We start from the raw sequence: 115,343 nt of genomic DNA, 5'->3' as shown, positions 1-115,343 counted from the left end.
GAACAAATCGCTCATTTTTGTCATCCTCCTCTTCGTTGATCTCTATATTATACCCCTTATACTCTGCATGCAAAGATGTCTGTCCGATCAGACGTAACGTGCAGCCCATTTGCCTGCTTGCAGAAGTAACTTACGGTACGTTTCGTGCGCAAAAGACGGTACATGGTGACCCGGCATAAGATAAACAATACGTCCCACACCATATCGATGAGCCCAAACCGCAGGTTTTGGTCCTTCTTCGGATTGATATTCAAGCAATATTTTCGTTTCGGCAAAAGAACCAAATTCGAACTGATACGGCTCTTCTTCCATTGTGAAATTCGAAATGCCCTCCGTCACGGGATGGCTTTCCCCCGTTACAGTGAATTCAAGCGGTGCATACGCCGGATGATGCAGGAACTTGGCTCCGATCATCTGTTTGAGCTCATAACGATTTTGAAGCGAAATGCCGTTATGTATAATGACCAGTCCACCTCCATTACTTACATAGGACAACAAACCTGCTGTCTGCTGTGGAGAGACTTTCCCCTTCCAATCGTCCATGTATGAGATACATACATCAAACCCGGTTATATTTTCTTGCAGCAGCATATTCCGATTCTCACTGCACTGCACAGTCATAGTATCATGGAAAATTCGGCTAATCTCCGCATCCACACCTTGAAGCGGGTGCCAATCCGGATGTGTATAATCGCCAAGTAGTAATGCTTTTTTACGATGATCCATTCAATCAATCTCCTTTCTTGTTCACCTCACTGTATCAATCAACTACCAGGGGAGCTTCTCGCCCTTGTAGTCCACATATGCGGGTTGATCTCCTTTAAACTGTTCATGGCGGTCGATAAGTACTGCGATATGCTGTGCAGATTGCTCGGGCGTGAGATCCGCAGCAACATCCAATTCGCCCCTCATATAACTCTGTACCCAACCGGGATGCACAAGCATCACTTGTCCGCCTTCATCCTTCAGACCATTGTGCACAAGACGGGCCTGCATGTTCAAAGCAGCTTTGGACATACAATAGGCATACCACCCATCCCGACTGCATTGCTCTATACTTCCAGCCTCGGAAGAGATATCAACAATCAGCTTGACCTGTCCTTGAAGAAGGAGAGGCAACAGGGAATGAGTCACACGCAGTGTACCTAAGGTGTTCACATTAAATACTTCAGCCATCTCCGCCATATTCAACGGCCCGCGGATATGATCCGTAATACTCCCTAGTATAGCCGCATTATTGATCAGCATATCCAAATGATTCGTATCCAGCTTCAATGTCTCCGTGAACAGAGCTACCGACAGGTCGTCCGCGATATCCAGTTCGATGGCGCGCAGATGGTCAGGATATCCTTCTGCAAGCATACGAATCCCCTCGGAATCTTCTACGTCCAGACCGGCCGCATACACGAGATACCCTCTCTTCAGCATCTGTGCCGTCAAAGCCAATCCCAATCCCCGAGCAGCTCCCGTTACACATACGGTTCTCATCATGATGTCCCTCCCTCGCATAATGATTCTGTCTTTTATTCATTCCACATATTCATCTGAAAACCTTTAATTCAGAATGGGATCGCCAACTTCACGACCAAAGACTCATGAGGTAAAAGCGAGATTAGAGCCATTTTGCTTATTGAATTCAGCTATCTATTTGAGCTATAAAAAGCTGCTATTATCTCTGCATATATCGCTCCTGCCGATAGGCTAAACAATGTTCCACCCATCTTCGAGCGGCTGCTGGGTAAGAGCCCAGATGAACGTGCGTATACCCCGCCACGATGTTACCTGCGGCATATCCCTCTTGCTTCAAGCCATGCATCCCCTTAGTCTCATACGCATAAGGGATCATTTCTTCATCACGATAGGTCATTGTCGAATAATGAAATTCATGACCCCGAAGTACTTCACCCTTTTTCAGCAAAAAGGAATCCTGAACGCTACTCGCTTCACGATAGCCAAGCGCAGCGCGCTTCTTCTGCATCTGCACTTGTGCAGGGATAATACCCGCCATATCGAAACTAATCCCCTCACGGTTGGTCAACGTTTCCCCAAGCACCATGTAGCCGCCACACTCGGCAAATAAAGGCATGTTGGATTGTGCTGCTTGTCGAAGTCCTTCCAGAAACCTTTGGTTACCGGAAATATCTGCTGCAAATTCCTCAGGAAATCCGCCGCCCAAATAGATGCCATCCACATCCGTTGGAATACCTTCACCAGCGAGCGGACTGAAATATTGTAATCGGGCCCCGGCTGCTTCGAGCAATTCCAGATTATCGGGATAATAGAAATTAAATGCGGCATCGCGCGCAACGGCAATGACAGGCTGTGCCGCATATGATACATGTCGATTATTAACGTGGATCACTGAATTGGAATGTGGATCGTAATTCGAGCTTGGTTCAGTATTAGCTGAATCCATGTGGGTAGTAGTCGCAGGACTCACTTCTTCTGCATTCAAAGGCGGGGCGCTTGCTGCCAGCTCCAGCAGAAGATCCAGATCGGTGCCTTCCATTAACACATCGGCTGCACGTTGGAATAATGGTTCCAGTTCACCGCGCTCGATGGCAGGCACCAGTCCCAGATGTCTCTCAGGAATGGACATGCCCTCGTCCCGCTTCAGCCAGCCAACCACCCGAATGCCGCACATCTGCTCAATGGCTTTTTTCACAATGGTATAATGACCCGCACTTCCACACCGGTTGACGATCACTCCGGCAATATTTAATTCAGGCTCCAACTGTTGAAAACCCAGGACAATCGCGGCCGCACTGCGAGCCATGCTGCGTACGTCCACAACCAGGATTACAGGGGTTTGTGTGACCAGAGCAATCTCTGCAGTTGAGCCTGTATTGCTGAGCGGATCTTTGCCATCGTAGAGGCCCATAACGCCTTCTATAATGGAAATATCGTGTCCCACCGATGCCTTCTCGAACGTATCTCTCACATACTCAGGCGATGTCATCCATGCATCCAGATTACGTGACGGTCTGCCCGTGACGGCGGTATGGTATGTCGGATCAATATAGTCCGGGCCGCATTTGAACCCTTGTACACTCAACCCACGCTGAGCGAGTGCCCTCATTAGCCCCAAGGTTACTGTCGTTTTTCCTGCACCACTTCCGGTGCCTGCAATGATCAGTCGGGGTCTGGCGTTACGATCTGCAATGGGCATCGTCATTTCCACCTTTTCTTCTTTTCTTACGATTATCGAATCCTTCAGCACCGCTGAAAACGTATAAATTCTATAATCTAAACAAAACCGCATCATATAGCGATGCGGTTAAGCTTAATGCATACTCTTTATTCATGAAATGAATGTTTACACAATAACGGAGAGGACAGAAAAACCTGAAGAAGCGACGCCAAAAGCTTTTTGTCGAACTGATCTAAAAGCAGGCCACTAATCTCTAATCTTGGCCGCACGCCCTGCTGCAAAGTAACGTCCAAGCTCAACGATGAGTGCTCCCATCTTCTCTTCCTCCGGAATGACCAGTGCCTCAATGCCTTCTTCACGCATGGAGTTTGCTGTAACTTTACCTACAGACGCAGGGATTACGCCTTGTCTAAAGGCTGCAAGCATCGGCTCAAGCTTGTCCTGGGAGGCCGCATATTGCGTCAGAAATCTGACCTGCGGTCCACTTGTGAACGCAACAGCATCTACCTCGAAATTTAGAATTTCATTCAATAACTGTTCCAGCTCTGCCTCTTCTGGCGGTACATGGCGGTAAGGAAGCACTTGTCTGACGAGTGCGCCTTGTTCTTCCAACCATGCGACAAGTTTGGGAGCTGTCTCCCCATGAAGCTGCAACATAACCTTTTTCCCTGCGAGATCATGTGGGGCGAATTCTCGAATGAGCCCGTCCGTACTACCATCATCATCTCGTACCAGCGGTGTTAACTTGCGCTTTTTGAGCGCATTCACCGTCTTGTATCCCCTTGCCGCAATGGAGGATTGCGATAATACATCCAACAATTGGCCTGCCACTTCCATATCCTCAGCCATTTCAAACAATGCATCCAATCCCATACCCGTAGTTAACACCGCCCAGTCTGGCGGGTCTGAGATCCAAGATACCAGCCCATCCCTGATACTCCGATCATCCAGGAATACGGTCCCCTGTGCCGGTCGCACAAGCGGGATTCCACCCATTTTTTCAACCAGTACGGACATTTCTTTCGATTTTCGTGGTCCTGTTAATGCTACACGCACACCTGCCAAATGTTGAGCCATTCATGTTCCCCCCGTTAGTTCAGCCGAATGTTCATCAGTCTGACTACAGTATACAGGGTACTTCTGTGAAGGGAAACTGTGCTTCCCCTCTTTTTGCCCGTTCATCTATAAGGATTTTTGATGGAATGTATCAGGAAGGCTGGAGTTCTCCGCCATGAGAATCTTTCCGTCTTTTCTCTCCGTCCTTCTCCGAATCAGCCGATTTTTGTTCCGGCTCATGCTTCTCTTTCTTTGAAAGGTCTCCCGATCTCTGTTGGGTAGATTCTTTTTTATCCTTTTTGCGAGGACGAAGGAAAAGAAACAGCACAATGGGGAACAACGCTTCAAAAATAATGGCAATCCATGTCCATTCCCGAGTAAAACGATTGAGCTGAATGGCATTTCGGAAGAACCAGAATGCACAGACAAATCCGACGAGGGCAATCGGGCCTGTCAATACCTTTCCCGATACGTTCGGAATCATTCGCTTCAATCCCCAGCAGACAAAGTACAGGTCAAATGCAATCTTCGTGATCATGGTAGGCAAGGTTGCCGCTGCGAGCGCAAGGTCAAACCGGTCCAGAAAATCACTAATTTGCAGCTGTCTTGCCAGCTCATAGGAAGGGTATACCAGTCTTGAAGCAATCGGAACGCCAATAGAAGTGATGGTTTCCACAACAATCAGCATCATGAGCAGTGCCGAGAGGATAATTCCCCCCAGGGCAGACTTAAAACGAAAATCACTACCCTTGATGACAAAGGGCAATGCAATCATCTCGCCATAAAATGAAAATATGTACCAACTCCCTTTACCTACGCCTGCAACATCGACATGAAAATACGGCATCAGGTTGTCCATGTCGACTTGTTGAATGAGCATGAAAGGTACAATTACCGAGTTCAACAGGAACAAAGTGACGTACAATTCCGTCATTCCAATCAAGGAGCCCAGTCCGCCCCGAACGATAAAAACGCCCATAATCATCAGTGACATCACAATGATAGAGATTGGTGTTGTCTCCAGCAATGTGATACTGATATAGTCACCTGTTAACCGAATATCTCTTGCAAACACAAAGAAAAAAAACAGAATATACAGAAACGCCATTAATCTTCCCAGTAAGGGGAATCTTCCGATGAGCGACTCGAACAGATCCTTCTCAGGAAATCTCCGCTGAACACGACTTAACATCCACATCGATACGATCATCACTACGACTACGGGTATATACGAGAGATAAGCGTGTTGTTCCGCATAGTAGATAGCTTGCGCATGTGGCTGAATTAACGTACCTGAAACACTGAGCAGCAGCACGAGCAGGATCATCTGACGGTGTGTCACTCTCTGATTCATGAAATACCTCCTCTCCCTCTCGTGATCCCGCAAACTTAATGCATCCTGTCCACAACCTAGGGCAGTGGCAGTAAGCGCTGGATAACGTGGCTTATCCATACCGACACAAATAAGGTTTTGCTTAGATTAGTCACATAGAACCAAATGCCTGTACCCAATGCAATCAAACTATAGGATAGCCAGCGATTAATGGCAGCTGCCTGTTTCAAATGTCTGAAATCCATCAAAATGACCGCGATTACCATGGCCAGGTAGGTAAATAAGAGTGGTTTAATCATGTACAACTTCATCCTCTCCGACGCCAATTGGTTTATTGCTCACCCCAACGTTTTCAATAATGACATGGGGAGTAACCGTCACCTCGACTTCAGGGTATATGTCATCCCAGCGATCTTTCATCGTGTCCCACTTTGCCGGCAGATGTTGATGAATGGATCGACCGATTCCAAGGATGTCCGCATGATATTTTCCCTGAACCAACCGGACACCTTCCTCAATATCCAATTTTATTTTCTCGTGAATGGCTTCATGTAACTTCAGAATTTCATTCTCACGCCGGTCACCATAATTGGATTCGTTATCTACGAGAACTCCCTTGGCATACAATTCAATATTCACGGTGACCTTGTCAGCCTTGATACTGGGATGTAGTGAAGCGTTGTTCTCGTTCAACTTGATGAACATATCTCCATCTCCGCCAGGAGCTTTAACCATAATCTCCGGCGCATTGGCCTCGCCCATAGCAAGAATGAGGGCATCAGCTGGAGCTTTGTCGATCATGCCAACCAGCTTATCTTTCTTGAAAATGGCCAACCCATCCAGCTTGATGTTTGTTTTGGCGTCCTTCCACCCTTTTGGAACATTGCTCACTTTCGAAGCGACAGGCAGGAATGGATCGACACCCTCACTAAGAATGGCATCTATAAACGTTTTAAGTGAACGTGGATTACGCATATTGAGGAAGCACAGTTCCCGCACCATCTCGGATGGAAACTTCTCTATAGGTGCATCCGTATCCATGACCTCATATGCTGAACCTTTTGTGACCACTGGCAATGCAGAGAATCGGTTCAGCGGATACCGCGTAAACAGATCAAGCATGGAGGCGACTCCATCCCTGGCAAGCTCCTCACCAATAAGCATCGTACGGCGATGCGCATAATAGATTGTTCGTGAGAGTTCCTTTTGACCTTCAATAGACGTACCATGCAATGATTTGGCTGTATTGGATAACATAAACCAGGATTTATCCCCACTCGTGCCGCCTCCGCCTCCTTCACTACCGGAAGAACCGGATTGTCCCGGCAGAGCAATCTGAAGACTGGATCTGTAATTGTCCCCCTCCTTATCGACAGCAATACCAATCACAAAGGCAACATCGTTAATCTCCTTACGATCCCAGCAACCTGAAATAAAAGTGGTACATAACAACAGCGCTATCACTGCCCGGTACTTATATATGAACTGCATGGGTTCACCACCCTTCCTCAGCTTCAGGGGAACCGTTGATCTTTTCGGTCATCCGTTTCTGATCCCGATGTACCGTAGAAGGACGATTGATCATTTTCCACCATGGCACACGAATGAGAATGTCTTTGGTATCTGTTTTACTGTACGGGCTAAGACCGGAGAGATATGGGACACCAAACGAAGTCATCTGTGTCAGATGCACCGAGATCAGGACCAAGCCGATGACGATGCCATATAATCCAAGCATACCTGCCAGTAACATGATCGGAAATCGGAGCAGACGCACCGTAATCGCGAAGTTAAATCGCGGGATCGTGAAGGAAGCTATTCCTGTCATGGATACGATAATAACCATCGGTGCCGATACAATACCCGCCTGAACTGCGGCCTGTCCGATCACAAGTGCACCGAGGATACTGACTGCCTGACCCACTGTCTTGGGTAACCTGACCCCCGCTTCCCGGAGAGCTTCGAACGACAGTTCCATGATGAGGGCTTCCACCAAAGCCGGAAAAGGAATAGCTTCCCGTGCACCCGCAATACTCAGAATCAGCGTGGTGGGCAACATGTCCTGATGAAATGTAGTGATGGAGATATAAAGCGCCGGCAGAAATAGAGCGATGGCTACGAACAGGAAGCGAATCCACCGCACCAGATTACTGATGAAGAATCGCTCGTAATAATCCTCGCTGGCTTGCAGCATCTGCCACATCGTGACTGGAGCAATCAGCGAGAATGGGGTTCCATCTACCATAATGGCAAAGCGTCCTTCCAACAGATTGCCTGCAACGGTATCCGGCCGCTCCGAATAGTGCATCTGAGGGAAAGGGGAATACGGATGATCTTCAATCAATTCCTCGATATAACCCGTCTCCAGGATGCCATCAATATTGATTTTTTCCAGACGTTTCTTAACATCTTGAATCGTTTTTGGATCGGCAATACCTTCCAGGTAGGTCAGCACAATATCTGTCTTGGTGTCTGTTCCAAGGGTCATACTCACCATCTTGAGAGCAGGTGTTTTCAGCTTGAACCGCAATAAGGCCGTATTCACACGGAGCGTTTCGGTAAATCCCTCCCGAGGTCCCCGAATCACGGATTCTGTCTGCGGTTCCTCCACACCACGTCTGACGCCACCTTTGACATTGAACATCCAAGCTTTGTTACTTCCATCGACTACCAGAAGGGCCGAGGATGCCAGCACCCCTTCTGTCGCAGCAGCCCAAGTATCCACTCGCTTCACCTGTGTCAGCTCAACGGTTGTATCATCCAGTGGAACATCAGGTTCATCTGTACGTTGCTGCACCAGCCCTCGAATAATCGGACGCAGCATGTGTTCCTGGATATCAGCCGAATTGACAATGCCTTCGATATAGACCAGAAGTCCTTTCACTTCAGGCGTAATCATGACGTTGCGAAAAACCACATCCGAGCAATCGGAGAATATCTCCTTTACCGCCTTAATCTGAGTTTCATGTACTGCACTAATCGGCTGCCGAAGAAAAGGCGGGGACGGCAGTCCCAAAGGAATATGTTTTTTTTCTTCTGAAGCTCGTCCCGGTTGCCGGGACTTGTCTTTCCCAGATGTTTTGTCCGCCATATGCCGCCCCTCCGTTCTTGTTTTTATACAAGGTAGCTTGTGCCAGACAGCTGGGAATTATGTGGTCTTTTTTGCAGAATTACGATTAAATTCTCTGAGTTTTCATACAGCAAAAAGGCCTCTGTATTGAACAGAGACCTTCCTGACACCCAGCACATGCATTGTTTAATTCACTTTAGTTGATGCTTGCGTCCACTTCCTTAATCATTTCTTGAATGGATTCCAACCCACCACCAGACAAATACCAGTAATTCGGATCCAGATAAACAATATGTCCTTCTTTATATGCTGTTGTATTCTTCACCAAATCGTTCTCGATCACTTGTTTTGCCGGGGATGCCTCACCGTTACCTGCAACCACGGCACTGCGATCAACGACAAAGAGGTAATCTGGATTCTGCTCCATGACATATTCAAATGAAACGCTCTGCCCATGTGTGGATACTTCGATGTTTGCATCTGATGGAGTAAAACCAAATACGTCATGAATAATACCAAAACGGGAACCGGCACCATAGGCGCTCAGTTTGCCTTCGTTTGTCAGGACGATTAGCGCATTTTTACCTGTAGCCGTTACTTTATCATGTAGTGCCTTAACGGATGTTTCGATCGATGCAATGGCTTCTTCTGCTTCTTTTTCTTTACCGAAGATGTCCCCGAGGGTCTTCACGTTATTGGTCAGAGAATTCATATAATCTGCCGTATCTACCGCCATATATATGGTTGGTGCAATCTCACTCAGTTCTTCATACGAATCCTGGAGTCGTCCCGAGATTATGATCAAATCTGGTTTCATCGCGTTAACCTTCTCAAAATCAGCTTCTTTCAAGCCACCAACATTGGTGTACTTCGCATCATTATACTTGTCCAGATAAGGAGGTACGCCTTCCTGCGGAACACCTGCAACTTCTACGCCCAGCTGATCCAGTGAATCCAGTACTCCGTAGTCAAAAACAACGACCTTCTCTGGATTTTTCTTCACGGTTGTTTCGCCCAGTTTATGTTTGATGACCACTTCTTCACTTGCTTGATCTGCTGGTGCAGTAGCTTCTGATCCTGTGCCACTGCTTGCACCTGTATTATCCGCTGCCTTATTCCCACCACAAGCTGCCAGGATAACCGACAACACCACGAATAACGTAAACAGCCAACCCTTTTTCATGAATAAACACCTCTCGATCTCTATATTGGACTACCTTTTCACTCACGCAAAATACACACAAATCTTACGTCCATCAATCCATTGCACAGGGATGTGCATGTCATACACGCTCTGCAATACATCCGTATCGATGATGTCTTCCGTCTTGCCCTCTTTCACTACGCGTCCATCCTTGAGCGCAACAATATAGTCGGAGTAACAGGAGGCAAAATTGATGTCATGAATGACAATGACAATTGTTTTGCCTAGTTCATCCACCATTCTGCGCAGCACCTTCATAATCTGAACAGAATGTTTCATATCCAGGTTATTCAAAGGTTCATCGAGCAAAATATACTCGGTGTTCTGGGCAATCACCATGGCGATATATGCCCGCTGCCGCTGTCCGCCACTCAGTTCATCCAGATACTTCTTGCGAAATGGGGCCAGTTCCATATAGTCGATGGCCTCCTGAATCCACTGTTGATCCTCAGGTGTGAGCCTTCCTTGTGAATACGGGAACCGGCCAAAAGCCACAAGATCCTCCACAGTTAACCGAATGTTGATGTGATTGGACTGTTTAAGGACTGATATTTTGCGCGACAAGTCCTTGTTCTTCCAGCTTTCAATCTCGCGCCCTTCAATCAGGACTTGTCCTGTATCCTTGCTGATTAACCTGGTAATCATGGATAACAAGGTGCTTTTCCCAGCTCCATTTGGACCAATAAATGATGTAATCTTTCCCTTGGCAATGTTCAGTGATACGTCATCCACTACCCGGACGCCGCCGTATTGTTTTGTAACATTTCTGACTTCTACCACGACTTATTCTCCTTTAGCAGTAAATAGATGAAGTACACGCCGCCTATAAAATTTATAATGACGCTAACGGTCGTAGCAAAGGTAAACACCCGCTCTACAATGAGTTGTCCACCAACCAATGCAACGACTGCGATCATGACCGAACCCCAGATCAGCACTTTATGCCGATGTGTCCGGAATACCTGATGCGCCAGATTCACGACCAGCAGCCCCAAAAACATAATTGGACCCACCAGCGCTGTGGAGATCGATACCAGAACCATCACCACCAGCAGCAGCCTCTTCACAATGTAATCGTAATCCACCCCGAGATTCACTGCGTGATCTTTGCCGAGAGACAGTACGTCGAGATATTTGGTAAACTTCTGCGCGTACAGCAGGATCAGAATAATCGCAGCGATTGAAATGATCAGCAGATCCGTATTCACATTGTTAAAGCTCGCAAACATCTTGCCCTGCAGCACAAGGAACTCATTAGGGTCAATCAGTACCTCCATGAAGGAAGACATGCTCTGGAACAGCGTACCCAGTATAAGACCCACCAGCAGCAACAGATAAATATTACGCCCCTGTTCCCTGCGGAACATGAACTGATGCAGTAGTAGAGCAAACAACGTCATGAGCAGGACAGATATTGCAAAATTAAGGTTTTTGTTCACAAAGCTGATATGTGTGCTTCCAAACACAAACACGGCAAACGTCTGAAATAGCATATACAAGGAATCGAGGCCCATGATGCCAGGTGTCAGAATTCGATTGTTGGTTATCGTTTGGAAAATAGCTGTAGAGTACGCGATGCAGGCACCTGTCAATACAATGGCGAGAATCTTTTTCCCTCTTCGAGGCAATATGTAATCCCAGTTCCCTCCGGATTGAATGACCAGAAATACGCCAATCAGCAGCACTGCCGCTGCAATTAACAAGACCAACTTCCATGTATTCGCCGTATATTTCATTCTCATGATCCATAAGCCTTTCTTCGAAGCAGTAAATACAGGAATAATACACTTCCCACAACTCCCACCGTCAGACTGATCGAAAGTTGATAAGGATAAATAATTAATTGACCCAGAATATCGCAGACCAGAACAAAGATCGCACCAAGCACTGCCGTATGAGGCAATGTATCACGTAAGTTATCCCCTTTGTACAGTGTTACGATATTTGGCACGACAAGGCCCAGAAACGGAATTGTACCTACAGTAATAATCACTACTGCTGAAACCATCGCCACCAGGATCAGGCCGATATTCACAACTCGTCGATACGCCAGTCCAAGGTTGGTTGAGAAATCTTCGCCCATTCCTGCAAGTGTAAAACGATTAGCGAACAGGTACACAATAATGAGCAACGGAATACTGATATAGATCAGTTCATAACGTCCCTTCATGATGGTGGAGAAGTCACCCTGTAACCAAGACGAGATGTTCTGGATCAGATCGTTTTTGTAAGCAAAAAATGTCGTGACGGAGCTTACAATGTTGCCAAACATAAGACCTAGCAGAGCGATATATATCGTATCCTTGAACTTAACTTTCTCCAGAATTCGCATAAAAATCAGTGTTCCCGCCAGAGCAAAGGCAAAAGCGACCAACATTTTTTGCAGAGGGGATGCTCCCGGGAACCACATTAACGTCACAAGAATACCCAATCTGGCTGAATCCATCGTTCCTGCTGTAGTTGGGGAAACAAATCGGTTGCGTGTCAGCTGCTGCATAATCAGTCCGATTACACTCATGCTGATTCCGGCGACAAGGATGCTGATCAGGCGGGGAAACCGGCTAACTTGTAATACCTGTAGCTGGACTGAGGACAAATGAAATATATCCAATGGTGAAATGTCTGAATTTCCAATAAATATGTATACGATAGACAGTACAGCCAGTACGATCAACATATAACGTAACTTCATCTCTCTACTAATCCCCTTACCGATCGCCGTAAAACATTCGTAGTTGCTCTACCTCGCATCATTTGATATTGATACTCATTATCAATTAAGTGAATTATATCGATATTAAATTCATCATGTCAACCTTCCGTTGCTCTTTTTTCTTAAATTTCATGAAACAACCTGAAATACATATACTATAAAATTGATGATATATAAGGAAAAAAGCCTTCCATGTGGAAGGCTTAATATTTATTATAACGTGTAGTTAATCCGCAAAATAATCTTCAGGCACATAACGAATCTCCGACTTCGCATAGATGCTTAGCGTGTGACTCTCCCTGTCGTACACAACCCGCTCACCTTCTACGTAGTACCAGTGTTTCAAAAGGGGCTGATTCTTGCGTTGGACGAATCGAAATACGTTCAGTTCCTGTCTAAGCTCCATAATCTGTTCCACAATCTGCTCGTCCAGACCCGTAACGGTAAATATGAAACCTGTACCCTCCTGTTGGAACCGATAGGATAGGGAATCTGTTTTGCTATTAGCTAATCCTCGCCCGGTCACCGCATGTTTGACCATAAACCATTCCTGTTGCGCCATACGTGTATATCCTCCTTCATCTTGGAGTTCATTTCATCAGCCATCTACGGCAAATCAATAATCATATAGAACGTATCTTCGTTTGCTTGCAGTTCGATTGAATCCCGCTGTTCCACACGAGCCGTGTCGCCTTCGTTCAACAGGTACTCTCCATCCAATCCCAGCTTACCTTCGATGGAGAAAATGTACATCCGGCGGCCCGAATCCTGATTAAAAGTTAACGTTTCGTCTTTGGCTAATCGGCCAAGGTAGATCGTCATATCCTGATGAATGGTCGCAACTCTTGGGCCCCCTTCTGGGGATACAATCGGCACGAGTGCTCCTGCCAATGCCGCTGGATCAAATGATGTGGTCTCATAGGAGGGCTCCAACCCTCTTGTCTTTGGCATGAACCAGAGCTGAAGCAAACGTACTTCTTCGGTATCGGATGCATTATGTTCGGTATGAATCATGCCACTGCCTGCTGACATCCGCTGGATACCACCAAAGCTTGTAACGGCTACATTCCCCAGGTTATCTTCATGTCGCAACTTGCCGCTGAGTACGATGGATACAATCTCCATGTCACTATGCGGGTGAGCCCCAAAACCGCGACCAGGCGCGATCACATCGTCGTTCGCTACCCTCATGGGTCCAAACGCCGTATTCTCCGGGTCTTGGTATTCTCCGAAAGAAAAGCTGTGACTCCCCCGGAGCCAGCCTCGATCGAAGCTGGAGCGGGCATCGGATGGAATGACGTTAATCATAAAATGCATCCTCCTTATTTTTTCTTAGTAGCATACTTATTCTCATTGTAACAAACCTCAGGCATGTCGTCCAAACGAAAAAAGTTCTCTACTGATCAGCCCGGTTCGCAAATCAATTCCCGAACCGGCCTGGCCAATAAAGAACCTCGTTACAGGACTCATCCTGCACTTCATTATTTTTTAGCAATCGTTAGTCAATTCAAGCACTCACATTCTGGCGAGCGCTCCCCTGTCTGGAGAACAGATAATCCACGGCCAGGAAGCGGCTTCCTGTGAAGAGCAGTGTCAGGGAACCCGCCAGCAGCAGGTAATCTAACTCGGTACCACTCAGGAACGGCTCACCCATTTTGGCTGTAAACAGAACGCCAACCATCACGATGGCAAACAGGGCAGCAAACACACGTGTTCCCAGACCCAGAATCATCGCTGCACCACCCACCAACTCAATAATGGCTACAACGGATGCAAGAAATCCGGGAATACCGATACTTTCGAAAAAACCTACTGTACCGCTGATTCCACCTTCGAATTTACTCCAGCCGTGCAATACAAAGATCAAACCGATCATAATCCTTGAGAAAAATAATCCAATCTCTACACTTTTATTATTCATGTTCATCTTCCTTCCTCGTTATATTCGAGACTTCACATTTAGCCAAATTAATCTATCCGATGGACCAAACAAACAAGATAGACAGCAATAGAAAAACAGTAGCCGACATCAGAACAGCATAACGTGGCAACCTCAGCGTCACGTCCTGTTCTGGGTCCAGCAGACGTGAAATTCGGACATTCACCGACGTATCCGCAAATGAGGACTGAACGGTCAGTTCTTTTGCCCCCCAAGGTTCAGGACAAGCACGGAGCAGCTTGAGCAAAGCACTGCCAATACCTGCCACATTGCCTGTACGCTCGATAGCCTCATTGTCTGCTAAAATTTCTCTCACGATATTGTAATGTTTCGAAGTATGCTTCAATACGGGAATATACGGCATCATGATTGCAAATACCGATAGCAGTGTCGTCTTCAGTGGGTCACGGTGCCACAGGTGATGGACTTCGTGGTACACAACTGCAGTCTCCTCTTCTGCATCCAACATCGTCAGAAGCCCTGTGGAGAGTACAATACATGGTCTCCATAAACCAATTGTGAATGCAACCGGAGAATGCTTGTCCACCACAATGAATCCTGGCTGTCCGAGATGGTGATACTTGGACTCCAGTTCGCGAGACAATGCACGCACCTCCATGGAGCGAAGTTTACGTACGGCGGCTCTGGTTTTCATCATACGCACCATTAGCAACCAACCTGTTCCCGCAAAAGTCAGCAATACCAGTGCCAGCAGGAAATGTCCCACGGATAACCAACCCAGTCGACTCATCCAATGATTGCAGAGCCAGAGCAGGTTAAACGGGATATCCCAGCCAAAAATTTTGTACATCGCGTACATGAACATCTGCATGAACACGAGTAACGGAATGCCAAACCCGACGGTAAACAAAAGTTTCGAGCGGGTCTTCCACATCTTAATCGCTATCCTTTTTCCATTGTTTGATCTTCTGTTCCAGGCGTTCAATTAGACCCGCATCTGCTTCGTCCAGCGCATCCAGCATATGATTCAATGCCAGAGCTCCGAATTCATCCACCAACTCATGTGACAGTTCCTTGGATTGGTCGTTCATAAACTCCTCCTTACTCTGTACCGGTTGGTACAAAGATGTTCTGCCCTTTTGTGACTTTCCGAGAAGTCCCTTGTCTACGAGCCGGTTCATCACGGTCATGACTGTATTAAAATTGACGTCTTTGTCTTGTTCAAGTGCGGTCTGCACTTCACGGATGCTGCTGCCAGGACGAGACCATAAAATGTCCATGATCTTGGCCTCCAGCGGACCAAAAAATCGGTTGAGCCCACGCTCACCCACTTTGAAATTGTGTATTCTCATGTTCTGACACCCCTCACACTACCCATTGTAGTGCCAACAAATGAGAAGTCAACCTCTATGTCAGCTATTTTATGTAAATGATTTGTAAATTTGTTTTCCATTTCAGTAAAAAAGGCCAAAGACCGGGAAATTCCGCACGTTCACGGTTTTCCCGGTCTTCACCAAATATCAGTCAGTATGATGTTATGAGTACAGGGTCAAACTGCACTTTATTTGCCATCCTGTGACGGCATATGTGCAGATATATCCACGCCGAGTCCATGAGCCAAACGTCCGCCAAGCTGTCCATCCGCCCGGAAGAAGTGGCACAGGGCACGCATTTGAATATCAACAGATACGCCCTTAAGGTCATTGATCAGATTATCAAGTAAATGTTGCTGCTCTACAGGAGTAAATGAACGGAAAAGCTCCCCTGCCTGCGTGTAATCATCCGTTTTCTCGATTTTTTCTCGTGTAACATGCCCTTGCAATGGAACCTGACTGTCCCGATATGCCGAATCTTCCTGCGGGCTGTTTCCTGAACTGTTGGGTTCATAGTTCACCGGAGATGGGTCCTGATTCACATTCATGAGTCCATCACGCTGATGATTACGAACGGGTGCGTACGGGCAATTCACCGGAATTTGCAAATAGTTCGTTCCAAGCCGGTGACGCTGTGTATCTGGATAAGAGAATAGACGTCCTTGCAGCAATTTGTCTTCGGAAGGTTCAATTCCAGGTACAAGTGCACTAGGTGAAAAGGCAGCCTGCTCCACTTCAGCAAAGAAGTTTTTTGGATTCCGATTCAGGGTCATGGTCCCTACCGTATGGAACGGCAATACATCTTCAGGCCAAGTTTTGGTCGGGTCGAGCGGATCAAAAGAAAAATCATCCATTTGCTCCGGCTTCAAGAGCTGTACCTGTAACTTCCACTGCGGGTATTGCCCGTTCTTGATATGTTCATGCAGGTCCCGGGTAGCATGGTTAAAGTCTTGCCCCTGTACCTCGGCAGCTTCCTGACGTGAAAAGCCGCGAACCCCCTGTGCAGACTCCCACTTGTACTTCACATAGTGGACCTGTCCCTGTGCATTGATCCATTTGAAAGCATGTACGCCGAATCCATCCATTTCCCGATAACTTGCCGGTGTACCCAGGTCAGAGAACAACCAGGTCATCATATGGGTTGATTCCGGCGAGAGGGTCATGAAATCCCAATAGCGAGCTGGGTCCTGAATGTTGGTATCCGGAGCTGGCTTCAAGGAATGCACCATGTCAGGGAACTTCATGGCATCACGAATGAAGAACACAGGCAGATGGTTGCCGACAATATCATAGTTGCCTTCACGTGTGTAGAATTTGACGGCAAATCCACGTGGATCTCGTGCAGTCTCTGGTGACCCCGTACCGTGAATAACGGTTGAGAAACGAACCAGCACATCCGTCTCCGTACCCGGATCTTGCAGGAAGTCCGCTGTTGTATAATCCTTCATACTCTGCTCTAGCGTGAATACACCATGAGCACCTGCTCCTCTTGCATGTACAACTCTTTCGGGAATACGTTCACGGTCAAAGTGGGCTATTTTCTCAATGAGATGGTAGTCTTCAAGCAGTGTTGGCCCTCTTCTGCCTGCTGTGCGGGAATTCTGGTTGTCACCTACAGGTGCTCCCTGATTCGTAGTCATACGTTCTGTCATCATGTCGTCCTCCTCTAATGGGTCTCACGGCTGCTATATATCTACTATTAAAATCATATTCGGCTTCGGTTTAAATATACATTTAGACTTGATCTAACTGTTAAATTGATTCTAACATGTCCCACTCTGCTCTTGCATGAGGTTCACATGAGATTAAGATGAGGTTCTTCAACACTTCATGAATGAACTATGAACATGTATCTAAGTGAACGATAAATTTGGGCAAAAAAAAGCGGACTAATCCGCCAGGCGGTAGCCCACTCCTCTTACTGTTACGATATATTGCGGCGAAGATGCGTTATCGCCCAATTTTTTGCGCAAGCTTTTGATATGAACATCAACCACATTACTTCCACCCGTAAAGTCTGTCTCCCAAATATCGCTGAGCATCTCCTCACGGGAAATGACTGCACCTTTGGCATCAATCAGCTTGAGTAACAGATCATACTCGGTCTTGGTCAGATGAATCCGATTATTATCGCGCTGCACACTCATCCGTTCCCGATCAAGCCACAGATCCTTAAATCCGATACGCTGCCCTTCCTCAGGCAAAAACCCACGTTTGGGCAGAGCAGGGCTGTTGCCAATCATACGCTGCACCCGATATAGAGCTTCCTGCGGGCGTGCAGGCCACACCAGCAATTCCTCCTGAAGCATCGGTCCACTCGCGCTGCCAATCATCTTCTCACCGACCAGATACAGACAAGGGGTTGTATGCTCAGCCTCACGATTCAATCGGCTGCTAATGCCGGCAAATGCATCGATCGTTCCGGCAACAGATAGGTCATAGATCAACAGATCAAAGACAAGACGCTCATGCAGATCCGGTTCCCAGCGATGGAACACCAGTACATCAAAGCAGCTATCCGTTAAGGCCTTTACCAGTTCATGAACCTGCCCCGGCATCGGGCTGATCAGAATAACACGCCGTGTAACAGGACAATTGTCCATAAGGGGCGCTGCATCGGACAAGGCGGGTTTAACCCTAAGGGGTAAACGACGGCCAGGCAGTTTTATTTTTACTTGATCCGTTTGTTTCTGCATTCCCCGCAGACACCTCCAAAGACCACATGAGCATGATCGATTGCATATCCAGTTTCTTCAGCTACCTGTTTCATCCATTGTGGAGGAACCTCCGTCATCACCTCGTCCACTTTGCCGCACACCTCGCACATAATGTGCTGATGATCATCCATACGGGCATCGTACCTACTTGCTGTCTCTCCGAGTTTAAGTTCCCGTATCAATTCTTTGTCCGTCAGATAACGAAGAGAATTATACACCGTACCATAGGCCAGATTATATCCTTGTTCCACGAGTCGATTCATGACATCAGCAGCTGTCGGGTGATCCTCCGAATGACGCACCACATCATATACCGCTTGCCGTTGTATCGTCAGATTTAAAGTTCTCACAACCATTTCTCCTTTATTATTGATCCATTTTATATGAAATCAGAAACTGATCTTCTACTTATGATGGTCTTCCCAAAAAGAAGGAATAAATTTTGATTTAGATTAAGTATAAATCTCATTGTATATTGAAGTCAATATCACTCTAACATCCTGTATATGCAAATAAAACATCTTTCCCAGCAATCCCCTCATAAATTTGGGATAATATGGTTCGCTACAGCACCAATTTTCAGATAAAATATAGGGATGTGCGTAAAAAGGGGGAATGTCGGTTGTTTAGCACTTTTTTCATTAATATCTGTGTCATGATTACGTTTATGTATGTGTCCGGGATCATCGCAAAGTTCTATAGTATCCGATTGCCTTTTCCCTCGTTACGTGTTCAGTTGATCGGCGGCTTATTATTCGGTATATATGGCACAGTACTCATGAACTATTCCTTCCCTCTGAACGAGACTACGATTGTAGATCTACGGCATCTGGCCATCGTCACCGCAGCGGTATATCTGGGAGGAGTGGCTTCGGTCGTTACTGGACTCATGATCTCGGTCCTTCGTATTCTGATGTTCGGCTTGTCATCCTCTGCTATAGATGCAGGATTTGTCATGACTCTGATCGGACTGTCCGGTGTATACTTCGCCTATGCTCCCTGGTCCAGACTGACCAAAATAATTACAATGAATCTGCTTGGCATAACATTAATCTTTATCATCCTTATGTTGAATACAGACAGCATGAATTCATTAATGAAGATATATCCGTTACAAATGACCATTTCCTTTGCTGGTGGAATATTTATCTATTTCATCGCAGAATTCATTAATAAATCCAATGAAATGTTATTTCTATTGGAAAAAAGAGCATCTACCGATCATCTTACCAACCTGAGCAATCGACGACAGTTCGAAAAATCACTTCAACTGGAACTCCAGCGTGCGCGGGATTACCAACAGAAGCTTTCCTTGCTTGCCATTGATATTGACCGATTCAAAAAGGTAAATGACACCTATGGTCATTCCGCCGGCGATGCGGTCCTGAAGCAACTTGGACAACTGCTCGTTGAGCATGCACGTTCTGCTGATATCGTGTCACGAAACGGTGGGGAAGAATTCGCCATTCTCTTGCTCGACTGTGGACACCGTCAGGCCGTGGCTACCGCCGAATCTATCCGGCAGGCAGTAGAGAAATACCATTTTGCTCTGCCCGACGGACACACAACACGTCTAACCATCTCCATTGGTGTGGCCGTGTATCCGGATCATTGTGATGCTCATGACGATGACGACTTCTTCGAACAGGCCGACCGTGCTTTATATGAAGCCAAGAATACAGGGCGTAACCGTGTGTGTGCCTTAAATTTTCGTTCCTTGCCTCTTACACAGTAAGATCTTGCCTTTCAATAAGCTAACCTTTCAACGTTCTCCAAAAAAGGGATGTCTCGTTCGCCTATTCAGGCACACAGGACATCCCTTGCTTTATGGATCAGTGCATATCATCTCAGCTTGTGTGCTGACAGGAGATTAAGCAAGGATGCTCTCAATCTCCTCAACAATGGCAGCATCCAGCTTCACGCCAGATGCAGCCGCGTTCTCTTTTACCTGCTCGGGACGACTCGCCCCGACAAGTGCACTGGATACATTGTTCTGGCGCAGAATCCAGGCAAGGGCCAGTTGGCCAACCTTCAGATCCAGCTTGTCCGCCACTTCAATCAGTTGACGAACTTTCCCGATGCGATCCGCATTGATCTTTCCTTCGTCCCATCCTAGCTTGGCCGCACGGCTATTCTCTGGGATATCGGAAACGGACGTATATTTCCCGGTCAATAGACCTTGAGCAAGCGGGGAGTATACGACTTGTCCTATGCCTTTACGCTCGCCCAGCGGGATAATCTCATTTTCGATATAACGGTCAAACATGTTGTACACCGGCTGATTGACCACGATACGATCCAGGAGCAGACGATCAGCTGTACCTAATGCATCTTCCATCTGAGCCGCAGTCCACTGGCTGACGCCGACATATAACACTTTGCCTTGGCGTACCAGATCATCCAGCGCGCGGAGTGTTTCTTCAATTGGTGTTTCGGTATGATAACGATGGCAGTAATAGATATCCACATATTCAACGCCCAAACGCTTCAAGCTGGCTTCACATTGCTCCTTGATATGTTTGCGAGACAACCCCTGGTCATTCGGACCATCACCCATTTTGCCAAATACTTTAGTTGCAAGTACATAAGAGTCACGGGAATAAGCTTTGAGCGTCTGCCCAAGCAGCTCTTCTGCTGCACCCCGTTCATATACATTGGCTGTATCAAAAAAGTTGATGCCTTCATCAAATGCAGTTTCAATTGATTTCACCGCATTTTCACGTTCCACATACCCTCCGTACGTCAGCCAGCTTCCCAGGCTGATCTCGCTTACTTTCAGTCCGCTTCCACCTAATCTGCGATAATCCAATGTACATCCTCCTCTGTTGGTTATAAAGATGAAGTTCACTTTCTATTGTAACGTAACCAGCTCGGAATAAAAGGGCTTTGGCTCAGAAAATGGAAAATGAAAAAAAGCGCACCTATAACAGGTGCGCCGAATAAAGATTTATCCTCTGATCATGATTTAAGGCAAAGTAATGCTCAATGCATTCAACAGATCAGCTTGTCTGACTGGCTTTGTCAGAACAGCATCAAAGGCTTCTGCTTCATGCAATTCAATGTGCATACCATAAGGAACAAGAACAATGACGGGCAGATTTTCCAGTCGCTGTTTCAGTTCATGTACAAAATCAACCGCTCCGCCTTCCAGTAATCCCATATCCACCACGGCTACATCAGGCATGAATCCTTCCTTGATCCAATCATGCGCTAATGTTAAACCCGAGGTCATGTGTACATCCATCTCCCACCTACGCATCAGGGAAGAGACGCCTTGCAAAATGTCAGGGTCCTTGGCGAGTAATACCTTTTTCCCTTTTAACCGCTGCTGAATACTTGCGAGTTGAGGTAACTCCCAGTATCTGCGCAACGGAAGGGAGATATTGAATTCCGTCTCATTTTCCTTCACACTGCTCACCTGAATACGGCCATGCATGAGAATGGCAAGATTCTGGCTTACAGCTAAACCCAGATTGCTTCCAATCAGTTTTTGGATATTCAAATTTTCATCTTGGCTGTTAAAGGTTTGTGTCTTCTTCTCCGATAACATCTGACCCGTGTACTTCACCTTGAGCTGAAGTGTACCGGTCTCCTCCAATTCTTCTCCGTTCACCACTGCTGTGATCAGAACGGAACCTTCACGCGTTGAATCGAGAGCATACTGAATGACGTGTGCAAGCAACTGTCCGATCTTGACTTCATCACCAACGAACACTTGTGATACATTCAGTTCAAGATTTAATCCCAGCTCAATGTTCTTGCCCGTCGCAATGCCGGCATAGAGATACACGGTATTCTCAATGGTGCCTACCAGATCAAACGGATCATCATGTATAACCGTTTTACCTGCTTCATTAATGTTGAAATTCATCATATTATTCAGCAAGGAAAGCAGAATATTGCCGCTTGTCTCAATCATGTTCACATATTCGGACTGCTCCTCTGGCATATCCGGTGTGCGCATCAGATCTGTCAGTCCCAAAATACCATTCAAGGGATTGCGAATCTCGTGACTCATCAATTTCAACATCTGTGTTTTGGTCATGGCCTCAGATTCGGCACGTTCTTTCTCTGCCTGGAGCTGTTCTTGCATTTGTTCCGAATCACTCAATTTCCGCTCCTGAACATGCAACGTGCTTTCCAAATCGACAACATAGCCCAGGAATACAGCCATCGCCTTCAGTGTCTTCATATCGGTTTCGCTGATCACATAACCAGGATCATCCATTAGACATATGGTACCAAATGTTTCGCCCGATCTTCTCATAATAGGCACGCCCACGAAGAAGCGATTGCCAAGTCCGCTCGTAACGCCCATGGATCGTGTCATCGGATGTTCACATGTATCCGGGATCGTAAGAACACTACCGTTGTCTCTTAATACCAGGCTGCAATATGAATCCGTAAAAGGAAGTGCACTGCCTTTAACAACTAACTCTTCCGTACGATTAAAGGCCTCCAAAATGACATTGGTCACACCGTCATTCGTGGCAACAAAGATGGTATTGACCTTCAATATACCGCTTAATACGTCTACGATATGGGCCGCAGCTTCCTTTATATCTTCATAGAAGCCTCTCGTAATGCCTTCTGCCGTCCCCATGATCCACCCCTTTTGTCTTAGCTGCACTTTCTAATCTGTATATCAGAATGTTAATCACGTACAAGGGCTCATCAAGAATCCGAATAGCTGTCACAATCTATACTTATATGATTAACACCGTAGAAGTAAAAGAGAATCATACTGCCTGCCGACAGCCCGTTTTCGGACAAAAGCAGGTCTTGAACTGATAGTTAAAGACTGAAAATGTACTGCAAATCGCCTTTTCAGCTTGATTAAAGTCCATCTTGTCCAACTTCGAATATTATCCTTGCAAGATAACTAGAAATTATACGCTTCTACTCAGACTTTGGAAACCTTTATCCGCAGCAATTAAAGGAAAGTCCACTTTGCCCACTACGTTGTGTGACCATTATCACACCCAAAAAACCACATATAGTTTATAAATGGATAATACGAATCTACATATAGTATTTAACGTGAATTAAATGATAACCAAATCATTTTAGGAGGAACCTTACATGAACATGCTTGAGTATGCCACTCCACCGGCATCCGATCTATTATCCGACCTGGGAAGACGCATTATTGGCGCAGAAGACGCCGATACGCTGAGGGAAAATGCAAATCTGAACGGGGACTCCTTCAGCGGTAAGATGAGCAGGCTCGGTTCGGAGACCGCCAAGTGGCATGCTCTGCGTCATGTGTTGCCAGAAGAGCTTGCCCAAGCTGTGGAGAATGGGGATCTGTATGTACACGATCTGGATCAGTATGCACTTGGAACGACCAACTGCATCTTTATCCCGTTTGACCGTCTCCTTGCTGCGGGTTTTAATACAGGCAACGGATCGGTTCGCACACCTCAGACGATCATGTCTGCAATGGCCCTGGTTGCGATCATCTTCCAATCCCAGCAGAACAGTCAATATGGCGGTGTATCGGCCAATAAAATTGACTGGGATTTGGCCCCTTATGTACAGCGATCGTTCCGCAAACATTATCGCAAAGGGCAACGCCTCTTTGGTGAGCATGCCCTGCTTGAGGATGAACTGCTTTATCTGGACAGCATCGAAGCGAAAAATCAGTGCCCGCGCGCATATGCCTTCGCCTATGAAGAGACTGAGCTGGAGACAGGACAAGCTGCTGAATCACTGATTCATAACTTGAATACAATGAGCAGCCGGGCAGGTGGTCAGATTCCATTCACTTCACTGAACTATGGATTATGTACTTCAGCGGAAGGAAGGTTGGTATCGCGTTCATTGCTCGAAGCAACCATCCGTGGCCTGGGCAACGGGGAGACTCCCGTGTTCCCTCAACATATTTTCCAATGTAAACAGGGGATCAATCAGGCTCATGGAGAGCCGAACTATGATTTGTTCCGCCTCGCAGTCACCTGTTCATCCCGGCGGATGTATCCCAACTTTGTCAATGTTGATGCTTCGTTCAATCTGCCTTTCTATCATCCGGAAGATCCGGATACGATCATTGCAACTATGGGATGCCGCACACGTACACTGGCTGACCGGTTTGGTCGCAATCGTCAAAGTGGCAAAGGTAATCTGTCCTTCAACACCATTAACCTCGTGAAACTCGGCATCCGGTTTGGCATCTGCCAAGGTGCCAGAGCTGTCGCTGACCGGGCCGGATTCTATACTGCTTTGGAATCGATTATGCATAACGCCGCTTCCGGCCTGCTGCATCGCTACCGAATTCAGACAGCACAGCCTGCCAAGGCATCGGACTTCATGATGCGGGAGGGTGTATGGGAAGGTGGAGAACAGCTTGGCCCGAACGATCCGGTTGCCGATCTATTAAAGCATGGAACATTATCTCTTGGTTTTATCGGTCTTGCGGAATGTATGACAGCTCTCTATGGGCGCCATCATGGGCAGGACCCCCATGTACACCACGAAGCGCTCAACATTATTCGGACCATGAGAGAGTTCTGTGACCGGATGAGCGAGCAGCATAACCTGAATATCACACTGTTTGCCACACCTGCTGAAGGGTTGTCCGGCAAATTCACGAAGATCGACAGAGAACGATACGGCCTCATTGCCGGGGTTAATGATCGTGAGTATTATACGAACTCATTCCATATCCCGGTATACCACACTCTTCCAGCTTATCGGAAGATTGAACTGGAGGCCCCGTTCCACACTTTATGTAACGCGGGTGCAATCTCCTATGTGGAGCTTGACGGAAACGTTCGGGCCAACACCGCAGCTTTCCTGCGAATTGTGCAGTATGCACTGGCACAGGATATTGGTTATTTCTCTATTAATCATCCGATTGATCGCTGCCCTGCATGTGGTTATGAAGGCGTCATTGGGGATGTATGTCCAGGCTGTGAAGCCCACGAGAACCATGTGCACTTCCAGCGGTTACGCCGCGTAACTGGCTATCTAACCGGAGATTACAAAGTACGCTTCAATGCTGCGAAGCAAGCCGAAGTGCGGGATCGGGTGAAGCACCGGTGAATCTATATGGTTACATCCCGGAATCGGTGAATGAAGGGACAGGCCTGCGTGCTGTGTTGTTCATCAGCGGATGTCGTCACGCCTGTCCAGGCTGCTTCAGTCCGGATTCGTGGAGCTTTCGAGCGGGTGAGCCCTTTACAGAGGAGCGGCAGCAGCAGATTCTGCATGAAGTGACGAGCCATCCATTGTTGGATGGCGTTACGTTGTGTGGTGGTGATCCCTTTTTCTCGGCAGCAGAATGTACGTCTTGGGTCCAGCAGCTCCGAGCTGCACGTCCTGATCTGACGGTATGGGCCTACACGGGATTTGAATATGAGGAACTGATTACCGACCCTGCGAGAGCGGAGCTTGCCCAGTTGTGTGATGTGATTATTGACGGGCGATACGTTGAAGCGGAGCGTGATGTCTCCCTTCCCTTCCGCGGCAGTCGGAATCAACGTTTGATTGATGTCAGTGCAACACTAGCCACTCGAACCATCGTTACAATACAGCTCAGTATGCTGTAAACATTGGTTTTATTCCCCTCACCAACTAACAAGGCACGGGTCCCCAGCGGACTCGTGTCTTGTTGGCGTATAGTGGTCTGCTTTAAGAAATAGGTTTTATCCATTCTCTCTATTTTCTTCTCTATTGCATGACGATATATAATATAGGTAGTTACTAAGTTAGCATTTAAAATTTAACCGTTTACATAAGGTAACCAGGGAGGAATCATCTTTTATATGGATATTGTTCAAGCATTAATTACATGTATGCCTTTCTTTCGAGATACGATTCGTCAGGATGTAACCCTCTCCGTTATTGATCATGAAAAATTCTTATATTTCTCAGCAGGAGAATCTTTAAAGCAACTGAATTATCAACCCGGCGACCCTCTGTTGGATGGAAATCGAAATTTTGCTGATCTCAACGGCGGTACCGTCAAACGATTCGATCACTATCCTAAAGATTTATTCGGTGTTCCTTTTGACGTGGCTTTTATCCCCATTAAAAATGAAAAAGGTGAAGTCATCGCCCTGTTCAACCTGCTCTACAGTATGGATGACCAGGACCAGCTGCAACAGCTCATGGATGCTACCGAAAATCTGACCAACCAGTTAATTGACAGTGTACAGCATGTAGCTGCACACTCCGAGGAACTCAGTGCCACAACCGAAGAGATCCGGAATAATTCCAAACAAGCCGTACAGAAATCAGGCAATGTAACTCAAGTCGCCAGCTTCATTCGTGAAATCTCCGAACAAACCAATCTGCTCGGCTTGAATGCAGCCATTGAAGCTGCTCGTGTAGGTGAAGCAGGTGCAGGCTTTGGCGTTGTTGCCAAAGAAATTCGCAAACTGTCTGTGGATACCAAAGAAGCAACGGCCCGTATTGAAGATTCTCTTCTCTCGGTTCGGCAATCCATTCAAGGCATGGAGAATGAACTTGGTGAGATCACGGCCAGCTCCCAAGAACAGGCTGAACTCGTAAACAATTTCATGAGCACAATTGAGCAGCTGAATGAAACCAACAAACAATTGAAGCAATTTGTGCAAAAATGATTACGTTTGACGGAAAATAAAAATACGTTTAATGGACAATAAAAAATGCGTTTGATAGCAAACAATAAACAAAAGCCTCCGAATAAGTTCGGAGGCTTTTTCATGAGTTATTTGACTTAACGAATCTCGAAGTGACTGATGCGCACGCCTGCAGACAACACAATGTATACATCCTGCGCACCTGATGCACCTGTGAGTTCAGCCTTCACGGTAGACCACTGCTGGGCTTCACCTTGCGCCAGTTCCACACGTCCTGCGAGCGTACCGTCTGGTGAACCGAGTCGAACTTCTAACACAGCACCTGCTTGTTCTGCGGAGACACGCGCTTCAATTGCTGCTGCCCCACTACCCAGATCGGCATCCTTGAAAGCAATCCATCCTTGCTCTCCAACTACACGGACAGCACTTCCGCCCTCTTTGCTCTCATCCAGATCAACACACAGGTAAGCATCATAATTCTCGGCACGAGTAGCCACACCCAGATTACGGGCAGGGATCGTCTCTCCTTCTACCGTCAGGTCTGCAACCAGTTGGACATCAGAGGATGACTTGGCAACCATGATGGAGTAAGTTCCACTTTCCACGACATACCGATCACGAGTTACATCCCAGATTGCCAGTTCCTGAACAGGCAAGGTGAAGCTGACTTTCGCTGTAGCTCCCGCTTCGATATGAAGACGACGGAATCCTTTTAACGTTTTGAGTGGACGTTTCACCCGGGATTTGCCTGCACGAACGTACAACTGTACAACTTCGTCACTGGCGATTGAACCCGTATTGCTCACATCTACAGTTACCGTAACGTTGCCCTCTGTACCCACTTGAGCTGGGCTAAGTTCCAAATTGCTGTATTTAAACGTTGCATACGTCAGACCATGTCCAAACGGATACAATACATTACCTTCAAAATATTGATATGTCCGACCGGATTGAATGATATCGTAATCCTTGATGTCGGTCAGTTGATCTGCTGATTGTACCCATGTCATGTTCAAACGGCCTGCTGGCGCATAGTCGCCATAGAGTACGTCTGCTACTGCGTTACCCAGTTCCTGTCCTGCGTGTGAAGTGTACAATACCGCCGGGATGTTCTCCTGAACCCAATTCGATGTGAATGGATAACTACCCACGATGACCACAACCGTATTCGGGTTCGCGGCATAGACCGCCTCAACCAAACGTTGCTGAGATTCGGCCAGATCCAGACTTGGACGATCAATTTCTTCTTTACCATTTACAAGCGGATTGTTACCAACAAAGACAATCGCCGTTTCCGCAGCCTTGGCAGCTGCTACCGCTTCCTCAAGTCCATTCACAATCACATCCTGCTTGAATGTCTCTGTAGCACCGAAAGACTTCAGTTCTTCAGACACCGCAAATGCATCGTTTCCGCCATTAGGTGTAGTCACCGTTTTGCCATTCCATGTGGTCAGACCTACACTACCATCCTCTTGTGGCAACAGGTGGAATACTTCCTTCACGAACCAGCCGTACACTTCATCTGCGGAAGCCGTTACGGTCTCTTCATCTGTGGTCAGATATTTGCCGTTGCTTTCCGCCTGCAAGGTATAACTTCCGAAGCCCCAGTCGGACACCATGAACGTCTCCGCTTCTCCCGAAGCAATGACAGGTGATTTTTCACCATCTGCCAGTCCAATCTTCTTCCCATTGGCTACAGAAGTTAACGTAATACGGTCATTACCATCCTTGAACGATACTTTATCACTGCCTACTTTGCCACGGATCGCTTCAAGTGGGGCTACGTTATACGGCATGGTGCCTGCATACCAGTCACGATAGACGGTTCCGCCCAATTGACCAATCACAGCCACTTTACCAGCTTTTGTTTTGTCCAGCGGCAGTGTGCCTTTGTCGTTTTTGAGCAATACGACTTGTTCTCTTGCGGCTCTGAGCGACAGTTCTTTTGCTTTCTCTGTCATCATGGACTCTTCACCAATAGCAGCGTACGGGTTCCCTTCTTCCGGATCGAACTCGCCCAGACGGAAACGCACACGGAACGTATTGAACAACGCCTTATCGATGTCATCCATCGTGAGTGTACCTTGTTCCAATCCTTCACGCAGAGCCTGTTTGGATAGCTCAGCATCATCGGTGATGCTATCAATTCCAGCTTTAACAGACTCTACCGTACCTGGTGTGTGGGAATCATAGTATTTATGATCGTTCTTGATGCCCATTACATCGCCTGCGTCGCTGACAACGAAACCATCCATGCCCCATTCGCCTTTGACAACCTCGTTCACAAATGGATGCAACAACGCTGGCGTACCATTAATGGAGTTGTACGCCGTCATCATGGACTGTGCGCCGCCTTCCTTAAATGGCTTCTCAAACGCTTTCAGATAATATTCACGCATGTTGCGCGGATCAATGCTGGACGAACCACTTCCGCGATCCACTTCGTTATTATTCGCAAGAAAATGCTTCAAAGTAGCAACCGCTTTGTAATACTTCGGATGGTCACCCTGAATTCCTTTGACCAATGCTGTTGTCAGCTCGGCTGTCAGTTCTGGATCTTCACCATACGCCTCTTCATTCCGTCCCCAGCGCGGGTCACGTTCCATATCCACTGTAGGTGCCCACAGCGTAAGACCGTTCACTGCCGGATTTCGTTTATAAAATACACGCGCCTCGTCTCCGAGCACGGAGCCAATCTCCTTCATCAGATCTGCATCCCATGTGCATGCTAGCCCCACCGGTTGTGGGAAAGATGTTGCTTCTCCAAGCCAGGCCAGGCCGTGTGCCGCTTCTGTTCCGTGTTTGTATGCAGGCACACCCAAGCGTTCTACTGCTGGCTGATATTGCAGCATGGATTCAATTTTTTCATCTTCCGTCAAGCGGGATACAAGGTCCTTCACACGGGTGTCTAACTCTAGTGCTGTATCTTGAAACGGATATTTCGTTTGGTTGGTCGTCATATGGAATCTCCTTTGGTTATCGGTAGTAAATTAAAATGATAGCGAATACATATCTTATGAAAAAACGGGGATTAATTCAGATAAAATCTTACTTCAGATGGATAGATTAATCCTTTTATAATCAACGTTTACAGGTATAAAACTTGATCTCCTTTTCAAAACCTAAAACGGTTTCGATAATCCTATCATATAGCATGTTTAACAAAAAAAACAGAGGTTCTGCGCAGGAAATTGTGAACATCCCCCTCGGCAAAATCTGAACAACACCGTTTTTTCCTGGCATAGTCTGGCAATCATGAATAAGAGTACAACGATGTGCGCTGAACGACAACCGCATCAACCGAATGAAGATGATTAAGGAGGAAGACAAATGAGCGACAATCAGCAGCCCAAAACGGGTCTGCCCCCGGTCCCCGAATCACTGTGGCGTGCTACGCATGAATTCGATAGCTATCCAAAACTGACCGAAGATATCACCGCTGATGTAGCGATTATTGGAGCCGGTATTGCAGGCATTACTACAGCCTATCTGCTCGCGCAGACGGGTATGCGTGTAGTCGTGCTGGAGGCTGGAAAAGTGTTGGATGGCACGACCGGTCATACCACTGCCAAGGTATCTACACAACACGGCGTCATATTTGATGAAATTATGCATCACTTCGGACAAGAACAGGCTCGGATGTACTATGAAGGCAATGCCGATGCTGCCAAGTGGATGCGCAATCTGGTGAAGGAAAAACAGATTGATTGCCAGTGGGCAGAGGAAGATGCCTACGTCTATATTCAATCAGAGGAAAACATTAAAAAACTGGAGATCGAGCTGACCGCCTATGGCAAACTCAATATCCCTGGTGAGTGGGTAGATCCACTCCCTATTCCAGTTCCTGCCAGAGCGGGTATCCGCATGCCGGGTCAGGCACGCTTTGATCCGCTGGCCTACCTGCATTACTTGCTCGATTCCGCTGTGAAACAAGGGGTACAGATCTACGAGCATACGACAGTTACGGATGTAGAGGAAGACGCTTCACTACATGTCAGAACTTATGGAGATGGCCCATCCGTAACAGCGGAACATGTTGTCGTGGCTTCTCATTTTCCCGTCTATGATCCCGGGTTTTATTTCACACGATTACACGCCGAACGATCCTACGCTGTATTAGTCGAACCGGAGAAACCCTATGCGGGCGGCATGTACATCTCGGACGATACACCGTACCGCTCCTTGCGTACCGTCTTACATGACGGTAAGGAACTTATCCTCTTTGGCGGCGAAAATCACAAAACCGGACAAGGCATCTGCACCTTCGGTCATTATGAACGCCTGGAGCAGTTCGCAGCGGAGACATTTGGCATCCGCAACATTCCTTTCCGCTGGTCAGCCCAGGATCTGATCTCCATCGACAAGGTGCCTTACATTGGACCGATTACCGGAAGACATGAACGTGTCTATGTGGCGACCGGGTTTGCCAAATGGGGAATGACAACTGGCACGATGGCAGGACACCTTCTTGCGGATCGCATCACTGGACGTGACAATCCTCATGCTGCCATATTCGATCCGGCAAGATTCAAAGCTGATCCTGGCATGAAACATTTTATTGTGGAAAATGTGAATGTAGCCAAGGAATTAATCTCCGGTAAAGTAGGTATTGTGCACAAAAACGTTAGTGATATTGGCGAAGACGAAGGAGCCGTCGTTCGTCATAATGGCAAACGTGCTGGCGCCTACAAGGACACCAGTGGCAAGCTGTTTCTGGTGGATACCACCTGTACTCATCTGGGGTGCGAAGTCGAATGGAACGAGGGCGAGCGTTCGTGGGATTGCCCATGCCATGGTTCCCGCTTCGATTATGCAGGCCATGTCATTGAGGGCCCTGCTGTGGAAGACCTTAAAGTTCTGGATGCACAAGGATAACCGACATTTAGCGATTAACCTGTAAACCAAAGAAACAAAAGTTCATCTCACAGACCGGATCGGAATCCGCCTCCAGACGGAAGTAACCGATCCGGTTTTTGCGTATGCTGAATTATAGCTAAACAGACAGCTTCAGCTAAGCATCAGTATTAAACGAACTTATTATCGATCAATCGTGATACGGAACTATTTTAAAATCACTACCTTGCATTAAACAGTACTGGATGCTATGATGACTTCACCACTACTGAACAATATACAATAGCTATAAATGAAGCTACGAAGGAGGAACCTGTGTGAATGTGAACATCCAGTTCAAAAAAGGAGTATTGGAGCTGTGCGTCCTGGTATTAATTAACCGCCAGGATCGGTATGGCTACGAACTGGCTCAGGCTGTCTCCAAACATATCGAAGTTGCTGAAGGTGCACTGTATCCCTTGCTTCGCCGGCTTGTGAATGACGGTTACTGCACCACCTACCTGCAAGAATCAACTGAAGGCCCGCCGCGCAAGTATTACCGACTGTCCGATACAGGTCGCGACTACATGACGGCACTGACGACAGAATGGAATGAATTTGTGCGCAATGTCGCAAATCTGATTGAGGAAGGAACCCCCAATGAATAGACAACAATTTATGAAAGCCATGGAAGTTCATCTACGGCCGATGGACCCATTCGAACGGGCTGAGTTGCTCGCCGACTATGATCAACATTTCGAGCTTGGACTACGAGAAGGCAGGTTGGAAGAAGAGATCGCTCGGGAACTCGGACAGCCGGAAGAAATCGCCAAGGAAGCACTCGGTGATCGTTATGACATTCATACGCCGGGTTCAGATGCATTCTATGCACCGACGTATCGCGAAATGCGGTCACCCAGAAACAGCACCAGAGCCACTCGCAAATTTTTCACAGCCATCGGCCTGTTATTTCTGAATCTGATTCTTGGCATCCCCCTTGGTCTCATGATGTGGTCGGTATGGCTTGTTATTGCCAGCCTTTCCTTGCTGGTATTGGCTCCTGTAGCAGCGGTTGTGGATTTCTTATTCCTGAGCCAACTCGATAAAGCAGAGATCTTCGTTGCGATTGGCGCTTTCGGTGTCGGCATTTTGTTTGCCATCACATCGAATTATGTCTTTAGAGCCTTCAAAATCGTCACTCTTCAATATATTAGATGGAATAAAAACACGATGAAAGGAGATGTTTCCGCATGAGCACTAAAAAATGGCTTGCGCTTGCCGTGATATGTATCGGAATAGGTTTACTTGGGACATCCATCTATGGCGTTCAGTTCGGGGATGAACGGGAGCATTATTCTAAACGATGGGATTTCAAAGCAGATGAATTGCAGAACATTATCATGAGTGCTAATTTCAGTGCAGATATTGAATTTGTTGTAAGCCCGGATTCGAATGGTTATATCGAAGTGGATGGCAAATGGGACCCTGCTGTAGTCAAAAGCTTCGAACAGGCCACCTTATCCAACGGCACATTCCAACTGGCGCAGACAGAACGTGATCGATTGCAATTTTTCACCTTGTACTGGAATGATCAAGACTCCACAATAACCGTTGCCCTGCCTGAAGGACACCAATTAAATGAGGTTAAGCTGGACTCCTCTTCAAGTGAATGGGATCTGACAGGTCTGAGTGCCAATCAGCTTGAGCTGAATAATACCTCAGGTTCAATACGTCTGGAAAACATCAAGGCGCCCAATATTGAATTGGTTCTAACTTCGGGTGACATTAACGCTTCCATGATTGATGGAGACATGACCGTGAAACAGACATCCGGAAGCTTCACAGCAGATCAGATTGCCGGTCATGTAAACAGTAAGATTAAATCAGGAGATATTGAGATTACTGAATTAAACGGCGCAGCTGATGTTCAATTCACTTCGGGTAGCATTCATATTGAGCAGTCCCATTCCGCCCCGATTAATGCGTCTGGAACATCAGGAGATATTTTCATTCAAGCTGCACCTGATTTTGACGGAATCTACGACGCTAAGGCTACTTCCGGAAGTGTCGATGTACCTGAATCGCCAATGGTAAGCCGGGAAGTGATCAAGGCCCGTACCTCCTCTGGCAGCATCGAGATTACCAAATAGTGATGAAGCAAATTTCCGAACTGTGGGTAATATAGTATAATCAAATGCCAGTCCAATTCTAAGGAGGAATTATCCACATGGAACTTAAAAATAAAACAGCTGTCATCACAGGTGCCGGTAAAGGTATCGGGCGTGCGATCGCTGAAGCCCTTGCCAAAGAAGGTGTGCACCTCGGCCTTATTGCACGTACCGCTTCCGATCTTCAGGCTCTGCAACAGTCACTTAGTCAAGAATACGGTGTGAAAGTAACCAGTGCTGTAGCAGATATCTCGGATCGCACACAGGCGGAAGCCGCTGTAGCAGCCATTGAGATGGAACTTGGTGCGGTGGATATTCTGATCAATAATGCAGGTATCGCAAGCTTCGGCACACTGCTGGATATGGACCCGGAAGAGTGGGAACGCATTCTGCATGTTAACGTTATGGGTACATATTACGTCACACGTGCTATCCTTCCAAGCATGATCAAGGAAAGTAGCGGCAGTATCATCAATATTGCTTCCACTGCAGGTGAACGCGGATTCGCTACAGGTTCGGCATACTGTGCATCCAAATTTGCGCTACTCGGCATGACCGAATCTCTGATGCAGGAAGTGCGCAAGTCCAACATTCGTGTAACAGCACTGACACCAAGCACCGTTAATACGGAGCTTGCGACCAATGCCGGACTGAAAATTGGCGACGAAGATCGCATGATGCAAGCGGAAGATGTAGCTGAACTTGCACTCGCAACACTCAAGCTGTCCGACCGTGTCTTCGTCAAAGCAGCAGGTATCTGGACGACGAATCCACAATAGACAGGTGATTCTGACCTTTCTAACAAACCTCTCGCACCTTATTGTGCTCTTTTGCAGGAAATGAGAAACGTAACGAATCTCTGCGACGTTATTTCGCCAGAAGTCTGTGGAATGTAGCCAAATTACACACACAACAGTGAAATAAAGCGTCTGAGATTCGTTACATCTCAATATCTGCTTAAAATCATCTAATAGGGCTCGCTCAGTTCGTTAGAAAATAAAAGGACGATTCCCATTGTACATGTATGCAGGTTCGCATGTTCATGACTTGGGAGCCGTCCTTTTTTTATTCTATAAATGATCCAGACCCAATTCTTTGGACACTGCAATGAGCACCACCGCAGGCTCCTCACCGATATTGGTCACTTCATGGGGCACGATCGCATTCCAGGTAAACGAATCACCCACTTCAAGAACTTCCACATCTTCGCATTGCTCCGCACGAATCTTGCCCTGCAACACCAGATGGCTTTCCTCCCCGGCATGTTTGCTCACCCCGGTCGAAGCACCTGGCGGTAACTCCACAATGGACATACGCATTGCACCTTTGGCTGTAAGCTGCTGTACTTTGATCTGTCCGCTTCCGGCTGTCGTCTCCTTGCGCTCGTTCTTGCGTACCACATTCATCCGTTGCTCCGGTGTCAGCAGCAAATAGGGAAGTGGCACTTCCAGATAATCCGCAATACTTTCAAGTGTAGCAATGGAAGGTGATGTTTTGTTATTTTCTACGTTGCTGATAAAACCTTTGGACAACCCCGTGCCCTCACACATCTGCATGATCGTAATCTGTTTCTGTTTGCGGATCGTACGAATAGCCAAGCCAATATCCATATTGCGTCCCTCCCCTCCTATTGATCTATTTAAGACACCAGTCGTACGCGTCGCTTCTTCAGGTTATCTATTCGGCGCTTGTCTCAACAAATATAATTCGGTTTCCGAACGGATCTGTCACGGTCATTTCCCTTGATTGCCAAGGTGTTTCCTCTATACCTGGTCTTGCATTTTTGTACTTTTTCTGACGAAGTGCACCATGGAATGTATCCAAGTTATCTGTTTCCACGCGCAAGGCAGCTCCAGGTGTACAATCTCCATGATGTTCGGATAAATGAATCACGATGGAATCGAGTGAAATCTGCATATATAAGGGCATATCTTGCTCAAATCGATGTTCCCAATCCAATTGGAAACCCAGGTATTCAAGGTAGAACTCTCTAGCTTTATTTTCATCAAATATTCTCAAAATAGGCACGATACTTTTTAACATCCTGATCACGTCCTCGGGAATAATATATAAACCATTCGCAGCGGCATTTATTGTAGATACATTCAAGATTTTTAATAAACAACATATATTCATCATACAAAAAAAGTATTGACCCTACAATGAAACCATGATAAATTTTGTTCATAAATAAGAATATTTATTTCATATTGGTGAACTTTATCATTAAAGCGATATATTAACTCATTCCTCATCAGGTGGTGTTTTCAATGAATTCTCCTTATATACATGAAGTCCAATTACCATCTCATTACAATCCAGATCAACGTTATCCTGTGATTTTCGCCTTACATGGCATGGGATCAGATGAACAGGATATGCTTCGTTTAATGAAGCCTATGCAGTCTGATTTTATTATTGTCGCCATCCGTGGGCCTATCGTTCAGAGTAGTGGTTATGCTTATTTTCAGATTAAAAGCATTGGCAACCCCATCCGTGAATTGTATGATGCCTCTGTGCTGGGATTGCAACAGTTGATTGTTGATCTGTCCGCCAAATATGCGATTGATCCCACGCGGCGTTATATCGCCGGATTCAGCCAGGGCGCTATTATGGCAATGACCCTATCGCTGATCATGGGAGATGCCATTAAGGGCATAGTAGCGATGAGTGGGTACATCCCGCAATTTGTGAAAGACGAGTACAAGCTGCAACCCGATTCGGAGCTGTCTGTGTTCATCTCACATGGTGATCAGGATCATCTATTCCCGCTGCAACTGGGCGAAGATAACGCCAATTTCTTCAGTCAACACACCAATCACGTCACATATGTACCTTACAACGGTGGACACCAGGTGACCCCCGATCTATATCAACATTTTCAACACTGGCTTCGGACGGATGCAAATCTGACTACCGAAGACCCGAAAGGACTGAATTCAAAATGATGCCATCTCTGTTTATTGCTCACGGTGCCCCGTCAATTGCACTGGAGGAGAATGTGTACACTGAATTTTTGCAAAAACTAGGACAGGAACTGCCGAAACCCAAAGCAATTGTATTGTTCTCTGCTCACTGGGAATCCACTACTCAGCTTGTATCCTCGGTAGCCAATTACGAAACCATTTATGATTTCGGCGGTTTCCAGCCCGAGCTGTATCAGATCAAGTACCCGGCTCAAGGACAGGCAGAAACCACAGCCGAGGTGGAGCGTTTATTTGCAGAAGCAGGGATCCCGGTACAAACGGATGATGTTCGTGGCCTGGATCACGGCGCCTGGGTTGTTCTACGCCTGCTCTACCCAGATGCGGATATTCCCGTAATTGCCTTGTCCGTGAATCGCTATCTGACAGGTGAGCAGCAATATCAGGTTGGACAAGCGCTCGCTTCCTTACGTGAGCAAGACATTCTCGTGATCGGCAGCGGCGGAACCGTCCACAATCTACGTCGATTGAACTGGGAAAGTAACGGTGTTGACCCGTGGGCATCAGAGTTTGACAACTGGCTGCATGACAAGCTGGTGAGTTGGGATACGGAGTCTCTCTTTTCCTATGATACACTGGCACCTTCAGCTCAAGCCGCCGTGCCTACGCCGGAGCATTTTGTACCACTGTTGCTCGCTATGGGTGCGGGGCATCAGAACAAACAGGCATCGCTCCTGTTCAAAGCCTATCAGTATGGCAACCTGAGTTTGTCCTGCTGGAAGTTTGATTAAAGAGGACTATATAAAACGAACTAAAGTATTTACACTCGCTACTCCGATGACAGAACAACCTTCCGATCGCTGTTATCCCCAGATTTTTTTATTTACTTTATATAAAGGTGAAAATCTGGGGATAAAGGCGAACACTTCGCTTCTTCAGGTTCTTTCTGCCCTCTACGTTTTCGTGTAAAAGATTAGTTTTATTTATATAGTAGATAAATAATTAGCGTGAGTTACAGGGAATGCCCCTGTTGCTCACGCTTTATTTGTTGTTACCGTCCTTGAATAATGAGACCATTGTAGTATGTAAGCAAGGACTCCGGTTTCTTGTGTGCTTTTCCGGATTATATCTATAATATGAGGTGAAATCAGGCACAGTTTGCTCGCATATCACTCACTATATTATCTGAATAGCTCATACGGAGGGAATTGGATGCCAGAACAGCGTATATATGAATTGATGGATGAACTGGATATGTTGCTGGAGGAGAAGGTACAAGATGAGGAAAACCGGGAGCTGCTCACCGCATATCGCGAGTTTGAAGGCGTGACGGATGAGCAGCTCGACGCATTCGAGCAGGAACACGGTATTCGATTACCTGCTGATTTTCGTGCGTTTTATAAACGTAAAAATGGGAGCGGTTATGCCTTTCACGTCTTGTATCCAAGCCTCGAGGAAGGACGAGAGTCCGAGCCATTTTACCTGTTATCCCTGGAAAAGATTCAAAAGGAGCAGTCCACGCTGGTGGAGAACCGCATGGATGATTATTTTACCGAAGAAGAGATCCGTGAGCTTGATCCTCGAATCAAACCCTACCTTTTTCAAAAGAAATGGGTTACGTTTGGCAAGCTTGGAGGCGGGTCGCTGTATCTGATGTTCGACTTTGATCCGACAGAGCAAGGAACATATGGACAGATTATTATGTACGTACATGATCCGGATTTTGTATATTATGTCGCTGGGACGTTTACGGAACTTTTGGAACAGTCTAACCGGAATTTACGTGCCTTGGAAGCCATTGAGTACTGAAATGCGCATGATGATATGACCTTTTTTGCATAATGCTGGGATATGTCAAAGCGGTTATAATAACATTTAGTGGAAATGCACATGCTGTATAGATAAACTGCCTTTTCTACACCTAATACATTGATCTGGGAGGAACATACGAAGTGGCTGAACAACCAAAGTCTGAGAGCTTTATGTCTCTCGTCAAAAAAGGAAACACATCCTCCGCCGTAGCGATGGCAGGTAATGCCGTACTTGCTGTGTGCAAAGGAGGAGCCTTCCTATTCAGTGGCAGTGGTGCCATGTTCGCTTCGGCGATGCATTCACTCGCTGATGCCATTAACCAAGGGTTTGTCTTTGTCGGAAGTGTGTTGTCCGAGAAAAAACCTACACGCCGCTTCCCGACCGGATTCGGACGGGTCATCAACATTTTCTGTATGATCGCCGTTATTGTCGTGACGATTATGGCCTATGAGACCATTCATGAGGGGATTCACCTGCTCCAGCATCCTGTTGGTCATACCGGCGGTCTCTGGATTAACATCGGAGTGCTTGTTCTGAACATTGTCATTGACGGGGCCATCCTGATCAAAGCCATGAAGGAAATCCTCAAAGAAGCACGCGCACCCAAAGCCGCCGGATTTGCCTTGGTCCCTGCTGCCATCAAAAATGTAGGCCGTGCTGCGCCACCAACCCGTCTCGTATTCTATGAAGATGTTGTAGCAGTACTCGGTGCGACACTCGCCTTGATCTCCGTTGTAGTCATTGCATTAACCAATTTTGCATTGCTCGATGGCATTGTGACAACGATTATTGGATGTCTGATGATCGCTGTAGCCTTCCGTGTCGGTTACGATAATATGATCGGATTGATTGGTGTTGCGGCTCCACAGGATATTGAGGACAAAGTGTCCCAAACCATTCTCGCAGATACACATGTTGCTGACATTCAGATGATGCGTATTATTCAGGAAGGCCGTTATTATCATGTGGAAGGTCTCATTGAGTTGACCAAAGGACTCAGCCTAGCTGATGCGGATGACATCAAGTTCCGTATTCAGGAGAAACTGATGACGAACCCCGATATCGCCGACGCTGCCATCTCCATTATTGAGGATGACGGTGTGAACAGCTGGGGCAAGAAACATTCGGATGTGGTGAAATAACAAGCTTCGCTTTTGATAAAAAGAATGACAGAACCCACTCTTCAACAGAGTGGGTTTTTAGCATGTTCAACTATACACTCATCTACAGAGAGGTAGTTGCCCAAAATGCTTACCTAGACTTTGGTCTAGGTCCACTTTAACTCCAAAGACGGAGGATAGACTTTTCCATTTCATGCTATGCTGTGAATAACGAAAGTAATTGCTCTACATACAACCGTTCGGAAATTGATCTTGTATTAAGAAGGAGAGATATTATGGCTAAACGTACGATCCTTGCGCCTGTTCTCATTTTGCTGGGCGTGTACCTGATTCTGAACCAGGGAGGTTCACTCGGTCCGGGTACGATCTTTGCGACTTTCTGGCCCACGTTGTTCGTGATTCCACTCGGACTGTTCTTCCACTGGCTCTACTTCTCCATGATTGGCAGAGGGGTTGGACTACTGGTTCCCGGTGGGTTGTTACTCACTGTTGGTATCGTCTGTCAGATCGCTATGCTGTTTAACAACTGGGGTACGATGTGGCCGGGCTTCATTCTGGCTGTAGCTGTTGGTTTGTTCGAATTGTATTGGTTCGGTGGTCGGAACAAATGGTTGCTGATCCCCATCAACATTCTAACGGTTATCTCCCTGCTGTTCTTTGCCGTGATGTCGATTGGTACGATGCTGAGCAGCTTGAGCTTTATCCAACCGTTTGTGGCGATTGTGCTGATTATGGGTGGGGCTTGGATCATGGTGGGTCGCAAAAAGCGCATGTAGTGTCATTCATATAAGATGAATAAGGTACGGGTTCACACTGAGCCACTCCACGTGCAGAATAATCTTTCGATCGCTGTTATCCCCGGATTTTTTGATTCCCCTTTTACAATGGGAAAATCCGGTGATAAAGGCGAACGCTCCGCTTCTATAGCTTATTTCTGCCCGCTCCGTTAACGTGTGCCCTGTAATGTTCATTTTATATGGCACTTCAAGCGTTTTTGCTCTGAAGTAGGTAATAAAAAAGGGTTGCTGCTCGTCATTCAAATGAAATGACGAGCAGCAACCCTTTTTGTTTTTTTTCAAATCTAACGAACTGTGCACACGTTATTGGCGGTTATTTGCTGTGCATTTTAAACTCCAGGAACAGGTCGTTATAATGCGAGAGCATTTTTTTACCCAGATTATCGTAGACCTCCAGCTTACCTGTCAGTGTCTCGTCTGGATAGAAGCGTTCATCCTCCGAGATGTCCTCTGGCAGCAGCTTAAGGGCCTCAGCGTTTGGTGTGGAATATCCCACATACTCGGCATTGCGAGCCGCATGGTCTGGGTCCAGCATGAAGTTGATAAACTGGTGTGCCCCTTCAATATTACTCGCTGTTTTGGGAATAACCATGTTATCGAACCAGAGGTTTGATCCCTCTTCTGGCACCATGTAATCCAGCTTGTCGTTCTCATCCATAATCTCGGATGCATCCCCGGACCATACAAGTCCAACTGCCGCTTCCTCGTTCGCAAGCAGCATCTTGATCTCGTCACCCACAATTGCTCTGACGTTTGGTGTCAATGTAGACAGCTTCTTCAGCGCTTCTTGCAAATGGTCTTCGTTGGTATCATTCAGAGAATACCCGAGACTGTTCAATCCCATCCCAATGACTTCGCGTGCGCCATCAAGGAGCAGGATTTGGTTTTTCAGACGCGGGTCCCACAGGTCGTTCCAGCTATCAAACGTCAATCCATCCACCAGTTCGGGATTGAACACAACCCCCACTGTTCCCCAGAAATAAGGGATCGAGTACTTGTTGCCTTCGTCAAAGGACAAGTCCAAGAACCGCGGATCGATGTTGCTCAGGTTAGTCAATTTGCTGTGATCAATTGGAACGAGCAGGTCTTCCTCTTTCATTTTGCTAATCGCATATTCAGAAGGAATCGCCACATCAAACGTAGTACCGCCCTGCTCAATCTTGGTCAGCATCGCTTCATTGGAATCAAACGTCTGATAGATGACCTTAATGCCTGTCTCATCCTCAAATTCCTTGAGCAGATCCGGGTCGATATAATCGCCCCAGTTATAGATGGTCAGCGTGTTGCCGCCAGAATACCCCTGACTCTTGTTCAGATACGAAGCCAGGATCATCAGGGCAAAGGCGGCCACAAAAACAAGCGCAAATGTCCGTACCAGTTGCTTCATGGTCGCAGCCCCTTTCCTCCTGGAGGTATCCGTGTTGCACGGCGGTTAATGAAGTAATATCCAACCACCAGCAGCACCGTGAGCAGGAACAACAGGGTAGACAAAGCATTGATGGACAAGGAAACACCCTGCCTTGCTCTGGAGTATATCTCTACCGAGAGTGTGGAGTATCCATTACCCGTGACAAAGAATGTTACCGCAAAATCATCGAGCGAGTACGTCAATGCCATGAAGAATCCGGCAAAAATACCCGGTTTCACGTATGGCAGCACCACACGCGTCAGAATCTGCCATGAACCAGCGCCCAGATCACGTGCTGCATCCATCAGTGTTGGACTCATCTCCTGCAGCTTCGGCAGTACCATGATCACAACGATCGGTACACTGAATGCGATATGAGACAGCAGGACCGAAGTGAAGCCAAGTTTGATACCAATCATGGTAAACAGGATCAGGAACGATGCACCAATGATGACATCCGGACTAACGATGAGCACGTTATTGAGAGACAGCAGCGTATTCTTGGTCCGTTTGCGACGCACATGGTAGATCGCCAGTGCTCCTGCTACACCAAGGATCGTTGAGATCGCTGATGACAGGAGCGCAATGATAAATGTATTCAGCACAATGATGAGTAGCCGAGTATCGGCGAACACCTCTCTGTACCATTCAAGCGTGAATCCTTCGAAGCTGCGCATGTGACCGCCGCTGTTGAAGGAGTAGAAGATCAGATACGCAATCGGTGCGTACAATATGGCGAATACAACGGCCAGATAGACGTTAGACAGCTTTCCGTTTCTTCCCATTACGCACCTCCTTCTTGCCTGATCCAGTCAGGAACATAATAATCGCCATCGCAATAATCAAAAAGACGGCAATCGTTGAACCCATCCCCCAGTCCTGGGTGACGAGAAAATGCTGTTCAATCGCTGTTCCCAGCGTAATTACACGGTTCCCCGCAATAAGGCGGGTAATCATGAACAGAGACAGTGCTGGAATAAATACAGCCTGACAGCCTGATTTCACACCGCTAATCGTCAGCGGAAAGATAACCCGGCGGAAGGTCAGCCAAGATGAGGCACCCAGATCCCGCGCCGCGTAGATCAACGATGGATTCATCTCTTCCAACGCATTGAAGATCGGCAGGATCATGAATGGAATGAAGATGTACACCGAGACAAAGATAAAACTGAAATCGGTGAACAAAATCTGCTGTGTGCCAATACCCACGACTTCAAGCAGGGAGTTGGTCAAACCGTACGTTCCGAACAAGCCGATAAAGGCGTACGCTTTTAACAAAAGATTGATCCAGCTTGGCAGAATGATCAGCAGCAACCACAGCTGCTTGTGCTTCGTCCGGGTCAGCATATACGCCGTTGGATACGAGATAAGCAGCGAGAACGCCGTAATCAGAAATGCATACCAGAACGAACTGAGCGTCATCTGCAAGTACACCGGCGTAAAGAAGCGGGCGTAGTTGCCAAACGTGAAGTTACCCTCCACATCGAAGAATGAATAATAGATGACCAGCAGAACCGGCGCCACAACAAACAACACCATCCATAGTACATATGGAATCAGATACGCATTGCGTGTGCTGGCCTTAGTCTGCATGAGCGGCCTCTTGATAGGCTTCGAGTCGTTTGTCGAACTCTTCTTCGGTCTCGTTAAAGCGCATAACGTGTACAGCTTCCGGGTCAAAATAGAGCCCTATCCGCGCGCCGACAACAGCTTTCTTGGTTGAATGAACAAGCCACTCATTGCCCGCATCGTCGTACGTGGATATTTCGTAATGCACTCCGCGGAATAACTGGGAGTCCACATTGACCTTCAGCTTACCTTGTTCTTCGGTTGTAATCTCAAGATCCTCTGGGCGAATGACAATCTCTACCGGCTCGTCCGGCTGGAGACCCTGATCGACACACTCGTGCTGTGCGCCAGCGAATTCCACCACAAAGTCCTGCTTCATTTTGCCCGATACAATGTTCGATTCCCCGATAAAGTCTGCCACAAAGCGGTTAATCGGCTCATCATAGATATCATTCGGTGTACCGCTCTGTTGGATCACGCCGCCATTCAGGACAAAGATCTCGTCGGACATCGCCAAGGCTTCTTCCTGATCATGTGTAACAAAGATAAACGTGATGCCCAGTCGCTGCTGCAGCTCCCTTAATTCATACTGCATTTCGGTCCGCAGCTTCAGATCGAGTGCTGAGAGCGGCTCGTCCAGCAGCAGAATTTCAGGTTCGTTCACAATGGCGCGTGCAATCGCAACACGTTGTCGTTGTCCACCAGACATTTCGCCAATTTCACGGTTCTCATAACCGGACAGATTGACGAATTTGAGGGCTTCCAACACTTTGCTGCGAATTTCAGCCGTTTTCATCTTTTTGATCCGCAAGCCAAAAGCTACGTTCTCAAATACATTCAAATGTGGAAATAACGCATAATCCTGAAATACGGTATTCACTTGCCGCTGGTGGGCAGGCACTCGGTTGATGAGCGCACCATTAAAATAAATACTGCCCTGTGTCGGCTCCGCAAAACCGGCAATCAACCGCAATATCGTTGTTTTCCCGCAGCCCGATGGGCCAAGAAGCGTATAAAATTTACCCCGCTCAATCTCAAAGCTGACTGCCTTCAATACGGCTTCATCCTGATCGTATTGCTGAGTCACCGCTTCAAAGCGGATAATCGGTTGTTGTTCTGACATGCTTCACATCGCCCCCTTATACTTGAGGTACCTCTTAATTCTGTACACTTTCATTCATGCATCCTTATAGATAACCCATCTATTATATATGATTCAGGTATATCCGCAATGGTTTTGATGTAAACGCCGCATGTCATTTCTTCTTATTGTTTAAAATTCTGCATACATTACAGGTAATCTCGATAATACGTACCCATATGGAGTAAATGAAGGATTTTTAGGATTCCATTTTATGTGTGAGAGGAGTCTTGGCTCTTGGATATTCGTCGTAACCTGCCTTTGCTGATGACCATTTGTTTCCTCAGTCAGATGGGCGGATTCATGATCCTGCCCCTGTTTCCTTTGTTTATTGAGGAATTCGGCCTGTCCGGCTGGATGATGGGGGGTATTTTTGCACTCTTTTATGTGGGGAAAGTGATTGGCGGTGTTCCTGCTGCGGCAATTTATAGAAAGCTCGGAGGGAAAAATGCGCTCATCCTGATGCTGATCCTGCTCGCTGTCTGTATGGGCGGCTTCGCATTTTCTTCTGCTGCGGTATTATTCGGCCTGCTCCGACTGCTGCAAGGACTCGCTTCCACCGGCCTTACCGTGGTCGTGCGTTCCATCATCGGAGATGGGGGTAATGTAGACAACCGCGGCCTGTACAATGGATATATCAGCAGCAGTGAGGGCGGCGGTATGGTACTTGGCCCAGTCATTAGTGGCTGGCTCGCATTGCATTGGCCCTTGTCGGTGCCTTTTTTACTCGTTACCGTGTGTTGTCTGATGGCCGTGGTCGCTGCGATGGGGATGAAGACGACGGCACCAGCTAGAGCTACTCATGAGTCTGGGAGTACGTTAATTGATCATCTAATAGAAGATCCTTCTGCGACGGTGAGACAAGAACCTCTGGACAACTTAACAAATTCAGTGCTCTCCACGGATGAAGTTGTTGTAGATTCCACCACAAGTGACTCCCACCCTAATACTACTGTATCGACTGAACTTCCTTTATCTTCATCACGGTCTGATGCAAAGCATACTCAAGATTTGTCTACAAGGCTCACACAGCGGCAACAACTACTTGGCTACGGTACGGTGCATTTTCTGGAGATGAGTGCCTATGCGGTGTTTCTCACCTACTTCGCACTGTATGCAGCTCACATCATGCATTGGGACCCCTTTGCAACCAGTCTCGCCTTCACAGTATCCGGGATTTCTACGCTTGCCGCTGCTCCCTTTGTTGGTTATCTCTCTGACCGGTTAGGCGATCGTCTGTTACTCTGTATGCTCGGCATGTTTCTCATTGGAATCGAAGTTGCTGTATTTTTAAGCACGTCCTCCCATCTATGGGTCTACGTTGGCATGTTGATTGGCGGGGTGGGCGGAGCATGTTACATGGATTCGTTCTTTGCTCATATTGGTGATCATATCCCGGACGAGAGTCGAAGTTCTGTCATAGGCAAAATTGTCTCAGCTGCCGAGATCGGCTCCATCGTATCTCCACTGGTTGCTGCGTTGCTTATGGAAGTTGGATCGCTTTACTCCGTGTTTGTGTTCAATCTGGTGTTGATTGCTGTTGCCATTGTAGTTCAGGCCGCGATGCGAAGTCGGTATAAGACAAGACGGGTGTAAAAGCAAAAGGGAGATGTCCCACAAGTCACGAACATGACGGAGGACATCCCTCTTTGGCATACTTTTTTTCTAACGAACTGCACAAGTGTTATTTGCTTCAATTTCTACTTCGTTAAATTACAATTCCACAAATAATCCGCCCTATAAGAAGCGCTCGGTTCGTTAGCTCTACAACTCGTGAGAGAAACCATTTCGGTGGCAACCTCTCGATTATACTTTTCCCAATAATGTTGCTATATGCTCTGCATTTTCTTGGATTTTTCTTTTTAAGTAAGGGTCGGTCCTTTCAGGCAATTCCGTTGGTTTGAAAAATTCCGCTTCAAAGACTTCAACCCCATCTGGCTTCAGTTCTCCCTCATACTCCGTGCAAATATAACCAATGACCACATTGTAGTATTCATGCCCATTTCTTAATTTCGTGTATAACTCTTTTCCTGAGAAGACGCCATACAGATGAAGTTTCTTGATCTCTATCCCAATCTCTTCTCTGACCTCTCGCATTGCAGACTCTTCCACCGATTCGCCGAGCTCCATATTTCCACCCGGTACTCCCCACGTATCATCCAGATGTCGAACCAATAGAATCTCACCTGTCTTGTTCAAGATCAATATACTCGGTCTCACCAAAATAACAGGAGCATTGCCAACCATTCCTCGCAACGTTTCAATATAACCCATGGATTGTTCCCTCCCCTATGTGAAGTCAAAGTCATGGCTTCATTATAGGTGTGTTATATATTTCCATATAGAGAAAGAATCTTTTCATTTTTTTCCTATTTTAAAGCCCTTCGTTTGATAAAAAAGGATCACAAAAAATAACCCGCCTGCACAATTTAATGTGCAAACGGGCATTTCATTGGTGCATCTCCGGCCTGTGGCTGGGGATTCTCTACCTGTGCATTCTGCTGCTCGCTCCTTCTCGGCTCTGCGGCAGATGCCACACCATCTTTCAGGGTATACGCCTGATCCTGATGGAAAAAGTTCGGCTTCACGATCTCATTACGATAGGAGCTGTGGAAAATATGCGTTGTCGCCGGAGATACCGGCGGAATCAGCCACACCCAATCCCCGGTCAGCTCACGTCCAGCCTTCTCTTCCCGCTGTTCAAACATAGCAAATTGCGCTGCCGCCGTGTGGTGATCCACAATGCTCACGCCTGCTTTTTTGAACGAATGCAGCACAGCCACATTCAGCTCCACCAACGCACGATCCTTCCACAATGTCGTTTCACTCGACGTATTCAATCCAAATGCTGCGGCCACCGCAGGCAGCATATTATACCTGAACGTATCCGCCAGATTACGGGCGCCGATCTCTGTACCCATATACCAACCATTGAATGGCGCTGCTGGATAAGATATGCCGCCAATCTCCAGTCGCATATCGGCGATCATCGGCACACCATACCAACGCATACCCAGCTCAGCAATCTTCTTCTGCTCCGGGTGTTCAATCATCACTTCCACAATCTCTTCTTCGGGTACAACAAACCACTCTGGGGCTTGTCCTTGTGCCTGAATAATGAGCGGTAACACATCATATGAGCTACCTGTCCCCTGCCAGCCAAGTGACATCGCCGCCTTGGTCAGCTCCACCGAAGCAGGATCTCCAATAATGCCTTGCTCTGTCTCATATCCTGCATAACGAATGAGCTGATGATTCCAGAGCCGTACCGGAGTTCCTTCCGGTCCATCCGGTGGAAGAATGGTAATCATCGGGATCACTTTGCCACCGTTGGACGCTATATGGATATGATTCAACACAGCATCCGCTGCCGTTCCTGCCGTATCGGCATGACGGGCATCCACGATCCGAAGTTTGTCCCAGAACAGCCGTCCGATGCAGCGATTACTGTTCCGCCAGGCCATTTTGCACCCCTGCTCCAATTCTTCTGTGGTATGCACATAGGTACCCGTTGCTTCGATCTCTCCCATAACGGCAACAAGCCGGGCCTGCGCGTCTTCACGCGAATGACCCAGCTCTTCATAACATGTATATATAAACCGTTCAGCTTCTTCCTGCAATTGTTCCAGGTCTGACCGCATCGTTCATTCCACCATTCTGTACATCTTGAATGCCATCATTATACGGCAAGCGCACCGGATTTGTAAGCGAACGGACAGTTTGTTCACGGACTCTACATATCGTTGTCAGGATGTAGGGTGACTTTTCTTATTTGCCCAGAAATGCGTTTAACATCCAGACCTCTTTATCCAGTGCAGCAGTGAATCCAATCAGCATATCTTCCGTTGCGTTATCCTCTGCTTCTCCCGCTTCGTGAATGCCTTGATGAATCACTTCCACCATTGTACGCAGATCAGTAATCACCGACTCTACCATACGCTCAGCAGACAACTGGCCTTGTGCCTCTTCAATTGGAGACAGACGTAACTGTTCACCCATCGTAGCTACCGGACGTCCACCAATAGCCAGCAAACGTTCTGCAACTTCGTCCATATTTGCCGTAGCCAAGTTGTACAGCTCTTCGAATTTGGCATGTAGTGTGAAGAAATGAGGTCCTTGAACATACCAGTGGAAGTTATGCAGTTTCGTGTACAGTACAGACCAGCCTGCGATCTGACGGTTCAGAACCTCTTGAAGTGCTGTGGCGTTGTTGGCAAAAGTGTTGTTTCTAGTTTGGATTGTGCTCATGGAATTTATCCCCTCTCGAATATAAAAATAGAATTTGAATTTTATGATGGATTGCTTTGGTTTGCTTCTTTTAATTTAGACTTAATCTAAATCTTGTTTTAATTATAACACTGCATATCCTGTTTGGGAAGGCTTTTGCACTGTCTTGAAAATGAAGATTCCATGAAGCAGAGCTTCATAGAAACGTTGGCACAGACAATTAACAAAATGATGAATGTAAGCAAATTGTTCCTAAACGATTGGAGCTATGATAGACTCATCTGATTGGATTATCCATAAATTAGTGGAATAGTGTGATACCCATCATAAGGATAGTTACCATTATAGGAAGTTAACTTAGTCACTATTGCGGAGGTAAACATGAGGATATTTCAATTTAAACAAGAGTCAGGAAAAAAGATAACCAAATTTGATTCTAATTTTGTAATGTCACGTATTACGCAAACTAACAAAGCAGCTCATATCGGATGTATGCATTTAGCTGAAGGTGGAGTAGTAGGTTATCACCAAGCTGTGGTTCCTCAACTCCTTTTGATCGTAAGTGGAGAGGGTTGGGTTAGAGGTGAAGCAAATGAATACATCAAGGTTCGTTGTGGCGAAGCGGTTCTCTGGGATAAACATGAATGGCACGAAACTAAAACAGAAACTGGACTCATGGCAATTGTAATTGAAAGCGAAGAGTTAGACACTTCATTATTGACGCCTTTAGAAGTTATTGTATAAAAAAAAGCAGACCTGCACCTAAGACGGTAAAAGGACTGCTCCTTTAAACATAAATCTCCTTAAACTCGGACAGGTTCAAATGTCAGAATAGAACTGATTTCCTCATAGCTACGTGCTACAAAATGAGGTTGATGATCAGATTCCGGCGCTGCATCCCGATGGTTGAACCAGATAACTGTCCAGCCCGCATCCACTGCACCTACCACATCATTACGCCACGAGTCTCCGATGTAATAGCTGGAACGAGCATCTGTCCCGGACTGCTTACTCACATATTCAAACAACCTGCGATCCGGCTTCGCATAACCAGTCATACCGGAGATGAAGATCAGATGCTCGTCCACGAGACTAAGCACATCCAGTGCTTCAAGCTTGCGCCGCTGATGTTCTCCTTCTCCATTGGTGATTAGACCAACAGTATGGCCTTCTGCCTGAAGCTTTCTGATCAGCTCATACGCTCCTTCAAAAGGCACAATCTCGAACTGTCTGCTCAGATACTTTGCTTGCAGTTTTTCAGCCTGTCCCAGTTGTAGGGGAAGTCCAAATTCCTCCATCGTCATCTCAAACCTACGACGGCGCATTCGCTCTACTGCATCCGGTTCTGGTACAGCGGACAGATCTTCTTGTGCAGACAGCCAGTCACTGTAATAACGAAAGCGGTGATACGCCTCAGCATAAGGAAAATCATCCGGCAGGCCGAGAACGTCCTGCAACGCGCCACGAAGCGGCTGCAATTGATCATATAAGGTGTCATCCACGTCGAAAAATATGGTTTTAGCATTATTTATTTCATTCATAATGGTTGTCTATCCTCCTGCTTTTGCGTTCAAACATTCTCTTCTTACTATATATGTATTCAATTGTCCCGTCCAAACAATGAAACATCGTACTATAGACGATCAGATCTTTGCATATGAGCGAAGCCTACACAAACAGGTATATAAGCAATTGTCTTGTTCCAGTTAATGGAATATAATATATTAAAGAACCTATTAATGATTAAAAAGGTGGGATGAATATATGGATATTTCAGAAAAGAAATGTACTGATTGTGGAGGGACGTCTTTCGTACAAGCAACGGATTTCATCAATCTTCGTCCAATGGATAAGAAATTGGCGCTTGGCTCGGAAAGAGTATTCACGGTTTGTTTGGATTGCGGAGAGGTTGTTTCAATTAAAGTGAAAAACCCGGAGAAATTATTATAATTTGACGATGAAGCAATTTGTATAAGAGCTATAAACATAGCCCAATGAAAATCGCTAAATTAGCGATTTTTTTATTTTATGAGGGCAAATTCTTCTCGCGGGTCAAATAAGGATAGGCGAAATCGAGCGGGTAGCTTTTGAAAGAAAGCTGGTGGCTCTTTTATATAAAAAGAACACCCCCCTTCCACAACATAAATCGTAGTGAACTGAGGTGCCCTTCTTTTTCTAATCCAAATTTACTCCACTATCAAACGATCTAATTGGAGGTACACCACAGAATGTGTGTATTCTAATTAAATTACTAACGATACAACCTTACCTGCATTCACATCAATCAGGCCATGGTCCGTAATCTTCAGCGCCGGACTTACCGCAAGGGAGTGAGTACTGATCGACATGATCGGGTTGTAATGTACATATCCAAGAGACAACATCGCTGCTCTCAGTTCCTTCACTTGATGGGACACCACTGCAAGTGGTTCTTCCGTCAAAATGCCACCTACGGGAAGTTCCAGATGGGACAGCACCTTACCGTCTTCCACCACACAGAAGCCACCTTGGCTTGAAATTACCGTGTTAGCTGCGATTATCATATCTTCACGATTACGTCCTACAACCAGCAGGTTGTGATTGTCGTGTGAATATGTCGTTGCAATGGCGCCACGCTTGATGGTGTCTCCACCAATCAGACCATGTGCACGATTGCCGTTCACACCATAACGTTCAAAGGTCGCGATTTGCGCATATCCGCTTTCTTCCCATAACAATTCACCATCCGAAGACTGAACCGGTGCAATATGTTCTTCTACAAAAGTAGAACCATCCTTGACCATCATGACACGGCATTGATACTCACCTTCACCAGCGAAATCAACACCTGATCCGCTGACTTTTGGGTCTGACAACTGAATTGCAAAATCTGCTACGCCCAACTTCTCCAACTGTACACTCTTATAGAAGTGAGGTGGGAACTGCCCGGTTATGCGTTCCTGCTTATACGGTTCGTAATCGTCATAAGCTTTGCGGCCGTTTTTGTACACCTGATCAATAGCGAGCTCCTCCAGGTTGGATACCAACACATAATCGGCCACTTTGCCTGGGGCTACGCTGCCACGATCGGTCATTTTCATTCGGGAAGCAGGGGTAGATGTTGCGGCGTAGATCGCATCTTCCGGACGCATCCCCATCTGAATTGCTTTACGTACAATATGATTCAGATGACCATGCTCCACCAGTGAATCCGGCATCACATCATCTGTTACAAAGCAGAAGTGCTGTGCCACATCATGTTGAATCAGGTACTCCATGACTTCCGGTGTCATTGATTTCTCCTGAATTTCAATAAACATACCTGCCGCAATCCGCGCCTGCAATCCCTCAATGCTCTGATGAGTATGGTCAGAATCGATACCTGCGTAGATCAGTCGATGCAGATCGAGTCCAAGCAGTTTCGGTGTATGACCTTCGATCACCAGATCGGGATAGTTTTTGCGGATATGCTGTAAAATCTGGTTTGTCTTACACTCCGGATCACGGATGACATCGACATAGTTCATGATCTCGCCCAGACAAATGATCTCGCCAGTGGCGAGCAACACGTCCATATCTTCGATTTCAATCGAACCACCTGTTGTCTCCATCGGGGTTGCCGGAACGGAACTTGGGATCGCATAGAACATGTCCACCGTCGTCTCCCGACTCGCAGCCATCATCTCCTGCACACCTTCCAGCCCAAACACATTCGCCATCTCATGCGGTTCAGCTACAATGGACGTTACTCCACAGCCAATCAGACCATGGGAGAAGGTTTCCGGTGTCACCATTGTACTTTCGATATGCAGATGGATATCGATCAAGCCAGGAATCATGTATCTTCCCCGCGCATCAATGACCTCGTCTGCCTGAATCATCTCCGGTCCGCCGGGTCCAACATACAGGAATCTGCCGTCCAATACAGCGACGTTGTTCATTTCAAACCGTTTATAATAACTGTTATACACATGTACATTAACAATCAGTTGATCTGCACGCATGGGGCATAATCTCCTTCTTCACAAGCATTTCACCGAGATCCGAACTGGACAATGAACCTGCACTTTGATTTGCTGTACTGCACATGACCTGCGCACCACTGCCATCGTCCGGAATCATCGCATGAGTTGCCTTCTTTACTGCTCTTATTACTTCAAGCTACTTCAAGCTATTCCAACCATTCACGGCTACTCCACCAGTACAAGCTTGTCCTGTGGGAAAATCAGGCTAACACGTTGCCCACTAAGGTACGGTGTTTCCATCTCCTGATTGGCTGTAAAGTCACCCAGTTCCGTCTCAATTACATACTGATAACTGCGTCCCAGATACGTGCTGACCTTGATAATCCCTGGCAAGGCATTCACCACATCCGCAGAAGTATCTCCACTAACGATCAGATCATCCGGGCGAATCGCACCTTTGCGAGCACCGGGACGTGCTGTTCCAGGATGCGCTGTTGCCGTAAACGTGCGGCCACCTGCATGCAATGTGATGAGTTCACCTGCATCAGTGCGATCCTCAAATTCAATGAAATTATGGAACCCGATAAATCGTGCGACAAACTCCGTTGCCGGATATTTAAAAATCGTTTCCGGGCGGTCGAGCTGCTCGACCAAGCCTTTGTTCATAATCGCTACCTGATCCGAGATCGAGAAGCACTCTTCCTGGTCATGAGAGACATACAGCGTCGTAATGCCCAGCTCTTGCTGAATACGGCGAATCTCCACCCGCATGTTGAGGCGCAGGTTGGCATCCAGGTTACTGAGTGGTTCGTCGAACAAGAGCAGGTCCGGCTCAATGACCAATGCGCGGGCAATCGCCACACGCTGACGCTGTCCACCGGACAGTTCTTGTGGAAAACGTTTCTCAAATCCATTCAGGTTAACGACTTCCAGGATTCGCATTACACGGGAAGAGATATCCTTGTCTTTTACTTTACGCATCCGCAGGCCAAAGGCGACGTTGTCATAGACAGACAGATGCGGGAATAACGCATAACTCTGAAATACAAATCCGAAGTTCCGCTTGTTCGCCGGAACCTTCGTGTAATCCTTGCCGCCGAACATAAACTTGCCCTGTGATGCTTCCAGAAATCCGGCGATGAGGCGCAGCGTAGTTGTTTTGCCGCAACCGCTCGGTCCGAGCAGGGAGAGCAGTTTACCTTTTTCCAGCTCCAACTGAAAATCCTTCAGGATTGTCTGCTTATCGTATGCCACGGATACGTGGTCTAATGTCAGCAATGCCATAGCGTTCTGCGCCTCCAATTAACGTTTAGTAAAGTATGAAAATCCGCCCATGATCCGTTCGATCACGAACATTAAGAGTCCGGTCAGTACCATCAATAGCACGGAAATCGCTGCAATCGTTGGGTCAAAATAATTCTCCACATACGTCAGCATCTGGATCGGTAATGTGCTTACCCCTGGTCCGGTCATAAACACCGAGATGTCCACGTTGTTGAAGGACTCCAAGAAGGCAATCAGCACCGCAGCGATAATTCCGGAGCGGATGTTAGGAAGCACGATCGTGAAGAACGTTCTTACCCGTCCCGCACCAAGACTCAGCGCAGCTTCTTCCACTGCAAAGTCAAAGCTCGACAGACTCGATGCGATAACCCGAATGATAAATGGAAGCATGATAATCGTATGACCAATCAACAATCCGAGGTACATCGGCAGATGGTAGATTACGATCAGGTATTTCATCAATGTAAAACCAAGCACGATTCCCGGGATCAGTACCGGGGACAGAAACAGTGCGTTCAGCACGGACTTGCCTTTGAAATCGTAACGACTAAGTGCATACGCAGCCGGAACTCCGAGTACGAGCGCCAACAGGTTCCCCAACAGGGAAATGATGATGGACGTCTGGAACGTACGGAGGAAACCGCCTGTGTTGAAAATATTCTCATACCAGCGGAAGGAGAACCCTTCCGGCGGAAATTTGAGTACCGTTCCCGGTTCAAACGAAGTGACCGATATGATCAGAAGCGGGCCCAGCAGAAAGATAAAGACCAGCAGACTGAACAGGCCCAGCCCGATATGTTTCTCCCGCATATGTCTACCCCTTCGGATTTAAAGTTTTGGCCATTTTGTTCATGACACCGACCACGACAAATGTAATTACAATCATAATCGCGGCAACAACCGAGGCCAGATACCAGTCGTTGAGGGTCATGGCGTTTTGATACAGGAACGTAGCAATCACGCGCTGCTTGCCTCCTAGGAGGGCAGGTGTGGTATACGCCGTGAGGCTTCCGACAAAAACAAGCACAGCTCCGATCACAAGTCCCGGCACAGCCAGTGGGAACACGACCCGGCGGAATGCCGTAATGCGCGATGCACCCAGACTTTGTGCTGCTTTGAGCAGGTCACCGTCAATGTTCTCAAGTACACCGACCAGAGAGATAATCATCAGTGGCAGGAACAGATGCGTGAGACCGATCATCATCGCTGCCGGCGTGTACAGAATGTCCAGCGGCTTGTCCACGATACCTAGACCAACAAGGGTGTTATTGATCAGCCCTTTGCGTCCAAGAATGATCATCCAGCTGAACGAGCGCACGACCGGGCTCGTCAGCAGTGGGAAGATCGCTAGTGCCAGCAAAATGCCTTTGCGGCGCGGCGCTTTCTGCGAAATATAATAAGCTGTCGGGAATCCGAGCACCACACAGACGATGGTGGTGACCACGCTGACTTGCAGCGTCGTAAGCAATATTTTCAAAAAGTATGGGTCTCTGAAAAAATGCATGTATCCTTCAAACGTGAAGGAGTTTTCTTGGAAAAACGTCGATCCGATCGTCAGGACAATCGGAATGATCATAAATGCCGCCAAAAACACGAACCCCGGCAGCAATAGCCAGTAGATTACTGATTTCTTCATCGCGATACTCCTGACTTGTAAAATGGTTTTATTCACACGTTTCACTGGCGCACATTTCAAAAATAAACGTCCATGTTTAGCGCACCAGCCGTTCCGGTTACGAATCGTTCTTACGATCGCTGTTATCCTTGGATTTTCTTGATCTCCTTCTTAATAGAAGGAAAAATCCAAGGATAAAGGCGAACGCTTCGCTTCTTCAGAATCGATTTCGTCCCCTACACTACCAGCTGATTACGTAAGGATTGATTTTAGACTGAACCCCAATGCCGTGAAGATCATAGCTACGCGTTTAACGCGTTGATAAACAGTTCAAGGAAGCTTTCTGCGTCTACGGTTTCGCAGACGAGGGTGTTGGGCTGCTCGCCCAAACGGTTTTGGAAGTCACATACCATCTGGCCATCGCACAGGCGGCTGGCGGTTTCGACATCGACGTAATAGGATTTGCGTCCTACCAGTTCCGGGGCAAGGGCTACGCCAACGGCTAGTGGATCATGTAACGCGCAAGCGCGGACGCCGTTCATTTGTTCATATCGGTTGATATAAATCTCCGTGCTCTGAGCCACGTAAGCGCGTAGTGCAGGATTGGTGAGACGCTCAATTGTTGCTTCATTTAGCAGCGTTTGACGCGTTACATCCAGTCCGACTTGAGTAAGCTTCTCGATGCCTGCGTGCAATACGATGCGTGCCGCCTCTGGATCAGCGTAGGTGTTGTATTCGGCTGTTGGTGTAATGTTGCCATGTCCGCGAACCACACCACCCATGAAGATGACTTCCTTCAATAAAGAAGGCAATTCAGGACACTTCATCAGCGCGAGTGCCAGATTGGTTAATGGAGCTGTCATGATCAATGTCAGTTCGCCTGGATATAACTTGGCCTGCTCCACGATAAAGTCCGGCGCAAAACCTTCCTCGGCTTGCTTGGACACCGCCGGATCAGGCAGCGCACCGCCCAATCCGTCCTGTCCATGTACCCTGTGTTCATAATGCGACTTGCGAGTAAGGGGTCCTGCCGCTCCGGCAATGACCGGAATTTCAGGTGCACCCGCGAGTTCAAGAATTTTGCACGTATTCTCTGTTGCCTGCTGGAGTGATACGTTCCCACAGACTGTGGTGATGCCGAGAATGTCCAACTTCCGGCTTTTGACGGCCAGCAAAATCGCCAGTGCATCGTCAATCCCCGTGTCCACATCCAGAATGATGCGATTTTGCGCTTCACTCATCCGTTCTCAACTCCTATGCGGTGATATGGTTGCTTGCTGCAAATGATATAAGTTAAACATGTTGACCAAAGATAACTTTTAAGTCAGTCGGTTACTTGTATTTATTGTGCAATCTCGCGGTTCCAGCGATCTGTCCAGCCTTTAACCTGTTGATTCACAAATTCCATATCCAGCTTGTTCAGCTTCTCAACAACTTCAGCGCCATATGTTACGCCTTCTGCTTCTTCAGCAGTCAGTTCAACCTTTGTGTTCACCGGGGAATCAACTTTAGCTTTGGCGGATTTCGCTTGTACATCCTGGCTCAGCTGCCAGTTGATGAACTCTTCAGCCAGCTCTTTGTTTTTGCTGCCCTTCACGACATTGATCGTGTTCATCACGGCATATGCACCTTCGCTAGGTGTAACAAACTTCGCATTAGGCACGGCTGCTTTCAGATCTTTGAAATACATTTCCATGATCGGTCCGCCAGCAATTTCTTCTTGGGAGAACATGTTCACGAACTCGGACGTTTGGCTATAGAATTTCACCACATTGCCACTCAGTTTTTTCAGTTCAGCAAATGCCGCATCTTCATTAAACGTATCGTTTCCGGCTACACGGGAAGCTGCATCCACAACCATTGGGCCTGCTGTTGCCGTAATATTCGGGATGGTCAGGTTACCCTCGAACGCCGGGTCCCACAGGTCACTCCATGAAGTCACTTCTTTGGATACGAGATCCGGGTTATAAGCGATACCGAGCTGTCCAACCGTGTAGGCCGGGCCATAATCTTCACCAAGTGGTGCTTTGGCAATATCATAAATGTCATTTACATTTGGAATTTTGGAGCGGTCGATTTTCTCAAACAGACCTTCATCGATACCTTGTTGTGCATAATAATCAGACAGGTAGATAACATCGACATTTGATGTACCTTGACGAATTTTATTCAGACGTTCAGCGTTATTGCCGACTTCGAGCACGATGTCTACATTATGTTCTTTTTCAAAGGGACCAAATACTTCTTCATTGAAGAAATCTTCCGAGAAGCCCCAAGTGGAGATAACCAATTTGTTCGCTGCGGTTCCCCCACTGCCTGATCCGCCTGTCGCATCATCCGTGCTGCTGCCACAACCTGCAAGTAATACCGATGTCATTGCCACTGCTGCCAAACCGCTAATCCACTTTTTCATCATGATCCTGATTCCCCCTGATATGTGTGTTTTAACAACCCAACCATTAAGTTGAACTAAATTGATAACACATCTTACGTAGAAAACAGAAAGAACCTGGAGAAACGAAGTGTTCGCCTTTATCACAAGATTTCTCCCTTATTTAAAGGAAATAAAAGAAATCTGGGGATAACAGCGATCGAAGGGTCTTCCTGATTCTCGAAGAATATGATGTGTTATACAGGGTTAGTTCGACTTAAAAAACAAAAAGAAAAGCATTCTTGTATAAACAAGAACACTTTTCTTCGTAAACAAAGGAAAGCGACACCCGCTGCCGGTACATCATCGGTTTCTGCTTCAGAATCAATCCAAAGACAGACGCCATCATATGAAATTGTACGGAACCTGATCATGAATCCGGGCCATAACCTCTGTATACATCAACAAGAATTAATCCTGCCGATCCATCCTAGGCCTGTTCCAGAATTACATTCGTGATTGCCCACTGAGTGGACGCATCATAATCCCGCAATATCGCTTCAATTGGCAAACCCATGTGTTGCTCGAGCTTCTCCCGGAATTTCTTCTTATATAAGACAGACATGCGGAAGTCCACTTCCAGCTTTAAGCCGGGGGCCTCCCCTTCCAGGGCATCAGAGCGCGGTGAACGTCGGTGCTTCGCGTAGAAGGTCACAATATTCTGGTCAATGGTCACTCTCAGGAGAGTGGTGCCAAATCCGAACAGTTCCTTCGAGATTTCGTTATAATACTGGCACATCTTCTTCTTGCTATCATTGCTGTCCAGTAGTTCCATGAACTCACCCACATCTCTTACTACCGTACATTCGACGTGTTAACACGATTGATTATACATAAATCTTCTGAAATGAGCAACCCAAAAGATATACTTAACATGTAAATCACACACAGAAGCGAACGATAAGACATTTACCCCCAAAAAAAATTCGTCTTAAACCACGGTGAATTTACATTAAAATGCCTGCATGTCAGTCCTATACTATTGTTACTTCTAAACTACGTTTTAATACACAGCATTCGAGTCTTCGTTTCAACTTTCTCTCTGTAGGGGTATTAATTCCTGCGAAACATAGACAAACTTCGTCATCAACCGTTAAAATGAGACACAATGTTGACATGTTTTTATTTTCTAGAAATTGGAGGCTTATACCATGAAATGTCCAGTATGTAATCATGAAAATGGAGATGCCCATTTTTGCGAGAGGTGCGGCTCTAATCTGACGCAAACAACCTCATCACCAACTCCTGTACCGAACCCGGAATCTGCTGCTGCTTCCGAACCCGAATATACCCGTTGGTCCAGCACACAGGCTACCTCTTCCCAGGCATCCGCTCCATCCAACACACCATCCGTATCTATTCACAAGGAACAGGCAAGAGAATCAACAGGCACCAATGACCATGCTTCTGCAGGAGACAATAGCTCCAATCAGTGGAATAATATCGTGCAGAATGAGAAAGTTCAGCAAGCCAAAGAAGTAAGTAAACAGTATCTATCCTATTTCCTCAGTGTATTGGCCCGTCCTTATCAGACGATGAAAACCGTTGGCGACCAGCATTCACTAAACGGATGGCTAACGATGGCGCTGATTGCAGTTCTATCTTCTACATACTTCTTAATTACCTTTAGTCGCATAGGCATGGACGGCTTGTTCATTGGTGGATTTTTAAGGCCGCTATTGTTCACCGTCATTATCCTAATTGCCTCAATTGCACTGATGTACGCTATTCTGAAGATTGAAAAAATAACCTTCCGTCCCAAAACATTGGTTGCCCAGTTCGGTACATTGCTTGTTCCTGCTGTAGTATCCCTTGTTCTGGCGAATCTGTTTATTATTATCTCGTATTCCATCGCGATCTCCTTGCTTGCTGTCTCATATATCATTGTCTTTGTCGCTCTGAACTCGGTGCTGTTCCAATATCCACTGAATCGCACCAAAGCAGCCATCGACAGCATGTACAGTGTGCTGATCGCCAATGCGGTCGTGTTCTTTATTGTTTATCAATTGCTGGGTGAAATTATTATTGGACTGATCAGCCTGATGCTTTCGCCTTTTGGACGTCTGTAAAATAGTTCAGTTGGAATAAAGCTGTTTACACTCGTTACTTCGATGACAGAACAACCTTCCGATCGCTGTTATCCCATTAGATTATATTAAGGCGTTCCCTGCTCACGCGGGGAACGTCTTTTTTTGATTTTCCAAGACAGCGTTGCGCCGAATATGTTTCATACACTATAATGTGTAGTGCAACAGGTATGTTCTTATTTACGTAATAAACCAATCCAGCAACTCTCGTTACGTAATGAGAGGATTCATCGTTGCCATAAACACTACATTATGTAGTGTATTAATCACTCATTTTACAAAGAAAGCAGAGGAACTCTCTATGGACATGACTCATATGGATCATATGCAAATGGAGCACGAGGCAGGTACATCCTACCTGTGGCTCATCGTAGGTGTAATCGTGTTGCTGTTCTCCATCGCCGCCTATATCTGGGCATCACGCACACAGGGCAAAATCCTGGGCCACATGAAAAAGAAAGAGCGGGCGGACATTCAGAAAAAAAGTCGATCCCTTCGGCTGGCTGCACACGTAATGATGGCTGTGTCGATTATTACGTTTGGCCTTTTCTTCATGCAAGGGGCAGGTAAAACATATAATGTAGCTGATCTGGAGTCCAACGCGACAATCGACGTGACGGACGATAAATATTACGGGGCTGACCATACGGAGGACCCTATTCAGTATGAGATGAAGATCCCGACTTCAGGGCCGCATAATCCGCATGATATCAAGTTTGGATTTTACACCGACTTCCCGGGTTATAATTACCTGGTACACAATCTGGAGCACGGGGATATCATCATCTATTATCGTGAGAACGCAAGCGAGGATTTGAAGGAACATCTGAAATACCTCGCTAAATTCCGCGAAGCCGGAGCAGGTATTCTGGCTGTACCCAACAAGGATATTCCCGAAGGCAGTGAAGTCGTGGTGACCGCATGGACCAAAACGATGAAGCTCGACCAATTCGATGATGCCAAGGTGGGTACTTTTATTAATAAATATATTAATCAGGGACCTGAAAAGATTCCTGCCTCTGTTCGCCAGGGCGGCGGAACAATGTAATCAGGTAATCACTCAGTTATATGAAGCCCCTCTAAGGAGTAACCATGAGGTTTCTTCCAATGATGGGCATGGTCAATGTAGGATTGAAACGAAACTAGCTCCCGGATCAAATTGACTCGGGGGCTAATTCTTTATGGACCGGATGCCGATATTTCAAGTAGAAAACTGTATATTGGATATACAATACATACGAACCAAAGAAGAACGACAAACACCAAGTAAAGAGACAAAGAGACGATTGATTCAACAGATCAAGGGGGAACACTTTACCAATGAACAGTTTGTTTATGAGGATCTTTTTATTTTTTTCCTGTCTGATGCTAGCCGCGGGTGCGGTTCTTGGCATTACCATGTACCGTTCATCGGCTCAACTGGTCGAACAATCCATGGGGATGCAGGCACAGGCTGTGGCTGAACGGGCAGTAGCAATAATTGACACCTCTCTGTATGCACCACTCAGTACCGGACAGGAGGAGACAGCGTATTATGGCACATTGCGTGAGCAGCTTAGTCAGCTGCGCGAGGCCAATGGGCTCAAATATCTGTACACACTTGGTACTCGCGAAGAAAATGGAACAAATACATATTTCTACGTTGTGGATGGGGCTGCTGCGGATGTGGCAGAGGATGACTTCTCCCCTTACGGTTCCGCAGAAGAGACCCATTATGAAGGAATGCTGCAAGCTTTTGAACAGAATGAGCCTATTCGGGGTGAACTCACACAGGATGAATATGGCGCTACCATTACAGCATATGTGCCGATCCATGGAGATGACGGAAAAGTACTGGGGCTGGTCGGTGCGGATCTGGACTCCACTGCGGTCTATGAACTGATGTCCCGCAACCGTATGACCATGATCTGGACAGCCTTGGCTATTGTTCTGCTGAGTGTCTTGCTGGTGTATGGATTCGCCCATTACTTGACCCGACCATTGGTGAAGTTGAAGAAGTTAATTACCCAGGTAGGAAAAGGCGACCTGACCGTCAACGTTGAACTTAGTCGCAAGGACGAGGTGGGACAGCTCGCTTCCGAGTTCAAACATCTGGTTACAGGTACCCGGGATGTCATGACGGGCATCCGTCAAAGCTCCGATTCTCTGCTAGAGGCTGCAGAAGGTGTATCGAAACATTCACAGGCGACTGCCGAAGCTAGTCAGCGTATTGCCGAGCATACCAATCATACGGCCAATGGAGCTGCAGAACAGGTAGCACGTGCAGGCGAAGTCACAGTAGCCATGGAAGAGATTACGCGTAGCATGCAGCATATTGCCAATTCTTCCTCCATGGTCGCGGATGTCTCACAGGAAACGACTAATAACGCGGTGCAAGGTCAAGCCAACATCAACACGGCGATTGACAGCATGGACAAAATTCATCAAGCAAATGTGCAGATGGTGGCCTCCACCTCTCAGCTGGAGCAGTACTCAGGTAAAATTGAATCGGTGGCACATCTGATGAAAGGCATCGCTTCACAGACCAATCTGCTCGCACTTAATGCAAGTATTGAAGCGGCTCGTGCAGGAGAGTATGGCAGCGGGTTTGCGGTGGTTGCCTCAGAGGTTCGCAAGCTTGCGGGGGAATCAGAGCAATCATCCCAGCATGTAACCGAACTGATCGCCGAGATGACACGCCAGACCGCCCTGTTGTCAGAACATATGTCTGCCAGCACATCAGCAGTTCAATCCGGTCTCGCTGTTGTTCAGGAGGCAGGCCGTTCATTCACATCCATTCATACCGGGATAGAGACGATGAATGATCGTCTGCACGAAGTATCCGCAGCATCCGAGCAGCTGTCTGCCAGTGCAGAAGAAGTATCCGCTTCTGTGGAGGATATGGAACATATCTCACGCGAATCCTCTTCAAGTATCCAACAGGTGTCGCACGCTACCGGAAGCCAGTTGCAATCTATGGATGAGATGCGTGCATCCGCCGAATCTCTGCGGGTATTGTCCAGTGAGCTGAACGGATTGATTAGTCGATTTAAAATATAGCGGGCAGCTTAGATTGTTATACAGATTGAACTTAAGAATATTCACACATGCCACTTCGATGACAGAACAAACTTCCGATCGCTGTTATCAATCTATATAAAATCAGCCCAAAACAAAAAGCCGCACGGCAGGGACGGGATTATGGGGTCAACCCCATTTCCGGACACTGCCTGCGGCTTTATTTTTGTTGTACCTTTAAGGATGGCAAGCCCAGAGGCTGCCTGAATTAGTAGCGCTGCGGAGCAGCTTTTTTACCCAAATCCGTCATGTACGTAAAGAACGCTTCCGGATCGGTATCATACACCAGTTGTACTGGACGTCCGTCTGCTTGCTCCACCGTGCGGCCCTGGCTAGGACCATCCGGGATGACAATACAGTTTACGGTTTTCTTCTTCACGATGTCCTCGCGTCCAACGGAAGCCGTTGTCAGCACATCCCACAGATAGTAGGTGGAATTTGTCTCACTATACACCAGTGGCGGACAACCTGCGTAACAGTTACCCAAGAAGTCAACGCCTTCGAAGCGACGCTCCGCTGCCCAGCGGTTACGAACGGCTGGAGTCAGAGGTACTTTGTTTGTGCTTTCCAGTGCAACCAGATCGATCTGGATGCCACTTTGCCATACACGGTAAGCCGCTTCCGGGTCCCAGAATACGTTCCATTCAGCTGTGCCATCATGCTCAGGTTCTTCTACGTTACCACGCTCAAATGTACCGCCCATCCATACCAGCTTGTCGATTTTCTCTTCAATGTCTGGTGCTTCGTCGAGTGCACGCGCAAGGTCAGTCAGTGGGCCTGTGAACAGGAGCAACGTTTTGCCTTCGGTATTGCGCACTTTCTCGATCAGATGCTGGTGTGCTGGAACAGTAGAGAGTGGTGCTTCCATTTTGCCGGATTCATTCAGTACTGGAAGTGCATCTACATAGAAGGAATGCAGTCTCCACGCCGCAGGAAATGGATTTTTCCCTCTGGAGTTGGATTTGGATACCTCTACGGAATATGTACCGAAACGATCGATGATTTTACGGCTGGCATCTGTTGCTGGCTCCAGATATCCGTCTGCCGGAATAACCGATACGCCGGTTACATGTACATTGTCCATTTGCAGAAGCATGAACAGCGATACGAGGTCATCTACGCCGCCGTCATGGTTGAAATACACATTAAGTTGGTTCGTCATGCTTGCTTTCATCCTTCCCCTGGTTGTCCCATTGTTGTTAATTCTTCCGTCTGCCCTAAGCCGACGCTTCCTCTATTATGTCCCAAAACACTTGGTTACGTAAACCTTCCCCATACAAAGAAAGCCAGGATTACGTCTCATCCTGCGGATATTTTACAGTTCCACCATTCCATCTCAGGAGGACAACGAGTTGAGGTCATCATCGTTCGGAAAATAAAGAAATGGACAGCAGGCTTGAAGCCCCGCCGTCCATCTCACCCAATCCATGCATTACATGGACTGGTTCTGTTTCTCCTCATTCTTCTCTGCAATTGGAACATACTTGCCTGGCCAGAAAGCCCATTTGCCCAGCAATGCGGTGATAGCCGGCACCATGAACGGACGAACCAGGAAGGTATCCAACATCACACCAACAGCTGTGATAATACCAAACTGCACCAACACCTGAATTGGTAATGTAGCAAGTACCGCAAACGTTCCTGCCAAAATCAGACCTGCAGATGTAATAACAGAGCTTGTCTCGCCAACACCTTCTCTAATCGCTTGACGAAGCGGCATCGTTTTGCGTTTCTGCCAGATGCTAGAGATCATGAAGATGTTGTAGTCTTCACCCAGTGCCACGAGGAATACGAAGGAATACAGCGGAATCGCTCCCTGAATTGCATCTGCGCCAAGTCCGTAGTGAATGATGATCCAACCCAGACCCAGTGCAGAGAAATACGACAGAACAACCGTTGCAATCAGATACGCCGTAGCTACAACTGAACGCAGATATAATAGTAATAACAATGTAATCATACCGATGACCACTGGGATAATGATCTTGGCATCCCGTTCTCCAGCCACTTCAATGTCATACTGTTCAGCCGTCTGACCATCGATCCAGACCTGACTGTCCACATTAGCTACACCAGCGTCTTGAAGCGCCTGTTCCGCAGTAGCCCGCAGATCAGGAATATGCTGCATAGCCTCCATGGAATATGGATTCAGATTAAATTCCACATCAAAGGCGGTAATGTTGGCATTCTCTGCACCCTGCTGGGCATCGCCTACTTTGCTAATGTAATCCAGCGATTCGAGACGCTGCTTCAGATCAGTTTCTTTGCCTTCGGCATCAACGATCACTTTCACTGGAGCCAGCTCACCTTGGGAGAATTGTTCGCCAATGACCGTGAAACCTTCGCGGGAAGGCACATCCTCCGGGAAGGAAGACAACAGATCATACGTAAATTTAACCTGAGTAGAGAATGCCGCCAGTCCTCCCAGCAATACCAACGTAATTGCAAGAACGGTCCATGGCTTTGTTACTACAACACGGCCAATCCAGCTTTCCTTCACTTTGCGCGGGGCAGGAGCCGGTTTACCTTTTTTCTTCGCACGTTCGACTTCCATCTCATGGGTACGCGGTACGAACGGGTAGAATGAACCCCGGCCGAAGATTGCGAGAAGTGCCGGAACCAGCGTCAGACTTGCAATAAACATGATAAATATGGACAGACTGAAAGGTACGGCAAAGCGATGATATGCACCGTATTCAGCCAGCAACAACACGAGTAGTGCTGCAACGACCGTGAATCCACTCATGGCAATAGCGCCGGAAGATCCGGTGATTGCCTGGAAGATGGCTTTCTTTTTGTCCGGCTCATGATAGAGAATTTGGCGGTATCTGGAGATCATGAACAGACAGTAATCCGTTCCTGCTCCAAATAACAATACGGTCATGATCGAGATCGACTGTGCATCCACCGTAATCCAGCCCTGATCCGCCATGAATCCGAGAATGGGGCTTGTCACCATATATGCGAATCCAACGGCAATGATCGGGATAATCGCCAGTACCGGCGAGCGATAGATCAACAACAGCAGGACTAATACCAGTACAACCGTAGCGATCAGCAAGGATACATCGGCGGAAGAGAACAGTCCGCTTGCGTCAATGGATATCCCTACCGGCCCTGTCACACGGGCAACCAATGTATTGGTATCGTCTATAGCTACATCGAACGGGTTTGCCCCGAAGATGTCTTGTGTCTTTTGCTCAAGTGCTTCAATACCTTCCTTCAATTGTTCCGAATCGGCACCTTCATTGAAGAAAAGTGGCATAACCAAAGTACTTCCGTCTTCCGAAAGCTGGCCTTTCAATGCCTGTGGTGGTAATTGATAGAGTGGCACAACGGACTGTTGTTGTTCTACCGGATCTTGATCCAGTCGCTCCGTTAATGCCTGAATGTTCTGAATCTGCTCATCCGTCAGACCGCCGGCTTGACGCCATACGATCAGCGCGGGCAGTCCTTCACCACCAGGGAATTCCTTCTCGGCAAGTGCAGCTGCCTGAACCGATGGTTTGGATTCACTCAGATCCTGCGCGTTATTGGTTTCACGATCACCTACAGCAGGCCATACCATGCCAAGCACAACAGCGATAATGATCCATACCAACAGTGTAATCCATTTGCTTCGTTTGCCGGCAACCCAGCGGCCGTAACCCGAACCTTCCTGCATTGTCTCTTCATCTCCCTATTCTGTTTCTATGAAGCCCTAATATATATGATGGTGTAGTAATGAACCACGGGTCATAGTATAATCGAGTTAATTATATATACCGGAAGGTTAATTTTGCAATGCCTAATTTTGTGAACACTTCTAACAAGCAATTAAATACGTAAAGAGGTATGTACTTATGAGCAAAAAAACAAACATTCCCCGTTCACCGGGTAGACCCAAAACAGGTGTGGATCAAGCATCTGTGCAATCCAACATATTGATGACCGCTTCACGTCTGTTTATGGAATACGGGTATGAACCCGTTTCTCTCCAGCAGATTGCTTCATTATGCAATGTAACCAAAGCATCAATCTATTATCACTTCACCAGCAAAGCCGATCTGTTCACTGTTGCCATTACCCGCATGATGGCGATGGGCATGCAGCAGACTTCGCTCCGTCTGGAAGAACCCGGCTCATTGCAAGAAAGGCTGGTTAAGGTTGCTGAAGCAAAGATGCAACACTCCCATATTGAAACGGAGACCATGATGCGAGAAGCCGAGAAACATCTGGACACGGAGCAACTCGCCCAGATTCGAGAAGCGGAGGTTCGCATATTTGAAGTGCTAGCCACCCATTTTCAGAAGGAGATGGACAATGGTTACTTGCGGGTCGGAAACCCCATGCTGCTTGCCCATGCATTTACGTCACTGCTGATGCTCGCGAACCGCGAAGATGTACGCAACATGAATGACGGCAGCATTGAGGAACTCGCACGGGAACTGGTGGCCCTGTTTCTGGATGGAGCGGTTAAGCGGAACTAAAATATATAGCTGTATCTCAAAAGCAGTTATGCCAAAAAACCATCGGGCGATGCAATGAACACACCTACCGATGGTTTATTTGTTAAAATCTAATCATGATTTTAGGACTCTGCTCCTGAAAGTTTTGAATTGATCCTGTAATTACTTACCTGGTACTTAATCGACAGTGATATAAATAGATATATTAGGGCCATCACTACTATTCTCCGTATAGAATTTACCTTCACCCGTTGGTCTTCCGTTTTTAAACATGCCCACATAGACTAACTTACCGTTTAAGTACCCTTTACCTTTGCCGGTAATAGCTCCATTTTTAGCCTGCCCATCATAGATGATTACACCATCTTCGTACAATTTAATTTTGCCAGAATACGTGGGTACTCCTTTATCAAATGCACCAACATAGGCAATTTCTCCATATTGATATGCTTTACCTTGTCCCTGTGGCAAACCATTCTTAAACGTACCCTGATAGAACATTTCACCATATTCTGTATACCACTTACCTTGACCATGAAACGAACCATTCAAAAAATCGCCCTTATATTTAACCGTTCCATTTATGTCGTACTCGGTACCTTTACCTGAGGGAAGCCATGTTTCCTTATCCACCTTACCAACATAATTAAACTTTCCATTTGGGTAATAGATCTTTCCCTGTCCATTAGAGATATCCGAGTACAGCTTCCCATCAGAGTTATACCTTTTTCCTTCATGAGGCCTCCCCGCTAAAAACTTACCTTCAAAGCTCTTCTTCCCATTTGGAAAGTAGGATATTCCTTTACCATTAGGAACACCATTTTTGACTTCTCCTACATATCTGTGTTTTTCTCCAGAAAGAGTGATATAGATCTCTTTTTTCGCTGCTGAGACCTGTCCAGATGAAGTAAACAGCGGTGTAGCCAAAATTAAAAAAACAGTAAACCACTTCAAACAATTCTCTAACTTTCGCATTTCGTTAAATCCCCATTTCTATTCTTATAGAATCTATCGGCCTGCTAAGGTAAACTGATACGTCTCTTTAAGACTATGAATGTCTGGTTTACTACAACGCAGCTATGTATACAGTACAGCAAATCAAAATATGTAATTCGAGCAGAGTAATACGAATCTTCAAACTAGGTTTCTCTTCGACTTAGCAAGCACGACAATACTTATATCGACCATTATAGCTACAAGCATGAGAAAATATGGTAAAGTGTTGTTAATTATCTATTTTCCGTTGATTAATACGATACATAACATGAATAACACTAGCCTTGAACCCATAGGAGGAAACAACTATGTCACCACCAAAACAATCCCCACGTATCCCCCGTCTGCTAGAAACGTCGCGCATATATCTGCGTCCTTTCGAGATTACAGATGTGGATGCTTATTTCCCCGGTCTGTTTGACGCCGAGATGCGTAGGCTGACAGGAACACAGAACAGTTTTACACGCGCTCAGGTTGAACGTTATGTTGAGAGCGCTGCACAAGATGACACCAGACTCATGCTACTTATTGCTTTACAGGAAAATGACCAGATCATCGGAGATGTCGTCCTGATGGACATGCATGCCAAGAATCGCAGTGCACATATTCGGGTTGCCATCGATCAGGCGGAGCATCAAGGAAAAGGCTACGGTAGTGAGGCGTTACTGCTTATGCTGGACTACGGCTTCGGCATCTGTAACCTGCATCGAATTGAGCTCGAAATGTACGCCTTCAACGAGCGAGCCATTCGCACGTATGAGAAACTCGGATTCCAGCGCGAAGGTGTGAAGCGAGATGTCTTGTTCTACAATCATCAATACCATGATGCCATTCAGATGAGCATGCTGGAGGATGAGTTTAGGCAACGTCATATGAAAGATCAGGTAGGGAATGTTTAAGTTTCCGATCAGCTAAAATCAACCTAAAAAACCGGGGGATCTAATAACCCTCCCCGGTTAGAAACTTCAGATGACCCGTCAGCACCGATAGCTGGGCGGGGGTCTTCATATACAATTCGCCGTCCGTGTCAGCTGACATCGGGACATCCGTCTTCACTTTTAGTGTAGATGCCTTGAAGTATGAAATACTCTCACTCTGAGGTTGCCAATCTCCCTCCGGCTTGTGCGACAGAATCTCTCGCAGCAGCGGAATGCCTGTCTCATGAATAATGAGCACGTCCAGTTCGCCATCCTGCAACGCATCCGGTGCAAAGGGTAATGCATTGGTTCCCAGAAAACGGCCGTTGGCTGCATAGATCATCACAGCTTCGCCTTCCATCTCTTTCCCATCCGCCTCCAGTTGGTATCGAAACGGCTCTGTATGACTAATCGTCTGCAACGTGCTGATAAAATAACTGAGCTTACCCAGCGCGCCTTTCAGATTCTCGTTAATATTCTGCGATGCATCACTGATTAAGCCAATACCGAAAAAGTTCGTGAACACCCGATCATTAGCTCGTCCAACATCAATGGATACCACCCGACCTGCAAGCATTTCTTGTGCGGCAGTCTCTGCATCCGGTGAAATGCCGAGCGAACGCGCAAAATCATTACAGGTACCTCCAGGCAATACACCAATCAACGGAGGATGTTGCAGATCAGCCAGTCCATTCACGCATTCATGTACTGTGCCATCCCCACCCAGGATAAACACCACATCGAATTGCTCCCCGCGCTCACGACACAACTTCTCTCCTTCACCCGGTTCATCCGTACGCACAATGACGAGTTCATGGACAGCGGGAGCCAGCACACCAGCCACAAGGCCCACTGTATTCTCACGATTGGCCTTACCCGAATGATGATGATGAATTAACAACGCTTTGTTAAATTCCATCCCTCTTCCTCCATTCCAATGCTTGTTACCCTTTACCCACAAAGGTCGAAGCCGTAAACAAGCCTTGCGCTAAGTACTCATCATGATTTCAAATAGGTTCCCCAACCGGATATGCATCCTAATCCTCATTCATTCGTAATAGCTATATAAGTTCAACATAAGAATATTCACACTTGCCACTCCGATGCCAGAATAATCTTCCGATCGCTGTTATCCCCAGATTTTTTTGATTTAATTTTGCAAAGGTGAAAATATGGGGATAAGCGTATGCTTCCGATGTAGCTTTCTTGCAGAAAGCTTTTAGGCGAACACTTCGTTTCTTCAGGTTATTTCTGTCCTCTTCGTTCTCGTGTAAATGTAAGGTTCAACTAATAAAGATGATCCTTTATCTTATAAAACCATTTCCTTGTTTAACCAGATGTATGCATGAGAAAAAGGGTTTCTCCACACCTTATGTCATAAGGCTGCAAATTTTGCTGGTGAGAACCCATTCAAATCGAGTCAAAACGGTTATATCTATACCATATACGAATGGAGGGATTCCCTATGATTCCGGCAACGTTGGAACAATTGGAGCAAGTTCGCAAGGAATGCCGTACCATGGTTCGCAAAAGAGCTACCGCATCTGCCGGTACAACACTCGTTCCGCTGCCCGGTACAGACGTACTGGCTGATGTGGGGATGCTGATGCAGCTGTTGCCTGCCATTAACAATAAATTCGGATTATCACAAAAACAGCTGGACGGCATGGACCCCGAGACCAAATCCATGATCTATGGATTCGTCATGTCCATCGGAAGCAAAGTCATCGGTCGTATGATCACCAAGGAATTGGTGGTACAGGTTCTGAAAAGAGTCGGCGTACGCGTAGCCACCAAATCAGTCGCCAAATTTGTCCCCTTTGCAGGACAGGGATTGGCTGCTGCACTCAGCTTCACAGCCATGCGCTATGTGGGTAACAAACATGTGGATGACTGTTATGAAGTCGTCAAACGCATGATTGAGCAGCGCGAATTGATCCCGGGTGAACCCGCTCCGTCTGCACTGGAGGAAGTGAACAGCGACGACGCAAAAGTAGAAGTGAACTCGATCTCTAGCAACGGAGCAGATGAACCTGCAAAGGAGACTAAGGATCAGTAAATAAATACTTCATATCTCAGCGTCAATCCTCTGGAGATACGACAAATAGCCGGGAACCCTACTAGGGTGCTCCCGGCTATTCTTTTTAATTACATCTGTAATCAGATCGCCTGCGGTTGTTGCTCCGCAAACTGACTATTGTACAGATCCGCATAGAAGCCCTGACTTGCCATCAATTCATCATGATTGCCCTGTTCAATCACGTTACCATGATCCATAACCAGGATCAGATCGGCGCCGCGAATAGTGGACAAACGGTGTGCAATGACAAAGCTCGTGCGATCCTTCATCAGATCATTCATTGCTTTCTGGATAAATACTTCGGTCCGTGTATCCACGCTACTCGTCGCTTCATCCAGAATGAGGATGGCTGGGTTCGCCAGAATCGCTCTTGCAATGGTCAGCAACTGTTTCTGCCCTTGAGAGATGTTCGACGCCTCTTCATTCAGCACCGTATCATAACCATCAGGCAGTGTACGGATAAAGTGATCCGCATGTGCCGCAATGGCTGCCTTGATGACATCCTCTTCCGTAGAACCTTCTCGACCATACGCGATGTTGTCCCGAATCGTTCCGTTGAACAACCAGGTATCCTGAAGCACCATGCCGAACAGACTGCGCAGCTTGCCACGCTCCATGTCCTTAATGTCGGCACCGTCAATCGTAATCCGACCATCCTGAATTTCGTAGAAACGCATTAACAGGTTGATGAGAGTTGTTTTACCGGCTCCCGTTGGTCCAACAATGGCTACCGTCTGTCCCGGTTTTACATCAATATTCATGTTATGAATGAGCAGTTCATTTTCTTTATATCCAAAGTTAACACCTTGGAATGCAACCGCACCTTTAGGCTGCTGTAGTTGCACGGGTTGTTTGGACTCCGGAACTTCTTCCTCTTCATCCAGCAACTCGAATACTCGTTCTGCCGAAGCAATCGTTGATTGAATGATATTGGAGATATTTGCAATCTGGTTAATCGGTTGTGTGAATTGACGGGAGTACTGTGTGAAGGCCAGAATATCCCCGATAGAGATCGATCCGCGTGTAACGAAAATCCCACCAACCACACAGATCAGCACATAACCCAGATTACCCACAAAACTCATGAGCGGCATAATAATACCGGAGATAAACTGGGCTTTCCAGCCGGATTCATACAGTTCTTCATTGACCTTCTCAAATTGCTGTACGGATTGTTCTTCACGTCCAAATGCTTTGACGACCTTGTGTCCCGTGTACATCTCTTCGACATGACCATTCAGTTCCCCAAGGGATTTCTGTTGACCCGCAAAGTGTTTTTGAGAACGAGATGCGACCAGCATGACAACAACTACACTGAGTGGCAACGTCAAAATCGTGATCAAGGTCATCCATGGACTAATCGTCAGCATCATAATAATTACGCCGACAATTGTGACGATAGATGTAATGAACTGTGCCAAACTTTGCTGAAGTGTATTACTGATATTGTCCACGTCATTCGTGGCACGGCTAAGTGTCTCCCCAGTTGTGCGGGAGTCAAAATATTTCAAAGGAAGACGTCCAACCTTTGCACTGATCTGCTCACGCATGTCATATACAACACGCTGGGCCACACCAGCCATCAGGTATTGCTGAACATACATAAATGCAGCACTGAACAGATACAGTCCGCCAAGCAGATATAATACTTTCATCAATGCAGGAAAATCAATCCCGGCTCCCTGTACACCTTGAAGGATGGCAATGGCGCCTTTACTGAGAATATCCGTTCCTTCGGCCATAACTTTTGGACTGATGATGCTGAATACGGTACTCAAGATGGCTGCAACCAGCACACCTAACAGACGAGAACTATGGGGCTGGAGATAACGAATCAAGCGACGCAGTGTGCCTTTGAAATCTTTGGCTTTCTCAGCGGGAGGTCGCATGCCCATTCCGGGACCTGGACCCGGCCCACCATGGGGACGAGGCGACTTGCGTTCTGTACGTTCACTCATGCGATCTCCTCCTCTGTCAGCTGGGAGGATACAATCTCGCGATACACTTCATTGTGCTCCAGCAGCTCTTTATGTGTTCCTGAACCGACAATTCGGCCCTCATCCATAACCAAAATTCGATCGGCATCCATTACTGTACTTACGCGTTGCGCAACAATTAGCACAGCCGCTTCTGTCGTTTCAGACTTCAGCGCAGCACGAAGTTTAGCATCTGTTTTAAAATCGAGAGCAGAGAAACTGTCATCAAAGATATAGACTTCCGGACGGCGAACAAGTGCGCGAGCGATGGAAAGACGTTGCTTTTGTCCACCAGACACGTTGTTACCGCCTTGCGCGATAAGACTGTCATATCCCTCTTTCATCTCGGTAATGAAGTTCTCAGCCTGAGCCGTACGGGCCGCATGCACAACTTCATCCATTGTGGCATCGTCTTTCCCGTGACGAATATTCTCCGTAATCGTACCCGTGAAGAGAACTGCTTTTTGTGGTACAAAGCCAATTTTGGCACGTAAATCTTCCTGCCGAAGTTCACGCACATCTGTACCATTTACCCGAACACTACCTTCGGTCACATCATAAAATCGTGGGATAAGACTGAGCAATGTTGATTTCCCAGAACCCGTACCGCCAATGATGGCTGTTGTCTCACCTGAGCGAGCTGTGAAGGAGATATTGGATAAAGCTGGATTCTCTGCACCCGGATAACGAAAAGTTACATTGTCAAACTCAATCATACCCTGCATGGATTTCATGCCAAGAGGCTGCTCGGGATTGCTAAGATCCGGCTGCATATCAAGCACTTCGTTGATCCGTTCTGCCGATGCTGAAGCTCTTGGAATCATGACAAAGATCATGGAAACCATAATCAGTGAGAACATGATTTGCATTGCATATTGGATAAAGGCAATCAATGCACCGATGTTCATATTGCCACTGTCGATCCGCATTCCCCCAAAATAAAGGATGGCAATCATTGAAAAGTTCATAACCAGCATCATCACAGGCATGATGGTTGCCATGAGCACATTAACTTTGATCGATGAATCTCTCAGTTCTGTATTGGCACCGTTAAAGCGCACTTTCTCATGCTCCCCACGGTTAAAGGAACGAACAACCCGAATCCCTGTTAACTGCTCACGCAGCACCAGGTTGAGACGATCCAGCTTTTTCTGAATGGTTTTGAACAAAGGTAAACCCTTGGCACCAATTAGCGCAATGGCTCCACCCAGTACCGGAAGCACGACCAGGAAAATCGTAGATAATTTGGCGTCCTGAGATACCGCCATGAAGATCCCCCCGATACACATGAGGGGAGCCATAATCATCATGCGCAGCATCATCGTAAGTACGTTCTGTACCTGCGTAATGTCATTCGTCGTACGCGTAATCAGTGAAGCAGTACCCATCTTATCGAACTCTTGGAGAGAGAAGTTCTCCACATGGCGAAATACTCTGCTCCGCAGTTGTTTGGCAAATCCACCCGCTGTTCGAGATGAGAGATAACTGGCAATCACCGAACACGCTGTTCCGCCAATCGCGATGACCAACATCCATCCACCAATCTGCCAGATATACGGGATATCCCCTTTAATGATGCCGTCATTCACAATATCTGCCATTAACGTAGGCAGGTACAATTCAGCAAGCGACTGAAACAGTACCAAAACCAGAATGAAAATAATCGGAATTCGGTATGGCTTCAGCATGCTAAACAGTTTCATCATGGCGTATCATCTCCTCTTGTCGAATCATCCTTTTGCAAGGAAGTTAATGTATCAAAAAAGGTGTATACCTTTGTCAACAACTCAGCCAGCTGAGTACTGTCTTGCTCACCCAAATGCTCAACTAACTTATTGAATATTTCCATACGCTCTTGGTGAGCAGCCCGAATAATTTCACGACCTGCTTCAGTGATCGTGATGCGGACAGCACGGCGATCCTCCGGGTCCATCGTCCGTTTGACCAGCCCCTCATCTTCAAGGCCACGAATAACAGGTGTAATGGTTGGTGACTTCACTCGTAACAATGCGCTGATTTCCGAGACTTTCATTCCAGGATGATTGGATTGGATCGTGTCATTGAAATCAGGCGGATTGTCCTGCCAGTTCAATTGTTCTCCCGGATGCATCCCGTGGAGTAAACAACCCAGCACCATAATTTCATTGTGATTGCGCCCATGAGGTTTATGTTGCCTCCATTTGCCTTTATTAAACTGCATAATGGAGTACAAAAGCTTCTGAGCGACCGGATCTATACCAGTCATAATGGGTCCCTCCTTCTTCCTTTATCATTCCATAGACATCCAACATCATAGGACATCTATTAAATAGCAGTACAATTAAATAGATGCACAATTAATTAGGTGTACTAAGTATATTATCGTAAGAAACGAATGTCAAACATCTAAAAATAACCAATATAAACCCATAACCAAGAGCCTATACGCGCTTGATTATGGGTTTTGTCATTTGGCATTCATTGGAGGCCGCTATACTTATTATGTGCCATTCCATAAATTCAACTTACAAAGAAGCTCCCATTCCCTACTCCGGTGGATGATGACCCGGGGGTAAGAAATGGGAGCATTTTATTGCGATTGAAAAGTAGAAACTAGAGAATCTTTCTATCGTATAACCTGCATGATTAGATGCGCTTGTTAATTATCAGGACTGTGAAGCAGAGACTGTTTTAAGCACTGAGGCAAACGGGAAATATTCTTTTGCATTGTTGTAGGCAATGCCTTGTACGATCTGACCAAGCAGCTCCAGATCCTGCGGTGCCTCCCCTTGTTCGGCCCATTCACCGATGAGGTTGCAGACCAGACGACGGAAATACTCATGGCGGGTGTAGGACAGGAAGCTACGTGAATCGGTTAGCATGCCGACAAATCGGCTGAGCAGACCAACATTCGCCAGTGCTTTCATCTGAGCAAGCATGCCGTCCTTTGTATCATTGAACCACCAGGCTGCGCCAAGCTGGATTTTGCCCGGAATGCCCCCTCCCTGGAAGCTGCCGATGATCGCCGCGAGCACCTCGTTGTCCCTTGGATTCAGAGAATACAGAATCGTTTTGGGCAGTGCTTGTTGCTGCTCCAACGCGTCGAGCAATCCAATCATTGCCGATGACAGTGGCGTATCATTCACGGCATCGTAACCGGTATCCGGCCCAAGCTTGGCAAACATCCGCGTATTGTTGTTACGGGCTGCATTAATGTGGAACTGCATCACCCAGCCTCGCTCTGCATACAGTTTGCCAAGGAACGTCAGCGTCACTGTCTTGTACTTGTCCTCTTCCTCACGAGTTACCTTCTGACCTGCAAGTGCCTTTGCAAAGATGGCACCAGCCTCTTCGCGTGTAGCCACGCCGTATGGAACATAATCGAGTGCATGGTCAGAGACTCTGCCGCCGACGGAATGGAAGAATTCCACTCGGGACTCCAACGCAGCAAGGAAGGATTCATAATCTGAAATCGCAGTGCCAGATGCCTGCGACAGCTTGCCTACCCATTCGGTGAAGGTATCCCGGTTCAATTCCAAGCCTTTATCCGGGCGGAAAGAAGGCAATACCGCCGTGTCAAAGCCTTCGATTTCCTGAATCTTCAGATGATACTCCAGAGAATCCGTTGGATCATCGGTTGTACACACAACAGTGACATTGGATTTGGTAATTAGATCACGTGCACCGAATCCGTCACTGTTCAGTTTGGCATTTACTTTGTCCCAGATGGTTGGTGCGCTTGTCTCATTCAGTACTTCGTAGACGCCGAAATATCGCTGTAATTCCAAGTGAGACCAGGCGTACAGCGGATTACCAATCATCATGGGGACCGTTTTGGCGTAAGCCAGGAAACGATCGTAATCGGTTACTCCCTCGCCGCCGGTCACATATTGCTCTTCAATTCCGTTTGCGCGCATGAGCCGCCACTTATAGTGATCACCGTATAACCAAGCCTCTGTAAAATTGCCAAAGGTTTTGTTCTCGTAGATCTCCTGAGGACTGAGGTGGCAATGATAATCAATAATCGGCATGTCTTTGGCATAATCCTCATATAACTTGATCGCCGTTTCATTGTGCAGCAAAAATTGTTCATCCAGAAAAGGTTTCATTCGCCTCGCACGCTCCCTTTAGGTGAATTTACGTTCATATGGGTTCACTTCCCATCTTTACGCTACACTGTTTATCATCAAAGTTCAATATAAAATGATAGCGTTATCAAAAAAGGTTGATTTAGGCATATATTCGGGAACACGGTATACTGGATTTAACGCAAGGATGCTGATTTGAAGATCACACAAGGAGATGAAATGAATTGAAAATTACTTTTCTCGGCACAGGAGATATGTTTAGCGTGGAGCAGCACCACAATAGTATGTTGGCTGAATTCGGAGACACGCATCTGGTCATTGATTTCCCAGAATCAAATGCTAAAGCACTCAAGGAATATGGATTCGCCATGACCGATATTCACAATGTGTTCATTACCCATTTGCATGAAGATCATATTAATGGTGTACAGATGCTGGGTTATTACGCACAGATCGTAGGCGACCGCAAACCCCGTCTGTTCATCCACGAACAATTGGTAGATCCGCTCTGGAGCATTCTATCCCCAGGCATGCGCTACACAACAGATGGTGAACGTACCATGAGCGATTACTATGATGTCGTTCCCCTGCCAGATGGAGGCACATTTGAACTGGGCGGCGTGACGTTTGAGACCTTTCGGACAAAACATGTTCCCGGTATGGTCAGCAATGGGATACTCGCCAAGCCTTACTTCTATTACAGCGCTGACAGTACACTCGACCAGGAACGGGTGGAGCAAGTTGCCGCTGATGTGCAGCTGATTTTCCATGAATGTCATATGCATGATCTGGTGATCAAATCTCATACCTCATTGAAGGATCTGGAGCAGTTACCCGCAGAAGTGAGACGGAAAACCGTACTAATGCATTATCATGACGAGTACGCGGATGCGGACAAACGGGAACAGTTCAACCGCGAGCATGATCTGCGTATGGTTGGCACGTTAGAATCATTTGAACTGGAGTAGGTAAACGGAGGGTATTAGATAAGTGATGGATTCGTATCGTAATCGTTCTGTATCCTAATGGAGGTAAATGCTATGGAGTATCGATTTGAACAAGGTTACTTTTTGATATATTCTCCTGCAAGAAGCACCAGTAGTGGAGACATCATGGTGGTTAAATTACTGGAAAGACCCTTTAAGGATAGAGTTGAATTCCTTATTAACAGCAAAAACTATGAGTGCACTACACACCATGAATACTTAAACTTTGAGCCAACTTCTCATCATAAACCTGAGAAGCCTGGAGCATTTTCAATGGAACGAAGTGAGTTCAATCGAATGTGGGATACGATGAATCAGTATTTTGAAGAGTAATAACCTTATCCTGCTGTTAAATCTAAGCTGATTCCTTTCTCATTTCATGTTTTTACTTACAGCAGTGATTCGTTTGCCTATGGCGGCGAGCCTTAACCCACGTTAAGCCAACGAATCTGAGAGGCCTTATTCGGCTGAAATCCGAGTTACCAGTATTCTAACGAATCTCAAACGCGTTAATCTAGTGATGTTGCTCCAATTGGCACTATTTCAATCGTTTTTGAGAGTAATAAGGTTACTGAGATTCGTTAGAATTCCAATAACGCTAATTCAGTGTAAATAAGGTGCGCTCAGTTCGTTAGGATGGAGTTTTAGTTGTACCTAGAAAAATGAAAAAAACCACCTGGATACAGGTATACTCGCTCTCCTGTTCAGATGGTTTAACGATAACGATCTATCTATATACTGTTTTTCATATCAATCCGTGTACCTTTTCTTATCCTGCCTGGCACATGCCGTTACTCAGCGTCAGCGCAGTCCTCATTCTGTTCAGGAAGTGCCCATACCGAGACGCCTCCACCGCACACATGGAAGGTGGCCCAGCCGTCTTCCTCAATGGTAATCTGATCCTCACAGCTGTTCGTCAGATCCACCCAGACTTCACCAGCACGATGCTCTCCGACGAACATTCTCTTCTCACCGTCATCCCCGTTGGAGATGACCACTGCACAACCGGAGCCTTCGATTTCCTCTACGCCGCGACGCACCCAGCCAATCGTATTCGCGTGATCGAAGTAATCTTCCTGCTCTCCATATGCCTTGTTGCAGCGGGCAGACAGCAGAATGTCCAGAATCTCCTTTTTGCCATCCACAGGTTCAGGTCCACCAATGCCATAATAATCTCCGTAAAATACAACCGGATAACCATCACGACGTAATAGCGTCAAGGCATAAGCGCTCGGCTTAAACCAATCTCCAATCCATGATTCCAACGCTTCATGAGGTTGGGAGTCATGATTATCTACAAAAGTTACCGCATGGGTAGGATGCGTCTGAACCAGGGTGTCATCAAAAATTTTGGAGAGATCAAAGTCTCTGCCTGCAAGCGAAGCCTCATGCAACTTGTAGTGAAGAGACACATCAAACAGGTCGATCTGATAGTCTACCGTATCAAGGAATTCACGACATGCATCCAGGTTTGAATTCCAGAACTCACCTACGATGTAGAAATCCTGACCGCGTTTGCGGATCATCTCTGCTGCGAACTCCTTGATGAATTCGTGGTTGATATGCTTAATCGCATCCAGCCGGAACCCACCGCACTGAAGGGTATCGATCAGCCATTTCCCCCAATCGATCATCTCGCGCCGAACATCCGGGTGGTTATAATCTATATTGGCGAACATCAGATAGTCATAGTTGCCAAACTCATCATCAACATTCTCATTCCATTTTTTATTCTCTCCTGCGATGCGGAATACACCTGTTCGTTCTCCCTTGGCGTCAAAGTCTGTACCGTTGAAATGTTCAGAGCTCCACTTGAAGGAGGAGTATTGATCTCCGCGACCCGGGAATGTGAATTTGGTCCAGCCCTCAATTTCGAACGGCTCAGAAATTTCCTTCGTTCGATCATTCGGATCAACCTCGATCACTTTGAACACTTCCGTCTCATCTGCTCCGGCCTTGTGATTCATAACCAGATCCACATAGACGGCAATGCCGTTCTTCTGACACTCAGCAATGGCCTCCACCAGTTCCTGCTTGGTGCCATATTTGGTCCGTACGGTACCCTTTTGATCAAATTCGCCCAGATCGTACAGATCATATACACCATAACCTGTATCTTCTGCGGACACTGCCTTGGTTACGGGTGGTACCCATACCGAGTCAATACCTTTGGCTTTCAGTTCCGGGGCCATTTCAGCCAGTCGCTTCCAATGATCTCCGTCTGCAGCCAGGTGCCATTCAAAAAACTGCATCATGGTATGATTTCTCTTCATTATAACCGACCTCCTTGATTGCTTTCGAAGCGGACCGCGGAACGGATAGGGTAATCGCCGTTGTTCGTTCGTTGCTAACCAAGTTATAACCCTTTCACCCTACCCTTCAATCATATAAAGGAAAGAAATCTGAGAAAAATGTTAAACTTCTTGGTTCAGCATTTGCCTGATTCCATTGAAATTGCTGTGGAGATGCATCATATTCAAATTCGTTTATAGTCCCGCCACTCCTCGGGCAGCAGGGAACGATACGGTTCCTGGATAAAACGATCGTCGACCAGCACCAGCACACCCCTGTCTTCCTCTGTCCGAATCAGCCGTCCACCCGCCTGCAGCACCTTGTTCATACCGGGGAAAATATAGGCATAATTGAATCCGTTGCGTCCTGTCCGATCATAGTAATCACGTAATACGTTGTTCTCCAGACCAATCTGCGGCAGCCCCGCACCTACCACAACCACGCCATTCAAGCGATCTCCCGGCAGATCGACACCCTCTGAGAATACACCACCCATGACGGCAAATACCAAGCGTGTTCGTTCAGGATTCGGCTGAAATCCATCCAAAAACTGCTCACGTTCCAGCTCGTTCATGCCTTGCTTTTGTATGACCGTATCCGCTTCACTTGGAAGCTGTGCATAGGTTTCATATATCTCGCGCATATAAGGATAGGAAGGGAAGAAGACCATTAAATTGCTGCGCGGCCATTCACTTACCAGCTGTTGCAGCATCTCCGCAATGGGGCGCCGGGACTGTTCCCTGTCCTTATAACGCACGGATAAGGGCAGGAGTCTCACATCCAATTGTTCGCGCTGAAACGGCGATGGAATCTGCAATGTATAATCCTCTTCCTCTGCACCCAGCATATCCCGATAATAGCGAAGGGGTGACAATGTAGCCGAAAAATGAATGAGAGAGCGGAATCCTTTGGCCGTCTGACGAAGCAGTACGGAAGGATCAAGACAGAATAACTTCACTCTCACTTCACTTCGAACACACTCTGCATACGTAATAAAACGTTCATCATACAGCTTGGCAATACGCAGGAAATTCTGTGCCGTGAAGTAGGCATCCAACAGCAGCTGATCCGTCTCGGCATTCCCCGATCCACCTTCAACAAGGCATTGCTCCGCGACCATGACAAAAGGTTCCAGCCGTTCAATCAGTTCCTCCGGTGCTTCCTGCTGGATGATCTTCCCTTCTTCTCCACCGTTTTTCCGAAGGGTAATCAGATACTTATCAATGGCCCCGGTGTAATCAACAATGGCTTTGGCAGCAGGCACACTGCTGTCCAGCGACTGGAACTCTCTTTTCACATCCAGGAACACTGCCTTCTCCAGCTCGGCGGAAAACATCATTCGGCCACGATCGACCAGATTATGGGCCTCGTCCACCAGTAACACGGTCTTGCGTTTCTGCTCCTCCAACATTCTTTTCAGAGAGATCCGTGGATCAAAAATATAGTTATAATCGCAGATCACCGCATCGGCTGCATACGCCGCATCCAGTGAAAACTCAAACGGACACACCCGATGTTTGCGCGCATACTGCTCGATGACCGGACGTGTCATCAACGTCTCATGTTCCAGCATGTCCAGCACGGCCCCGTTAATACGGTCATAATATCCTTCACACATGCCACATTGCCCCGTATCACAAGCTTCCTCTTCCTTAAAACAAATCTTGTCCTTCGCTGTCAGACTGATTACATGCATCTTCAATCCTTCCGACTGCATCCGGGCAAAAGCTTCTTCTGCCGCCACCCGTGTCGTCGTCCTCGCAGTCAGATAGAACAATCGGCTCGCTTCGCCTTCGCCAATTGCTTTGACTGTGGGGAACAGCACGGACATCGTTTTACCAATGCCTGTTGGTGCTTTCGCCATCAATCCCTGACCTTCACGGATCGTCTTGTATACGGCTCCTGCCAGCTTCCGCTGTCCCTCCCTGTATTTGCGAAAAGGAAACGGTAGCTCTCGCACACTGATATCTCGCTTTTCTTCATATGCAGCGATCATCTCTGCATATGGCGCATAACCGGCAATCACTTCTGCCGCAAACTGCTCAAGTTCCTGCCGTTCTGCCATTCGGCGAAACCGTCTTTCTTCATGGGTTACCGAATGCACATACGTCAACTGCACTTGCATGCGTGGTTCATCTTGCTGAACGGCGTACATGTAGGCATACATCATGGCCTGTGCCCAGTGCACTGGAAGACCTTCTCCCAGATCATCCAGATTGCCCGCAGTGGATTTGATCTCATCTACCGTCAACTGACCTTCCAGACGAATTAACCCGTCACATCGTCCCTCCACCACATAGGTCAGATCCCCATGTTGAATCTCAGCTTCGAGCACAATCTCTTTCAGATCCTCTTCCGTGTACTCCTTCTGTACCCGCTGATGGATTCGAGTTCCCTCCTGCATCGATGCGTTGGTCCGGAACCCTGGACGTATGCTGCCACTGCGGTACACATACTCCACCAAAGGTCTAACCGATATCCGAATTGTTGTTGTCATACGATCACCCGTTCTGTTTGTAGTGATTATACTTTATCATGAAAAGACTTGCTCAAACCAGTTGATCCGCCGATTGGACTCACTGATTTCCATATGCTATCTTGAAATAGAATGTACTTAATGAGGAGGCAGCTTCTATGTATATCTATTTGGTTCCTTCACCGATTCCGGATGCACTTGCTGCATACCCGCATCTGACTTTGCGAAGCGAAGAGCACGTGCGTCTGGCTATTGAATCCGCAGAACGCCTGATGAATATTGAGTCTGATGATAAAATAGCCGCATATGAAGCTTTTGATGCCGCAGGCTCCTGGACTGGCGGTGGTTACGCTGTTCTCAACAATATCCCTGTTACAGAGGATGGTCGTAACGATTTCGAAGAACGGTTCAAGAACCGTGCCCGCAAGGTAGAAGACGAGCCTGGCTTTGTCGGTATTCGTGTGCTTCGTCCTCTGAAGGATGACACATATGTCGTACTTACACTCTGGCAGTCGGAGGAACATTTCAAAGGCTGGCAGGAATCCCAGGCATATAGTCACGCTCACCGTAACCGCAGTACAAGCGAAGGGCTGACTGCACAGAAGCCCACCATGTTCCCCAGACCTTCTTACGTCACAACGTACACTATAGAATAACGGATTGGGTCACATCTGGCTTTTATCGCAGTAGCCCATGTTTTTTCAAACCTCTTCCTGCATGGAAGAGGTTTTTTGCCGTCAATTGTTGAAGGCTCTCATTTTTGACACAGCCATGCTGAGATAGGATAATACTTGTTAAATGAAACTTCGGAAGGGAAGGCGGTACCTTGTCACGCAGTTCACTCACCCGATTTCTAAGCGGACCGTTTATATTCTTTACCATTATCATGATGATCAAAAGTTCACTGGCCTGGATTGTTATCTTCGATGACATCCCTGTCTGGAAACCACTGCTGACTGAATTGCCGCTCATCTGGATCGGCTTCTGTCTGATTGAGTGGTTTGCTGCCAAGCGGCGGATGTGGATATACCTTGCCATGAATTTGCTGCTCTCAGGGATTTTCTTTGCAGCCATCATGTACTACAAATACTATGGTGTAATCGTTAACTATCACGCGTTGGCACAGGTAAATCAGGTGACATCGGTCAAGAGCAGCATGTTTTCATTGCTTGATCCCTATTACTTGTTTATTTTTGCAGATGTTCTAATCATTGGGGGGATACTCATTCGTCGTCGGATCAAGCTCGGGAGTACAGAACGTCCGAACCGCATTCCGCTTGAACGACGTGCCAGAAGACGGGTTGCCTCGGTCATTCTGACCCTGTCCATGATCCTGTGCATGCTCAACATCTATCCCAATCGAGCCAGCATGAGTGAGCTTACACAAGCAGAACAGATGGGCATCCTCGGTTACGAGGCATATACCATCCTGGATCGACCTGATAAACCTGTGCCCATCACTCACATCGATCAGGCTGACATCGACCAACTGAAGCAAACGACCGAACTTCCTGCGATTGTGGAGCAGGGTGCCGCGAGCGGACGCAATGTGATTATGCTCCAGTTGGAATCGTTTCAGAACTTCCTGATTGGATTAGAGGTAGATGGACAGGAGATTACGCCTAATCTGAATCAATTGGCTAGACAGAGCCTGTATTTTCCGAACTTTTATCAGCAAGTCGGACAGGGAAATACATCGGATGCAGAATTTGTTGTGAACACATCGTTCTACACCCCGCCGAATGGGGCAGCAACAACTGTATATGCGGATAAAGCTCTGCCAAGTCTACCCAAGTTGATGTCAGCAAACGGATATCAGACAGCTACATTCCATACAAATGATGTTCGTTTCTGGAATAGGGATCAGTTATACAAGGCACTTGGATTCGACCAGTATTATGATATTGATTATTTCGGCACACAGGACACTATCGCCTTTTCGGCCTCGGATGAAGTACTATATTCCAAAACACTGGATAAGCTGGAATCCATACAGTCTTCGGGTGATCCCTTCTATGCCCATATCATCTCCATGTCTGCCCACCATCCGTACACTTTGCCTAAAAACAAGGTGAAGCTGACGCTGCCAGAGCGTTACAAGGATACGTTGCCCGGTGATTATCTGATATCACAGCATTATGCCGATCAGGCGGTTGGACAGTTGATTGCTGGATTGAAAGAACGGGGATTATGGGAAAATAGCTTGTTTGTCTTGTACGGGGATCACCTGGGACTTCCCATCTATTCACTGGATCGGGATGACAAAGTCCTTATGAAAGAGTTGTATGGTCGGGAATACACATCAGCAGATATGATTAATATTCCACTCATTATCTCGGCCCCGGGCGTTACCCCGGGTGTACAACTGGAACAGATCGGAGGTCAGGTGGACATTCTGCCAACGATTGCGGGACTCACCGGGGTATCGCTGAAGGACCAATTACACTTCGGACAGGATTTACTGCGTGAAGGCGGAAACCTGCTACCCGAACGTTATTACCTTCCTTCCGGGTCGGTGCTAAACGATGCTTCTCTCTTCATTCCGGCGAAAGGATACGGGGATGGAACGCATTATTCCCTAGCTGATGCGGGCAGACAGGATGCCGTGCAACAGCAGTTGAATGTTCCGTCAGAAGAGACGCCGAAGATTTCGGGAGATGAGAAATCTCCAGCTATAGCCACACCCAATAACAGTGGGCAGTCTTCTTCACGGTTTATCACGAAGGAACAATATGATCGGGCATTGGATCTTGCACACTTGTCCAACAGTTATTTAAGCCAGTTACCGGACCGAAAGGAAGTTAAATAAAAATTAATCTTAGAGTATACGGTTACTATCCTGGCGAATGGGTAGACGATTTTCTAAGGAACTCAAGACGTCTTATTTGACCTTTAGGTCCTCCTTATACATTGTAAAGAACATCAGACACGTTATTTCCCAAAATCCCCCGAAAAAACGCTGTAAACGGCTGTTTTTTCGGATTTAGCGTGTCTAAGGTTCCTTAGATTTCTGCGGATGCTTCAAATCCCTGAATAAGGCGCCTCAGATTCGTTAGAGCTCGCTTCGTGCCTTGCTCCAACCGCAAGCTTAGCAATCATTTTATATCTACATCCAATATCCTTAATGAAACCGAAAAAGCCCATTAAACAGAACCAATCACGGTCTCATTAACGGGCCTTTTCTTGGTTTTATTGTGGCTTAGAACATTACAACGTCATCCTCTGTGACAGCCCTGCTTCCGTTTACAACGGCAGTAACGCAACCGACTTGCGAGCAGTTAATTGCTCTACCATGGCAAGCCATTCCTGCGGTTTGTTCGGTAACACCGCATAATATCGATTCAGGAAATCAGCCACCAGGCTTGCTGGTAGTTCACCAAGCGACTCATCACCTGGCATGAAGCACAGATCCAATCCGCCAACTGCTTCACCGTCACCTTGCCAAGATGGATGAACATATGGGAAGTCCAGACGTTGGTATCCCAGATGAGACAATACTTCGCGACGTACATACGGGTCCATCGGCTTGATACCGCCAAACTCGTGATCCTGACTCAGATAAGGGTTATAGATTTCGGCAAACATACCGAACAATTCTTTCCCGTTTGCTGCAGCCAGCTTCTGCAGATCACGCTTGCGGTGATTCGCCAGGAAACTGCCGATCCCCAGTCCTTCGCGCCCAATAATCGTGAAGTCCGTCATGGCTACGTTCCAATCCTCGTAATAACGGTACTCTGTCGCTCCAACAACCTGTCCCTCATGCACAGCTACGAACACCCGAATACTCGGATCTTCCAGCGGTTCTTCCCACAGGGGAAAGTCCAGCACTTCTTCCCGCGGGAAAATCTCCTGCATCAGCTTGTGCATTTGGGCAAACAATGGATCTTTAATAGATGTAATACGCGTGAATTCCATGAATAAATACCCCCTCGATTGATGATGTATTTCGTTTAACATTTCTTTATCTGAACGGATTCCGCCACTCCATCAGGGCAGCATAGTTGCAGGATTCCTCATCGTCCAGATAGTCTGCGGTCACACCAACCGGCATGCGGCCACAGCGAAGCAGGAACGATATCACCGGGTCACGTCTCTCTCCCGCTGCTACCTGATCCAGATATTCCTGCGCAGACAGTTGGTCTGCAACCAGATGATAACCGGGCATTCTACCAGCACCTAGTAACCGATCCATCCCCTGAGCGATGACAAGGTGGTACATCGCCTGCATCATAAGCTGAGCCAGTCCCCATTTGCGGTACTTTGGACGAACACAGAGATCGACAATATACAGCGTGTTGCCATCCGGCTGGTGGTTACGAATATAGCCGTCATCCGTTACTTCGGCCCAGGTATGACTTGCCGGATGTGCAGGGTCCCACTGCATCCGCAGCGAGGTCATTGAGCCAGCCAATTCTCCACCCACTTCAATACAGATGGCACCCTCCGGGTAATGCTTCACATGACTGGTGAGCTGCTCGTGACTCCAGAGCAGCTCTTCCGGATAAGGAGGAGGGAAACTCTCCGCCTGAATGCGAATGAGTTCCTCAAAGTCGGCTGCAACATAATTGCGAACGACTGCCTTTACCCTTTTGCCACTTTGCTCCGGGTCGGTGATCAACATTTCTTTTGTATACATCTTGCCGGGTCACCCCTTTCCACTGACAAATGAATTTCCTACTCTGTTCCGTTCCGTTTTAATTATGTGTTCAAAAAGGGCGGTTTTCAGTACCGAGAAGATGGGATGAAGCTAGAAATGGAGTAGCGGAGCGTAGGGAAGACTACGTGAGCAACGGACATTTCGGCTGAATTCCATATTCGATGCTGATGATGCCACTAGGCATCCTTCGTAATCAAAAGCGGATTTTTTGAACAACCTCTATAAGGTAACTCGCTACTCCCAATCGGTATACAGATCGGTACGGCGGTCACGCCAGGTCGTTACCGATCCACGTTCACGTACCTCATACAGCAAATCCAGATCCAGATCGGCGGTCACGATCATATCGTTGTTAATCTCACCCTCAGCCAGAATGCCACGTGGCGGAAACGGGATATCATTTGGCGTAATAATTGCAGCCTGTCCATAGTTGGCACGCATGAAGTCAACGGTTGGCAGGTTACCCACTGTTCCGGTTAACACAACATACACCTGATTCTCCACCGCTCGGGCATGACTCGTATAACGCACACGATAGAAACCGTGGCGATCGTCCGTGCAGGAAGGACAGAAAATCACGTCAGCGCCTTTCGCTTTGGCCATCCGTACAATTTCCGGGAATTCAATATCGTAACAGGTCAGCATGGCAATACGGCCTTTATCGGTGTCGAACACCTCAAGTCCATCTCCGGGAGCCATGTTCCATTCCTGTACTTCGGTTGGCGTAATGTGAATCTTGTCCTGGCGCACGATGCGACCATCCGGGTAGAACATGTGGGCTGTATTATATAACTTCCCTTCACGGCGAATGACGTGGGTTCCCCCGATGACGTGCATGCCGTACTTGGCAGCAAGTGACGTGAACAGTTGTTCATATTGTTCCGTAAAGTTTGGCAGATCCTCAATCGTCAGTGCATTGCCTTGTTTGTCCCCAATGGACATTAACTGCGTTGTGAAAAATTCCGGGAACAGCACAAATTCGGTTCCGTATTCGCTCGCTGTCCGTATGTAATGCTCAGCCTGAGCGGCGAACTGCTCAAACGAGCTGATTGTGTGCAATTGGTATTGTACAGCGGATACCCGCAATTTCATGTTCGTACACCTCCATCATGATTATGCATCCATTGTAACAACGATCCGGGGTCAACAAAAGAGTATTTACACTGGGCACTACAATGACAGAACAACCTTCCGATCGCCCCCTTACTCACCCAGCATCGACTGTGTGAATCCAATCCACTCTCTCGTGGCAAATGAAAGATAGCGGTCCTTCCGCCAGATCATACCGAGCTGCCATGGAATCACTGGTTCCACCACCGGTATAATGCGCACGCGCATATGGTCCACCTCACGACAGATCGTCTCCGGTAGTAAAGCTACACCCAGATTGGCGGCAACCATCGCGCTGAGCAGATCCCACTGAGAGCTCTCATATACCACCCGGGGCTGGAACCCGGCATGCTGACAGGCCACAATAATCCGGTCATGCAACGCAAAATCTTCCCGAAACAGCACAAAGGCGTCGTTTTCCAGTTCATGCAGCGCAACCGACTCTTTCCCCGCAAGTGGATGTGAAGGGTGTACGAGCAGGTTCAGCTTCTCTTTGACAAACACAAAATGATCCAACAGCTCATCCACGGTTGGCAGTACGGCAACGCCAATATCCAGTGCACCACTGATCACATCGGCCTCCACTTTTTTGGCGCCATCCTCAAACAGCTGAATGGTCACCTGCGGGTAGGCTTTGTGAAATTCGCCAATGATCATGGGGAAAAAGCTGGACCCCACCATCGGCGGCAACCCAATCCGCAGATGACCTTTCTTCAAATTCATCAGATCGTCCAATTCGGACGACAGACTGCGGAATGATTTTTCAATCTCAAGTGCCTGCCGAAAAAACACATGGCCCGCATCGGTTAGCTCCACCTTTTTGCCATAACGGTCCAGTAGCGTGATCCCCAATTCCTCTTCAAGACTCTTGACCGTCTTGCTGATCGTGGGCTGGGTGATATACAGCACCTCGGCGGCTTTTGTGAAGCTCTGCTGCCGGGCAACTTCCAGAAAATATTGCAAATGGCGGATATCCATTGGTTGATTCCCACCTCTCATAGATAAATGGAATAGTAAACATTCTTAATATGCATTTTACTCATGAAAGAATGCCATGTAAAATTTGTGATATCAAACAACGTTTCCATTCATTTTCATAATAACTCAAACGATTACGTTGATTATACAAGGAGGGATTGAAGTGAAAAAATGGGGCCTTGGTATTGCACAGGTTGCGCTCTTAATGGTTTTTTCACTGCTCATGGACCTGCTGGCCCGTACTCTCCATCTTCCTGTACCGGGTTCGATACTCGGTATGGTTGTGTTATTCATTCTGCTTCAGACCCGTGTCGTGAAGCTGCGCTGGATTGAAGTTGGAGCTGCCTGGCTGCTCGGTGAACTATTGTTATTTTTTATCCCGTCAGCCGTTGGCATTATGAACTATATGCCCATGTTGGAGCATGACGGATTGCAAATTTTATTCATCGTACTGCTTAGTACTTTCCTGGTCATGTCCTGCACAGGACTGGTTGCTACACGAATTGCCAAACGAAAGGAGCGTCACACCGGATGATTGGATTTCTCTGTCTCTTGTTAACCGTCGGTATCTATGGGGTCGCCAAACGAATGTATCGTAATCTGCCCAAGGTATATCTGTCACCGTTGCTCATTACGCCGCTGCTTGTCGTTGGCATATTGCTCGCAACGGGAACGGATTATACCACGTATAGCAGTGGTGGCAAATGGCTGAGTCTGCTTCTTCAACCGGCCACCGTGGCTTTTGCCGTACCGCTATATACCTTTTTCCATGTACTCAAAAAACATATTTCCGAGATTGTCTTCAGTGTCATGACTGGCTCGGTCGTTGCCGTACTTTCTTCTGCCCTGCTCGCCAAATGGTTGCGCCTGGATTCCGGTCTCATTCATAGTCTGATCCCAAGATCGATTACCACCCCAATTGCCATGAACGTTTCGGCTACCATCGGTGGCATACCCGCAGTGACAGCTGTTTTTGTTATTATGACTGGTCTGCTCGGAGTGATTATGGGACCTTCTATCGTCAAAATGCTGCGCATCGATGGGGAGATTGCACGAGGCACACTGTTTGGAACCGGTGCCCATGGCACAGGGACATCCAAGGCATTTGAACTAAGTTCCCTGACTGGTACCATTTCCAGCATCTCCATGGTGCTCGCTGCATTATTCACTTTAGCCGTTGCCCCCATCCTTTCCAAACTTATTTTCCCATAATAGATGGAATTATCCCACTTTTTTGAAATATTATTGTTGTATTAAAGCCCTTTCTTCCTTACAATAAGGACAGGTTTTAATTGTGAATATTGCGGAGGAGATGCGATGAAAAGAACCGGAATGAAGAGATCTCTGGACCGTCTTGGACGAATTGTCCTTCCCAAAGAAATGCGGGATACGATGGAAATCCATATCGGCGATCCGCTTGAGTTTTTCATTGAAGGGAAAGAGTTGATTTTACGAAAGTACAAATCAACATTATGTATTTTTTGCGGTGATGTAGATACGGAAATGTATTTCAAAGAACAATTCATCTGCCGGACTTGTGCAATTCAATTAAAACACCCGGATGACTCTCCCGACTGGTTCGTACCTCAGAACAAACAGGCTCCTGCACCCGTGGAGCGTCCTGCTTCCAAATCCGCCTCAGTCTCATCTCCCGCTAGGGAAGAAGGGACCACAGCTGACAACCAAGAATACCCGGATCTGCGGCCGAAGACGGCACGCATGCTGCAACAGATGAAAGAAATTGTTGAACAGAATCCCGGTTTGGCTCAACAGCAAATTGCGGAAAAGCTTGGCATCAGCCAGGGACGCGTCTCTCAATTAAAAAAGTTACTATAATCAAAATGGCATTTGATCATTTATAGTCAGAAGACCTTCCAATCCAGGAAGTCCCGCTGCAAGAGAACCCGTTGTTTTTCGTGGGTTCTTCTTTTTTTTATATTAAATCCCATTTAATCATAAAAAAGATGACCTATGCTCATCTGCAGCGGCCATCTCATGATATCGTTTCAAATCTTCTATTCATCTTTCCTTTACGCCTGAATCGCGTCCATCTGGCCTTCTTCTTCCGCTTCCAATCTGCGCATACCTACCACCAGGACAATAATGTTAGCTACCAACAACACAGCCGGGAACGGAACAGCCGCGTATTGTGCATAGATCAGATGACTTCCCACGGCCCCAATCAGAATGAATGTCAGTATGCCAGAAGCCAGGATGCGAGTCCGTGGAATCAGCAATCCTACTGCACTAAGCAACTCCGCAGCGCCCAGCAGATACATGGTCCATGTCGGATAAGAGAAACTTTCGAATGTCTGAATCATCATGTCTGCCCCACTAATCTTGTTAAACCCTGTCATGACAAACACACCTGCAAGAATAACTAGAAAAATATAACCCAAAATTTTGTTCATATGTAGATCCTCCTGTACAAATTATATGTTCCTACTATGTAATGATTATTTGTGCTGCACATTGTAAAAAAAGAATCTATGTAAAAGTTCCCAAAGGTCACTCTGTTTTCAACCGTTCAGCCGAGTTCAATTTTCAGAATAGTACGCGTTCATATTATACGTATTATTTATCACCAACTTACTTTTGTGAAGTTAGTATATAATAATAATATAATTTCTTCAAGTAATTTTTCGCTGTATGATGTATAATACATACAAAAGGTATGTTACAGTATATTTTGTAGTAACCCTCATTTATATGGATGTCCTATATTCTTAAAGCGGCAGAAACCATGTCCTTTCATATACAACCTGCGAAAAAATAACCATGAATCGAGGTGAATACGTTGAAGCTGAAAAAAGTAAAAGCACCAAGTCCCTGTATGATCACTCAAGCCATAGATATCATAGGCAAGAAGTGGGTACTGTTAATCATGTACCAACTGTTGTCCGGACCCAAGCGGTTTACGGAGCTTGAAGCAGAGATGGCGATCAGTGGACGACTTTTATCGGAGCGATTGAAGGAAATGGAGACGGAAGGTATCGTAACCCGACACATGTTTCCCGAGATACCTCCCCGTGTAGAGTATGAATTGACACCGAAAGGCAGAGCCATTGAACCTGTCATTGATCAGATCTACAGTTGGTCATCCGACTGGTTGAAACAACAGAAATCCGAGTAGTTGAATTGCTGCTCAATAATCTCTACTCAACACAAATACGCCTGAATCAGGCTGATCTGCGGATCATTCCCTGATTCAGGCGTATTTATATTACCTTCAACCTTTTAATGAGAGAGATGTTTTGAAGGCTGAAGCTGTACAGGCAGACCGGAATCTGCCGATGCCAGCGCCGCCGTCGTAATCTCCTGTGTACGGCAGGCATCCGCATAATCGGACAGAATTCGTGAACGGTCTCCCGTACGCAGTGCATGAATGAACGCTTCATTCTCACGCTCGTATGGATTATGTCCTGCCGGAATCTCCAGACCTGCCATCGCATGTTTTGCGGCACTTGGCAGAAGCAAACGTTCTGGCGTCCAATCCCACACACCTGCATCCGTGTAGAACTGGAGCCCAGCGCCGCCCTCTCCGTCTGGCAACAGACATGTATTAGCGATACTGGCAATCGCTCCACTTTCCAGCTTGAGCGTCACATTCGCCACATCAGCAACGGTCACATGCTCATGCTTCTCATGCATGCTTCGCTGAGCTGCTACAGCATATACCTCCGTAACTTCTCCTGCACAATACCGAAGCAAGTCTACAATATGTGTAGTTTGCTCTACGAATTGTCCTCCTGAACCGTCCTGACGCCGCCACCAGGCGACCCCTGGCATTCCGCCCATCCAGCGGCCAAGTGCCATGCCGACCGTCTGTTCTTTCATCGACTGCTGCAGGACCTGCGCGGCCTCCTGATAACGGAAATGGTATCCTACAGAGGTTAACAATCCGCTCTTTTGCACCTGATCCAACACCTGACGCGGAACATCCATTCCGGTGCTCAAAGGTTTCTCCACCAGGAATGGAATACCACGGCGGATTAATTCGGACTCAATCGATCCGTGAGACATCGGAGGCACACAGATATACACCGCATCCAGCTTCTCACCATCCAGCATATGTTCAAGTTCCCCGTAACCAACAGCATCATAAACGGAGGCCATAGCCTCTGCCTTTTCGAGCGATGTTCCACAGACACTCGCAACACGAACACCTTCCATCCGTGCGAGAATATCCGCGTGTACCTTACTGAACCAGCCTGTTCCAATGATTCCGATCTGTAATGTCATGGATGTAATCCCCTCTCTATGTTACACGCTTACATGTTCCATTCGACTCTCGATCTTGAAATCCTGCCTCAGATTTTGCCGGATGCTTCCAGCAACAGCTGATCCAGTTCCTGTGTATGTTTAACCTCTTCCTCTTCAGACCAGTTCAAACGACCTGCCATATACGAGATAACCGCTGCTTTATAGCGACGAACTTCATCAATACGGAAGAATAAATCACCTGTTCTTCGTACCAAAAAATCAGACGGGGTTACAGCCATCTCTTCATCAATCGCATAACTTAACATCAACAGTAGCTCCTGTGGCATGCCATGAAGCTCGGACTTGGTGCGTGGATCGGGCATTCGCTCATATAGTGCCTCCACATTGGAACCATACGTGCGGACCAGTCGCTCCGCAGCAGGTCGAGCAAGTCCCAAGGCAACACCATCCTTGATCTTGCGCTCCGCATACGATACAAATCCAGCCGATCCCCCTACATCACCGCCGGAGATGGGCATCTTCTTCGTTACACAAGGGCCTATGGAATGCCCACTCTCCTGCTCCATCTGGCGTGCGACCAGATCAACGACCATCTCGGCCATTTTACGGTATCCGGTTAATTTGCCCCCGGCAATCGTAATCAGATTGGATTCGGATACCCAGACTTCATCTTTACGTGAAATTTCGGAAGGATTCTTGCCTTCCTCATGGATTAGTGGACGTACACCCGCCCATCCGGATTCCACATCCTCGGTACCAATCCGTACATCTGGAAACATGCCATTGACTGCATTAATGACATAATCACGGTCGGAGTCGGAAATTTGGGGGTGTGCAGGATCGTCCTGATATACGGTGTCGGTTGTCCCCACATAGGTTTTGCCATCACGCGGGACAGCAAACACCATTCGACCATCTGGTGTATCAAAATAAACCGCCTGTCTTAGCGGGAATCGTTTACCATCAAAGACCAAATGGATGCCTTTGGTCATCTGTAGCGTTTTCCCCTGGCGCGAACCATCCAATTCCCGCAGACCGTCCACCCATGGACCGGAAGCGTTGATCACCTTGCTTGCTTTTAGCGTATAGGTCTGCCCATCGATCTGATCAATAGCTTCAATACCTGTAATCTTGCCATTATCCTTCAGGAAACCTTTCGCCTTAACGTAGTTCACTGCCTGTACCCCACGTTTGACAGCTTCTTTCATGACTTCAATGGTGAGCCTGGCATCGTCTGTCCGGTACTCCACATAGAGCCCACCACCTAACAGTCCCTGCTTGCGTAGTAAAGGTTCACTATCTGACACCGCTCCAGCATTCAACATTTGGCGCCGTTCACTGCGCTTCACCCCGGCGAGCCGATCATACACCATCAGTCCAATGGACGTGCTGAAGCGGCCGAACGTACCTGCCGTATAGATCGGTAGCAACATTGGTTCTGGCGTGGTCACATGTGGCCCATTCTCGTAGACTACAGCCCGCTCCCGTCCTACCTCAGCAACCATTTTCACTTCATATTGCTTCAAATAACGCAATCCGCCATGGACAAGTTTGGTCGATCGACTGGATGTACCTGCTGCGAAATCCTGCATTTCTACAAGTGCTGTCTTCAATCCACGGGAAGCCGCGTCCAATGCAATTCCTGCGCCTGTAATCCCCCCACCAATAATTAATACGTCAAAATGTACATTCGCCATGTTTTGCAAATATTCGGTCCGGTGTGCTGACGAGAACGTTTCTGTCATTCTTGAACCTCCTATTGATTTTCTCAATTTTTCCGTAAAAAAAACAAAAAAAGGACCACGTCATTCGCTCAGCAATTGCTGAGCGGCACGTGGTCCCTCCCGATCTCCAGACATCATTTTTTAACTTGTGCCTTTATCCTATCACAGATTTTTGACGGCGTGAAGTCCTGAAATGACACATTATTCAAAAAAAATTCAAAAAGTTGTTCTGCCAAAGGATGGAATTTCAAATGAATCCACTAACCTTGTTTTTTTCCTTATAGTGGATATATATTTTACCTTCTCCAGGAAGAATAACCCTGTAAATCATGCATCATTTTCCACCAGTAAATATCATTTATAACATATGTTTAGTTAAAAAGTACAAATACCCACCCAAGAAATATTCATTTCATTCCTCTTATTTAGCATTTTTCATAATTCGAATCATTCCGCTCACGGGTACAAAAGTTGGACAGGAAGAAGCATCCTGATCCAACCAGTGTATAGACGAACAAAATCATTTCGATCTATATTTTGCTGATTTGAAGACGCTCAGGTGATTTATGCAAAATGTTTATTTAAAAGCCATTGCTGCGTTCACTGCACGCTTCCAGCCTGCATACAGTTCTATTCGTTGTTGCTCAGCCATAACAGGCTGGAAGACACGCTCCGTATTTTCATGATCGGTCAATTCATCCGCACTCGTCCAATATCCAACCGCCAATCCTGCCAGATAAGCTGCACCCAATGCAGTTGTTTCATTCACCGTTGGGCGTTCGACAGGAATGCCCAGAATATCACTCTGGAATTGCATGAGAAAATCATTGGCTGCCGCCCCGCCATCCACACGCAGAGCATGCACGGGAATACCCGAGTCGGATTCCATTGCCTCCAGTACATCTTTGGTCTGATACGCCAACGCCTCAAGCGTAGCACGGATAAAGTGTTCCTTTGTCGTGCCTCGGGTCAGGCCAAACACCGCACCCTTAACCTCACTATCCCAATACGGACTGCCCAGTCCCACAAATGCAGGTACCATATAAACGCCGTCTGTCGAAAGCACACGTGAGGCGTAATCCTCGCTATCTTTTGAAGAGCGAAGCATTCTTAATCCGTCACGCAGCCACTGAACCGCTGAACCTGCAACAAAAATGCTGCCTTCAAGCGCATATTCAACCTTGCCATTCATCCCCCAGGCAATCGTTGTAATCAGTCCATGATTGGATTGTACCGGGTTCTCGCCCGTATTCATAAGCATAAAACAACCGGTACCATATGTATTTTTCATACTGCCCTTGGTGTAACAGCCCTGACCAAACATCGCTGCCTGTTGATCTCCTGCCGCTCCCGCAATCGGAATCCGATGCCCGAAGAAATGATAGTCTGTTGTGTGTGCATACACCTCGGATGAACCTCGCACCTCTGGCAGCATCGCCTTAGGAATGTCGAGGATATCCAACAATTCGTCATCCCATTGCAGATCATAGATGTTATAGATTAGGGTACGTGAGGCATTGGATATATCCGTGACATGTGTCCCCCCGCTCAGTTTCCAGATCAGCCAGCTATCAATCGTGCCAAACAGCACTTCACCCTTCTCTGCCCGCTCCCGGGCACCAGGGACATGATCCAGAATCCACTTAATCTTTGTTCCCGAGAAGTAGGGATCGATTAATAATCCTGTTTTACGGCGGAAAAGGTCCCCGAGACCCTGCGTCTTCAATTCTTCACAGATATCTGCGGTCTGTCTGGATTGCCATACCACTGCATTATAGATGGGTCTGCCTGTTTCTTTGTCCCATACCACAACCGTCTCCCGCTGATTGGTAATTCCAATTCCGGCAATCTGGACCGGTTTGATTCCGCTCTCTGCCAGACATGAAGCCATCACGGCAAGAATGGAACTCCAGATTTCGTTGGCATTCTGCTCTACCCAGCCCGGTTTGGGGAAATATTGAGGGAATTCCTGCTGTGCAATGTGCACGATCTCTCCGCCACGGTTAAACAGAATAGCTCGGGAGCTTGTTGTTCCCTGATCCAGAGCCAATATATATTTTTCCATACAGCCAACCTCCTGTTGTGGGTTCTTTTTACGGTGTAAGCGATTTCTCGAAGTGTCGAATCAGATCTGCATTGGATGTGGTCACTGCCGTAGCCCCGACGCCAAGCGCAAGTTCGACCTCTTCCGGTGAACGGATCAATCCCCCCGCAATAATGGGTATCCCTGTACGCACAGATACTTCCGCAATAATATGCGGAATGACGCCAGGTAATACTTCAATATAATCCGGTTGGGTTTTGGCCAGCAACAGATAACTTTTCTCCAGCGCATGGGTATCCAGTAGAAAAATACGTTGAATCGCTGTAATGCCTTTCTGCTTTGCCTTCTGAATGACACTCGCTCGCGTAGAGATCAGTCCTGCCGGGCGAATGTGCTGACACAGATACTCTGCCGCATACTCATCGTTTTTTAAACCCTGAACCAAATCTGCATGCAAAAGTATCTTCTTGTCATACCGCCGCGCCTCGTCCATTACACTCTGAAGCTGTGCAATATGGGTTTCCAGCATCACCCCATAGGTATAAGGGCCTTCAATCATCGCTTCAAACTGCTTCATGCTCTTTGCAGCCGGCAATATACGTTGTCCCTCAAATGGCACCTTGGTTCCTCCCGCATTCATCAGATGACTATATTGTATAATCCACACTGTGGGAACGGCAAGCCATTCCATGAATCAGGAAAACCTGATCGCTACCCTGTTCTCCATACCAAAAAGCCGCTGCTGTACTTCTCCATAACGGAGAGTACTACAACGACTAATCAACTAATCAATTACGTCTATTAAATAATTAAGCCTGCGCATGCGGAAGCAACGTCTCTGCTCCAGCCCAGCCATCACTTTCCGCCAAGTGACCGGAACGATTCACTTTCGTTTGCAGATACTTCTCGTTAAAAGCAGAACGATCTCCCCACAGCGGAACACGTCCGCCCACATTTAATCCCGCTTCCTGCAAGGCAGCCAGCTTCCGTGGATTGTTGGTGATCAAGGTAACCGGTGCGGTGCGAAGTGCACGCAACACAGCAATCGCATCGTCATAATTACGAGCATCGTCTGTGAATCCAAGCTGCAAGTTTGCATCTACCGTATCCAGACCTTCTTCTTGCAAAATGTACGCCATGGCTTTGCTGAACAAACCAATGCCACGTCCCTCATGGTTCGCAAGATAGAACAGTGCACCCGCTCCGTGAGCGGCGATCATTTTCATGGATTGCTCCAATTGGAAGCCGCAATCACAGCGTTTGCTGCCAAAGATGTCGCCTGTATGACAGATGCTATGCATCCGGATCAGCGCTTCTTGTGCTTCAGCAAAGTCACCATACACCAGAACACTGGATTGTTGACGCTCTGCCAGTTCAGCAGCAGCAAGAGATTCGATTAACTCGCCGCTCTCCATCGCTTTGTCCGATTTCATCCAGCTGTACCACTGGAATGTCTTGGTCTCCCCATCGAGGTTAACCGGAAGCTTGATTGGTCCCACCAGGTATATGAACTCTTTTCCACTCGGAAAAGTCTGAATTTTGGGGGCAAGCAGTTGAATAATATGTGAATTGATCATTGTCGTTCCTCCTGTTTAGGCCAACTTGTATGTTGATTGATTCGCATCCAGCGTGAAATTGGATCACTTGGATGTTATATAGTACGTATCTATATTATTCTCATCATCATTAGTTACTTTATGTAAGTTAGTTTAGAATAAAAATTATAAAGTGTCAAGTAACTTTTATTTTTAAAGTAACTACTAAAATTATGTTACGCAACGGACACAAATATGTGTTTCATTTTAGGAATATTGGGTATGAGTTTATAAACTGCTCATACACTAATGTTGTAGTCCAAAGCACTTCATGCCTCGAACTTAACGATGAGGGGGTAATACACATGATCCGCCGGAAAAGAACATGCTGGACAGCCATACTGATGGTCTGCGTCCTGCTCATAAGCGGATGCTCCATCTGGCCCGGACAGGACGATTCAGCGAACAACAGAAAGGTAGCGCTTACATTATGGTACTGGAATCGGTCCATCGATGATAAGTTGCTTGCCAGGGCTAAGGAAAAATTCCCCAATATCGAACTGACAGCTCAGAAAATCGGCGGTGATTTCAAAGCAAAGCTCAAAACAACACTCGCTGCACGCTCAGGTGAACCAGACATTGTCGCATTGAACGACTGGATCATGGAGCTTTTCCCCAGTGAGGACCGTTTCTATAATCTGTATGATCTCGGTGCAGGAGATATTGAAGACCAATATCTGCCGTGGAAATGGAAGCAAGGCGTTACGCCAAGCGGACAGATGATTGGTTTCCCGATGGATACGGGACCAACAGCCCTCTTCTACCGAGAAGATCTGTTCAAAGAGGCCGGATTGCCATCTGATCCCGAAGACGTTACACGCCAGATCAACAGCTGGGATGCATATGCTGCTGCCGGAGAACAGCTCAAGGAGAAATTCGGAGGCAAGGTTTTTCTAACCGACAATATTGCAACCGTTTACAACCAAGTCATATCGCAGTCTGCTGAGCGTTACTTCCGGCCGGACGGGTCCTTTATCGGCATGGATTCCCCTACTGTGGGCAAGAGCTGGGATACGGCCGTTGCTTTTAAAGAAAAGGGACTGCTTGCCAATGCAGATGGCTGGACTCCAGGCTGGAACGCCGCGATGAATAATGGTGAAATCGCCTCTTTCGTAGGTGCTGTCTGGATGAAACAAGTTCTTCAGGAAGCCGCTCCGGATACATCCGGGAAGTGGCGTGTCGCTCGGGCACCAGGGGGAGATGGCAATAACGGAGGATCATTCCTGTCCATCCTGAAGTCGAGTGAACATCCTCAGGAAGCCTTTGAACTGGTTCGCTGGCTGCAAAGTCCCGAAAATCAACTGGAGCAATATCAGACATTGAACCTTTTCCCTTCTGCACCAGGTGTGTTTGATGATCCTGCCATGAAAGAAAAAGAACCTTTCTTCGGTGGACAGGCGACAGGGCCTGTATTTGCCGAATCGGCACAGGAGGTGCCGGATGCTTTCTTTGGCGAACGATACCCATCCGTACACAACATTATCACCCGGCGGCTGAATGATGTCGCGAAGCAAAATGCCGATCCACAGCAAGTCTGGACAGATACGGTACACCGCGTCGAGCGGGAATTGCAGCGTTAACCTGAAGAACGTGTGGTTTCGTTATCCGCAAAGGAGGAATTCATATGGCTGTAACTGAACCTCGTCTTACTCCCGATCTCGGACATGCAAGACCTGATCTGGATCGGCAGAAGTCACTATGGGCGAGAATGTGGGAGCATCGTGCACTCTATGTTGCGATATCGCCGTTTTATATTCTGTTTGCAGTATTTGGGCTGTTCCCGATTGGGTTCTCACTCTATCTGGCTTTTCATAAATGGGATGGCATCGGTGTCATGACGTACAACGGGTTCAACAACTTCGAATACATGCTGACCGATGCCGAGTTCTGGCAAGCCGTGGGCAACACGTTCATGATCTGGATCTATTCAACGATTCCAATGCTCTTCTTCGCCCTGATTATTGCCTTTTTGCTGCATGCACCATTTGTGAAGTTCCGTACCCTGTTTCGGGTCGGTTATTTCCTGCCAAACGTCACGTCCATCGTAGCGGTAGCCATTATCTTCGGTGCCTTATTTGCCAACAATTATGGCTTTCTCAATTATCTGTTGCAGTCGGTCGGGCTACCGGTTGTGGAGTGGCTTAATGCACCATGGGGCATTAAAGTCGCAATCTCCTCCATGGTTGTCTGGCGCTGGACCGGATATAACGCCGTCATCTACCTGGCCGGACTTCAGAGTATCCCGCAGACATTATACGAAGCGGCCAGGATTGACGGCGCATCAGCGATACAGTCCTTTTTCCGAATTACAATTCCGATGCTGCGTCCTGTGATCCTGTTCACGGTCATTACATCAACGATCGGGGGTATGCAGCTGTTCACCGAGCCTCAAGTATTGGTAGGTAATGATGGCGGCGCTGGTGCAGCAGGCATGACAATTGTATTGTACCTCTACCGTGAATCCTTCATTAACAATTATTTCGGATATGGCGCTGCCGTTGGTTGGGGCATGTTCCTCATTATCGCCCTGTTCTCGATTGTGAACTGGAAGCTTGTTCAAGGCAAATCATCCTGATGTGACAAGGGGGAGCGCTTATGGCGTCCAAACACCTCAAATCGCTGGTGTTGTATACCGGTCTTATCGGGGGCATGCTCATATCCATGTTCCCGTTCTATTGGCTGATTGTAATGTCCACCCGGACAACGTCCGATATCTACAAGTTCCCACCTCAGCTCTGGTTCGGGGGTGAACTATGGAATAATATTACGCGCGTATTGCAGCAGATTGATTTCTGGGGCGCCTTTCTGAATACGCTGTTTGTGTCGGGCCTTGTGACCATACTTGTACTGTTTTTTGATTCACTGGCGGGGTTTGCGTTTGCGAAGTTCGAATTTCCCGGCAAAAAGTGGCTCTTCATCTTGCTGCTCGCTACCATGATGGTGCCTTCCCAGCTGTCGCTGGTGCCTTCCTTCGTACTCATGGCCACGTTCGGTTGGGTTGGTTCCTTCAAAGCCCTCATTATTCCGGGCATGGTGAACGCCTTCGGTATCTTCTGGATTCGTCAGTATGCCACGGAGTCGATTCCGAACGATCTGCTGGATGCGGGTCGCATCGATGGCTGTAATTTCTTCCGACTTTATTGGAACGTGGCGCTGCCAATTCTGCGACCTGCCTTTGCTTTCCTTGGCGCGTTCACCTTTATCGGCGTATGGAATGATTATCTGTGGCCGTTGATCGTCCTGACGGATGAACGCAAATACACGTTGCAGATTGCATTGTCTCAATTAAACGGGCTGTATAACACAGACTATGCGATGGTCATCGCAGGTACGTTGCTTGCTGTCATTCCGCTCATCGTGATGTTCCTGTTCATCAGCCGTCAGTTTATTTCGGATATTGCCGCAGGGGCGGTGAAGGACTAGGGTTCTGCATTTTGATCCATCCCTCAAGTCTGATATTCTTATCTATAGATGAAATAACAGATGCCATATAAGTTGGATGAATAGCGCCACGTGCGCGGAGGGGACAGAAAGGGCCTGAAGAAATGAAATGTTCGCATTTATAACCAAATTTCTCCCTTTGAAGAGGGAATCAAGAAATTTGGGGATAACGGCGAGCGGAAGGCTTTCTGTACCCGAAGTGTGAACGTGTAACAGCATTCATTCACTTATATATTCAAGAAAGAGGGATGACAAAATGGCTTCTTCACCCTATATGATCGGCGTAGATATCGGCACGACCTCCACCAAGGCAGTCTTGTTCGAACAGAACGGAACCATTGTGGCACAAGGCAGTGCCGATTATCCGCTGCACACCCCCACACCTGCGATTGCGGAGCAGGATGCGGAAGATATTTTCAAAGCAGTCATTACATCGGTTAAACAGGCCACTTCCAAAGCGGGAGTGAAGCCAGAGGACATCCTGTTTGTATCCTTCAGTTCGGCCATGCACAGCATTCTGCCTGTCGATCAACACGGCACACCGCTGATGCGGGCCATGACATGGGCAGATAATCGCAGTGCCGAGTGGACCGAAGTACTCAAATCCGAGATGAATGGTCACGAAATCTATCTGAGAACAGGTACGCCGATTCATCCGATGTCCCCACTCACCAAGATCATGTGGCTCACCCGGGATCAACCAGAACTTTTCAGACAGACGTACAAATTCATATCCATGAAAGAATATGTCTTCTATAAATTATTTTCTGAATACGTCATTGATCACTCCATGGCCTCCGCCACCGGACTCATGAATCTGGAGAAACTCGACTGGGATGCAGAAGCGCTGCATGTGGCGGGCATTACGCCGGAACACCTGTCCCGATTGGTTCCAACCACACATGTGCTGAAACATGGATTGCACCCGGAGTACGCCAAGGAGATGGGCATTGCGGTCACCACACCGTTTGTCATCGGTGCAAGTGATGGTGTGCTTTCCAATCTGGGCGTGAACGCCATTGATCCGGGTGTCGTGGCCGTGACTATTGGTACCAGTGGAGCGATTCGTACGGTCGTAGATAAACCGGTGACCGATCCGAAAGGACGCTTCTTCTGTTATGCACTCACGGAGGATGCATGGGTCATTGGCGGACCAGTGAACAACGGCGGTGTTATTTTCCGCTGGATTCGGGACGAGTTTGCAGCTTCCGAGGTCGAGACAGCGAAACGGCTTGGCATTGATCCGTATGAAGTGCTCACTCGTGTTGCGGAAAATGTACCTCCCGGTTCGGAAGGTCTCTTGTTCCATCCGTACATGACAGGTGAGCGGGCTCCGCTCTGGAATCCGAACGCCCGCGGCTCGTTCTTCGGCCTGACGCTACACCATAAGAAAGAACATATGATTCGCGCTGCGCTCGAAGGTGTATTGTTCAACCTATACACGGTCATGCTGGCGATTGAAGAAAAGATCGGTCGTCCGAAAAAAATTCAGGCGACAGGCGGCTTCGCCCGCTCTGAGTTGTGGCGCCAGATGATGGCCGATATTTTCGATCAGGATGTCATCATTCCTGAAAGTATCGAAAGCTCCTGCCTCGGCGCAGCCGTACTGGGCTTGTACGCCCTTGGCCGCATCGATTCCCTGAGTGCCGTCTCCGGCATGATCGGATCAACGCACCGGCACCAACCAGACCCGGACAGTGTCCGTGTTTATCGGGAGTTGCTGCCCATCTTCATCCGCATCTCCCGCAAATTCGAAGAAGAGTATGCGGATATAGCTGCTTTTCAGAATAAGACGATGCAGGGGTAGGGAAAACGTGGGATGGCATACAGGATGACGGAGGATGGGACGTTTTAGGCTCTGAGCTTTTGAGGGTTGGAAATTTGAGGGTTAAACGTCTGGAATGTTACACGGTGGAGGGTCAAAACGTTGAACATGGAATGGTCTAACGAATCGTAGACGTCTTATATGATGTTTTCAAAATCTAACGAACCTGAGACACCTTATATCGGCGTACATGCGCACAAAACTGCTCTAGAACCTAATATGGTAGCCTATTAACGTGTCTTTGGTTCGTTAGAAAATTACTTTTGCCAAATATCCTCCAATAGCGTGTCTCAGATTCGTTAGAATTAATACGAGATGCCGTAAGTTAAAGAGGCCCACCCCGCCATGGTTATGTCCATATGGGAATGGGCTTTTTTTTCATGCACAGACTATATAAACTCTATTTAGAATGTATCAATTTATCTCTCAGCATTCTTGGAGCTTCCCTTTATGTTCTATTAAAGTATCCAGGGGCCGCCACAGCAACCGTCCTAAAATAGAAAAATCTCTTTTCCAGTTCCTGATTCTCTGGTGAAAACTCGGTCAGAAACTCAACTGAATTCAACATTTCTTCGGTCATCACGCTAGGTCTCCACAAAGCCAATTGGATGTCTTTGAAAATAAAAGAAAATCCCAACTCCGCATCGATGTCTCGAGTATATGGTGTCTTACTATCTATTAGCTTAACGAGATCATCAGCCTTTGTTCGAAAAACATCAATATTATCATATGTAAGGACAACATCAGACTCATCAGGTGAATAATCGTGTGGATTACTCACTTCAATGAAATAGAGTTTATGTTCCGAATCATACTCCAATTGGTTATAGAGCTGACTAATCTCCGGGGTGATGCACTCACTGATCTCTTCTACCTCTGATTTACTCATTCCCAACTTAAGTGGTCCAATACCGACCATGGGTATGACCTGTAAAGGTTCCATGACGACTCGGTTCCCAACTTCGTTCATGTAGTTCACTCCTCTTTATTCCAACAAATAAGAATTATAACATTCATTCCTGTATTCTAATCCTACCCTAAAAAGAATGATTGAGCATGTTGGGTATAACAAAACCCCACAGCATGAAAAAGCGGTGGAGTTAAGGTTTCCTATCTTTTATTGATTCAGATTTCTAACAACTATAGAACTGAAATCCTAGATTTTAATTACTGATTATACTTGCTGAATGCATTCTGATCGGCCTGTACATTCTCCAGATACACAATCTGCCCCGCATCATTTACACGCGCGATATCAATGCCTGCTTTGGCGTATACCGTTCCGTCTGCCGCTTGTCCGCACACCGCCCAGTTGGTCTGGTAGCTGCCGTCAGGCTGTTGCACCCACGCGTCCCACATATGTTTTACATCCTTATTGTATTCGTAGAAAGCTTTCATGAAACCATCGAATCCTGTTCGACTAGTGCCGTTAAGCACAATCTCTGCGTCAGGTGTAAACAGGGACAATAAATCCTGCATGGCGCGCTCGTCTGTACGTGAAGCATCAAATAAACGGAAATAGTTGTTCAACAGTGTAGTTGTATTTGTAGTACTCATTCATATTCCTCCTAGAATAAAAAGCCGTTTTCCAATCTTTCAGTTCGAATATTTTCGAACTAACTGAAAAGAAATGTATCATACTTCTTATACTGCCTGCAAGAAATATATAAGTTGAGACCGACTTTTACACTAACACGGAGAGTGCAGAACCAATCTGAAGAAGCGTGCGCATTTATCACCGGATTTTTCCCTTGGACCAAGGGAATAAAGAAAATCTGGGGATAAGAGCGATCGAAAGATGGTACTGCAATCGGAGTAAACAAGTGTAATAGTTACAGTTCAACTTCTATAGTTCGATTTTTTTCAAACATTGAAAGAGAAAGCCGAATATGCTAACGTCATAGATATGAGAACTCCAACGATACCTATGGCTTCGGAATTGAAACTGACCACGGTCTGCAATGCATTGGGCGATCCAATCCGCATGAAAATTGCACACTGTCTGGCCAGCTCTGGCGAGAAAAACTGTTCCGCCTTCGAAGTAGACCATATTTCCAAATCCACGTTGTCCCATCACATCAAAATTTTACGTGAAGCTGGCGTGATCCAGCCGCGCATTGAAGGTAAACAGCACTTTTATTCCCTACGAAAGGAAGAACTAAACGCACGTTTTCCAGGCCTCGTCGAGATGATTCTGAATACAACCGAGGAATACGTAACACAGGCCCCAGATAAATTGAACTAACCCTTTAGACAAGAACGTAGAGGGCAGAAATAACCTGAAGAAGCAGAGCGTTCGCCTTTATCACCAGAATTTCACCTTTTAAAAGTGAATCGAAAATTCGGGGGATAACAGCGATCGGAAGGTTGTTCTGTCATCGAAGTGGCAAGGATAATTACTCTTTAGTTCAATCTTATAGATAGAAGAACCACATTGATCATGATCGCAATTCCCATAAAGGAGGCTAACCATATGGACAAAAAAGCGGCAAAGATATTGCTGAGCACCTTCTGGGGAGGTGGGGGCTGGAAAACAACCTCTCTACCCTTCTCCGGGGAGGAATTTGAATATGCCAAAAGCAAAGGTGTTATGTTCGATCCACTCACGATCACGCATGACGAGATAGTCCAGCGCCTATACGACATGCATCAGGATGACTCGCTCAAGGAGCGGGTCATGTCGGCCTTTTTACATAGTCTGTCCACCAAAAAAGTCTATCTACGCAGCGCATTATCCAGCTGGGCTTTAACATCGAACATGCCTTTACACACCTATGCAGAGCGCCCTGCCCTTCACCCTAACACCAGTGCCTGTGGGGATTGTAACTTCCTGCGTTTGCAGTCAGACAAGGAATATTCCAATGTCGACTTAAACGTCCTTAATTTTGAACGGATCAAGTGGGGGGGCGTTCGTCATGGCTGGCTTATCTATTGCCTGATGGATCTGGAATTACTGCTTCAGGACAACGATACAAACTATGAAGTAACTCCTGAAGACCAAGCCATCCTGATCAACCTGCTTGAAGCAGCTCAGACGGAAGACCCCAAAGACAGTGCTCGCTCACTTGAGAAAAAGTGGAAGGATCTCTTCCCTTCCAGCAAACAGGAGCGAGATGCCCTGCTGGAAATCTGGGCTGCAGCCGGCATATTGGTTCCTGGAGTTAAACCGAGAAAACGCAAAGGTGGTTCCAGTGATTTCATCTTTGCGGCGACCTGGCAAGGTGATGATGGATATCATGCAGAAGCCGTAAAACATTATTTCGGCTCCTATCTTCCTCAAATGTGATAAAACCTGAACTTTTGCTCACCTTTGCGTACGTCTGGTTACAATAATGACATCGACAGATTTCCTGTTTAACTCGTATAATAAGGGGAAATTGGTAGATGGGAGTGAAACAAGCGAGTTTATGGTATACATACTGGCTTTTATAGTGTCTTTTGCTGTCGTGGTTCTGCTTATTCCGCCGCTTGGTCGATTGGCTCACCGGCTCGATTTTGTGGACAAGCCCCGGGAAGATGTGGAGCGTAAGCTGCACAGGCAACCGATCCCGCTCACGGCGAGTTACGCGATATTTACTGGATTTTTCCTGACATACATTGCTCTGACCAAAGAAATCACATGGGAAACAGCGGCTCTGGTCGCTGGTGGTATGCTTTTGCTAACGATTGGTACCGTCGACGACTGGTACAAAACAAAAGGCAAAGATTTTCCTGCCCTGCCCAAAATGCTCGTACAAGTCTCTGCGGCAGTACTCGTGTTTGCTTCTGGCATTGCGTTCACTGGATTCGTGAATCCCTTCAACGCGGAATATGTCATGCTTCCAATCTGGCTGCAATTCATTCTCACGATCCTCTGGATCTTTGGGGTGACAACAGTCATCAACTTCTCGGACGGCATGGACGGACTGGCTGGCGGATTATCAGCTATCTCGGCGATCACACTGTTCATTGTGGCGCTTGCCAAAGGTCAAACTGATTCCGCACTCATGTCGATCATTCTGGTCGGTGTGACGATTGGTTATCTGAAGTACAACAAAGCTCCTGCCAAAGTGTTCATGGGTGATGCAGGCGCAACGTTCCTTGGCTTCATTTTGGCGGTTATCGCTCTGGATGGTGCATTCAAACAAGCAACCATGTTGTCCATCTTCATTCCGATTTTGGCGCTGGGTGTACCGATCTTCGACAACATCTTTGTCGTTATCAAACGTTTCATTCAAGGTAAAGCAATCTATCAGGCCGACGCGAGTCAAGCGCACTATCGACTGCTGCGTGCCGGATTGAATCACAAACAGGTTGTTGCTGTCCTCTATCTGGTTAGTACCTGCCTGTGTCTGTCTTCCATTATATTGATGCTGGTAGAGATGTAAGTATCCGCAACAAAAGCGGTCATATCGGAATGTAAAAAGAGACGAGTCCAAGATTCCTTGGCTCGTCTCTTTTTTATGCTTATATGGTTAAGTGCTCATTACGCACTCATTCGGTGTCATTCGCTAAATTGATAATTCATGTATATCAGTTCAGTTCGACCATCTGGACTGGTATGCAAAATCCACACGTCTGGAACCGCAGGCGCTCACAGACTCTCACACTTATCTGGAAGCTACGGGTGGCAACGGTTGTTCTTGTTGTTGCCGACCTGTCCATCCCGGCCGATCAAGTTCAATGAGACGGCGGTATCGCTCTTCCCCAGCCAGCAATTGTTCGTGAGAACCCTGCATGGCAATCTTTCCATTTTCCATAAAAATAAGTTCGTCCATCTGTTCCGCACCAATCAGGTGATGGGTGACCCAGATCATCGTTTTGCCTTGCAAGCTATCCAGAATGGTTCGCATCAACTCGCGTTCAGTCACAGGATCAAGCCCAACGGTTGGTTCATCCAATATAATAACAGGTGTCTCCCGGAGCAGTACCCGGGCCAGTGCAATTCGTTGCCTTTCCCCACCGGAGAAACGCAGACCTGTCTCCAGCATCGGCGTATCATATCCCTGCGGCAAGGATTCGATCAGACCGGATAAACCTACTTGGGCGGCCACCTGACGAATCTGCTCATCTGTTGCATGCGGACGTCCAATCCGCAAATTATTGGCTACTGTGGTGTCGAACAGGTGTGGGCTTTGATTCAGCACCGCAATGACATCAGTGACACTCTCACCCAAGGTTTGCACAGTCATATTATTGATCAGAACTTTCCCCCCAGATGGACGTAAAGCCCCCTGAATCAGCTTCAACAAGGTTGATTTGCCGCCGCCGCTTCGTCCAAGAATAGCCAGACGTTTGCCTTGTGGCAGATGAAGGGATACATCCTGTACGGCATAAGTATCATCAGATGCATAGCGGTAACTAACGTGATTAATCTCGATGTCTGCTCTGAGTTTCGGTGGAATGCGAAGACGAATTCGTCTGTCCGGAATATCATTCGCAGTTGGTAAGGACCCCGATGGCTGCCCAGCCATCACGATGCCGTTATTTACTACAGAGATCGATTCGCCCGTTCCATCAGCATCATCCACTCCATTCTGCCCCGGAAGATACCCTTTCCCTTCCAGCTGTTTCAGGCGGTCCAGTGATTCCCGGTATTGTGGAAGATGCTCCACAGCATCCCCTACTGGCAGAAGTGATTCCGTAAGCGGAAATAACACCAGCACAAAAGCGGCAATCATCACGGCAGGTAACTGTCCGACAGAAGCGGCGTTGCCAGCCCATAACGTAACCGATACTACCATCAGGCCAATGACGCACTGAGCCATCAGATCACGCCAACGTATCCAACGCCTCAACTTGCGACGAACTGCGTCGACCTGTTCTTCTGCCTCTTCCTGTTGCTGAACAAACTCTGCGGCTCGTCCACTTGCAAGCCAATCTCCCAGTCCAAGCACACCGTCAGTTAGACGGGTATACAACCTGCTGTTTTCCTTTTTCAGCCGCACACGCCATTTCCACGTCACTTTCAGAGAGATCGCAGGTAGCGCGGCAACGAGAAATAACATATACAAGCCCATCCACACCGCAAATCCCAGATCTACACTGCCAAAAGCACTCACAGCTGCACCGTACATCACAAGCGCGGTAACGGCAGGAAACACGGTACGCAGATAGATATCTTGCAACCGCTCCACATCATCGGCAAGTGCTCCGAGTACATCTCCTGTCTGCATACGAGAGCGCAGGAACAGGGCCTGTGGCTCCAGAATGCGATATAGCTTCACCCGTTGATCAGCCAACACACGCAGTACGGCATCATGTCCTGCCAATCGTTCGATATATCGAAACACGGCGCGGAATATCCCAAATGCACGTACCCCAACAATAGGTACATACACCATCAAAATATTTTCAGGACGCAGCGCAGACTTGGAGATCAGAAATCCGGAGGTAAACAGCAACAATACCGCACACAAGGCAGCACAAGTGCCTAGCGCAATGACTGCAAGGAATCTCCAGCGGTACTGTGCCACATACGGAGCAATCCAGCTATTTTTTTCTTTTCCGTTACGGACGGTCTCCATATGCTCATATCCGGACTTCATTTTATATCGCCTCCATCTGGGCCTGAATCATCTTATAATATACACCTTGTCGTGCCAGTAATTCCTGATGTGTTCCCGTCTCTGCCACTGTGCCGCCATCCATGACAATAATTTGATCCATATGCAGCATCCAGTGCAGACGATGGGTAGCCAAAAATACAAGTTTGCCATCAAACAGCGGCAGCATCGTCTGTTTCAGTTCATACTCTGTCTCTACATCCAGATGAGCTGTCGGTTCATCAAGCAGCAGGATGTTCCGTTGACTAAGCCAAGCTCTTGCCAGCGCCACCCGTTGCTCCTGCCCACCACTTAGCTGTCTGCCACCAGCCCCAATAAGTTCATGTAGTCCACCGGATAATGAAGACAGTAGCTTGGTTAATCCAGCTGCGCTAATGGCCTTGGCCACTTCCGCATCCGAAGCCTCCGGCATATAGAAACGAACGTTATCGGCCAGGCTTCCACTGAAAATATACGGATGCTGCGGGATAGCTGCCGTCTGTCTTCGCCAGGATTCAAGCATATCCTGTGTCACAGGCTGTCCGTTGGCTAATACTTGGCCTGAAGTAGGAAGCTGAAATCCAGCCAATACATCAATCAACGTGGATTTACCTGCTCCGCTGGCGCCAATAATACCGATTTTGCCAAGACCCGTGATCTGAAATGTGACATCTTTTAGCGAATAAGGACCTTCATCATCATGCCGTACCTGTACATCCGTTAGAGCCAATCTGCTATTCTCATTCCAGGAGAACACTGAGGAAGCGGAAGAAACAAGCTCAGGAATAGTAGAAACAGAAGCAGGATCAGGAGCAAGATGCCCCGCAGCCATTTTATCGTTCAACACGACACGTATGGTCGAAGTGCTGGCTTTCCTTTTACCCAAATATAATGATGGTGTAGATCCAGCCTCATCCTCTGCCGTAACCGGATGTGCAACAACATTTGCATAGGCTTCTTTTTGTTTCTGTTCAGCAGCTTTCCCCCGTTCAATCACTTGGTTGATAGCCGCTCCGGCTTCCTTACCGTCCAATGTGGCATGGTAATCAGCGCCGAGCATACGTACAGGCAGGAAATATTCGGGAGCGAGAATGAGTACCGTCAGCGCAGGGCCAAGCAGCATATGCCCCTCCGTCAGACGTAATCCCAGACCAACTGCCACGGAAGCAACGGACAGCATGGTGAAGAAGTCGAGTGCAAACGAAGAAAGAAAAGCCATGCGCAGGGTGGACATCGTTGCCTTCCGATACCGCTGACTGACCCGCAAAATGGACCCTTCGTGTGTTTTGCTTTGTCCCAGTGTTTTCAGTGTTTCCAGACCTCGCAAGGTATCGACAAAATGGTTAGCGAGTGCTTTGTAGGATCGGAATTGTCCGTCTATCTTCCGCTGCGCAGCGAGGCCAATCAGAATCATGAACACGATCAGGATTGGGAGAGTCAGCATCAGAATAACCCCGGACATCAGATCCAGCTTGAACACATACAGCAAAATGACGATAGGTGTGAATCCTATGCCCAGCATACGAGGAATGAATAGTTCGAGATACGTCTTGTATTGAGCTGTTCCCTCACGTGCCAGTGTAACCAGATGGCCTGTGCCTTCCGTCTTGGCATAACGCGGCCCGAGCCTGAACCACTGCTCCACCATCTGTCTGCGCAGATCAGTCCCTGTCCTCTCCGCATATCGTGAGGTCACGAGTTGTAACCAGAAGGATAAGGCGTAGCGGGCGGCAAAAGCAGCCAGGAACAGCAGCAGTACAGGATACTGCTCCGTTACGGATGAACCTTCGAACAATGCCGTGATGGCCTGTGCCAGCCATTTGGCTTGCATCATGATCGTCATCGCCTGTAGCAGCACCAGCGCTGAGGCCAGCGCAAGTACAGGCCGGATGCCCGGCAGCTTCAGCAGCCCCCGTCCCATATCAGTACTCCAGGTGGTGCTGCTCGTTCAGGCGTTTACGGAAGATATAATAACTCCAGATCTGATAACCAAGAACAAACGGCAGCAATGTGCAAGCTACAATTGTCATTACTTTCAATGAATAAGCGCCGGATGCGGCGTTGTATACAGTCAGGTCATATGCCGCCCCAAAGGAACTCACCATCACTCTTGGGAAAAGTCCGATAAAGACCGAGGCAAAGGCAATTGCAATAACTCCCCCAGTCATTCCAAAAGCCCAACCTTCACGCTTCTGACGAACAAAGTATGCCGCAAGTGCAAGCGAAACTGCGCCAAGTACAACCATGATCCAAAGAGCCCAGCCGCGTACGGCGAATACATCGGTCATGAAATACGTCATTAACGCGTAAACGGCGAGCAGTGCAGCCAGTGGCAGCATCAATTTTTGCGCTGTCTTCAAGGCACGCTCTCTGAGATCACCTACTGTTCGTAGTGATGCAAACAGCAATCCATGAACCAGACACAGCAGGGTTACACTCAAGCCACCAATCACGGTGTACGGATTAACAATATCGAGGAATCCTGCACGCAACTGCATCTCCCCATCAATGGGCAGACCTTTCATCAACGTAGCAAAGACCACGCCGAACAGGAACGGCAAGAGCGCACTGGAGACAACAATGATGATGTCCCACGTTTTGCGCCAGCGCTGCTGTTTCATTTTACTGCGGAATTCGAAAGCAACTCCGCGGCCAATCAAGGCGAGTAACACCACCACAAGTGGCAGGTAAAAACCACTGAACAACGTCGCATACCAGTGCGGGAAGGCAGCAAACATCGCTCCCCCTGCTGTAATCAGCCATACTTCATTACCATCCCAGAACGGACCGATTGAGTTAATCAGGGTCCGGCGTTCACGATCTGTTTTGGCAATAATGCCTGTAGACATCCCCACACCAAAATCAAAACCTTCCAAAAAGAAGAAACCAACAAACAATACGGCAATCAGCAAAAACCACAACTCACTTAGTGACAACGGAATAACCTCCATCCACGCCGAACGGATCGGCCGATTCATCGTGATCTTCCGGCTTCTCGACCGCAAACGGTCCTGCCTTGATCTCACGTACGAACAGGTATACCATCACGATTCCGAGAACCGTATACGCAGCGGTAAAAGCAATGGTCGAGAACAGGATCATTCCTGCGGATACGTTCGGTGAGACCCCGGCTTCGGTGGTCATATAACCAAATACCGTCCACGGCTGCCTGCCAACCTCGGTCATAATCCAACCTGATGTATTGGCGATAAACGGCAAGGATATGGCAAATACCATCAGACGCATAAACCACTTTCCAGCGACCTCCAGCTTCTTGCGCATAGCCAGAAACGTACCGTACAGAGCCAGCACAATCATCAAACCACCCGCTGCGATCATAATGCGGAAACTCCAGAACGTTGTCCGTACCGGCGGGATGTAATCCCCCGGTCCATATGTCTGCTGATACTCAGCATTCAGTTCCTTCATGCCTTTGACACTACCGGAGAACTTGCTGTAGGACAGGTAACTGAGTAATCCAGGG

106 protein-coding genes (2 of these 106 only partly in view) are annotated in these 115,343 nt (G+C 47.3%); 38 read left to right on the top strand and 68 right to left on the bottom strand.

Features of this window, described 5'->3' with window-relative positions:
* The 21 genes from BLS69_RS21630 to BLS69_RS21530 all read right to left on the bottom strand — a co-directional run.
* Positions 1-15: the start of a phasin family protein gene (locus BLS69_RS21630; protein ID WP_091036091.1), read on the bottom strand. Its footprint begins 366 nt before the window's first position; 15 of the gene's 381 nt are visible here — the first part of the coding sequence; the start codon lies at positions 13-15; its stop codon lies beyond the left edge, outside the window.
* Between the two features lie 72 nt (positions 16-87).
* The gene (locus BLS69_RS21625) at positions 88-726 is read right to left on the bottom strand and encodes a ThuA domain-containing protein (protein ID WP_091036088.1); all 639 of its coding nucleotides are present in this window, start codon (positions 724-726) and stop codon (positions 88-90) included.
* Between the two features lie 42 nt (positions 727-768).
* A complete protein-coding gene (locus BLS69_RS21620; protein WP_235193706.1) occupies positions 769-1,491 on the bottom strand; it encodes an SDR family oxidoreductase in 723 nt (240 codons plus the stop codon).
* Positions 1,492-1,669: 178 nt separating this feature from the next.
* Complete coding sequence (locus BLS69_RS21615) at positions 1,670-3,169, bottom strand: cobyrinic acid a,c-diamide synthase CobB (protein ID WP_256332380.1); 1,500 nt, start codon at positions 3,167-3,169, stop codon at positions 1,670-1,672.
* A 228-nt stretch (positions 3,170-3,397) separates the two neighbouring features.
* Positions 3,398-4,228 (bottom strand): uroporphyrinogen-III synthase, encoded by an 831-nt coding sequence (locus BLS69_RS21610; protein WP_091036083.1) that lies wholly within the window; start codon positions 4,226-4,228, stop codon positions 3,398-3,400.
* A 130-nt stretch (positions 4,229-4,358) separates the two neighbouring features.
* Positions 4,359-5,561, bottom strand: coding sequence for a GerAB/ArcD/ProY family transporter (locus BLS69_RS21605; RefSeq protein ID WP_165980304.1), 1,203 nt, complete (start codon positions 5,559-5,561; stop codon positions 4,359-4,361).
* Positions 5,562-5,617: 56 nt separating this feature from the next.
* Entirely contained in the window at positions 5,618-5,839 is a 222-nt protein-coding gene (locus BLS69_RS21600) for a hypothetical protein (RefSeq protein ID WP_091036077.1), read from the bottom strand.
* Positions 5,832-7,031, bottom strand: a complete 1,200-nt coding sequence (locus BLS69_RS21595; protein WP_091036074.1) for a Ger(x)C family spore germination protein — start codon at positions 7,029-7,031, stop codon at positions 5,832-5,834. The genes BLS69_RS21600 and BLS69_RS21595 overlap by 8 nt, the downstream gene beginning before the upstream one ends.
* A gap of 4 nt (positions 7,032-7,035) precedes the next feature.
* Positions 7,036-8,631 carry a spore germination protein gene (locus BLS69_RS21590; protein WP_091036071.1) on the bottom strand — a complete coding sequence of 532 codons (1,596 nt, stop codon included), beginning with the start codon at positions 8,629-8,631 and terminating at the stop codon, positions 7,036-7,038.
* Positions 8,632-8,806: 175 nt separating this feature from the next.
* Positions 8,807-9,793 carry a siderophore ABC transporter substrate-binding protein gene (locus BLS69_RS21585; protein WP_091036068.1) on the bottom strand — a complete coding sequence of 329 codons (987 nt, stop codon included), beginning with the start codon at positions 9,791-9,793 and terminating at the stop codon, positions 8,807-8,809.
* A gap of 42 nt (positions 9,794-9,835) precedes the next feature.
* Positions 9,836-10,594, bottom strand: coding sequence for an iron ABC transporter ATP-binding protein (locus BLS69_RS21580; RefSeq protein WP_091036066.1), 759 nt, complete (start codon positions 10,592-10,594; stop codon positions 9,836-9,838).
* Complete coding sequence (locus BLS69_RS21575) at positions 10,588-11,556, bottom strand: iron chelate uptake ABC transporter family permease subunit (protein ID WP_283945790.1); 969 nt, start codon at positions 11,554-11,556, stop codon at positions 10,588-10,590. The genes BLS69_RS21580 and BLS69_RS21575 overlap by 7 nt, the downstream gene beginning before the upstream one ends.
* Positions 11,553-12,506, bottom strand: a complete 954-nt coding sequence (locus BLS69_RS21570) for an ABC transporter permease (RefSeq protein ID WP_091036063.1) — start codon at positions 12,504-12,506, stop codon at positions 11,553-11,555. The genes BLS69_RS21575 and BLS69_RS21570 overlap by 4 nt, the downstream gene beginning before the upstream one ends.
* Before the next feature lie 247 nt (positions 12,507-12,753).
* Entirely contained in the window at positions 12,754-13,089 is a 336-nt protein-coding gene (locus tag BLS69_RS21565) for a hypothetical protein (protein WP_091036061.1), read from the bottom strand.
* Between the two features lie 44 nt (positions 13,090-13,133).
* Positions 13,134-13,835: a pirin family protein gene (locus BLS69_RS21560; protein WP_091036060.1), complete on the bottom strand. Its 702-nt coding sequence runs from the start codon at positions 13,833-13,835 to the stop codon at positions 13,134-13,136.
* 199 nt (positions 13,836-14,034) lie between these two features.
* On the bottom strand, positions 14,035-14,448 hold the full coding sequence (locus BLS69_RS21555) for a DoxX family protein (RefSeq protein ID WP_091036057.1): 414 nt from the start codon (positions 14,446-14,448) through the stop codon (positions 14,035-14,037).
* A gap of 52 nt (positions 14,449-14,500) precedes the next feature.
* Positions 14,501-15,361 carry a M56 family metallopeptidase gene (locus BLS69_RS21550; protein WP_036667841.1) on the bottom strand — a complete coding sequence of 287 codons (861 nt, stop codon included), beginning with the start codon at positions 15,359-15,361 and terminating at the stop codon, positions 14,501-14,503.
* A gap of 1 nt (position 15,362) precedes the next feature.
* Positions 15,363-15,779, bottom strand: coding sequence for a BlaI/MecI/CopY family transcriptional regulator (locus BLS69_RS21545; protein WP_091036054.1), 417 nt, complete (start codon positions 15,777-15,779; stop codon positions 15,363-15,365).
* 209 nt (positions 15,780-15,988) lie between these two features.
* The gene (locus BLS69_RS21540; protein ID WP_091036051.1) at positions 15,989-17,452 is read right to left on the bottom strand and encodes a catalase; all 1,464 of its coding nucleotides are present in this window, start codon (positions 17,450-17,452) and stop codon (positions 15,989-15,991) included.
* Between the two features lie 237 nt (positions 17,453-17,689).
* On the bottom strand, positions 17,690-18,496 hold the full coding sequence (locus BLS69_RS21535) for a winged helix-turn-helix transcriptional regulator (protein ID WP_091036048.1): 807 nt from the start codon (positions 18,494-18,496) through the stop codon (positions 17,690-17,692).
* Entirely contained in the window at positions 18,472-18,867 is a 396-nt protein-coding gene (locus tag BLS69_RS21530; protein WP_036612807.1) for a Fur family transcriptional regulator, read from the bottom strand. The genes BLS69_RS21535 and BLS69_RS21530 overlap by 25 nt, the downstream gene beginning before the upstream one ends.
* A 272-nt stretch (positions 18,868-19,139) precedes the next feature.
* On the opposite strand from BLS69_RS21530, the gene BLS69_RS21525 reads away from it, so the two are divergent.
* Positions 19,140-20,252, top strand: a complete 1,113-nt coding sequence (locus BLS69_RS21525; protein WP_091036046.1) for a GGDEF domain-containing protein — start codon at positions 19,140-19,142, stop codon at positions 20,250-20,252.
* Between the two features lie 135 nt (positions 20,253-20,387).
* Here the strand turns inward: BLS69_RS21525 and BLS69_RS21520 are convergent, their stop codons facing one another.
* Together BLS69_RS21520 and BLS69_RS21515 are read right to left on the bottom strand one after the other, a co-directional pair.
* Complete coding sequence (locus BLS69_RS21520; protein WP_091036043.1) at positions 20,388-21,326, bottom strand: aldo/keto reductase family protein; 939 nt, start codon at positions 21,324-21,326, stop codon at positions 20,388-20,390.
* Between the two features lie 156 nt (positions 21,327-21,482).
* On the bottom strand, positions 21,483-23,120 hold the full coding sequence (locus BLS69_RS21515; RefSeq protein WP_091036040.1) for an ATP-binding response regulator: 1,638 nt from the start codon (positions 23,118-23,120) through the stop codon (positions 21,483-21,485).
* A 479-nt stretch (positions 23,121-23,599) separates the two neighbouring features.
* Between BLS69_RS21515 and BLS69_RS21510 the strand changes: the two genes are divergently transcribed.
* The 3 genes from BLS69_RS21510 (at position 23,600) to BLS69_RS21500 (ending at position 27,102) form a co-directional block, all read left to right on the top strand.
* Positions 23,600-25,561 (top strand): anaerobic ribonucleoside triphosphate reductase, encoded by a 1,962-nt coding sequence (locus BLS69_RS21510; protein ID WP_091036038.1) that lies wholly within the window; start codon positions 23,600-23,602, stop codon positions 25,559-25,561.
* Positions 25,558-26,067: an anaerobic ribonucleoside-triphosphate reductase activating protein gene (nrdG, locus tag BLS69_RS21505; protein WP_091036035.1), complete on the top strand. Its 510-nt coding sequence runs from the start codon at positions 25,558-25,560 to the stop codon at positions 26,065-26,067. The genes BLS69_RS21510 and nrdG overlap by 4 nt, the downstream gene beginning before the upstream one ends.
* A gap of 216 nt (positions 26,068-26,283) precedes the next feature.
* The gene (locus tag BLS69_RS21500) at positions 26,284-27,102 is read left to right on the top strand and encodes a methyl-accepting chemotaxis protein (protein WP_091036033.1); all 819 of its coding nucleotides are present in this window, start codon (positions 26,284-26,286) and stop codon (positions 27,100-27,102) included.
* 116 nt (positions 27,103-27,218) lie between these two features.
* On the opposite strand, the gene BLS69_RS21495 is transcribed toward BLS69_RS21500, so the two are convergent.
* Positions 27,219-30,041, bottom strand: a complete 2,823-nt coding sequence (locus BLS69_RS21495; protein ID WP_091036030.1) for a glycoside hydrolase family 3 C-terminal domain-containing protein — start codon at positions 30,039-30,041, stop codon at positions 27,219-27,221.
* Between the two features lie 370 nt (positions 30,042-30,411).
* On the opposite strand from BLS69_RS21495, the gene BLS69_RS21490 reads away from it, so the two are divergent.
* From BLS69_RS21490 to BLS69_RS21470, 5 genes are all read left to right on the top strand, one after another.
* A complete protein-coding gene (locus BLS69_RS21490; RefSeq protein ID WP_091036028.1) occupies positions 30,412-31,956 on the top strand; it encodes an FAD-dependent oxidoreductase in 1,545 nt (514 codons plus the stop codon).
* 296 nt (positions 31,957-32,252) lie between these two features.
* Positions 32,253-32,582 carry a PadR family transcriptional regulator gene (locus BLS69_RS21485; RefSeq protein WP_091036026.1) on the top strand — a complete coding sequence of 110 codons (330 nt, stop codon included), beginning with the start codon at positions 32,253-32,255 and terminating at the stop codon, positions 32,580-32,582.
* The gene (locus BLS69_RS21480) at positions 32,575-33,168 is read left to right on the top strand and encodes an HAAS signaling domain-containing protein (protein WP_091036024.1); all 594 of its coding nucleotides are present in this window, start codon (positions 32,575-32,577) and stop codon (positions 33,166-33,168) included. The genes BLS69_RS21485 and BLS69_RS21480 overlap by 8 nt, the downstream gene beginning before the upstream one ends.
* Positions 33,165-34,064, top strand: a complete 900-nt coding sequence (locus BLS69_RS21475) for a DUF4097 family beta strand repeat-containing protein (protein WP_091036021.1) — start codon at positions 33,165-33,167, stop codon at positions 34,062-34,064. Before BLS69_RS21480 ends, BLS69_RS21475 begins: the two co-directional genes overlap by 4 nt.
* Before the next feature lie 77 nt (positions 34,065-34,141).
* Entirely contained in the window at positions 34,142-34,861 is a 720-nt protein-coding gene (locus BLS69_RS21470) for a 3-ketoacyl-ACP reductase (protein ID WP_091036019.1), read from the top strand.
* Positions 34,862-35,152: 291 nt separating this feature from the next.
* Here BLS69_RS21470 and BLS69_RS21465 read toward each other — a convergent pair whose 3' ends face one another.
* Entirely contained in the window at positions 35,153-35,692 is a 540-nt protein-coding gene (locus BLS69_RS21465; RefSeq protein WP_017691808.1) for a helix-turn-helix domain-containing protein, read from the bottom strand.
* 67 nt (positions 35,693-35,759) lie between these two features.
* Positions 35,760-36,125: a glyoxalase superfamily protein gene (locus BLS69_RS21460; protein WP_091036017.1), complete on the bottom strand. Its 366-nt coding sequence runs from the start codon at positions 36,123-36,125 to the stop codon at positions 35,760-35,762.
* Positions 36,126-36,352: 227 nt separating this feature from the next.
* Between BLS69_RS21460 and BLS69_RS21455 the strand changes: the two genes are divergently transcribed.
* From BLS69_RS21455 to BLS69_RS21435, 5 genes are all read left to right on the top strand, one after another.
* A complete protein-coding gene (locus BLS69_RS21455; protein WP_091036016.1) occupies positions 36,353-37,030 on the top strand; it encodes an alpha/beta hydrolase in 678 nt (225 codons plus the stop codon).
* Positions 37,027-37,797 (top strand): DODA-type extradiol aromatic ring-opening family dioxygenase, encoded by a 771-nt coding sequence (locus BLS69_RS21450; protein ID WP_091036014.1) that lies wholly within the window; start codon positions 37,027-37,029, stop codon positions 37,795-37,797. The genes BLS69_RS21455 and BLS69_RS21450 overlap by 4 nt, the downstream gene beginning before the upstream one ends.
* A gap of 421 nt (positions 37,798-38,218) precedes the next feature.
* Complete coding sequence (locus BLS69_RS21445; protein ID WP_091036011.1) at positions 38,219-38,815, top strand: SMI1/KNR4 family protein; 597 nt, start codon at positions 38,219-38,221, stop codon at positions 38,813-38,815.
* Between the two features lie 143 nt (positions 38,816-38,958).
* Positions 38,959-39,960 carry a cation diffusion facilitator family transporter gene (locus tag BLS69_RS21440; protein ID WP_091036009.1) on the top strand — a complete coding sequence of 334 codons (1,002 nt, stop codon included), beginning with the start codon at positions 38,959-38,961 and terminating at the stop codon, positions 39,958-39,960.
* 254 nt (positions 39,961-40,214) lie between these two features.
* Positions 40,215-40,715, top strand: a complete 501-nt coding sequence (locus tag BLS69_RS21435) for a hypothetical protein (protein WP_017691802.1) — start codon at positions 40,215-40,217, stop codon at positions 40,713-40,715.
* Between the two features lie 334 nt (positions 40,716-41,049).
* Here the strand turns inward: BLS69_RS21435 and BLS69_RS21430 are convergent, their stop codons facing one another.
* Genes BLS69_RS21430 through BLS69_RS21415 form a run of 4 tightly spaced genes read right to left on the bottom strand, consistent with a single transcriptional unit; the run spans position 41,050 to position 44,836 of the window.
* Entirely contained in the window at positions 41,050-42,123 is a 1,074-nt protein-coding gene (locus BLS69_RS21430) for an ABC transporter substrate-binding protein (RefSeq protein ID WP_091036006.1), read from the bottom strand.
* Entirely contained in the window at positions 42,120-42,929 is an 810-nt protein-coding gene (locus tag BLS69_RS21425; protein WP_062836831.1) for an ABC transporter permease, read from the bottom strand. Before BLS69_RS21425 ends, BLS69_RS21430 begins: the two co-directional genes overlap by 4 nt.
* A complete protein-coding gene (locus tag BLS69_RS21420; protein WP_017691799.1) occupies positions 42,904-43,737 on the bottom strand; it encodes an ABC transporter permease in 834 nt (277 codons plus the stop codon). The genes BLS69_RS21425 and BLS69_RS21420 overlap by 26 nt, the downstream gene beginning before the upstream one ends.
* Positions 43,727-44,836, bottom strand: coding sequence for an ABC transporter ATP-binding protein (locus BLS69_RS21415; RefSeq protein ID WP_062836830.1), 1,110 nt, complete (start codon positions 44,834-44,836; stop codon positions 43,727-43,729). The genes BLS69_RS21420 and BLS69_RS21415 overlap by 11 nt, the downstream gene beginning before the upstream one ends.
* A gap of 255 nt (positions 44,837-45,091) precedes the next feature.
* Between BLS69_RS21415 and BLS69_RS21410 the strand changes: the two genes are divergently transcribed.
* Complete coding sequence (locus BLS69_RS21410; protein ID WP_091036004.1) at positions 45,092-46,450, top strand: MFS transporter; 1,359 nt, start codon at positions 45,092-45,094, stop codon at positions 46,448-46,450.
* 210 nt (positions 46,451-46,660) lie between these two features.
* Here BLS69_RS21410 and BLS69_RS21405 read toward each other — a convergent pair whose 3' ends face one another.
* From BLS69_RS21405 to BLS69_RS21395, 3 genes are all read right to left on the bottom strand, one after another.
* Entirely contained in the window at positions 46,661-47,128 is a 468-nt protein-coding gene (locus BLS69_RS21405) for an NUDIX hydrolase (protein ID WP_091036001.1), read from the bottom strand.
* A gap of 155 nt (positions 47,129-47,283) precedes the next feature.
* The gene (locus BLS69_RS21400) at positions 47,284-48,495 is read right to left on the bottom strand and encodes a nitric oxide synthase oxygenase (RefSeq protein ID WP_091035998.1); all 1,212 of its coding nucleotides are present in this window, start codon (positions 48,493-48,495) and stop codon (positions 47,284-47,286) included.
* Positions 48,496-48,622: 127 nt separating this feature from the next.
* Positions 48,623-49,102: a Dps family protein gene (locus BLS69_RS21395; protein ID WP_176872922.1), complete on the bottom strand. Its 480-nt coding sequence runs from the start codon at positions 49,100-49,102 to the stop codon at positions 48,623-48,625.
* A 360-nt stretch (positions 49,103-49,462) separates the two neighbouring features.
* On the opposite strand from BLS69_RS21395, the gene BLS69_RS21390 reads away from it, so the two are divergent.
* Positions 49,463-49,825 carry a cupin gene (locus tag BLS69_RS21390; protein ID WP_091035996.1) on the top strand — a complete coding sequence of 121 codons (363 nt, stop codon included), beginning with the start codon at positions 49,463-49,465 and terminating at the stop codon, positions 49,823-49,825.
* A gap of 59 nt (positions 49,826-49,884) precedes the next feature.
* On the opposite strand, the gene BLS69_RS21385 is transcribed toward BLS69_RS21390, so the two are convergent.
* Positions 49,885-50,622 (bottom strand): HAD family hydrolase, encoded by a 738-nt coding sequence (locus BLS69_RS21385; RefSeq protein WP_091035993.1) that lies wholly within the window; start codon positions 50,620-50,622, stop codon positions 49,885-49,887.
* 223 nt (positions 50,623-50,845) lie between these two features.
* On the opposite strand from BLS69_RS21385, the gene BLS69_RS21380 reads away from it, so the two are divergent.
* Entirely contained in the window at positions 50,846-51,031 is a 186-nt protein-coding gene (locus BLS69_RS21380) for a hypothetical protein (RefSeq protein ID WP_091035991.1), read from the top strand.
* A gap of 293 nt (positions 51,032-51,324) precedes the next feature.
* On the opposite strand, the gene BLS69_RS21375 is transcribed toward BLS69_RS21380, so the two are convergent.
* The 8 genes from BLS69_RS21375 to BLS69_RS21345 all read right to left on the bottom strand — a co-directional run bounded on the left by BLS69_RS21375 (position 51,325) and on the right by BLS69_RS21345 (position 59,130).
* Complete coding sequence (locus BLS69_RS21375) at positions 51,325-53,064, bottom strand: adenine deaminase C-terminal domain-containing protein (RefSeq protein WP_091035989.1); 1,740 nt, start codon at positions 53,062-53,064, stop codon at positions 51,325-51,327.
* Complete coding sequence (locus BLS69_RS32220; RefSeq protein ID WP_176872920.1) at positions 53,039-53,182, bottom strand: hypothetical protein; 144 nt, start codon at positions 53,180-53,182, stop codon at positions 53,039-53,041. The genes BLS69_RS21375 and BLS69_RS32220 overlap by 26 nt, the downstream gene beginning before the upstream one ends.
* 68 nt (positions 53,183-53,250) lie before the next feature.
* The gene (locus BLS69_RS21370; protein ID WP_091035987.1) at positions 53,251-54,309 is read right to left on the bottom strand and encodes an ABC transporter ATP-binding protein; all 1,059 of its coding nucleotides are present in this window, start codon (positions 54,307-54,309) and stop codon (positions 53,251-53,253) included.
* Positions 54,310-54,327: 18 nt separating this feature from the next.
* Positions 54,328-55,119, bottom strand: coding sequence for an ABC transporter permease (locus BLS69_RS21365; RefSeq protein WP_017691790.1), 792 nt, complete (start codon positions 55,117-55,119; stop codon positions 54,328-54,330).
* A 4-nt stretch (positions 55,120-55,123) separates the two neighbouring features.
* The gene (locus tag BLS69_RS21360; protein WP_036612869.1) at positions 55,124-55,945 is read right to left on the bottom strand and encodes an ABC transporter permease; all 822 of its coding nucleotides are present in this window, start codon (positions 55,943-55,945) and stop codon (positions 55,124-55,126) included.
* Between the two features lie 281 nt (positions 55,946-56,226).
* Complete coding sequence (locus BLS69_RS21355; protein ID WP_091035984.1) at positions 56,227-57,165, bottom strand: nucleoside hydrolase; 939 nt, start codon at positions 57,163-57,165, stop codon at positions 56,227-56,229.
* 101 nt (positions 57,166-57,266) lie between these two features.
* A complete protein-coding gene (locus BLS69_RS21350) occupies positions 57,267-58,337 on the bottom strand; it encodes an ABC transporter substrate-binding protein (protein WP_036613093.1) in 1,071 nt (356 codons plus the stop codon).
* A gap of 448 nt (positions 58,338-58,785) precedes the next feature.
* Entirely contained in the window at positions 58,786-59,130 is a 345-nt protein-coding gene (locus BLS69_RS21345; protein ID WP_091035982.1) for a Na-translocating system protein MpsC family protein, read from the bottom strand.
* A 376-nt stretch (positions 59,131-59,506) separates the two neighbouring features.
* Between BLS69_RS21345 and BLS69_RS21340 the strand changes: the two genes are divergently transcribed.
* The 3 genes from BLS69_RS21340 to BLS69_RS21330 all read left to right on the top strand — a co-directional run bounded on the left by BLS69_RS21340 (position 59,507) and on the right by BLS69_RS21330 (position 63,481).
* Entirely contained in the window at positions 59,507-60,424 is a 918-nt protein-coding gene (locus BLS69_RS21340; RefSeq protein ID WP_091035979.1) for a hypothetical protein, read from the top strand.
* 319 nt (positions 60,425-60,743) lie between these two features.
* A complete protein-coding gene (locus BLS69_RS21335) occupies positions 60,744-61,490 on the top strand; it encodes a DUF3105 domain-containing protein (protein WP_176872918.1) in 747 nt (248 codons plus the stop codon).
* Positions 61,491-61,762: 272 nt separating this feature from the next.
* Positions 61,763-63,481: a methyl-accepting chemotaxis protein gene (locus tag BLS69_RS21330; protein WP_091035974.1), complete on the top strand. Its 1,719-nt coding sequence runs from the start codon at positions 61,763-61,765 to the stop codon at positions 63,479-63,481.
* Between the two features lie 226 nt (positions 63,482-63,707).
* Here BLS69_RS21330 and BLS69_RS21325 read toward each other — a convergent pair whose 3' ends face one another.
* A complete protein-coding gene (locus BLS69_RS21325) occupies positions 63,708-64,661 on the bottom strand; it encodes a nucleoside hydrolase (RefSeq protein ID WP_091035973.1) in 954 nt (317 codons plus the stop codon).
* A 270-nt stretch (positions 64,662-64,931) separates the two neighbouring features.
* On the bottom strand, positions 64,932-67,163 hold the full coding sequence (locus BLS69_RS21320; RefSeq protein WP_091035971.1) for an MMPL family transporter: 2,232 nt from the start codon (positions 67,161-67,163) through the stop codon (positions 64,932-64,934).
* Between the two features lie 178 nt (positions 67,164-67,341).
* Here BLS69_RS21320 and BLS69_RS21315 point away from each other — a divergent pair, with 178 nt between their 5' ends.
* Positions 67,342-67,968 carry a TetR/AcrR family transcriptional regulator gene (locus BLS69_RS21315; protein WP_091035970.1) on the top strand — a complete coding sequence of 209 codons (627 nt, stop codon included), beginning with the start codon at positions 67,342-67,344 and terminating at the stop codon, positions 67,966-67,968.
* 156 nt (positions 67,969-68,124) lie between these two features.
* Here the strand turns inward: BLS69_RS21315 and BLS69_RS21310 are convergent, their stop codons facing one another.
* Positions 68,125-68,922, bottom strand: coding sequence for an MORN repeat-containing protein (locus tag BLS69_RS21310; RefSeq protein ID WP_091035967.1), 798 nt, complete (start codon positions 68,920-68,922; stop codon positions 68,125-68,127).
* A 329-nt stretch (positions 68,923-69,251) separates the two neighbouring features.
* On the opposite strand from BLS69_RS21310, the gene BLS69_RS21305 reads away from it, so the two are divergent.
* A complete protein-coding gene (locus BLS69_RS21305; RefSeq protein WP_091035965.1) occupies positions 69,252-69,842 on the top strand; it encodes a GNAT family N-acetyltransferase in 591 nt (196 codons plus the stop codon).
* Positions 69,843-69,882: 40 nt separating this feature from the next.
* On the opposite strand, the gene BLS69_RS21300 is transcribed toward BLS69_RS21305, so the two are convergent.
* Positions 69,883-70,779: a diacylglycerol/lipid kinase family protein gene (locus BLS69_RS21300; protein ID WP_091035962.1), complete on the bottom strand. Its 897-nt coding sequence runs from the start codon at positions 70,777-70,779 to the stop codon at positions 69,883-69,885.
* Positions 70,780-71,325: 546 nt separating this feature from the next.
* On the opposite strand from BLS69_RS21300, the gene BLS69_RS21295 reads away from it, so the two are divergent.
* Positions 71,326-71,919, top strand: coding sequence for a hypothetical protein (locus BLS69_RS21295; protein ID WP_091035960.1), 594 nt, complete (start codon positions 71,326-71,328; stop codon positions 71,917-71,919).
* Positions 71,920-72,020: 101 nt separating this feature from the next.
* On the opposite strand, the gene BLS69_RS21290 is transcribed toward BLS69_RS21295, so the two are convergent.
* The 4 genes from BLS69_RS21290 to uxaC form a co-directional block, all read right to left on the bottom strand.
* Positions 72,021-73,898, bottom strand: a complete 1,878-nt coding sequence (locus tag BLS69_RS21290; protein ID WP_091035957.1) for an ABC transporter ATP-binding protein — start codon at positions 73,896-73,898, stop codon at positions 72,021-72,023.
* Entirely contained in the window at positions 73,895-75,622 is a 1,728-nt protein-coding gene (locus BLS69_RS21285; RefSeq protein ID WP_091035954.1) for an ABC transporter ATP-binding protein, read from the bottom strand. The genes BLS69_RS21290 and BLS69_RS21285 overlap by 4 nt, the downstream gene beginning before the upstream one ends.
* The gene (locus BLS69_RS21280) at positions 75,619-76,161 is read right to left on the bottom strand and encodes a MarR family winged helix-turn-helix transcriptional regulator (protein ID WP_091035952.1); all 543 of its coding nucleotides are present in this window, start codon (positions 76,159-76,161) and stop codon (positions 75,619-75,621) included. Before BLS69_RS21280 ends, BLS69_RS21285 begins: the two co-directional genes overlap by 4 nt.
* A 400-nt stretch (positions 76,162-76,561) precedes the next feature.
* Complete coding sequence (gene uxaC, locus BLS69_RS21275) at positions 76,562-78,004, bottom strand: glucuronate isomerase (RefSeq protein ID WP_091035949.1); 1,443 nt, start codon at positions 78,002-78,004, stop codon at positions 76,562-76,564.
* A gap of 203 nt (positions 78,005-78,207) precedes the next feature.
* Between uxaC and BLS69_RS21270 the strand changes: the two genes are divergently transcribed.
* Both BLS69_RS21270 and BLS69_RS21265 read left to right on the top strand, forming a co-directional pair.
* Entirely contained in the window at positions 78,208-78,951 is a 744-nt protein-coding gene (locus BLS69_RS21270) for an MBL fold metallo-hydrolase (RefSeq protein ID WP_091035946.1), read from the top strand.
* Positions 78,952-79,023: 72 nt separating this feature from the next.
* Entirely contained in the window at positions 79,024-79,302 is a 279-nt protein-coding gene (locus BLS69_RS21265) for a hypothetical protein (protein ID WP_091035943.1), read from the top strand.
* Between the two features lie 458 nt (positions 79,303-79,760).
* Here the strand turns inward: BLS69_RS21265 and BLS69_RS21260 are convergent, their stop codons facing one another.
* Together BLS69_RS21260 and BLS69_RS21255 are read right to left on the bottom strand one after the other, a co-directional pair.
* Positions 79,761-81,242, bottom strand: coding sequence for an alpha-amylase (locus tag BLS69_RS21260; protein ID WP_091035941.1), 1,482 nt, complete (start codon positions 81,240-81,242; stop codon positions 79,761-79,763).
* Between the two features lie 203 nt (positions 81,243-81,445).
* Entirely contained in the window at positions 81,446-83,758 is a 2,313-nt protein-coding gene (locus BLS69_RS21255) for an ATP-dependent DNA helicase (RefSeq protein ID WP_091035938.1), read from the bottom strand.
* Positions 83,759-83,895: 137 nt separating this feature from the next.
* Between BLS69_RS21255 and BLS69_RS32865 the strand changes: the two genes are divergently transcribed.
* Together BLS69_RS32865 and BLS69_RS21245 are read left to right on the top strand one after the other, a co-directional pair.
* Positions 83,896-84,393, top strand: a complete 498-nt coding sequence (locus BLS69_RS32865; protein ID WP_076253722.1) for an antibiotic biosynthesis monooxygenase family protein — start codon at positions 83,896-83,898, stop codon at positions 84,391-84,393.
* A gap of 230 nt (positions 84,394-84,623) precedes the next feature.
* Entirely contained in the window at positions 84,624-86,546 is a 1,923-nt protein-coding gene (locus BLS69_RS21245) for an LTA synthase family protein (protein WP_091036550.1), read from the top strand.
* A 434-nt stretch (positions 86,547-86,980) separates the two neighbouring features.
* Here the strand turns inward: BLS69_RS21245 and BLS69_RS21240 are convergent, their stop codons facing one another.
* The 4 genes from BLS69_RS21240 to BLS69_RS21225 all read right to left on the bottom strand — a co-directional run bounded on the left by BLS69_RS21240 (position 86,981) and on the right by BLS69_RS21225 (position 90,482).
* Positions 86,981-87,652: a GNAT family acetyltransferase gene (locus BLS69_RS21240; protein WP_091035935.1), complete on the bottom strand. Its 672-nt coding sequence runs from the start codon at positions 87,650-87,652 to the stop codon at positions 86,981-86,983.
* 46 nt (positions 87,653-87,698) lie between these two features.
* Positions 87,699-88,373, bottom strand: a complete 675-nt coding sequence (locus BLS69_RS21235) for a GNAT family N-acetyltransferase (protein ID WP_091035932.1) — start codon at positions 88,371-88,373, stop codon at positions 87,699-87,701.
* Positions 88,374-88,628: 255 nt separating this feature from the next.
* Entirely contained in the window at positions 88,629-89,486 is an 858-nt protein-coding gene (locus tag BLS69_RS21230) for a carbon-nitrogen hydrolase family protein (protein WP_091035930.1), read from the bottom strand.
* A 111-nt stretch (positions 89,487-89,597) separates the two neighbouring features.
* Positions 89,598-90,482, bottom strand: a complete 885-nt coding sequence (locus BLS69_RS21225) for a cidABC operon transcriptional activator CidR (RefSeq protein ID WP_047840818.1) — start codon at positions 90,480-90,482, stop codon at positions 89,598-89,600.
* 163 nt (positions 90,483-90,645) lie between these two features.
* Here BLS69_RS21225 and BLS69_RS21220 point away from each other — a divergent pair, with 163 nt between their 5' ends.
* The 3 genes from BLS69_RS21220 (at position 90,646) to BLS69_RS21210 (ending at position 92,318) form a co-directional block, all read left to right on the top strand.
* On the top strand, positions 90,646-91,017 hold the full coding sequence (locus BLS69_RS21220) for a CidA/LrgA family protein (protein ID WP_017691758.1): 372 nt from the start codon (positions 90,646-90,648) through the stop codon (positions 91,015-91,017).
* Positions 91,014-91,694, top strand: coding sequence for an LrgB family protein (locus tag BLS69_RS21215; RefSeq protein ID WP_091035927.1), 681 nt, complete (start codon positions 91,014-91,016; stop codon positions 91,692-91,694). Before BLS69_RS21220 ends, BLS69_RS21215 begins: the two co-directional genes overlap by 4 nt.
* A gap of 105 nt (positions 91,695-91,799) precedes the next feature.
* A complete protein-coding gene (locus BLS69_RS21210; RefSeq protein WP_076209663.1) occupies positions 91,800-92,318 on the top strand; it encodes an AbrB/MazE/SpoVT family DNA-binding domain-containing protein in 519 nt (172 codons plus the stop codon).
* 194 nt (positions 92,319-92,512) lie between these two features.
* Here BLS69_RS21210 and BLS69_RS21205 read toward each other — a convergent pair whose 3' ends face one another.
* Entirely contained in the window at positions 92,513-92,893 is a 381-nt protein-coding gene (locus tag BLS69_RS21205) for a DoxX family protein (RefSeq protein WP_091035924.1), read from the bottom strand.
* Positions 92,894-93,315: 422 nt separating this feature from the next.
* On the opposite strand from BLS69_RS21205, the gene BLS69_RS21200 reads away from it, so the two are divergent.
* On the top strand, positions 93,316-93,615 hold the full coding sequence (locus tag BLS69_RS21200; protein ID WP_026081419.1) for a winged helix-turn-helix transcriptional regulator: 300 nt from the start codon (positions 93,316-93,318) through the stop codon (positions 93,613-93,615).
* 104 nt (positions 93,616-93,719) lie between these two features.
* Here the strand turns inward: BLS69_RS21200 and BLS69_RS21195 are convergent, their stop codons facing one another.
* The 5 genes from BLS69_RS21195 to BLS69_RS21175 all read right to left on the bottom strand — a co-directional run bounded on the left by BLS69_RS21195 (position 93,720) and on the right by BLS69_RS21175 (position 100,051).
* A complete protein-coding gene (locus BLS69_RS21195) occupies positions 93,720-94,724 on the bottom strand; it encodes a Gfo/Idh/MocA family protein (RefSeq protein ID WP_047840822.1) in 1,005 nt (334 codons plus the stop codon).
* 68 nt (positions 94,725-94,792) lie between these two features.
* Entirely contained in the window at positions 94,793-96,451 is a 1,659-nt protein-coding gene (locus BLS69_RS21190; RefSeq protein WP_091035922.1) for a glycerol-3-phosphate dehydrogenase/oxidase, read from the bottom strand.
* Positions 96,452-97,007: 556 nt separating this feature from the next.
* Positions 97,008-98,495, bottom strand: coding sequence for a glycerol kinase GlpK (glpK, locus tag BLS69_RS21185; RefSeq protein ID WP_091035919.1), 1,488 nt, complete (start codon positions 98,493-98,495; stop codon positions 97,008-97,010).
* 28 nt (positions 98,496-98,523) lie between these two features.
* Positions 98,524-99,093, bottom strand: coding sequence for a glycerol-3-phosphate responsive antiterminator (locus BLS69_RS21180; protein ID WP_026081418.1), 570 nt, complete (start codon positions 99,091-99,093; stop codon positions 98,524-98,526).
* A 190-nt stretch (positions 99,094-99,283) separates the two neighbouring features.
* The gene (locus BLS69_RS21175; protein WP_091035917.1) at positions 99,284-100,051 is read right to left on the bottom strand and encodes a GTP cyclohydrolase II; all 768 of its coding nucleotides are present in this window, start codon (positions 100,049-100,051) and stop codon (positions 99,284-99,286) included.
* A 323-nt stretch (positions 100,052-100,374) separates the two neighbouring features.
* On the opposite strand from BLS69_RS21175, the gene BLS69_RS21170 reads away from it, so the two are divergent.
* The 4 genes from BLS69_RS21170 (at position 100,375) to gntK (ending at position 105,317) form a co-directional block, all read left to right on the top strand.
* Positions 100,375-101,649 (top strand): ABC transporter substrate-binding protein, encoded by a 1,275-nt coding sequence (locus BLS69_RS21170; protein ID WP_091035914.1) that lies wholly within the window; start codon positions 100,375-100,377, stop codon positions 101,647-101,649.
* Positions 101,650-101,777: 128 nt separating this feature from the next.
* Complete coding sequence (locus tag BLS69_RS21165; protein WP_091036547.1) at positions 101,778-102,644, top strand: carbohydrate ABC transporter permease; 867 nt, start codon at positions 101,778-101,780, stop codon at positions 102,642-102,644.
* A gap of 20 nt (positions 102,645-102,664) precedes the next feature.
* The gene (locus BLS69_RS21160; RefSeq protein WP_091035913.1) at positions 102,665-103,492 is read left to right on the top strand and encodes a carbohydrate ABC transporter permease; all 828 of its coding nucleotides are present in this window, start codon (positions 102,665-102,667) and stop codon (positions 103,490-103,492) included.
* Between the two features lie 274 nt (positions 103,493-103,766).
* A complete protein-coding gene (gntK, locus tag BLS69_RS21155) occupies positions 103,767-105,317 on the top strand; it encodes a gluconokinase (RefSeq protein ID WP_091035910.1) in 1,551 nt (516 codons plus the stop codon).
* 466 nt (positions 105,318-105,783) lie between these two features.
* On the opposite strand, the gene BLS69_RS21150 is transcribed toward gntK, so the two are convergent.
* Together BLS69_RS21150 and BLS69_RS21145 are read right to left on the bottom strand one after the other, a co-directional pair.
* Entirely contained in the window at positions 105,784-106,305 is a 522-nt protein-coding gene (locus BLS69_RS21150) for a hypothetical protein (RefSeq protein ID WP_091035907.1), read from the bottom strand.
* A gap of 197 nt (positions 106,306-106,502) precedes the next feature.
* Positions 106,503-106,892, bottom strand: a complete 390-nt coding sequence (locus BLS69_RS21145) for a nuclear transport factor 2 family protein (RefSeq protein WP_091035905.1) — start codon at positions 106,890-106,892, stop codon at positions 106,503-106,505.
* A 349-nt stretch (positions 106,893-107,241) separates the two neighbouring features.
* Between BLS69_RS21145 and BLS69_RS21140 the strand changes: the two genes are divergently transcribed.
* From BLS69_RS21140 to BLS69_RS21130, 3 genes are all read left to right on the top strand, one after another.
* On the top strand, positions 107,242-107,580 hold the full coding sequence (locus BLS69_RS21140; protein ID WP_240768197.1) for an ArsR/SmtB family transcription factor: 339 nt from the start codon (positions 107,242-107,244) through the stop codon (positions 107,578-107,580).
* 228 nt (positions 107,581-107,808) lie between these two features.
* Positions 107,809-108,621, top strand: coding sequence for a hypothetical protein (locus BLS69_RS21135; RefSeq protein WP_091035899.1), 813 nt, complete (start codon positions 107,809-107,811; stop codon positions 108,619-108,621).
* A gap of 121 nt (positions 108,622-108,742) precedes the next feature.
* Positions 108,743-109,702 (top strand): MraY family glycosyltransferase, encoded by a 960-nt coding sequence (locus BLS69_RS21130; protein ID WP_062836785.1) that lies wholly within the window; start codon positions 108,743-108,745, stop codon positions 109,700-109,702.
* Positions 109,703-109,924: 222 nt separating this feature from the next.
* Here BLS69_RS21130 and cydC read toward each other — a convergent pair whose 3' ends face one another.
* The 4 genes in view from cydC to BLS69_RS21110 are tightly spaced (at most 1 nt apart) and all read right to left on the bottom strand, a layout consistent with a single transcriptional unit that may run on beyond the window.
* Positions 109,925-111,862, bottom strand: coding sequence for a thiol reductant ABC exporter subunit CydC (cydC, locus tag BLS69_RS21125; protein ID WP_091035895.1), 1,938 nt, complete (start codon positions 111,860-111,862; stop codon positions 109,925-109,927).
* A 1-nt stretch (position 111,863) separates the two neighbouring features.
* Entirely contained in the window at positions 111,864-113,780 is a 1,917-nt protein-coding gene (gene cydD, locus BLS69_RS21120) for a thiol reductant ABC exporter subunit CydD (protein ID WP_091035892.1), read from the bottom strand.
* 1 nt (position 113,781) lies between these two features.
* The gene (gene cydB / locus BLS69_RS21115) at positions 113,782-114,837 is read right to left on the bottom strand and encodes a cytochrome d ubiquinol oxidase subunit II (RefSeq protein ID WP_240768199.1); all 1,056 of its coding nucleotides are present in this window, start codon (positions 114,835-114,837) and stop codon (positions 113,782-113,784) included.
* Positions 114,782-115,343, bottom strand: partial view of a cytochrome ubiquinol oxidase subunit I gene (locus BLS69_RS21110; RefSeq protein ID WP_017691731.1) — the final stretch only. The gene runs 854 nt beyond the window's last position; only the last 562 of its 1,416 coding nucleotides appear in the window; the start codon falls outside the window, past its right edge; the stop codon is at positions 114,782-114,784. The genes cydB and BLS69_RS21110 overlap by 56 nt, the downstream gene beginning before the upstream one ends.

The sequence above is a fragment of the Paenibacillus sp. CF095 genome (assembly GCF_900101225.1).
Classification (GTDB): Bacteria; Bacillota; Bacilli; order Paenibacillales; family Paenibacillaceae; genus Paenibacillus.
This window is presented reverse-complemented; position numbering and strand designations above follow the sequence as displayed.

Coding starts and splice junctions, on each gene's coding strand:
- BLS69_RS21625 (WP_091036088.1), bottom strand. CDS start 726: ATGGATCATCGTAAAAAAGCATTACTACTTGGCGATTATACACATCCG.
- BLS69_RS21620 (WP_235193706.1), bottom strand. CDS start 1,491: ATGATGAGAACCGTATGTGTAACGGGAGCTGCTCGGGGATTGGGATTG.
- BLS69_RS21615 (WP_256332380.1), bottom strand. CDS start 3,169: ATGCCCATTGCAGATCGTAACGCCAGACCCCGACTGATCATTGCAGGC.
- BLS69_RS21610 (WP_091036083.1), bottom strand. CDS start 4,228: ATGGCTCAACATTTGGCAGGTGTGCGTGTAGCATTAACAGGACCACGA.
- BLS69_RS21605 (WP_165980304.1), bottom strand. CDS start 5,561: ATGAATCAGAGAGTGACACACCGTCAGATGATCCTGCTCGTGCTGCTG.
- BLS69_RS21600 (WP_091036077.1), bottom strand. CDS start 5,839: ATGATTAAACCACTCTTATTTACCTACCTGGCCATGGTAATCGCGGTC.
- BLS69_RS21595 (WP_091036074.1), bottom strand. CDS start 7,031: ATGCAGTTCATATATAAGTACCGGGCAGTGATAGCGCTGTTGTTATGT.
- BLS69_RS21590 (WP_091036071.1), bottom strand. CDS start 8,631: ATGGCGGACAAAACATCTGGGAAAGACAAGTCCCGGCAACCGGGACGA.
- BLS69_RS21585 (WP_091036068.1), bottom strand. CDS start 9,793: ATGAAAAAGGGTTGGCTGTTTACGTTATTCGTGGTGTTGTCGGTTATC.
- BLS69_RS21575 (WP_283945790.1), bottom strand. CDS start 11,556: ATGAGAATGAAATATACGGCGAATACATGGAAGTTGGTCTTGTTAATT.
- BLS69_RS21570 (WP_091036063.1), bottom strand. CDS start 12,506: ATGAAGTTACGTTATATGTTGATCGTACTGGCTGTACTGTCTATCGTA.
- BLS69_RS21565 (WP_091036061.1), bottom strand. CDS start 13,089: ATGGCGCAACAGGAATGGTTTATGGTCAAACATGCGGTGACCGGGCGA.
- BLS69_RS21560 (WP_091036060.1), bottom strand. CDS start 13,835: ATGATTAACGTCATTCCATCCGATGCCCGCTCCAGCTTCGATCGAGGC.
- BLS69_RS21555 (WP_091036057.1), bottom strand. CDS start 14,448: ATGAATAATAAAAGTGTAGAGATTGGATTATTTTTCTCAAGGATTATG.
- BLS69_RS21550 (WP_036667841.1), bottom strand. CDS start 15,361: ATGTGGAAGACCCGCTCGAAACTTTTGTTTACCGTCGGGTTTGGCATT.
- BLS69_RS21545 (WP_091036054.1), bottom strand. CDS start 15,779: ATGAGAATACACAATTTCAAAGTGGGTGAGCGTGGGCTCAACCGATTT.
- BLS69_RS21540 (WP_091036051.1), bottom strand. CDS start 17,452: ATGACAGAACGTATGACTACGAATCAGGGAGCACCTGTAGGTGACAAC.
- BLS69_RS21535 (WP_091036048.1), bottom strand. CDS start 18,496: ATGCAGAAACAAACGGATCAAGTAAAAATAAAACTGCCTGGCCGTCGT.
- BLS69_RS21515 (WP_091036040.1), bottom strand. CDS start 23,120: ATGGGGACGGCAGAAGGCATTACGAGAGGCTTCTATGAAGATATAAAG.
- BLS69_RS21510 (WP_091036038.1), top strand. CDS start 23,600: ATGAACATGCTTGAGTATGCCACTCCACCGGCATCCGATCTATTATCC.
- BLS69_RS21500 (WP_091036033.1), top strand. CDS start 26,284: ATGGATATTGTTCAAGCATTAATTACATGTATGCCTTTCTTTCGAGAT.
- BLS69_RS21495 (WP_091036030.1), bottom strand. CDS start 30,041: ATGACGACCAACCAAACGAAATATCCGTTTCAAGATACAGCACTAGAG.
- BLS69_RS21490 (WP_091036028.1), top strand. CDS start 30,412: ATGAGCGACAATCAGCAGCCCAAAACGGGTCTGCCCCCGGTCCCCGAA.
- BLS69_RS21480 (WP_091036024.1), top strand. CDS start 32,575: ATGAATAGACAACAATTTATGAAAGCCATGGAAGTTCATCTACGGCCG.
- BLS69_RS21475 (WP_091036021.1), top strand. CDS start 33,165: ATGAGCACTAAAAAATGGCTTGCGCTTGCCGTGATATGTATCGGAATA.
- BLS69_RS21470 (WP_091036019.1), top strand. CDS start 34,142: ATGGAACTTAAAAATAAAACAGCTGTCATCACAGGTGCCGGTAAAGGT.
- BLS69_RS21465 (WP_017691808.1), bottom strand. CDS start 35,692: ATGGATATTGGCTTGGCTATTCGTACGATCCGCAAACAGAAACAGATT.
- BLS69_RS21460 (WP_091036017.1), bottom strand. CDS start 36,125: ATGTTAAAAAGTATCGTGCCTATTTTGAGAATATTTGATGAAAATAAA.
- BLS69_RS21455 (WP_091036016.1), top strand. CDS start 36,353: ATGAATTCTCCTTATATACATGAAGTCCAATTACCATCTCATTACAAT.
- BLS69_RS21450 (WP_091036014.1), top strand. CDS start 37,027: ATGATGCCATCTCTGTTTATTGCTCACGGTGCCCCGTCAATTGCACTG.
- BLS69_RS21445 (WP_091036011.1), top strand. CDS start 38,219: ATGCCAGAACAGCGTATATATGAATTGATGGATGAACTGGATATGTTG.
- BLS69_RS21435 (WP_017691802.1), top strand. CDS start 40,215: ATGGCTAAACGTACGATCCTTGCGCCTGTTCTCATTTTGCTGGGCGTG.
- BLS69_RS21430 (WP_091036006.1), bottom strand. CDS start 42,123: ATGAAGCAACTGGTACGGACATTTGCGCTTGTTTTTGTGGCCGCCTTT.
- BLS69_RS21425 (WP_062836831.1), bottom strand. CDS start 42,929: ATGGGAAGAAACGGAAAGCTGTCTAACGTCTATCTGGCCGTTGTATTC.
- BLS69_RS21420 (WP_017691799.1), bottom strand. CDS start 43,737: ATGCAGACTAAGGCCAGCACACGCAATGCGTATCTGATTCCATATGTA.
- BLS69_RS21415 (WP_062836830.1), bottom strand. CDS start 44,836: ATGTCAGAACAACAACCGATTATCCGCTTTGAAGCGGTGACTCAGCAA.
- BLS69_RS21405 (WP_091036001.1), bottom strand. CDS start 47,128: ATGGGTTATATTGAAACGTTGCGAGGAATGGTTGGCAATGCTCCTGTT.
- BLS69_RS21400 (WP_091035998.1), bottom strand. CDS start 48,495: ATGCGGTCAGACCTGGAACAATTGCAGGAAGAAGCTGAACGGTTTATA.
- BLS69_RS21395 (WP_176872922.1), bottom strand. CDS start 49,102: ATGAGCACAATCCAAACTAGAAACAACACTTTTGCCAACAACGCCACA.
- BLS69_RS21390 (WP_091035996.1), top strand. CDS start 49,463: ATGAGGATATTTCAATTTAAACAAGAGTCAGGAAAAAAGATAACCAAA.
- BLS69_RS21385 (WP_091035993.1), bottom strand. CDS start 50,622: ATGAATGAAATAAATAATGCTAAAACCATATTTTTCGACGTGGATGAC.
- BLS69_RS21380 (WP_091035991.1), top strand. CDS start 50,846: ATGGATATTTCAGAAAAGAAATGTACTGATTGTGGAGGGACGTCTTTC.
- BLS69_RS21375 (WP_091035989.1), bottom strand. CDS start 53,064: ATGCGTGCAGATCAACTGATTGTTAATGTACATGTGTATAACAGTTAT.
- BLS69_RS32220 (WP_176872920.1), bottom strand. CDS start 53,182: ATGATTCCGGACGATGGCAGTGGTGCGCAGGTCATGTGCAGTACAGCA.
- BLS69_RS21370 (WP_091035987.1), bottom strand. CDS start 54,309: ATGGCATTGCTGACATTAGACCACGTATCCGTGGCATACGATAAGCAG.
- BLS69_RS21365 (WP_017691790.1), bottom strand. CDS start 55,119: ATGCGGGAGAAACATATCGGGCTGGGCCTGTTCAGTCTGCTGGTCTTT.
- BLS69_RS21360 (WP_036612869.1), bottom strand. CDS start 55,945: ATGAAGAAATCAGTAATCTACTGGCTATTGCTGCCGGGGTTCGTGTTT.
- BLS69_RS21355 (WP_091035984.1), bottom strand. CDS start 57,165: ATGAGTGAAGCGCAAAATCGCATCATTCTGGATGTGGACACGGGGATT.
- BLS69_RS21350 (WP_036613093.1), bottom strand. CDS start 58,337: ATGAAAAAGTGGATTAGCGGTTTGGCAGCAGTGGCAATGACATCGGTA.
- BLS69_RS21345 (WP_091035982.1), bottom strand. CDS start 59,130: ATGGAACTACTGGACAGCAATGATAGCAAGAAGAAGATGTGCCAGTAT.
- BLS69_RS21340 (WP_091035979.1), top strand. CDS start 59,507: ATGAAATGTCCAGTATGTAATCATGAAAATGGAGATGCCCATTTTTGC.
- BLS69_RS21335 (WP_176872918.1), top strand. CDS start 60,744: ATGGACATGACTCATATGGATCATATGCAAATGGAGCACGAGGCAGGT.
- BLS69_RS21330 (WP_091035974.1), top strand. CDS start 61,763: ATGAACAGTTTGTTTATGAGGATCTTTTTATTTTTTTCCTGTCTGATG.
- BLS69_RS21325 (WP_091035973.1), bottom strand. CDS start 64,661: ATGACGAACCAACTTAATGTGTATTTCAACCATGACGGCGGCGTAGAT.
- BLS69_RS21320 (WP_091035971.1), bottom strand. CDS start 67,163: ATGCAGGAAGGTTCGGGTTACGGCCGCTGGGTTGCCGGCAAACGAAGC.
- BLS69_RS21315 (WP_091035970.1), top strand. CDS start 67,342: ATGAGCAAAAAAACAAACATTCCCCGTTCACCGGGTAGACCCAAAACA.
- BLS69_RS21310 (WP_091035967.1), bottom strand. CDS start 68,922: ATGCGAAAGTTAGAGAATTGTTTGAAGTGGTTTACTGTTTTTTTAATT.
- BLS69_RS21305 (WP_091035965.1), top strand. CDS start 69,252: ATGTCACCACCAAAACAATCCCCACGTATCCCCCGTCTGCTAGAAACG.
- BLS69_RS21300 (WP_091035962.1), bottom strand. CDS start 70,779: ATGGAATTTAACAAAGCGTTGTTAATTCATCATCATCATTCGGGTAAG.
- BLS69_RS21295 (WP_091035960.1), top strand. CDS start 71,326: ATGATTCCGGCAACGTTGGAACAATTGGAGCAAGTTCGCAAGGAATGC.
- BLS69_RS21290 (WP_091035957.1), bottom strand. CDS start 73,898: ATGAGTGAACGTACAGAACGCAAGTCGCCTCGTCCCCATGGTGGGCCG.
- BLS69_RS21285 (WP_091035954.1), bottom strand. CDS start 75,622: ATGATGAAACTGTTTAGCATGCTGAAGCCATACCGAATTCCGATTATT.
- BLS69_RS21280 (WP_091035952.1), bottom strand. CDS start 76,161: ATGACTGGTATAGATCCGGTCGCTCAGAAGCTTTTGTACTCCATTATG.
- uxaC (WP_091035949.1), bottom strand. CDS start 78,004: ATGAAACCTTTTCTGGATGAACAATTTTTGCTGCACAATGAAACGGCG.
- BLS69_RS21265 (WP_091035943.1), top strand. CDS start 79,024: ATGGAGTATCGATTTGAACAAGGTTACTTTTTGATATATTCTCCTGCA.
- BLS69_RS21260 (WP_091035941.1), bottom strand. CDS start 81,242: ATGAAGAGAAATCATACCATGATGCAGTTTTTTGAATGGCACCTGGCT.
- BLS69_RS21255 (WP_091035938.1), bottom strand. CDS start 83,758: ATGACAACAACAATTCGGATATCGGTTAGACCTTTGGTGGAGTATGTG.
- BLS69_RS32865 (WP_076253722.1), top strand. CDS start 83,896: ATGTATATCTATTTGGTTCCTTCACCGATTCCGGATGCACTTGCTGCA.
- BLS69_RS21245 (WP_091036550.1), top strand. CDS start 84,624: ATGATGATCAAAAGTTCACTGGCCTGGATTGTTATCTTCGATGACATC.
- BLS69_RS21240 (WP_091035935.1), bottom strand. CDS start 87,652: ATGGAATTCACGCGTATTACATCTATTAAAGATCCATTGTTTGCCCAA.
- BLS69_RS21235 (WP_091035932.1), bottom strand. CDS start 88,373: ATGTATACAAAAGAAATGTTGATCACCGACCCGGAGCAAAGTGGCAAA.
- BLS69_RS21230 (WP_091035930.1), bottom strand. CDS start 89,486: ATGAAATTGCGGGTATCCGCTGTACAATACCAATTGCACACAATCAGC.
- BLS69_RS21225 (WP_047840818.1), bottom strand. CDS start 90,482: ATGGATATCCGCCATTTGCAATATTTTCTGGAAGTTGCCCGGCAGCAG.
- BLS69_RS21215 (WP_091035927.1), top strand. CDS start 91,014: ATGATTGGATTTCTCTGTCTCTTGTTAACCGTCGGTATCTATGGGGTC.
- BLS69_RS21210 (WP_076209663.1), top strand. CDS start 91,800: ATGAAAAGAACCGGAATGAAGAGATCTCTGGACCGTCTTGGACGAATT.
- BLS69_RS21205 (WP_091035924.1), bottom strand. CDS start 92,893: ATGAACAAAATTTTGGGTTATATTTTTCTAGTTATTCTTGCAGGTGTG.
- BLS69_RS21200 (WP_026081419.1), top strand. CDS start 93,316: ATGATCACTCAAGCCATAGATATCATAGGCAAGAAGTGGGTACTGTTA.
- BLS69_RS21195 (WP_047840822.1), bottom strand. CDS start 94,724: ATGACATTACAGATCGGAATCATTGGAACAGGCTGGTTCAGTAAGGTA.
- BLS69_RS21190 (WP_091035922.1), bottom strand. CDS start 96,451: ATGACAGAAACGTTCTCGTCAGCACACCGGACCGAATATTTGCAAAAC.
- glpK (WP_091035919.1), bottom strand. CDS start 98,495: ATGGAAAAATATATATTGGCTCTGGATCAGGGAACAACAAGCTCCCGA.
- BLS69_RS21175 (WP_091035917.1), bottom strand. CDS start 100,051: ATGATCAATTCACATATTATTCAACTGCTTGCCCCCAAAATTCAGACT.
- BLS69_RS21170 (WP_091035914.1), top strand. CDS start 100,375: ATGATCCGCCGGAAAAGAACATGCTGGACAGCCATACTGATGGTCTGC.
- BLS69_RS21165 (WP_091036547.1), top strand. CDS start 101,778: ATGTGGGAGCATCGTGCACTCTATGTTGCGATATCGCCGTTTTATATT.
- BLS69_RS21160 (WP_091035913.1), top strand. CDS start 102,665: ATGGCGTCCAAACACCTCAAATCGCTGGTGTTGTATACCGGTCTTATC.
- gntK (WP_091035910.1), top strand. CDS start 103,767: ATGGCTTCTTCACCCTATATGATCGGCGTAGATATCGGCACGACCTCC.
- BLS69_RS21150 (WP_091035907.1), bottom strand. CDS start 106,305: ATGAACGAAGTTGGGAACCGAGTCGTCATGGAACCTTTACAGGTCATA.
- BLS69_RS21145 (WP_091035905.1), bottom strand. CDS start 106,892: ATGAGTACTACAAATACAACTACACTGTTGAACAACTATTTCCGTTTA.
- BLS69_RS21140 (WP_240768197.1), top strand. CDS start 107,242: ATGAGAACTCCAACGATACCTATGGCTTCGGAATTGAAACTGACCACG.
- BLS69_RS21135 (WP_091035899.1), top strand. CDS start 107,809: ATGGACAAAAAAGCGGCAAAGATATTGCTGAGCACCTTCTGGGGAGGT.
- BLS69_RS21130 (WP_062836785.1), top strand. CDS start 108,743: ATGGTATACATACTGGCTTTTATAGTGTCTTTTGCTGTCGTGGTTCTG.
- cydC (WP_091035895.1), bottom strand. CDS start 111,862: ATGAAGTCCGGATATGAGCATATGGAGACCGTCCGTAACGGAAAAGAA.
- cydD (WP_091035892.1), bottom strand. CDS start 113,780: ATGGGACGGGGGCTGCTGAAGCTGCCGGGCATCCGGCCTGTACTTGCG.
- cydB (WP_240768199.1), bottom strand. CDS start 114,837: ATGAATCGGCCGATCCGTTCGGCGTGGATGGAGGTTATTCCGTTGTCA.